This window comes from Escherichia sp. E4930 (genome assembly GCF_005845405.1).
In the GTDB taxonomy this organism is placed as follows: Bacteria; Pseudomonadota; Gammaproteobacteria; order Enterobacterales; family Enterobacteriaceae; genus Escherichia.
Genome location: NZ_VCDZ01000007.1, coordinates 288,358 through 403,700 on the forward strand (window position 1 = coordinate 288,358; position 115,343 = coordinate 403,700).

A 115,343-nucleotide genomic window follows, 5' to 3' on the forward strand; every position below is an offset into this window, starting at 1 on the left:
CAGCACCGACTCACGCACCACTGGTGCAGGCGCGTAGATAGGTTGCACGCCTTGCGGATCGCTTAAGGTTTGCAGCCCCAGCGCCGCGACCGGGCCGTCAGTTCCGTAAGCCATTGCGGCATTAACGCCAGAGGTTTGCTGGGCAGCGGCTTTAATCGTCACCGCCGTGTCGCCACCGGCCAGTGACAGCAACTGATCCTGACCGAGCTGAAAGCCATAGGCTTTTTCAAACGCGGGTAACGCATCGGCGCGTTCGATAAACTCTGCCGAGGCTGCCAGTTTGAAGGTGCCGCCCTCGTTCAGATAACGACTCAGGTCAGCAAGCGAAGTGAGTTTGTTTTTCTCTGCCACATCCTGACGCACGGCGATGGTCCAGGTGTTATTCGCAGGTGCGGGCGTCAGCCAGATTAACTTGTTTTGCTCTGCATCGAGTTTTTTGACTTTCTCGTAACCTTGCTGCGCGTTTTTCCATGCCGCATCGTTTTCATCTTTAAAGAAGAAAGCGCCATTGCCGGTATATTCCGGATAGATATCCAGTTCACCGGAAGTAATCGCCCCGCGCACCACAGGAGTGGTTCCCAACTGGACTTTATTGACCGTCGGTACGCCGTGGCTTTCGAGTACCTGTAAGATGATGTTGCCGAGTAACGCACCCTCGGTATCGATTTTCGAACCAACTTTAACGGGGGAAGCCGCCTGTAACGGCAGGCTCACGACTGCCAACATAACCAGTGAACCTGTCCAGAGCTTTGAGAGTGGCATGATGCTTTCCTCATTCTTTTACTGTTGTTTTCAGCGAATTAAGAGAAAAGCATAGTTGATAATAACAGGGTTAGCCTGAGCGGACGGATTCAGTTGCAGAATCAGATAAATACTTAAAGGGCATATTCGGTCCGGCGTTTCCTGCCGGATGCGGCGCGAGCGCCTTATCCGGCCTACAAAGGGCGAAAATTCAGCAAGTTAAGATGTGAACATCAGGCAAAGGGCGCAAACGTCGCGCCCTTACTAAAGCATTACAGCAACTCAAACTCGCCTTTCTTAACGCGTGCGGAATCGGTGCCGATGAAGACGTTGAATTTGCCAGGCTCGGCATCATACTTCATCTGTTGATTCCAGAACTTCAGAGCCTCGATATCAATCGGGAAGCTGACGGTCTGAGTTTCGCCCGGTTTCAGGGTGATTTTCTCAAATCCTTTCAGCTGTTTCACCGGGCGACTCATGGAAGCCGTTACATCCTGCAAATACATCTGGACTACCGTCGCCCCTTCGCGCTTACCGGTGTTCGTCACCTGCACGCTGGCGGTCACTTTACCGTCACGCTTCATGGTCGGCGCAGAAAGTTTCACATCAGAGACGGTGAAAGTGGTATAGCTCAGACCATAGCCGAACGGATAAAGCGCCCCGTTAGCTTCATCAAAATAACGCGAAGTGTATTTGTTCGGCTTGTCGGCATTATACGGACGACCGGTATTCAGATGGCTGTAGTACACCGGGATCTGCCCGACCGAACGCGGGAAGGACATCGGCAGCTTGCCGGACGGGTTGTAATCACCAAACAACACATCGGCAATCGCATTACCCCCTTCCGTACCCGCAAACCAGGTTTCCAGAATCGCATCAGCCTGCTGATCTTCTTTCACCAGCGCCAGCGGACGACCGTTCATCAGCACCAGCACCAGCGGTTTTCCGGTGGCTTTCAAAGCCGCAATCAAATCTCGCTGGCTTTGCGGAATAGTGATATCGGTACGGCTGGAAGCCTCATGCGCCATCCCCTGGGCTTCACCGACCACAGCCACTACCACATCAGATTGTTTCGCGGTCTGCACCGCTTCATCAATCATCTCTTGCGGCGAGCGCGGATCGACTTTGACTGCTTCTTCATACTGATTCAGGAAATCGATAATGCCTTTGTCACTGGTGACGTTCGCCCCTTTGGCATACAGCACCTTACCGTTTTCACCGACGGCATTTTTAATCCCGGTCAGCACAGTCACGGATTGATCGGCGACACCGGCTGCGGACCAGCTGCCCATCACGTCACGTTTGCTGTCCGCCAGTGGACCAACCACCGCAATGGTTGCCGATTTTTTCAGCGGCAGGGTTTCAAGGCGGTTTTTCAACAACACCAGGCTTTCGCGCGCCACTTCACGTGCTTCTTTGCGGTGCAGGCGGCTTTCAGCATTGGTATCCACCGGGTCAGACTCTTTCGGACCGAGATGGCTGTATGGGTCGTTAAACAGCCCCATATCATATTTAACGTTCAATACGTGGCGGGCGGCGTCGTCCAGCTCTTCCATCGTCACTTTGCCGGATTTGATCAACCCAGGCAGATACTTCGAGTAATACTCGTCGCTCATGCTCATGTTGATCCCGGACTTAAGCGCCACGCGCACCGCATCTTCCGGGTCTGCCGCCGTACCGTGTTTGATCAACTCTTTGATTGCGCCATGATCGGAAACCGTGATGCCTTTAAAACCCCACTGATCGCGCAGGACATCTTTCAGCAGCCAGGAATCAGAGGTGGCAGGCGTGCCGTTGAGTGAGTTCAGCGCCACCATTACCGCGCCGCTGCCTGCGTCCAGCCCCGCTTTGTACGGCGGCATATAGTCATTAAACAGACGCTGCGGGCTCATATCGACGGTGTTGTACTCTTTACCGCCTTCTACCGCGCCGTAAGCAGCAAAGTGTTTGACGCTGGTCATCACCGAGTAGCGATCCGCCGGGCTTTTACCCTGCATCGCTTCAACCATGGTTTTACCCATAATTGAGGTGAGATAGGTATCTTCACCAAAACCTTCGGAAGCGCGACCCCAGCGAGGATCGCGCGAGACATCGACCATCGGCGCCCAGGTCATGTTCAGGCCATCGTCCGCCGCTTCATAAGCTGAAACGCGCCCGACGGTTTTCACTGCGTCGAGGTTAAAAGAGGACGCCAGACCGAGGCTAATCGGGAAGACGGTGCGCTGACCGTGCAGCACGTCGTAGGCAAAGAAGAGAGGAATTTTCAGGCGGCTCAGTTCCATCACCTGATCCTGCATGGCGCGGATATCCTGGCGTGTGACGGTGTTGAAAATCGCCCCCACCTGCCCGTCTTTGATCATCTCGCGGATCGCCTCTTTCGGGTTATCCGGACCAACGCTGATTAAGCGCAGCTGACCAATTTTCTCATCAACCGTCATTTTCTTGAGCAGTTCGGTGACGAACGCATCCCGCGCTTCGGGCGTTAATGGATGGTTGCCGAATAAATCATCCGCCAGTGCTGGCTGTAGGGCCAGACTCACCGCGATACCTACTGAACATAGCCATTTCATATGGATTATTCTTCCTCTGTTGCCCGACGTGGCAGCGAAAATGGTGCAAAAGCGGTAGTTTGCCATAAGCCTGATGGAGAGAGAAAAAGAAAGCTCAGTTTATTGTCTGAATTTTCAAAATATTCACTCGCTGAATTGTCATACAAGGCGCTATTCTAGTTTGTGATGTTTTTTCGCCACCACAAGGAGTGGAAAATGTCTTCCATGACAACAACTGATAATAAAACCTTTTTGAATGAACTAGCCCGTCTGGTTGGTCATTCACACCTGCTCACCGATCCTGCAAAAACGGCCCGCTATCGCAAGGGCTTCCGCTCCGGTCAGGGTGACGCGCTGGCCGTTGTTCTTCCTGGCTCGCTACTGGAATTGTGGCGGGTGCTGAAAGCCTGCGTCACCGCCGACAAAATTATTCTGATGCAGGCCGCCAATACCGGTCTGACCGAAGGCTCCACGCCAAATGGTAACGATTATGATCGCGATATCGTGATCATCAGCACCCAGCGCCTCGACAAGCTGCATGTTCTCGGTAAGGGCGAACAGGTGCTGGCGTATCCTGGCACCACGCTCTATTCGCTGGAGAAAGCTCTCAAACCATTAGGTCGCGAACCGCACTCGGTGATTGGTTCATCGTGTATTGGCGCATCGGTTATCGGCGGCATCTGTAATAACTCTGGTGGCTCGCTGGTGCAGCGTGGCCCGGCGTATACCGAAATGTCGTTATTCGCACGCATAGATGAAAACGGCAAGCTGACGCTGGTTAACCATCTGGGAATTGATCTAGGTGAAACGCCGGAGCAGATCCTTAGCAAGCTGGATGACGATCGCATCAAAGATGACGATGTGCGTCACGATGGTCGTCACGCCCATGATTATGACTATGTCCACCGTGTACGAGATATTGAAGCCGACACGCCCGCACGTTATAACGCTGACCCGGATCGCCTGTTTGAATCCTCCGGTTGCGCTGGCAAACTGGCAGTTTTCGCAGTGCGTCTGGATACCTTTGAAGCGGAAAAAAACCAGCAGGTGTTTTATATCGGCACCAACCAGCCGGACGTGCTGACCGAAATCCGCCGCCATATTCTTGCCAATTTTGAAAATCTGCCGGTTGCCGGGGAATACATGCACCGGGATATCTACGATATCGCGGAAAAATACGGCAAAGATACCTTCCTGATGATCGACAAGCTAGGCACCGACAAGATGCCGTTCTTCTTTAATATCAAGGGACGTACTGATGCGATACTGGAGAAGGTGAAGTTCTTCCGACCACACTTTACCGATCTCGCAATGCAGAAATTCAGTCATTTGTTCCCCAGTCATTTGCCGCCACGCATGAAAAGCTGGCGCGATAAATATGAACATCATCTGCTGTTAAAAATGGCGGGGGATGGCGTGGGCGAAGCAAAATCCTGGCTGGTAGATTTTTTCAAACAGGCCGAAGGCGATTTCTTTGTCTGTACGCCGGAAGAAGGCAGTAAAGCGTTTTTGCACCGTTTCGCGGCGGCAGGCGCAGCGATACGTTATCAGGCCGTGCATTCCGATGAAGTCGAAGACATTCTGGCGCTGGATATTGCTCTGCGGCGTAATGACACCGAGTGGTATGAACATCTACCGCCGGAAATCGACAGCCAGCTGGTGCATAAGCTCTATTACGGGCATTTTATGTGCTACGTCTTCCACCAGGATTACATCGTTAAGAAAGGCGTGGATGTGCATGCGCTGAAGGAACAGATGCTGGAGTTGTTACGCCAGCGCGGCGCGCAATATCCTGCCGAGCATAACGTCGGTCATTTGTATAAAGCACCGGAGACGTTGCAGAAGTTTTATCGTGAAAACGATCCGACCAACAGTATGAATCCGGGGATCGGTAAAACCAGTAAGCGGAAAAACTGGCAAGAAGTGGAGTAAATACGGCTGGATGCCTGATGCGCAAGCATCGCATCAGGCACGGGCATCGAATGCCGGATGCGGCGTGAACGCCTTCTCCGGCCTACGGGCAAGCAAACTTAATCGTTTTGTGCCGTCTGCCCTGCCGCCGCCATCTGGGCGGCCTTTTGTTTTTTATAACTCAACGCCGCTGCCGGAACGGGCATCACTTTGCCGGTTTCAATCCATGTACGCAGGCGGCTAGCATCGGCAAAATGGGTATATTTGCCAAACGCATCCATCACCACCAGCGCCACCGGTTTATTATTGAAAACCGTGCGCATCACCAGGCAATGCCCTGCGGCATTGGTAAAGCCCGTTTTGGTTAGCTGGATATTCCAGTTATCGCGATACACCAGATGGTTAGTATTGCGGAATGGCAGCGTATACGACGGGTTAGAGAAGGTCGCCATATCTTCACGGGTGGTACTTAACTGACCGATCAACGGATATTGTTTGGTGGCAATCAACAATTTGGTCAGATCACGGGCAGTCGAAACGTTATGCACTGATAGTCCGGTCGGTTCAACAAAGCGCGTGTTGTTCATCCCGAGAGCTTTTGCTTTCGCATTCATTGCTTTAATAAATGCGTTATAACCGCCAGGATAATGATGTGCCAGGCTCGCCGCCGCGCGGTTTTCCGAAGACATCAACGCCAGCAGCAACATATCTTTACGGCTGATTTCGCTGTTCAGTCGTACGCGCGAATAGACCCCTTTCATCTCCGGCGTCTGGCTGATGTCTACTTTTAGTTTCTCATCCAGCGGCAGTCGTGCATCCAGCACAACCATCGCAGTCATTAATTTGGTGATTGAGGCAATCGGACGCACCAGATCCGGGTGGTTCGAATAGATCACTTTGTTGGTATTAAGATCAACAATCATCGCACTACCGGAAGCAATTTCCGGCTGCGAAGCGGTGGTAGCGGCTGCCGTTTTCGCAGCGGCCTGCGGTGCAAAAGGCACAGCCAGCATCAGGGCCAGGCTAAATAAAGAAACTCGAAATTTCGGCATGATGAGCATTCAAATAGTGGTTCACGCGCACGGGTTGCGCACCGCCGGAGTAAGGATTTACTGAGGCTAGCGAAGCCATCATAACGAGCAAAAAGTGCGGTCGTCAAAGGAGAATCGTGAGGAAATGCTGCATTGCTGACATTTACGCCAGCAATGCAACGCAAAAGAACTTTCTAGAACAGACGATAACCGTACCCCCAAAGTATGACGGTAAGGGCGAGCAGGACTTCCAGTACCAGCACACCAATCGCCAGTGTCGAACTGGAGAAGCTAAGACCTTCCTCTTTGTTAATATTCAGGAAGCTTGGAATACCGAGATAAAGCAGATACCCCGTGTAAAACAGCGCCACCGTGCCGACCAGAGCACACAGCCAGACCAGCGGGTAAAGCGCTACCAGACCGCTTAGAAACAGCGGCGTCGCGACGTATCCCGCGAAGACCATACAGTGCGCAAGCGACGGGCGCTGTGGGTAATTGCGCGCCATCCACCAGATGACCCGCCCCATCACCGCGATCCCAGCCAGCATCACGCCATAAAACAAGACAGCCAACGCCAGTCCGGTAAACCAGGATAACTTCAGGATAGTGCCATCGCCAAAATTCCAGCCAATTTGCGTGGTGCCAATGAAGGCGCAAATCACCGGAATCGCCGCCATCAGCAAAACGTGGTGGGTGTAGTGATGAGAAATCGTTTCGTTTTCACGATTAATCACCTGCATTTCACGATCGGGATGGGAAAACAGTCCCCAGACATGGCTCATACCGCCCCCTTGTTGTGAGTTCATGAACCTGACAGTTCAAGTATAAGTCAGCTTGTGATTATTTTTTATTCAACCACAAAATTAGTGCACTACCCTGAGGGGCTTTTTCTGCGTGAATAATTTACTGGGTGTATGCTTACAGGTAACCAAAGGGAGACAGACTGGCCTATGGATATTAATACACTTATTTCACAATATGGTTATGCCGCGCTGGTACTTGGCAGTCTGGCTGAAGGTGAAACCGTCACCTTGCTCGGTGGTGTTGCCGCGCATCAGGGGCTGCTGAAATTCCCGCTAGTGGTACTTTCCGTAGCACTTGGCGGCATGATTGGCGACCAGGCGCTTTATCTGTGCGGGCGGCGGTTTGGCGGCAAGCTGTTACGCCGTTTATCAAAACATCAGGATAAAATTGAACGGGCGCAGAAGCTGATCCAACGTCATCCGTATCTGTTTGTTATTGGTACACGTTTTATGTATGGCTTTCGGGTGATTGGTCCGACGCTGATTGGCGCTAGTCAGCTACCGCCGAAAATATTTCTACCGCTGAATATTCTCGGCGCATTTGCCTGGGCGCTGATTTTTACCACCATTGGCTACGCAGGTGGCCAGGTAATTGCGCCGTGGTTGCACGAACTTGACCAACATTTGAAGCACTGGGTTTGGTTGATTCTGGTTGTGGCTCTGGTGGTTGGTGTTCGCTGGTGGCTGAAACGGCGCGGGAAGAAAAAGCCGGATAATCAGGCGTAAAGCAGTTATCTCATGATGCGGCCTGTAGGTCGGATAAGGCGTCCGCGCCGCATCCGACATTCGGTGCACCATGCCTGATGCGACGCTTGCGCGTCTTATCAGGCCTACAAAATATTACCTATTGAAATAGCCACTCACCTCATTGCACTACTCCGGCTTAAACTGCGGATTTGCCAGCATAAAACCGCCATCGACAATCAGCGACTGCCCGGTGGTGTAATTGGCGCCTTCGGAACATAGCCAGGCCACCAGGCTGGCAATCTCTTGCGTTGCGCCGAAACGTCGCAGGGGGATCGAAGGCTCTGCATCAGGCTTCACATCGCCGTCATCCATGCCGTTCATCGGCGTGGCAATCGCGCCAGGCGCGACCGCATTCACCAGAATCTTGTGCCGCACTAACTCCAGCGCCATTGCTTTAGTTAACCCGCCGAGCGCATGTTTAGCGGCTGTGTAGGCGCTGGCATCCGGCAGCGGCGTATGTTCATGTACCGACGTAATGTTGATGATGCGACCGCCCTGCCCTTGTTTCACCATCTGGCGGGCAGCAATTTGAGAGCATAAAAATGCACCATCGACATCAACGGTAAAAATCTTTCGCCACTCATCAAAAGCCATATCAAGAAACGGCGCTTTGGCCATCGTGCCCGCATTATTCACCAGCACATCAATGCGCCCCAGCCGTTGAATAAGTTTCTCCAGCGCCAGTGCTCCTTCTGGCAGTTTACCGAGATCCAGCTGCACGATCTCCGCACGTACACCGTGGCTAACCACCTCACGGGCGGTATCTTTTGCCCCTGCTTCATCAGAGTGCCAGGTAATGCCAATATCAAACCCCTGCTGCGCCAGTAATAACGCGCACTCTTTACCTATCCCTGAATCAGAAGCGGTAATAATCGCGACCTGCGCCATTGAGTTCTCCACCTAACGCTGACTAAACGTTAAGTATAGAAGGCGCATATCCTCAGCGTTTGTAGCCCCCGCCCAGCGCACTGGTGAGTTGAATGGAGGCATCCAGCCATTGCCCTTGCAAAAGCAGGCCGTTGGCTCGTTCGCGAAGCGCCGGAATTCTGGCTTCACTGACGCGGGAACCCGCGATGATGCCCGCGTTAAATCGCGCCTGTGCCAGCCCCACCACACGCATGGCATCGCGCTCAATTTGCGCCTGATGCTGGTTTTTCTCTGCCAGTGTCTGCACCTGACTCGCCGCCCGCGCCACATCATTCACCGCCTCGACCACTGCTTTGTTGTAGTTGGCAATCGACAAGTTGCTTTCGGCTTTCGCAATATCAAGATTGGCATTAAGTCTGCCGCTGTCGAATATCGGCAATGTCAGCCCCGCCGTGACGCCCATCTGTTGGGCGGAGCTACGAAAAAGATCGCTTAAATGCAAAGCATCCTGTTGCAGGAAGGCCATCAGATTGATGTCGGGATAAAATGCCGCTTTTGCTGCGTCGATGGTACTTAACGACGACTCGACATACCAATGCGCCGCCTGCAAATCTACCCGCCGGGCCAGCAAGGAATATCCCAGTTCATCAGGAAGCTGGCTTGCCACTTTCGGCAACGTGACCGGATGCAGCTTCAATGCGCTTTTCTGATGGTTGGTGAGCGCACTTAATCGCGCCTCGATAATTTTCATTTTACCCGCGACATCGTTGAGCTGTTGCTGGGTTTTACTGGCATTAATATCGGTTTCCACACCTTCAACCGAAGAGGTAATTCCACGCTGATAGAGCTGGCGATCGGTCGCAATAATGGTGTTCTGCTCTTTTTCGATTTGCAGCAATACAGTGTTCAAAGCTGCCTGGGTTTGCCACTCCCAGTACAGGCGTGCCACGCTGCCAGCCAGCAATTGTCGGGTCTGCTCACGCTCAGCCGCCCGTGCTTTAACATTCCCCAGGCGAGCAGTAACTTCCGCCCGATTCTTTCCCCAAATATCAAGATGCCAGCCCGCCGTTAAACCAAAAGTACCGTTGGTATACCACGGCCCCGTAGTTCCTGCGGCAGGATCGTTCAGGGCAAACGGCCCCATTAACCCTTCAGCCGACATTTTTTGCCGTTCCATATCCGCAGAAAAATCTACCTGCGGGCCATCCTGGGTCGCTACTGCTTTCGCCTGCGCTTCAGCCAGTTGAATGCGCTGTTCAGCCACCTGCATATCCGGCGCGTTCTGTATTGCATTATTAATTAAGGAAGTGAGTTGATTATCGTGGTATTCCAGCCACCACTGACTGTCTGGCCAACCGTTTTTCAATGCCGCAGGTAACGCCGTGTCCACTTGCGTGGCAGGCGTTTGCAGTTTTAACGCCTGGCGAGTTTCGTGCACAGGCGCACACCCAGCCAACAAAATTAAAAGCGGAAAACAGACGCTTGCTGCATTAAATGAATCACGATTCATGGGGAATAATCAGGTAAGAAACGGTGCGCGGAGATTACCGTGTGTGGCGATATATTTTTTAGTTTCGCGTGGCAATACATCAGCGGAAATAAAACGACATATCCAGAAAAATATACAGTAAGTGAATGATATCCTCTGACTTATCTTAATTGCTTATGAATGACGGCAAAGAGTTTCATTTTTTCCTATACTTATTCAGCATTCACAAATAAAGGAACGCCAATGAAAATTATACTCTGGGCAGTATTGATTATTTTCCTGATTGGGCTACTGGTGGTGACTGGCGTATTTAAGATGATATTTTAAAAATCAGATATGGCATATAAGTTGTCAGGCTAGTAATTAGATGTTTTGTGTACTTGATTTGCAAACAGCTCCGGTGTTGGTGGCGTCAAAATCGCTGAAGCGTTCCCCGAAGGCCGGGGCAGCCCACATGGATGTGGGCTGAGGGCGCGTCTTACAAGGACGTTACCTCGCGCCCGACCCGGTAGCCGAAGGGGATAAGCTGAAGGTACCGCGCAGCGGCGATTTTGTTCGCCAGAGCCCGGGGGTGCAGGGGGAGGAGGCGATTGTCCCCCCCCTGCGCGCTCCTTGCACCAGTAGCAATATGTGGCTTAGCACATGAAAGGAGCGCAACAAGATGATAAAGCTGAATAAGCGATTCATTGTCTCTGATAAGCTGCGATTCCACTATTATCGCAGCTTATCGATATCAATTGCCTGAATAGCCCTTGCAATATCAGGGGAATTATTCAACACCCGCACATGCTGAAATAATTCCGTTGCTTCATCATATTCTTTACGTAAATAACTCAACCACTGCTTAATCCGCGCGACGTGATATAAGCCGGTATCTCCCTGTTTCTCCAGACGGGTATACTTTTGCAGCAATGCAACGACCTCCGGCCACGGCATTCGCGGTTCGTTATATTTCACCACCCGACTCAGGTTGGGAATATTGAGCGCCCCGCGCCCAATCATCACCGCGTCGCAGCCGCTGATAGCCATGCATTGTTGCGCACTCTGCCAGTCCCAGATTTCACCATTGGCAATTACCGGAATATTCAGCCGCTGGCGAATCTCGCCAATCGCCCGCCAGTCGATATGCTCCGCGCGGTACCCCTGCTCTTTTGTCCGCCCATGCACCACCAGCTCCGTAGCGCCAGCCTGTTGAACAGCATCGGCAATTTCAAATTTTTTCTCGCCACTGTCCCAGCCCAAACGCACTTTCACGCTGACGGGCAAATGCGCCGGTACGGCTTCGCGCATCGCTTTCGCTCCCTGGTAGATGAGTTCGGGATCTTTCAGTAACGTTGCCCCACCGCCGCTGCCGTTAACCGTTTTCGACGGGCAGCCGCAGTTAAGATCCACGCCCCAGGAACCTAATTCCACCGCACGGGCGGCGTTCTCTGCCAGCCATTGCGGAAACTGCCCCAGCAACTGTACGCGCACCAGCGTACCTGAAGGAGTACGGCTGGCGTTTTGTAGCTCAGGACAAATGCGATGAAAAACTTTTACCGGCAGCAGTTGATCCACCACGCGAACAAACTCAGTGATGCACAGATCGTAGTCGTTATCTTCGGTCAGCAATTCGCGCACCAGAGAGTCAAGTACCCCCTCCATTGGCGCCAGTAACACACGCATATCATCACCCGCAAAAAAATGAGGCGCTATGTTAGCGCCTCCGGTCAGCGGATTAAAGGTCTGCCGAGTGAGATTGCGGCAAAGCTGCAATCCCTCTCTATGCTTGATCTATGGCAAACACACTTTCTGTTGCGAAAAAGCAGATTTGCCTGAGTTCGCTGCTCACATCGTCATACCCAGGCGCGAAAAATAGCGATGAATTCTTAATGTGATCTGTAGCACATTTTATGAATTAATTGTATGATGAATCCATCTCATCTGGGGTGTTGATTATGAGTAAGACACTGAACATTATCTGGCAATATTTACGCGCTTTCGTCCTGATTTATGCCTGCCTGTATGCAGGCATTTTCATTGCATCCCTGCTACCGGTAACCATTCCGGGCAGCATTATCGGGATGCTGATCCTGTTTGTCCTGCTGGCCTTGCAAATTCTTCCGGCGAAGTGGGTCAATCCGGGGTGTTACGTTTTAATTCGCTATATGGCGCTATTGTTTGTGCCGATTGGCGTAGGCGTAATGCAATATTTTGATTTACTACGCGCGCAGTTTGGCCCGGTAGTGGTTTCCTGTGCAGTCAGTACGCTGGTGGTTTTTCTGGTGGTGAGCTGGAGTTCTCAACTGGTGCACGGTGAACGTAAGGTCGTAGGTCAGAAAGGATCAGAAGAATGATGGCAAATATCTGGTGGTCATTACCGCTGACGTTGATTGTCTTTTTTGCCGCCCGCAAGCTGGCGGCGCGGTATAAGTTTCCCTTGCTTAACCCGTTGCTGGTGGCAATGGTGGTGATCATTCCTTTTTTAATGCTGACCGGCATCTCTTACGACAGCTACTTTAAAGGTAGCGAAGTGCTAAACGATCTGCTGCAACCGGCGGTCGTCGCACTGGCCTATCCTTTATATGAACAGTTGCATCAAATCCGCGCCCGCTGGAAATCAATCATCACCATCTGTTTTATCGGCAGCGTGGTAGCGATGGTGACAGGGACTTGCGTGGCATTGTTGATGGGGGCTTCACCGGAAATTGCTGCGTCGATATTACCGAAATCAGTCACCACGCCAATTGCGATGGCTGTCGGCGGCAGTATTGGCGGTATTCCGGCAATCAGTGCAGTTTGTGTCATTTTCGTCGGGATCCTCGGCGCGGTCTTTGGTCATACGTTACTTAATGCGATGCGTATTCGTACCAAAGCGGCGCGCGGTCTGGCGATGGGGACAGCTTCCCACGCCCTCGGTACGGCGCGCTGTGCTGAGCTGGATTATCAGGAAGGCGCATTTAGTTCGCTGGCGCTGGTGTTATGCGGGATTATAACTTCGCTGATCGCGCCGTTCCTTTTCCCAATTATTCTGGCAGTAATGGGCTAAAATTTGCGATGCGTCGCGCATTTTTGATGTACGTTTCACGCGTTGCATAATTAATGAGATTCAGATCACATATAAAGCCATAGCAGGTTCGTAAACTGTTATCCCATTACATGATTATGAGGCAACGCCATGCATCCACGTTTTCAAACTGCTTTTGCCCAACTTGCGGATAACTTGCAATCTGCGCTGGAACCTATTCTGGCAGACAAGTACTTCCCCGCTTTGTTGACCGGGGAGCAAGTCTCTTCGCTTAAGAGCGCAACCGGGCTGGACGAAGACGCGCTGGCTTTCGCACTGCTACCGCTGGCTGCGGCCTGCGCGCGTACGCCATTGTCGAATTTTAACGTTGGCGCTATTGCACGCGGCGTGAGTGGTACATGGTATTTCGGTGCCAATATGGAATTTATTGGTGCAACAATGCAGCAAACTGTTCATGCTGAACAAAGTGCTATCAGCCACGCCTGGTTAAGCGGTGAGAAAGCTCTCGCGGCCATCACCGTTAACTACACGCCTTGTGGTCACTGCCGTCAGTTTATGAATGAACTGAACAGCGGTCTGGATCTGCGTATTCATCTGCCGGGTCGCGAGGCGCACGCACTGCGTGACTATCTGCCGGATGCCTTTGGACCAAAAGATCTGGAGATAAAAACGCTGCTGATGGACGAGCAGGATCACGGCTTTGCGTTAACTGGTGATGCGCTTTCTCAGGCGGCGATTGCCGCGGCAAACCGTTCGCACATGCCTTACAGTAAGTCACCAAGCGGTGTAGCGCTGGAATGCAAAGACGGTCGTATTTTCAGCGGCAGCTACGCTGAAAACGCCGCATTCAACCCGACTCTGCCGCCATTGCAGGGTGCGTTAATTCTGTTGAATCTCAAGGGTTATGATTACCCGGATATCCAGCGCGCGGTTCTGGCAGAAAAAGCCGATGCGCCGTTGATTCAATGGGATGCAACCTCAGCAACGCTGAAAGCTCTCGGCTGTCACAGTATCGACCGCGTTCTTCTCGCTTAAGCCTGGTGCCGGATGCGGCGGGAACGCCTTGTCCGGCCTACAGTCTGGCACGCTGATAAGCGTTGCATCAGGCTTGCCAGCGCTCTCCTGATGTCGAAAATCCCGGCAAACAGTTTACCGTTTCTTGCGCAAAAGCAGCGGGTAAAGTAGCCTGATAAAAATTTCCCGAGATCGAGTCTTCTGCATGTTAAAGCGTCTGTTCTACAGCCTGTTAGTCATGATCGGCTTGCTGCTGTTGACTGTGCTCGGCCTCGATCGCTGGATGAGTTGGAAAACCGCGCCTTATATCTACGACGAGTTGCAGGATCTCCCCTACCGTCAGGTCGGCGTGGTGCTTGGCACAGCAAAGTATTATCGCACCGGAGTCATTAATCAGTATTACCGCTACCGTATTCAGGGGGCGATTAATGCCTATAACAGCGGTAAAGTGAACTATCTATTACTTAGCGGCGATAACGCGTTGCAAAGTTATAACGAACCGATGACCATGCGCAAAGATTTAATAGCCGCTGGCGTCGACCCCTCTGATATTGTTCTCGATTACGCGGGCTTCCGAACACTGGATTCCATCGTACGTACGCGCAAAGTGTTCGATACTAACGATTTTATTATTATCACCCAGCGTTTTCACTGTGAGCGGGCATTATTTATCGCTTTACATATGGGTATTCAGGCCCAGTGTTATGCCGTACCATCGCCAAAAGATATGTGGTCTGTCCGTATTCGCGAATTTGCCGCCCGTTTCGGCGCGCTGGCTGACCTTTATATTTTTAAACGTGAGCCGCGTTTTTTAGGTCCATTGGTCCCTATTCCGGCAATGCATCAAGTGCCGGAAGATGCGCAGGGCTATCCCGCCGTCACGCCCGAGCAGTTACTTGAATTACAAAAGAAACAAGGAAAGTAGTTATGGATGTACAGCAGTTTTTTGTCGTTGCCGTTTTTTTCCTAATCCCTGTATTTTGTTTTCGCGAAGCGTGGAAAGGCTGGCGTGCTGGCGCGATTGATAAACGGGTTAAAAATTCGCCGGAACCGGTGTATGTCTGGCGCGAAAAAAATCCGGGGCTCTTCTTTGCTTATATGGCGGCGTATTGTGGTTTCGGAATTTTATCTATTGGCATGATTATTTATCTTATTTTCTATCGTTAATATTCCCCTCTCCAGTTAATTATTGAGAATAATTATTACTTCACCTGATAAGCTGCGGATATCACATTCTTAACCGCAGCTATTTGTGAATCCTTTCACAGTTTAAATTTCCCCGCACGCTTAGCCTTAATATCAGTACATTATTATTTACTAAACGCTCGCCTTAATTACCTATAGCATTAAGGAAGATCACATGCCGCAACAAAATTATCTGGATGAACTCACTCCGGCTTTTACGCCTTTACTGGCGATTAAAGAAGCCTCTCGCTGTTTATTATGTCACGACGCGCCCTGTAGTCAGGCTTGCCCGGCGCAAACCGATCCGGGAAAATTTATTCGCTCAATTTATTTTCGTAATTTTAAAGGTGCTGCCGAGACGATTCGCGAAAATAATGCCTTAGGTGCCGTTTGCGCCAGAGTATGCCCGACGGAAAAATTATGCCAGCGAGGTTGTACCCGTGCCGGTGTCGACGACCCGATTGATATTGGCCGCTTACAGCGTTTTGTTACTGATTTCGAACAGCAAACCGGAATGGAGATTTATCAGCCCGGCAGTAAAACGCTCGGCAAAGTGGCGATTATTGGTGCAGGCCCTGCCGGGCTACAAGCGAGTGTGACACTGACCAACCGGGGATACGACGTCACGATTTATGAAAAAGAAGCACAGCCAGGTGGTTGGCTGCGTAATGGCATTCCGCAATTTCGTTTGCCGCATTCAGTGCTGGATGCAGAAATCGCCCGTATCGAAAAAATGGGGGTGACCATAAAGTGTAATTGCGAGATTGGTAAAACACTCACGCTGGAACAATTGAAAGCGGAAAACCGAGCGGTACTGGTCGCCGTGGGGTTATCGAGCGGTTCTGGTCTGCCGCTGTTTGAACATAGCGATGTTGAGATTGCCGTCGACTTCTTGCAACGTGCACGACAGGCGCAGGGCGATATCAGCATCCCACAGAGCGCATTAATTATTGGCGGCGGCGATGTCGCGATGGACGTTGCCAGCACGCTGAAAGTTCTTGGTTGCCAGGCGGTGACCTGCGTTGCGCGTGAAGAGTTAGATGAGTTTCCGGCAAGCAAGAAAGAGTTCACCAGCGCTCAGAAATTGGGGGTATCGATTATCGATGGCTTTACGCCAGTGGCTGTAGACGGCAATAAAGTGACGTTTAAACATGTTCGTTTACCGGGCGAAATGACGATGGCTGCGGACAAAATTATTCTCGCTGTAGGTCAACATGCCGAACTTGCCACGTTTGCGGCGCTGGCTCCGCAGCGCAACACCATCGAAACGCAAAATTACCAGACCCGTGACCCGCAACTGTTTGCCGCTGGCGATATTGTTGAGGGCGACAAAACCGTGGTTTATGCAGTGAAAACCGGGAAAGAAGCCGCCGAGGCGATCCATCACTATTTAGAGGGAGCTTGCTCATGTTAACGAAAGATCTTTCTATTACCTTTTGCGGCGTGAAGTTTCCCAACCCGTTCTGCCTCTCTTCTTCACCGGTTGGCAATTGCTACGAGATGTGCGCCAAAGCCTACGACACCGGCTGGGGTGGCGTGGTGTTCAAAACGATCGGCTTTTTTATCGCTAATGAAGTCTCACCGCGTTTTGATCATCTGGTGAAAGAAGATACCGGTTTTATCGGCTTCAAAAATATGGAGCAGATTGCTGAACATCCGTTGGAAGAGAATCTGGCTGCCCTGCGTCGGCTGAAAGAAGATTACCCGGACAAAGTATTGATCGCTTCGATCATGGGGGAAAATGAGCAGCAATGGGAAGATCTGGCGCGTCTGGTGCAAGAAGCTGGCGCCGATATGATCGAGTGTAACTTCTCCTGTCCGCAAATGACTTCTCATGCGATGGGTAGCGATGTCGGGCAAAGCCCGGAGCTGGTAGAAAAATATTGTCGGGCAGTGAAACGTGGTTCCACGCTGCCAATGCTGGCGAAGATGACGCCGAATATCGGTGATATGTGCGAAGTGGCGCTGGCGGCAAAACGCGGTGGCGCAGATGGTATTGCGGCAATTAACACCGTTAAATCAATCACCAATATCGATCTTAATCAGAAAATCGGTATGCCAATCGTTAACGGCAAATCGAGCATTTCCGGTTGTTCCGGTAAAGCGGTGAAACCGATCGCCCTGCGCTTTATTCAGCAAATGCGCACGCATCCAGAGCTGCGCGATTTCCCGATCAGCGGTATCGGCGGTATTGAAACCTGGGAAGATGCGGCGGAGTTTTTATTGCTCGGCGCGGCAACCTTGCAGGTGACCACCGGCATTATGCAGTACGGGTATCGGATAGTGGAAGATATGGCAAGCGGGTTGTCGCATTATCTTGCCGATCAGGGATTTGATTCGTTGCAGGAGATGGTAGGTCTGGCGAATCATAATATTGTTCCGGCAGAAGATTTAGACCGCAGCTATATCGTCTATCCCCATATCAATCTCGATAAATGTGTTGGCTGTGGGCGCTGTTACATTTCCTGTTACGACGGCGGTCACCAGGCGATGGAATGGAACGAGAAAACGCGCACGCCGCATTGTAATACCGAAAAATGCGTTGGTTGTTTGCTTTGCGGTCATGTTTGCCCGGTGGGTTGTATCGATCTCGGGGAAGTGAAGTTTAAGAAAGGAGAGAAAGAACACCCGGTAACGTTGTAAAACCAGCGTTGCATCCGGCATTTGGCTCCGATTGCCGGATGCGGCGTGAACGCCTTATCCGGCCTACAAAACCATATAGATCAGTATGTTGTGCTCATTGTAGGCCAGATAAAATGCGCCAGCATTTCATCCGGCATTTGGCTCCTGTCGCCGGATGCGGCGTGAACGCCTTATCCGGCCTACAAAACCATATAAATCAGTATATTGTGCTCATTGTAGGCCGGATAAAACGCGCCAGCGTTGCATCCGGCAATACCCACAATCACATCACTTCTTACGTGCGTATTTCAGTGAATCCAGCGCCACGGCGAAGATAATAATCGCCCCTTTGATGATGTACTGCCAGTACGGGTTTACGCCGATGTACGTCAGGCCGTAGTTAATGACCGTAAAGATAATTACCCCGGTCACCACGCCAATCACCGTCCCCACACCGCCGCTGAACGATACGCCGCCCACCACGCACGCCGCGATAGCATCCAGCTCATACATGAAGCCGAGGTTGTTGGTGGCAGAGCCGATACGTCCGGCTTCTAACATCCCGCCGAAGGCATAGAACACGCCAGACAACGCGTAGATCATCAGCAGGTTCAGGCCGACGTTAACACCAGAAACTTTCGCCGCTTCCGGGTTACCGCCAATGGCAAAAATGTTCTTACCAAAACGGGTTTTGTTCCACAGCACCCAGACGAACGCCACGGCAATCAGGGCGTAGAAGGTGATATAAGAGAGACGGAAACTCCCCAGTGCAATAAATCCCTGGGCAAAGGTGGAGAAGCCGCTATCAAAACCAGAAATCGGCGACGCCCCCACAAAGTCGTAATAGAGCGAGTTGATGCCGTAGACGATAATCATCGTGCCGAGAGTGGTAATAAATGGCGTTACGTTGAGATAGGCGATAATCAGCCCGTTGATCAAACCGATAACCGCGCCAATAGCACAGACAATCAGAATAACCAGCGCAATCGGCATCGTCGCCATTTCCGGGAACACTTTGTTGGCGTTTTCCATGGACTGCAATAACGTCGCCGCTACCACTGCCGCCAGCCCCACCTGACGACCAGCGGAAAGGTCAGTCCCCTGGGTGACAATTAACCCTGCCACGCCGAGCGCGATAATAATACGCACCGATGACTGGGTGAGAATATTACTTAAATTCAACAGACTTAAAAATGTTGGGTCCTGGAAAATAATAATCGCCAGCAAAACTAAAAGAACGACGTAAATACCGCCCTCTTTCAGGTAAGTAAGAAAACTTTTCTTATTTAACGCACTCATGGGAAGCCCCTAATCTTAAAGGTGCAAAGACGCAAGACGCAGAATTTCGTTTTGCGTTGTTGTTTTTGTATCGACAATTCCGGAAACGAGGCCATTGCTCATAACCAGAATACGGTCTGTTATCCCTAACAACTCTGGCATTTCAGATGAGATAATAATAATCCCCTTGCCTTTCTTCGCCAGTTCGGCAATTAACTGATAAATTTCAAACTTCGCTCCAACATCAATACCGCGCGTCGGTTCGTCGAGCATTAATATTTCTGGTTGCGTTAACAGCCAGCGACCAATAATCACCTTTTGCTGATTACCACCTGAGAGCGAACCAATTTGCGTACGATGCCCTGGCGTTTTTACCCGCATCGAATCAATCACCCACTGGGTATCGCTTTTCATCCGCGAGTTATCCAACAAGCCCACTTTATTTTTGTAGTTGCGAATATTGGAAATTAATGAGTTAAAGCCAATATCCAGATAGGCATAAATTCCCGTTGAACGGCGTTCTTCAGTTACCAACGCAAATCCGTGGTTAATGGCTTCGTTGGCATTATGGTTATTGATCTTTTTGCCATGCAACGTAATGGTGCCAGCAGATTTCTCGCGAATGCCAAATAACGTCTCAACAATATCGGTACGTTTCGCCCCCACCAGCCCGGCAATACCGAGGATCTCCCCTTTATGCAGGTCAAACGAGACATCGCGAATCGATGGCTGGCGTAGTGACGTCAGGTTACGCACTTCGAGGATCACTTCGCCCGGCTTGTTTTCTTTATCCGGGAAACGCTGGTTAAGAGAACGACCAACCATCATGGCGATGATCTTGTCCATCGTCAGCCCTTCCAACGGTTCGGTAGCGATCCACTGACCGTCGCGCAATACGGTGACTTCATCACATAACTGGAAAATCTCTTCCATTTTATGCGAGATATAGACAATACCGCAGCCGCGTTCTTTTAATTTACGAATAATAGTAAACAGATGATTGACCTCTTTTTCGGTTAACGAAGAAGTCGGTTCATCCATAATCACAATTTTCGCGTTATAGGAAAACGCTTTAGCAATTTCGATCATCTGCATTTGCGAAACAGATAATGTACCGACGCGCGCACGCGGATCGATATCAATATCCAGTTCATCAAAAATCGCTTTAGTTTCGCGGTACATTTTGTCCTGATCAACAAACATGCCTTTGGTGGGATATCGCCCCAGCCACATGTTGTCCATCACCGAACGTTGTAATACCAGGTTTAACTCCTGGTGTACCATCGAAATACCATTTTCCAGTGCTTCTTTGGCAGAATGAAAATCGATCTCTTTACCCTGGAATAAAATGGTGCCGGAATCTTTTTGATAAATACCAAACAGGCATTTTAATAATGTTGATTTTCCCGCACCGTTTTCCCCCATTAACGCATGTATAGAGTGTGGTCGGACTTTTAAATTAACGTTATCAAGTGCCTTAACACCAGGAAAAGACTTGTTGATACCGCTCATTTCCAACAAGTATTCACCTGATGACGGAGTCGTTGAGCTGACCATATAATTTTACCTTGTTGGTCATACAATAAGGGCGCAATAAACTATTGCGCCCGTTCAGTCTTATTTCTTGCTGAATTCAGCCAGGTTATCTTTGTCTACGCCAACATAAGGTACGCGAACCACTTTGTTGTCGATTTTCCAGTTGGTGCCGTCAGCAGCGCCCTTGCCATCGGCCAGGTTTTTCGCCAGATCAAAGGTCGCTTTCGCCTGGTTGTTGGCATCATTCAGTACGGTCCCCGCCAGCGCACCGGATTTCACCAGCGCCAGAGCTTCTGGCAGCGCATCGACGCCAAACACCGGAATGCTGGACTTGTTGTGTGCTTTCAGCGCTTCAACCGCACCCATTGCCATCGCATCGTTGTTAGCAATAACCACTTCGATTTTGTTGGCGTTCGGGCCAGACAGCCAGGCGTCCATCTTATCTTTCGCCTGAGCAGTGTCCCACATAGCGGTATCTAACTGTAACTGTTCAGTTTTGATGCCTTTATCGTTCAGCTCTTTAATCACGTAAGTGGTGCGTGCTTCTGCATCCGGATGGCCCGGCTCGCCTTTCAGCAGTACGAACTGAATCTGACCGTCTTTGTTCAGATCCCAACCCTGATTCGCCGCCCAGTGTTTAGCAATCAGATCGCCCTGGATAATGCCGGACTCTTTGGAGTCAGTACCAACGTAGTAGGCTTTGTCGTAGCTATCCAGTGCCTTACGGGAAGGTTCTTTGTTGAAGAAAACCACCGGCACGTTTTGCCCGCGCGCTTTCTCAATCACCGTACCCGCAGCTGCCGGGTCAACCAGGTTGATTGCCAGCGCCTTCACCCCTTTTGCCAACAGCACGTCAATCTGATCGTTCTGCTTGGACTGGTCATTCTGTGAATCATTCATCAGCAACTGGACGTCTGGTGCTGCTTTCGCATCCTGTTCGATAGCCTTACGCACAACAGACATAAAATTATCGTCATATTTATAAATCGTCACACCAATACGGGTATCAGCAGCGTGTGCAGCGGCGCCGAATAACATGCTGGCCATCACAGCAGACAGGGTTAACACCTTCTTATTCATGGTATCTCCGGTTTTTCTTATGCAGGGTAGTGCTTGAGATAAATGCTCGGCGGGCCAGTATGGTTAATGAAGTGTTACTGAACGCCGAAGCTCATTTTTAAAAATCCGTTCGTCCATGCCCGGTAACGCTCCATAAAACGGCTCTAATTGTTGTTATGACGCCATAACTTCGATAAAAGCGATCACTCACTGTTACATACAAGTTACAACGTTAAAACGGTGCAATCATAGCTACCACATTGTTAACATACTGTGAAATCACTCACAAATTGAAAGCGGTTACATCCTCTGATTTGCTCAGTTAGTGATCGCCGCCGCATTCTGGCGTATTGCGACAGAATGGCGGCGCACTAACGTCGGCATAAAACAGTGGCTGGCACGCGGATCAATGTTGCCTGCTGCCCCCTGCAAGGCCAGTTCAGTGGCTAATTTTGCCATCGAAGCAATGGGATAACGCACGGTCGTTAATTGCGGGTCGGTGTAACGAGCAATGGGGATATCATCGAAACCAATGATTGAGAGATGTAACGGAATCGCAATGCCATTATCTTTTAATGCCGTCAGAGCGCCAGCGGCCATATTGTCGTTATAGGCAAATACAGCGGTAAGTTGTAGATTGCGCCCGAGTAGTTCAACCATCGCCGCCTCGCCGCCTGGCATATCCGGCGTCCCCGTGCCAATCCAGCTTTCCGGCGGAACAATATCCTGCTCTTTCAGCGCGCTTATCCAGCCCGCTTTACGCATTGCGTCATCTTCAATGCTGTGGCTGGAAGAGAGATAGCCGATACGTTGATGACCGTTATTCAGCAACATGCGCGTCGCCATTCTGGCACCGCTGATATTATCCAGACAAACACAGCGATGGGCATAGCCTGGCACAACCCGATTGATGAGCACCATGCCGGGAATGTTGTCCATAAATTGCGCCAGCTCGTCGTCACTTAACGCTTTTGAATGAACGATCAATGCGTTACAACGCTGGCGGATTAGCACTTCGATGGCGTGACGCTCTTTTTCCGCTTCATGATAGCTATTGCCAATCAACACATATTTCTGATGTTGCTGGGCAACGAGATCGACGGCTTTAACCAATGCGCCGAAAAATGCATCTGAAACATCCATGACCACCACACCGATGGTATCGCTCACCTGAGTTGCCAGCGCCTGTGCATTGGCATTTGGCCGATAATCCAACTCACTCACCGCTTTCATAACTGCTTCACGCGTGTCGGCACTGACCAGCGTGCTGTTATTGAGCACCCGGGAAACCGTTGCCACAGAGACGCCAGCCTGACGCGCTACATCACGAATGGTGATCATATTCACTACCTGTTATGAGATTGCAGTAGATTACTGCTTGCTGGCGGCTATTTTGTCAGCACTGAATACAGGACTTCGTGAATCGAGTCACAGCAATGGAAACGGTTACAGCCGTTTTGTTAATGAATGTGATCCAGATCGTTATCTGGATGTTTTAGATAATGCAGGTCCGGCAGCGCGCAAGGTTAACTGACGCCAGAGCCATTCCACCGGCCCCTGACGGAAGTAACGCAGCCAGATAACAGAGAAAAGCAGGTTCGCCAGCCATACCGGAACGACAAACGCCAGCAACTCCAGGCGGTCAAACTGCATAAACAAACCGAGGTGGTAAAACAGCGTGGTACAAATCAGCGTTTGCAGTAGATAATTGGTTAGCGCCATCCGTCCGACGCAGGCGATTGCCAGCACCAGCCTGAAGCGGCTTAATTGCGGCCAAAAGCCATAAAACAGCGACGCATAGCCAATTGCCTGAAACGGCGCGCTAAGTTCACGCGGCATTTGAAGTAAGAAGGCACACCAGCGATACGCCCAGTCCAGCCGCCATTGCAGTGCGATAGCAGGAAGGTTAATCAGCACACCAATTGCCACCAGCACAAAACCGGTACGACGATAGTGACGTAAGCTGAACTGCCCTTTCAGCCAGCCGCTACGCATCAGCGCAGCGCCAATTAACATCATCCCTGCCAGTTGCCAGCCATACTGCGCGCCCAGTGCCAGTAAACTGTTACCGACGCCATCGGCGCGGTTACTGATCGCTTCAACGCCGCCATGAAGTTTCCAGTATTTTTCATACAAAATGGCCGATGCATCTGGCGTCCAGGCGCGGCTGGTCTGGCTGTCAGAAATCAACCCCAGCAACAGCAAAACGCCAATCCCCACCAGATACAGCATCACGCCAGTATTAAATAAACTTTTTACCGATGGCGCATCACGCACCAGTCGCCAACTGATTAAGCCCACCAATCCGTAAGCCAGCAGGATATCGCCGTCCCAGAACAATAAACCGTGAATAAAGCCCAGCAAGACTAGCAGTGTTAACCGCGACTGGATCCAGCGTCTGCCGCGCGGCAGCAACATTTGCAGGCCCGCGCCAAACAGCAGCGCAAAAAGCGTGAGGAATTTTACCTGGCCGATGAGATCCAAAAACGCCCAGGTCCAGGCGTCGGACGGGGTAATAGTGCCATACCAGGCGGGATTGAGATAAGCCGCCTTTGGTAAACCAAAGGCGCTGATGTTTAATAGCAGGATCCCCAGAATGGCGACGCCGCGAACAAAATCGAGCGTGACGTTGCGCTCCATGGTTCCTGCCTTTTAATCAGTTGTGATGACGCACAGCGCGCAGAAACTCGTGCCGCGTATTCTGACTGGATTTGAACAAACCACCGAGGGAGGTCGTTGTCGTGGCGCTGGTTGCATCGCGGATGCCACGCGCTTTCACGCAGTAATGCACCGCGTCGATGGAGACAGCCACGTTATTGGTCCCCAGCAGCGTTTGCAGCGCAATGAGGATTTGCTGAGTCAGACGTTCCTGCACCTGCGGGCGCTGGGCAAAGAACTGCACGATGCGGTTAATTTTCGACAGGCCGATCACCGAATCTTTCGGGATATAGGCTACCGTCGCTTTGCCATCGATAGTGACAAAATGGTGCTCGCAGGTGCTGGTCAGAGTGATATCGCGCACGGTGACCATTTCATCGACCTTCATTTTGTTTTCAATGAGGGTGATTTTCGGGAAATTGGCGTAATCCAGACCGGAGAAAATTTCATCGACATACATTTTAGCGATGCGATGCGGCGTTTCCATCAAACTGTCATCAGCGAGGTCGAGATTCAATAGCTGCATGATTTCAGTCATATGACCGGCGATAAGGCTTTTGCGCGTTTCGTTATCCATTTCATGCACGGGCGGGCGCAGCGGTGTTTCCAGTCCTCGCGCAACTAACGCTTCATGAACCAGGGCCGCTTCTTTACTGAGTGATGGCATTTATGTTTTCTCCTGCAGGTGTGACGCCTCCGCCCTGCGTGGGGGCAAAGTTATTAAGCTGATTAGCAGCCCGATTATTGTGCGTGAGGTGGCGCACATAATCCAGTATTCACAGCGATAATTATTGTAATTGCCGCTGCCTTTCAGCGTTAGATGTTAAAACATCGTTATGCATATGCGGAAGTGAAAGTTACTCACAGCGCATTGAATAAACGGTATGATGACTAAAATGCAAACAACACAACAAGGAGCCACGCATGGAAATGCTCGAAGAGCACCGCTGTTTTGAAGGCTGGCAGCAACGCTGGCGGCACGACTCCAGTACCTTAAATTGCCCGATGACGTTCAGCATCTTTCTCCCACCGCCCCGCGACAACGCCCCTCCGCCTGTGCTGTACTGGCTTTCAGGTTTAACCTGCAATGACGAGAACTTCACCACCAAAGCAGGCGCTCAGCGCGTAGCGGCAGAACTGGGGATTGTGCTGGTAATGCCAGACACCAGCCCGCGCGGCGAACAGATTGCTAACGATGATGGCTACGATTTAGGCCAGGGTGCGGGGTTTTATCTCAACGCCACGCAACCGCAGTGGGCGACGCATTACAGGATGTATGATTATCTGCGCGATGAATTACCGACGCTGATTCAATCGCAATTTAACGTCAGCGATCGCTGTGCTATTAGTGGCCATTCGATGGGGGGTCATGGCGCATTGATTATGGCGCTGAAAAATCCGGGCAAGTACACCAGCGTTTCGGCCTTTGCGCCGATTGTGAATCCGTGCTGCGTCCCGTGGGGAATCAAAGCGTTTAGCCGCTATTTAGGTGAGGACAAAGATGCATGGCTGGAATGGGACAGTTGCGCGCTGATGTATGCCAGTAACGCGCAGGATGCGATCCCGACGCTTATTGATCAGGGTGATAATGATCAGTTTCTTGCTGACCAACTGCAACCTGCAGTACTGGCAGAAGCCGCGCGCCAGAAAGCGTGGCCGATGACGCTACGTATTCAACCTGGTTATGATCACAGTTACTACTTCATTGCTTCTTTTATAGAGGATCATCTGCGCTTCCATGCGCAGTATTTACTGAAGTGAAAGTTCGCCCGGTTCGCCGGGCATCTCCTCATCAGAAGCGATAATCCACAGCCATAAAGTAACGACGTCCGTCTTCGTTATAGCTGTAGTCATCACGACTCAGATCTTTGTCGCCCAGGTTCAGCACGCCTGCGCGCAGTTTGACGTCTTTGGTCACCTGCCAGGCCGCGCCGGTATTCCAGATCACATAGCCACCTGGCGTTTTAGCGGTATCGCTGTCGGCTCGTTTCTGACCAGTGTAGTGACCAGAAACATAAAACGACCAGTCTTCCAGCGCCAGCGGTTTCCAGTCTAGCGTACCGTTAGCGGTATGGAACGGCAGATCGGATAGCGGTTTGTTTTCACCGTTGCTAACATCGCGTCCATCGTTGTAGGTGTAGTTGAGTGACAGCTTCCATTCATCGTTGAACGGAATTTTCAGCTCGGTTTCCACGCCCTGAATACGAGCTTTGTTAACGTTGTAGTAGCTGAACACCGGTATACGTCGACCGTTTGCCCCCGTTTCAAAACCAACAAAGTTTTGGTAACCCGGCGCAGCATTGACGTCAGATGTACGGCTGATGCTAATACGATCTTTCACATCATTGCGGAAGACGGTCACACTGGATTCAACACCTTCCAGCCAGCCCTCTTCACCCATGTAGTAAAGCCCCAGTTCCCAACTTTCGCTGGTTTCTGGTTTCATATCCGGGCTACCCACAATCTTACATGCGCCACGGCAGGAATTGGTCGTCCAGTCGGGGCTAAGTTGTAATAACGAAGGTGCTTTAAATGCCGTCGCCCAGCCCCCTTTCACCGTTACGGTGTCGGTGGCGTTATAAACCAGGTAGGCACGCGGACTCCAGTGTTCGCCGTAGGTTTCGTGATCGTCCATACGCACGCCGGTCGTCAGCGCCAGCGGCTCGAAGATCCGCCATTCATCTTCCACAAACAGCGCGTACTGACTGGCGGACGTTTTAGTGCTGGTGCCACCGGTCAGGTTCACCGCATCGCTAAGTTTGTCGTGGCGCCATTCACCACCCACCGTGACAAACTGATTGATAGCCGTCAGCGGCAGCGTGTATTTACCATCGACCGTGTTACTTTCGGAAGTAATCGGGCTACTGTTGCCTGGGTTTTTGTTCTCGACTTTCTCACCATAATATTTCAGTTCGCTGGTGCCGTAATCCCAGCGCCCATTATGGCTTACGGAGTAGTTCTGGCGTTCGAGGCGGTTTCTGTCCAGCGAGTCAGAATCGCGATCCTGGCGGTCAAAACCGTAACCAGCGGTAAAATCGTGATTTTGATTCGGCGTCCAGGCAAATTCGACATTGCCGTCGCGACTGGAGAATCCTTCAATACGCGGCGTTTCTCCCGTGTCGGTAGTAGAGGAACTCTGCGGGTCATCCTTTTCACGTTTTGCCAGGCTGCCGTAAGCTTTCATTCCCAGCACGCCGTCAATCAGCGGTCCACTAGTGAAGAACTGGCCGTTGTAGGTGTCACCGCGATCGCGATGTTCCTGAATGGTGGTATCTACCGTTACAGTGCCTGACCATTTCTGGCCGATTTTTTTGGTGATGATGTTCACCACGCCGCCGAGCGCATCGGAACCATACAGTGAAGACATCGGGCCACGTACCACTTCGATACGTTCGATGGAATCGACCGGGATCCAGTTCAGGTCAAAGTCATTATGGCGGAAGACGGCATTGCGCGAGTTAACACGTTTACCATCGACAAGAATCAGGGTGTAGCTGCTATCCAGACCACGAATACTGACGCCCTTACGGTTGTCCCCTTCGTTAGTCAGTTGTACGCCCGGCACTTCTTTGAGGACATCCTTCAAATTTTGCACTGGTTTACGTTGCAAATCTTGCTGGGTAATGACACTGATACTGGCGGGCGCATCTTTGAGGTTTTGTTCAACGGAAGATGCCGTGACTACCATCGTTTCGCCATCATCATCAACCGCTAACACAGGCCATGCACATGAAACTGCGGACAAACACAGCCCGACCCGTACGAAAGGGTTCAACCTAAACATTCCATATCTCCATGAGGTAACTACGAAAATAAAATGGGTTATCGCTCACATCTTCTTCATGTCCCCTTGCGTACGGCAGCATCGCGGTAGACTTTTTTGTATGCAGGTGATCATCCCAAAAGCCTGAACAGCCTCTGATTTGTCAGCCTTTTTTGATTTCGGCGTAACGATAATGCAAACGATAACAATTATCAATCCAAATGTTAAATTTTATATCCGTATGAATGCTAAGGAAAAGAAAAAGCCCTCTCGGTTGAGAGGGCTTTATTAAGGAAGGGGTAAAACTTATTTCTTATCGTTCTGCGGGAACTTCATTTCGCTGTAGCGTACGAAGTGGGTTCCTTTAATCAACTTATAGCCAAACCAGATCATAAGGAACAGCGGGATGCCAATATAGGTTGCCGCTACGCCACCCCAGTCGATAGTGTCTTTCAGGAACGCTTCGTAGTTCTGGCCCAGAGTGATAATCAGGCACAGCACAAAAGCGAAGATCGGTCCCAGCGGGAAGAAGCCTGAACGGTACGGCAGATCGTTAATATCATGCCCCTGCAGCACATAACCGCGACGGAAACGATAATGGCTGATCGCAATTCCCAGCCAGGCGATAAAGCCTGTCATACCGGAGGTGTTCAGCAGCCACAGGTATACCGTCTGGTTACCAAACATGGAGGTCAGGAAGCACAGACCCGCAATTACCGTGGTCGCATACAGCGCGTTACGCGGTACGCCGCCACGCGACAATTTAGCGAAAATGCGCGGCGCTTTACCGTCACACGCCAGGGTGTACAGCATACGAGTAGACGCATACATACCGGAGTTACCCGCTGACAGCACCGCCGTCAGAATAACCGCGTTCATCACCGCCGCCGCAGAGAGCAGACCCGCATGCTGGAACACCAGGGTGAACGGGCTGACGCTGATGTCTTTAACATCGTTACGCAGCAGGCTCGGATCGGTGTATGGAATGATCAGGCTGATGATCAGGATTGCGAACACATAGAACAGCAGGATTCGCCAGAACACCTGACGTACCGCGCGTGGAATGTTTTTCGCCGGTTCTTCGGACTCGCCTGCAGCAATACCGATCAGCTCGGTTCCCTGGAAAGAGAAGCCGACAATCATTGCCACACCGATCATCGCCGCAAAACCACCAGCAAATGGTGCTTCGCCAATCGTCCAGTTGCTCCAGCCCGCAGGCTGTGCGCCTTTGAAGATGCCGATAATCATCATCACGCCGACGATGATAAAGACAATGACCGTAGTGACTTTGATCAGTGAGAACCAGTATTCCGCCTCGCCAAAGCCACGAACTGAAATGTAGTTCAGGAGGAAGATAACGCCGAGGAACAGCGCACTCCAGATCCAACCCGGGGTGTCCGGGAACCACCAGCTCATGACCAACTGAGCGGCCACCAGGTCAACGGCGATAGTAACCGCCCAGTTGTACCAGTAGTTCCAGCCCAGCGCGAAGCCAAAGCCTTCTTCAACATAGTTCTGACCGTAAGTGGCAAAGGAACCAGAAACCGGCATATATGCCGCCAGTTCACCAAGACTGGTCATCAGGAAGTAAACCATCAGGCCGATCAGAATATACGAGAGCAGCGCCCCACCTGGACCTGCCTGAGAGATCGTTGCGCCAGAGGCAACAAAAAGACCCGTACCGATGGAACCGCCAATGGCAATCATCGTCAGGTGACGCGCCTTTAATTCACGGCGTAAGCCCGGCGCTTCTGTGGTTTTAGTTTCGGAAACCATACGAAAATGCTATCCATCTTAAAAATGAGGCGCGATTGTAGCAGACGATTTGCAATCCTTCCGGTAGAAATACGCTTTTATAAGACACCTTCATGATCGCCCAGGGATTATAAGTAAAGCAACCAATCTCTTTTCTGGCGAATGTATACCGGTGGTGCTGCGTCACAAAATCGACACAGCCCCCGTAGGTTTCTGTACAACGGATTAACGCGGCAAAGTGGAGGAATCGCAGTACTCCAGAAAGCGCCGTAACGCGTTGGAAAGGTGTTTCTGCCGATGATGTATACGCCACAACGTACGCATCAGGCGCGGCAGAGGGACAGCAACTTCACTTAATGTGCCAGCCTGCAATTGATCTTCAATGACCCTTCGCGACAGGCAACTGATTCCCAACCCATGACGCACCGCATGTTTGATTGCCTCGGAGTTACCTAATTCCATCGCCATCTCAAACTTCGGTAAATGCGACAGTAACAGATAATCGACAATCTCCCGCGTGCCGGAACCGCGTTCACGCAGGATCCACGGAGCAGCGGCCAGCTGTTCTAAAGTGACCGGACCACGGGCCAACGGCGAAGTCGGCGCGGCGAAAACCACCAGCTCGTCTTCCAGCCACGGTTCAGAAATGATTTCAGTGCTGTGGCACGGTCCTTCAATAAAGCCAATATCAACGCGGAAATCCAGCACCGCTTGCATCACGTCCTGGCTGTTCCCAACGCTCAGTTCAATCGGTAACTGCGGATAATCATGGCGATAACGGGCGATGACTGCAGGCAGAATGTAGTTACCGATGGTACTACTGGCATAGACACGAATCGCGCCGTTGTCTTCGCGAAACAGTTGTTCGATTTCAATCGCCTGTTCAAGCAGTGCCAACGCACGCGGATAGAGCAGCCGCCCGTGTTCATTAACAACCAGTCTTTTCCCCACGCGATCAAACAGTTGCACGCCAAGCTGCCCTTCCAGGTCGGTCAAGGCTGCGCTCACTGCTGATTGCGACAACGCCAGCATCACCGACGCCTGGGTGGTTGATCCACTTTTCAATACTTCTGCAAAAACTTCCAACTGCCGGAGGGTGATGTGCATAGTCGCTTACCACTTATAAAGATTAATTATAAATATATAATCAATTTTATTTTTAAACCAGTTAGTCGTAACCTTATGCCCGGTTAAAGGAGAGGGTTATGACGAATATCACCTTACAGAAACAACATCGTACACTGTGGCATTTTATTCCGGGGTTAGCCCTGAGTGCAGTTATCACCGGGGTCGCCCTGTGGGGTGGTTCCATTCCCGCGATTGCGGGTGCCGGGTTTAGTGCCCTCACCCTCGCAATCTTGTTGGGGATGGTTTTAGGCAACACCATCTATCCGCACATCTGGAAAAGCTGTGACGGTGGCGTGCTGTTTGCCAAGCAATATTTATTACGTCTGGGTATCATTCTTTATGGCTTCCGTCTGACGTTCTCGCAAATTGCCGATGTCGGTATCAGTGGGATCATCATTGACGTGCTGACGCTGTCCAGTACCTTCCTGCTGGCTTGCTTCCTGGGGCAGAAAGTGTTTGGTCTGGATAAGCACACCAGCTGGTTGATCGGTGCCGGTAGCAGTATCTGTGGTGCTGCAGCGGTACTGGCGACTGAGCCGGTAGTGAAAGCGGAAGCCAGTAAAGTAACCGTGGCTGTTGCAACCGTTGTTATCTTCGGGACCGTCGCGATTTTCCTCTACCCGGCGATATATCCGCTGATGTCTCAATGGTTTAGCCCGGAAACTTTCGGTATCTACATTGGTTCTACTGTGCACGAAGTGGCGCAGGTGGTGGCGGCAGGTCATGCCATCAGCCCGGATGCAGAAAACGCAGCAGTTATTTCCAAAATGCTGCGCGTGATGATGCTGGCTCCGTTCCTCATCCTGCTGGCGGCGCGTGTTAAACAGCTGTCTGGGGCGAACAGCGGCGAGAAAAGCAAAATCACTATTCCGTGGTTTGCCATCTTGTTCATCGTAGTTGCCATCTTTAACTCGTTCCACCTGTTACCGCAGAGCGTGGTGAACATGCTGGTAACGCTGGATACCTTCCTGCTGGCAATGGCGATGGCGGCGCTGGGTCTGACCACTCACGTCAGCGCGCTGAAAAAAGCCGGGGCGAAACCTCTGCTGATGGCACTGGTACTGTTTGCCTGGCTGATTGTTGGTGGTGGTGCAATTAACTATGTGATTCAAAGCGTCATCGCATAAACCACTACATCTTGCTCCTGTTAACCCGCTATCATTACCGTTTTCCTCCAGCGGGTTTAACAGGAGTCCTCGCATGAAATACATTGGAGCGCACGTTAGTGCTGCTGGCGGTCTGGCAAATGCCGCAATTCGCGCCGCCGAAATCGACGCAACCGCGTTTGCCTTGTTCACCAAAAACCAACGTCAGTGGCGTGCCGCACCGCTCACGACGCAAACCATCGATGAATTCAAAGCCGCCTGTGAAAAATATCACTACACATCGGCGCAAATTCTTCCCCACGACAGTTATCTGATTAACCTCGGACATCCGGTCGCTGAAGCTCTGGAAAAATCGCGCGATGCCTTTATAGATGAAATGCAGCGTTGCGAACAGCTAGGGCTTTCTTTGCTCAACTTCCACCCTGGCAGCCATCTGATGCAGATTTCAGAAGAGGATTGCCTTGCGCGTATTGCCGAATCCATCAACATTGCGCTGGATAAAACTCAAGGTGTGACCGCGGTGATTGAAAACACCGCCGGTCAGGGCAGTAACTTAGGGTTTAAATTCGAACATCTCGCGGCGATTATCGACGGCGTGGAAGATAAATCCCGCGTCGGCGTCTGCATTGATACCTGCCATGCTTTCGCTGCTGGGTATGATTTGCGTACTCCAGCCGAATGCGAGAAAACATTCGCAGATTTTGCCCGTATTGTCGGCTTTAAGTATCTGCGCGGGATGCACCTTAACGATGCGAAAAGCACCTTTGGCAGCCGCGTTGACCGCCATCATAGCCTCGGTGAAGGCAATATCGGTCATGATGCGTTCCGCTGGATCATGCAGGACGACCGTTTCGACGGCATTCCGCTGATCCTTGAAACCATCAACCCGGATATCTGGGCAGAAGAGATCGCCTGGCTGAAAGCGCAACAAACTGAAAAAGCGGTAGCCTGAAGATGAATAACCGGGAGAAGGAGATCCTTGCAATTTTACGGCGTAACCCGCTGATTCAGCAGAACGAAATTGCGGACATGCTGCAAATTAGCCGTTCGCGCGTTGCGGCGCATATTATGGATTTAATGCGCAAAGGGCGGATTAAAGGCAAAGGTTACATTCTCACCGAGCAGGAATATTGCGTGGTGGTGGGAACAATCAATATGGATATTCGCGGGATGGCGGATATTCGTTATCCGCAAGCGGCCTCGAATCCCGGTACGATTCATTGCTCGGCGGGCGGCGTTGGGCGCAACATCGCCCACAATCTGGCGCTGTTAGGCCGCGACGTCCATTTGCTTTCAGTGATTGGCGATGACTTTTATGGCGAAATGCTCCTGGAAGAGACGCACCGCGCCGGCGTGAATGTCTCCGGCTGCGTTCGTTTACACGGTCAAAGCACATCGACGTATCTGGCAATTGCCAATCGAGACGATGAAACCGTGCTGGCGATTAACGATACCCATCTGTTGGAACAGTTGACACCGCAACTACTGAACGGGTCTCGCGATTTACTTCGTCATGCGGGCGTAGTGCTGGCAGATTGTAACCTGACTGCCGAGGCGCTGGAGTGGGTCTTTACCCTCGCTGATGAAATCCCGGTGTTTGTCGATACCGTTTCAGAATTCAAAGCGGGCAAAATCAAACACTGGCTGGCGCATATTCACACCCTGAAACCCACTTTACAGGAACTGGAAATTTTATGGGGACAGGCGATCATCAGCGATGCTGACCGTAATGCCGCAGTGAATGCGTTGCATCAGCAAGGTGTTCAGCAACTGTTTGTTTATTTGCCCGATGAGTCAGTTTATTGCAGCGAAAAGGATGGTGAACAATTTTTGCTGACTGCGCCAGCGCATACGACGGTAGACAGTTTTGGTGCTGACGATGGTTTTATGGCGGGCCTGGTGTATAGCTTTCTGGAAGGATGCAGTTTCCGTGATAGCGCCCGTTTTGCGATGGCCTGCGCGGCAATTTCGCGCGCCAGCGGCAGCTTAAACAACCCTACCCTGTCTGCCGATAATGCGCTTTCATTAGTACCAATGGTGTAACAATGTTGCCGGATGCGACGCTTAACGCGTCTTATCCGGCTCATAAATCGCGCACTACGCTAAACCAATAAAGAACCCGGCAATGGTCGCACTCATCAGGTTAGAAAGTGTCGCCGCCGCCAGCGCCCGTAAACCAAGCTGGGCGATTTCCGGCGCACGGTGTGGCGCAACCGCAGAAAATGCCCCAACCACTACCCCGATAGAACCAAAGTTAGCGAAACCGCACAGCGCAAAAGAAATAATCGCCACGGTTTTAGCATCCAGAGAGCCACCCGTTTGCAGATATGGCGAGAAATTGAGATAAGCGACAAATTCATTGATCGCCAGCTTCTGCCCAATCAAACTCCCGGCAAGATTTGCATCACTCCAGTCAACACCCATCACCCACGCCAGCGGGGCCAGCAGATAACCTAAAATGGACTCCAGCGAGGCTTGCTCAAAACCAAACCAGCCGCCAACGCCGCCGATAATACCGTTAATTAACGCAATGATGGCAACAAATGCCATGACTACTGTCGCCACACCCGCAGCGATTTTCAGCCCGGTCATCGCCCCAGTCGCTGCAGCTTCAATAATGCTTTTTGGCGGTGTTTCGGTGAAAGAGAGGTTATTAAAGGAAACCTGCGAAGATTCCGTAGCCGGGCTTAACAGGCGGGCAAACAAGATCCCGCCAGGGATCGCCATTAACGATGCCGCCAGCAGATATTCCACAGGCACGCCCAGTGCGGCGTAACCAATCATTGTCGAACCAGCAATCGAGGCCATGCCGCTACAAATCGCTGTAAATAATTCATTGCGATTCAGACGATCGATAAAGGGCTTCACAATCGCCGGAATTTCGTTTTGCCCGAGGAAAATGGTAGTGACCGCGACGAATGACTCAATCTTGCTGATATTTAATGCTTTCTGGAATATACCGCCGAGAATGCGAATTAAAATCCCCATCACACCGATGTAGTAGAGAATACTCACCAGTGCAGTAACGAAGATAATTGCCGGTAATACCCTGAAACCAAAGATAAATCCTGCGCCATCAAATAAGGTGTCCATTTTCGGTCCGACCAGAGAACCGAAGATAAATGCGCTACCCGCGTCGCTGTACGCCATCACTTTATGCACGCCAAAAGCGACTTTTTCAGCGACCCAACGCCCTGGCGGTAACCAAAGCATAATGCCGCCAATCACGACCTGTAACACTAACGCCGCGCCAACGGTACGCAGGCTGATTTTCTTCTTGTTTACTGACAGTAAAAACGCAATCGTCAGCAATACCACCATTCCCAGAACACTTCTCATGACATCCATAGTTATTATCTCTTCATGTCATTTTGGGCGACGGCTTTCTGCCCATCAGAAATAGCCGGGCCTGCATTTTGCGATACTGGCCCGGCTTGTTATCAACACTTAATGGGTTTTGATGTAGCCGCGAACGCACTCTTCGACTAATCCCCAGAACCAGTCGGTATCAATAGTGATGCCGACTTTGGTATTGGCGGGCTTGCCAAGAACGCCCAGCTCGTCGCAGACGGTACGCCCATAGCAAGGGCCACTGTTGACGTCCACTTCGACGTACATCTCCTGGGTTTTAATGCCATCAGGGTTAATCAGATAACCGATGCAGGTGGCGTCGTGCACCGGGCCGCCAGCCAGACCGTAGTTTTCGAACTGCGTTTTGAGAGTGAAGTTCATGATGTCGCTGAACAGCTCCCCGGCAGGGCCGCCTGCCCTTTCCATCCGTGCAATCACGTCAGGGGTGCAAACGGTCTGGTTGGTGAGATCGAGGCCCATCATCACCAACGGAACGCCGGAGGTGAACACCACGCGTGCGGCTTCCGGGTCAGCAAAGATGTTGAACTCGGCGGATGGCGTAAAGTTGCCAGTACCATAAGCGCCGCCCATCAGTACAATTTCACGGATTTTGGGCAGGATTGCGGGTTGCATGCGCATTGCCACCGCGATATTTGAAAGCGGACCAACCGGCACTAGAGTGATATCGCCATCGCTTGCCATCAGGGTATCAATGATGTATTTCACCGCATGAGTGCTTTCTGCCTGGCGGGTCAGCGGCTCGAATACCGGGCCATCCAGTCCGGTTTCACCGTGAATATTATCGGCAACAATTTGTTGACGCATAATGGGCTGCGGCATCCCCGCATAAACCGGAACATTAATCTCCAGTTTCTGGCAAACATTCAGGCCATTAATTAATGTTTTATCAAGCGTCTGATTACCCGCCACAATAGTGATACCTAATAAATCAATCGCCGGATGTTTCGCAGCCATCATTATGGCAATAGCATCATCATGACCCGGATCACAATCCAGAATAATTTTTCTCTTTTCCATTGTTTATTTCCTCTGTTTCCAGTTGCGTTATTTTTTCTACAGCAAAGAAAATTCGACCGGGCCGATGATTGAATCTTAACAACAGCGTACGTATGCTAAATATGAGAAATCTCATAGCGGATAAACATCGTGAAAGAAATCCACAATAATGATCTTAAGCAGCAATTGATGAGTGAATCCGCGTTTAAGGATTGCTTTTCAACGGATGTTTCAGCCGATACGCGGCTGTTTCATTTTTTAGCGCGTGACTACATTGTGCAGGAAGGGCAACAGCCATCCTGGCTGTTTTACCTGACGCGAGGCCGTGCCAGACTTTACGCCACGCTAGCTAATGGTCGCGTGTCGCTGATTGATTTCTTTGCCGCACCCTGTTTTATTGGCGAGATTGAGTTAATCGATAAAGATCATGAACCGCGTGCGGTACAGGCTATTGAAGAGTGTTGGTGTATTGCGCTCCCTATGAAACATTACCGTCCGCTGTTATTAAACGACACGCTATTTTTACGAAAACTCTGCGTCACCTTAAGTCATAAAAATTATCGTAATATTGTATCTCTAACGCAGAACCAATCATTTCCGTTAGTGAATCGCCTGGCAGCATTTATATTACTCTCGCAAGAAGGTGATCTTTATCACGAAAAACACACACAAGCGGCAGAGTATTTGGGTGTTTCTTATCGGCACCTGTTATATGTTCTCGCGCAATTCATTCACGACGGTTTATTAATTAAAAGTCAGAAAGGATATTTAATTAAAAACAGAAAGCAGCTGTTAGGGTTGGCGCTGGAAATGGACCCGGAGAATAAATTCTCCGGGATGATGCAGTAAAAATTATTGGCAATAGTGCGATTGCCGGATACGTCTTATCCGGACTATAAATCGAGCATTACGCCAGCCCAAGAAAGAACCCGGCAATAGTCGCACTCATCAGGTTGGAAAGCGTCGCTGCTGCCAGCGCCCGTAAACCAAGCTGGGCGATTTCCGGAGCACGTTTTGGCGAAATAGCCGAAAACGCCCCAACGACAACGCCGATAGAACCAAAGTTAGCAAAACCACAAAGCGCAAAGGAGATAATCGCAATGGTTTTCACTTCCAGCGTGCCGCCCGTTTGCAGGTATGGGGAGAAACTCAGGTAAGCAACAAATTCGTTTATCGCCAGTTTCTGCCCAATCAGGCTACCCGCAAGGTTAGCATCGCTCCAGTCTACCCCCATGATCCACGCCAGTGGCGCCAGCACATAGCCAAAAATACTTTCCAGAGAAGCATTGGCGAAACCAAACCAGCCGCCAATTCCGCCGATAATGCCGTTGATCAGCGCAATAATTGCGACAAACGCCATTACCACCGTCGCCACACCCGCGGCGATTTTCAGCCCGGTCATCGCACCGCTCGCCGCCGCTTCGATAAAGCTTTTTGGCGGCGTTTCGCTGAACGACAGGTTTTCAAATGTCACCTGCGAAGGCTCGGTTGCCGGGCTAAGAATACGCGCAAACAAAATACCGCCGGGGATAGCCATCAGCGATGCCGCTAACAGGTAGTCAATCGGCACGCCCATTCCGGCATAACCAATCATCATCGAACCAGCAATGGACGCCATCCCGCTACAAATTGCGGTAAACAGCTCGTTGCGATTCATACGATCGATAAACGGTTTTACGATCGCCGGGATCTCGTTTTGCCCGAGGAAAATAGTGGTAACTGCAACAAAAGATTCGATTTTGCTGATGTTAAGGGCTTTCTGGAAAATACTGCCAAGAATGCGAATCAGCAGCCCCATCACGCCAATGTAATAAAGCAGGCTAATGAGCGCGGTAACGAAGATAATCGCCGGAAGTACGCGAAAGGCGAAGATAAAGCCCGCGCCATCAAAGAGAACATCCATTTTCGGCCCAACCAGCGAACCAAAAATGAAGGCGCTACCGGCATCACTGTAAGACATCACTTTATGAACGCCTAATGCCGCCTGTTCTACTGCCCATTTTCCCGGCGGAAAATAGAGCATGATGCCACCAATAGCGATTTGCAGCAGCAGCGCGGCCCCAACCGTGCGCAAACTGATACTTTTTTTATTTACCGACAACACAAATGCTATTGCCAGTAACACCACCATCCCCACAACACTTCTCATTATATCCATAATGATTTTCCCTTCATGCCAGTAAACCCGGCGTCAGCGCCAGGTTTCGGTATGTATGATCAGTACGGGCGACGGCTTTCTGCCCGTCAGAAATTAACCCGCGAGACGCTGGTATTCTTTGGCAATTTCACTCGCCAGAATGGCGTTGTTGAACACCAGCTGGATGTTGGATTTCAGGCTGTCACCGCCGGTCAGTTCAGCAACGCGCGCCAGCAAGAACGGCGTACTTTCTTTACCAATAACGCCCTGCGCTTCAGCTTCAGCTACCGCCTGATCGATCGCCGCATTGATAGTGTGTTCCGGCATAGCAAACTGTTCCGGGATCGGGTTCGCTACCACGAGGCCACCGTTCAGCCCGCTTTGCCATTTCACCGCCATCGCACGGGCAATTTCTGTGGCACTGTCGAGACGAATGCTGACGTCAAACGGGCTGGTGCGGCAGAAAAACGCAGGCAGCGCTTTGGTCTGATAGCCAATTAGCGGTACACCGAAAGTTTCTAAATATTCGGTAGTTAAGCCTAAATCGAGAATAGATTTTGCTCCGGCACACACTACGGTGACATTGGTGTGCGCCAGTTCTTGCAAATCGGCAGAAATATCGAAGGTATGTTCCGCCCCGCGATGCACACCGCCAATACCACCGGTGGCAAATACTTTAATTCCGGCAAGCGCCGCAATAATCATCGTTGAAGCAACGGTGGTTGCGCCATTTTTCCCAGCCGCAACAACAAAAGGTAAATCGCGACGGCTAACTTTGGTTACGTTATGTCCTTCACGACCCAGCAATTCAATTTCTTCTTTGCTTAACCCCACTTTCATCACGCCACCAATAATGGCGATAGTGGCAGGTACAGCGCCCTGTTTACGAATAGTTTCTTCTACTTCAATTGCCGTCTGGGCATTTTGTGGAAACGGCATACCGTGAGAGATAATGGTCGATTCCAGCGCAACAACTGGTTTTTTGCTTTTTAAAGCATCCTGAACTTCCGGGGAAATTTGTAATAATTCAGGGGAAATGTTTAATTCAGACATTCTGCGTTCTCCACTAACGATATAACGTTGGCAATCGATAAATTTGGGTTATTGGTGTATTCACAGGAGAGCGCCATTGACGAACATCCCTGTGCAAAACGAACAGATTCGGCAAACGGCATTCCGTCGACCCAACACGATGCAAGACCTGCCATCATGGCATCGCCCGCTCCGGTAACATTAATGACATTGGTTTTAATCGGTGCAGACCAGCCGTTTTCACCGCCGATTTCACTGTAGTAAACGCCGTCTCCGCCCATACTCAGTACCAGGCGGTTAAGGCCATGTTGATGGAACCAGGCGGCAACTTTTGCGACATCTTCACGCCCTGACAGCGCAATCCCGCTCAGGGTTTCCGCTTCAAGGCGGTTTGGCTTCAGGGTATGGATCTGACTTAGCCGATCGCGCACTTTGACACATTTCCAGGCCGAAACCGGATCGACAAATACAGGTACGTCGGCGGCATTATCCAGAATCCAGACCAACGCCTCTTCACTGATATTACAGTCAGCGACAATGACCTTTGCTCCCTGGATAAATTCACGGTGCTGTGCGAGATATTCCGCAGAAATACAGTTACTAATATTCATGTCATTTATAGCAACCAGCATTTCACCGGTATTATCGAGCAATGATAAATAGCTCGAGGTATTTTCCCCTGGCACAATCAGGCATTTCTCGACATAAACACCGGATTGATTGGTTTGCGTCAGGAGCGATTGGCCATAAAAATCACTGCCTACAGCGCTAAGTAGCCAGACTTTGTTCCCCAGCAATGCCAGATTTTGCGCGATATTGCGCCCTACTCCACCAGGAGTAAACTTTATTTTCCCTGGATTTGAATCCGCATAATTTAATGATTCATGTGAATATCCGGCGACATCAATATTCGCCGAACCTATAATTACGACATATTCCTTTTCGCGCATAGCACGTCCCCTGGTAAAAAATTACCAACTCTGTCAATCCACAAGAATATAGGTACTGCAAATAATGTTTAAACATGTGTTCATATTTAAACATGTGCTCATAGTATGCATGTTTTACTTAAAGTAAATTGCCGCCAGATGGGCAAAATGGGCAGATTTGAACAGGCTCACAAAACGCTATTAAATGCATGGATTAAAAAAACGAGGAATTTGTGATGGGATGCACAGAACAGGAACAATAAAAAAGGGCAGAAATTAATCTGCCCTTGAGGAAATAACGTTGATGTTCGATGAAGATTTCAGGTTTTCACTTAAAAATAAACCATATAAATTCATATAGTTACCTTCAAGAACTTGTCAATCACCTTGCGATCATCAAATGATACAGGGCAGGAAATTTCTGCCCTGTTGTTCACGTTTTATTATGCGGCTTTCGCTACCGCGTCCACTTCCGGACGTTTCAGGAAGGCATAAGCCAAACCCGCCACCAGCGTACCGGCAATAATTGCGACCAGGTAACCCAGTACCGGCGTAATAGCGCCCGGGATCAGCAGAACAAACAGACCACCGTGCGGTGCCATCAGTTTCGCACCAATCGCCATAGAGATTGCGCCAGTCAGCGCCCCACCAACGATACAGCACGGCAGCACGCGCATCGGATCACGAGCAGCAAACGGAATTGCACCTTCCGAAATAAAGCACAGTCCCAGTACCATAGCTGCTTTGCCGCCTTCCTGCTGCGCTTTGTCGAATTTGCGACGCGCCACCATCGTTGCCAGCCCCATTGCCAGAGGTGGCACCATACCTGCCGCCATAATCGCTGCCATTGGGCCATAGGTTTGGGTACTCAGCAGACCCACACCGAACGCGTATGCCGCTTTGTTAACCGGACCGCCCATATCAGTACACATCATGCCGCCAAGGATCGCACCCAGCAGAACCGCATTCGCAGTCCCCATCGTTTGCAGCCAGTGAGTCAGAGCTTCGAGGATGCCAGCAACTGGTTTACCGATCAGGTAGATCATCGCCAGACCAACCACCAGACTGGAAATCAGCGGAATGATCAGGATCGGTTTCAGCGCCTCCATACTCTGCGGCAGTTTCAATTGCGTACTGATTAACTTCGCGATGTAACCTGCCAGGAAGCCCGCAATAATACCGCCAATGAAACCAGAACCAGTGCTGACCGCCAGCATACCGCCAATCAGGCCAGGCGTGAGGCCCGGACGGTCGGCAATAGAGAAGGCAATATAACCTGCCAGTACCGGCACCATCAGCGCAAAGGCTGAACCGCCCCCAATCTGCATCAGCGCCGCTGCCAACGTACCCGGCTCTTTAAACGCTTCGATACCAAAAGCAAAAGAAAGCGCGATACACAGACCGCCAGCAACCACCATCGGCAACATGTAGGAAACGCCCGTCAGCAAGTGACGATACGCGCCTGCACTCTCTTTCTTGCCTTCAGTCGCCGCCGTTTGAGCTTTGCCTGCTGGTTCGTAAGGCGTCGCTTCAGCAACGGCTTTATCCAGTTCCTGCGCGGTTTTCTTCAGCGCCAGACCGGTAGAGGTGCGATACATCGGTTTACCAGCAAATTTCGCCAGATCGACTTCAATATCTGCCGCCACAATCACCAGATCCGCCGCAGCCACTTCTTCAGGGGTGATGGCATTACCCGCGCCTACAGAGCCACGAGTTTCAACTTTCACCCACCAGCCACGTTTTTTCGCTTCGGTTTCAATGGCTTCTGCCGCCATAAAAGTGTGCGCCACCCCGGTCGGGCAAGCAGTCACCGCAACTACGCGTTTCGGACCACTCGCAACAACCGGTGCTGTCGTAGCGACCGGCGCAGTGTAAGGTTTCGCATGGCCTTTGGCTTCACTCAGGAACAGCTCAGGGTGCGCAACTGCCCGGGAAATATCGCCCAGCCAGACATTTTTACCGTTCAGCGCGCTGTCGTTCGGGATCGAATCACCGAGAACAATCGCCATTTCAGCGTCGTTCGGATTGTCGATGATTTCCAGTTTTGCTTTTCGCGCCGCCGCGCCCAGCAGGGTCTTCGCCATATAGGCGCGTGCCTGACCGAGATTAGCGTCAATAATCAGCAGCGTTTTCATTATGCCTCTCCTGCTGTTAGTTAAAAGGTTGTAAGTCGACGCGCGCCATCATTGCGGCCAACTGCGGACGATCGGTAATACCCACATTGCTTTGACTTACCGCCAGGGCAGCAACAGCTGTCGCCAGACGCAGAGTGTGTTCACTGGATTCACGCATCAGCAAGCCATAAATCAGACCACCAACCATAGAATCCCCTGCGCCAACGGTGCTTACGACATCGACTGACGGTGGTTTGGCGATCCATTCGCCGGAGGCATTAACCCAAAGCGCGCCTTCGGCACCCAGTGAAATAACGACATGCGCGATACCTTGTTCACGCAGCGCATGCGCAGCTTCAATCACATCTTTCATTTCAGGCAGTTTACGGCCAGCCCAGATTTCCAGCTCGCGGCGGTTAGGTTTCACCAGCCACGGTGCCGCTTTCAAACCTGCCACTAACGCTTCACGACTACTATCAAAGATAATGCAAGGACACTGACTACGCAGGCGAGTCATCCAGTCGGTGAAGGCTTCCGGGCTGACGCCTGATGGTAAACTGCCGCTGACACAGACCATATCGAACTGACCAAGCCAGCTCAGAGAATCCGTCACAAAACGTTCCCAGTCGGCTGGAGTGACTTCAAAACCCGAGAAGTTGAGGTCGGTCACTTCGCCGTCTTTTTCCGTCAACTTGACATTAATACGGGTGCGCCCCTGTACAACCTGGAAACGGTTGGCAATGCCCAGCTCGCTGAACAATTGCTGAAACCCATCCTGGTTATCTTTACCGAGGAAGCCGCCAACAGTGACATCAATCCCCAGATCTTTCAGAACTTTGGCAACGTTGATACCTTTACCTGCCGCATGCAGACCGGTGGTTTTCACCAGGTTCACTTCGCCGCGTTCAATTTCCGGGCAGAAACCAACAAGGTCATAAGCCGGATTAAGGGTGATCGTAGCAACACGTCTGCTCATTACGCGCCCTCCCCAAGACCTGCGGCGATGGCGTCGCCAATGGCGTTCAGCGCCTGTTCAGCATCTGGTCCCTGGGCGGTAAAGCGTAGGCGATGACCTTTCTTAACGCCAAGTGCTACAACTTTCATCAGACTACGTCCGTTTGCCGGTTTGCCGGTGCCATCAAGGTTTGTCACGGTAATATCACTGTTAAATTGTTTAATGGTATTGACCAACATGGTGCCTGGACGGGCATGCAGGCCGTGTTCATTGCGCACCACAAACTCCGCGCTTAACACGTCGTCGGTCGGCGCATCATCGCTGGTCAGCAGTGCCAGCAGCGTTGCCGCATCTGCTTTCAGCAAGCGGTCAGCTTTATTGTCGAGCAGCAAATCGGCGAGACGCTTAAGAACCGCGACGGGCTGATCGTCATTCATCGCCACACTCACCAGCATGGCTGCCGTTTCGCCGTCCACATCAAAAGCACTTGCCGCACGGCTTACCGCAATCGCGCTACGCAGATTACCTTCGGCGCTATCGCTCAGCCAGATGCCTTGCCCGAGATTTAATGGCTGCTCGTTGATGGCTTTGGTGACGAAGGTAGCGTCAACTGCGCCCGCTTCTTTCAGACGAGCGGCGTTTAACGCTTGCAGGGTCAGCAAATCACTGGCAACGATATCCAGCGTCAGCATTTCGTTATCGAGCTTCAGCTGCTCACTCTGCTTTTCGCCCATCAGCAATGCGCGAAGTTCTTCGGCTGTTGTTGCTGACTTCAGTTGTTCAGCAACGGAATCATCGCTCAGTACATGGGTTAGTTGGCGCAGCAAGCCCAGATGTTCATCCGAGCTGGCAGCAATACCGATCGCCACGTACGCTACCTGACCGTCACCCCAGGTAATGCCTTCCGGGAACTGAAATACCTGAACGCCGGTTTTCAGCACCTGATCGCGGGTGTCGGTAGTACCGTGTGGAATAGCAATCCCATTGCCGAGGAAGGTTGAGGTTTGCTGTTCGCGCGCCAGCATGCCATTGACGTAGCCTTCCGCTACATTACCGGCTTGCACCAGCGCCGCGGCGACCTTGCGAATAGCCTCTTCTTTGTCTCCGGCCTTCTCGCCCGGATGGATGTCCTGTACGGATAACTGGAACATAGTTCTCCTCTCTTGCTGAATTGAAACGATTCAGCTTCTATGAGAAAAAAAGCGCCAACCTGGCTTAGGATTAAAGACAAGATCGCGCTGAAACGTTTCAATCAAGAATAATACTTCTTCTTCAGCACGCAAGGGAAGCCGCTAAATTATGTCCAAAAGTTTGATGTGCTGCACATTTTTTTGCCAAAAATCTGAAATGCTGACCGTGAAATTAGCCGTCAGCATTAGCATTTCGACGGCGTCAGCTGAGGATCAGCAAGAGTGAAATGCCATTTTGATTATTCGTAGCGAGTTTGATTTCACTGACTGTTTATTTTCTGACAGGCAGCGTAAACTCCGCGTCTTCATCTTTCACTGATCGACCAGCATGCATAACTCCCCCGCAGTTTCCAGCGCGAAATCGTTTGACCTGACGTCAGCGGCGTTTTTAATTGTTGCCTTTCTCACCGGTATTGCAGGCGCCCTGCAAACCCCGACGCTAAGTATTTTCCTCACTGATGAAGTGCACGCGCGCCCGGCGATGGTGGGATTCTTCTTTACCGGCAGCGCCGTTATCGGAATTCTGGTCAGTCAGTTTCTCGCCGGACGCTCTGATAAACGCGGCGATCGTAAATCGCTGATTGTCTTTTGCTGCCTGTTAGGCATGCTGGCCTGTACCCTTTTTGCCTGGAATCGCAATTACTTTGTTTTGCTATTCGTTGGCGTCTTTCTTAGCAGCTTTGGCTCTACCGCCAACCCGCAAATGTTTGCTCTTGCTCGTGAACATGCCGACAAAACCGGGCGTGAAGCGGTGATGTTCAGCTCTTTTTTACGCGCCCAGGTTTCGTTAGCGTGGGTCATTGGCCCGCCGCTGGCGTATGCCTTAGCGATGGGATTCAGCTTTACGGTAATGTATCTCAGCGCGGCGGTGGCGTTTATTGTCTGCGGCGTGATGGTGTGGTTGTTTTTACCGTCGATGCAAAAAGAGCTTCCGCTGGCGACCGGCACGGTTGAAGCGCCGCGCCGTAACCGTCGCGATACGCTGCTGCTGTTTGTCATTTGTACATTGATGTGGGGCTCGAACAGCCTGTACATCATCAACATGCCGCTATTTATTATCAACGAACTGCATCTTCCCGAGAAACTGGCCGGTGTGATGATGGGGACCGCCGCCGGGCTGGAAATCCCGACAATGTTGATTGCCGGATATTTTGCCAAACGTCTGGGTAAGCGCTTCTTAATGCGCGTTGCCGCCGTGGGTGGCGTCTGTTTTTACGCAGGAATGCTGATGGCGCATTCACCTGTCATTCTGTTGGGCTTGCAGCTGCTAAATGCTATTTTTATTGGCATTCTGGGCGGCATCGGGATGCTCTATTTTCAGGATTTGATGCCCGGTCAGGCAGGTTCAGCCACCACGCTCTATACCAATACGTCGCGCGTAGGCTGGATCATCGCAGGTTCAGTGGCGGGCATCGTCGCCGAGATCTGGAATTATCACGCGGTGTTCTGGTTTGCGATGGTGATGATTATCGCCACCCTGTTTTGCTTGCTACGGATTAAAGATGTTTAAGGCGCGGTCAACATTTCCAGATCGATAAGCCAGGTCATGGCCTGCTGACGCGAGTTACCGCACATTTCAGCACTGGCTTGTAAGCCTGCGCAAACTTTCGGTCGCAGTGGCGAGGTGAAAATTTTACAGCGTTGCTGTTCATCAAGCTGAATGCAGGGCGTATTGGCGGGCTTGCCATCTGGCATACCGGGAATAGGACTGGAGATTGAGGGGGCGGTGCAACACGCCCCGCAACCCGGACGGCATTCCATACGTTGTTCTCTTAAGGTTAACCACCGGATTGAGGAGCGCGCACATTACCACCTTTTTGGCACCAGCAAAAGTGCGAATACCACTTGCCTGAAAGGCCCGTCGCGAGTAGTTTGTCGCGATATTTTTGACATTTTCGACAACAGGAATTTTTCGATGCCAAGAGCGAACGAAATTAAAAAAGGTATGGTACTGAATTACAACGGCAAACTGCTGCTGGTTAAGGACATTGATATTCAGTCGCCTACCGCCCGCGGTGCCGCTACGCTGTACAAAATGCGTTTTTCAGACGTCCGTACCGGGCTGAAAGTGGAAGAACGCTTTAAAGGCGATGATATCGTTGATACCGTGACGCTGACCCGCCGCTACGTTGACTTCTCCTACGTCGATGGCAACGAATATGTCTTTATGGATAAAGAAGACTATACCCCGTATACCTTCACCAAAGATCAGATTGAAGAAGAACTGCTGTTTATGCCGGAAGGCGGCATGCCAGACATGCAGGTTCTGACCTGGGACGGTCAACTGCTGGCGCTTGAACTGCCGCAGACCGTTGATCTGGAAATCGTTGAAACCACTCCTGGCATCAAAGGCGCTTCTGCCAGTGCCCGTAACAAACCGGCGACCTTGAGCACCGGCCTGGTGATTCAGGTACCAGAATACTTAAGCCCGGGCGAAAAAATTCGTATCCATATCGAAGAACGCCGTTATATGGGGCGTGCTGACTAACTTCAGCCACATTCAGAAAAGGGACAGCTCAGGCTGTCCCTTTTTTAATTTATTATACCAATCCTTCATTTTGCGCTTCCTGAACACCTTTCGCCTGCAATATTCACTTGTAAATTGATCGTCCTCACACTTCATCGCATTAACAATCCAGACCAATTTCAATTGCTGTCATATAACTTTACACTATCATTGTTAATCAATCGTTACTAAGACGTGACTTCTATGAACACAATTGCCTCCACTACGTTCCCGCCTCACATTCACACTCCACGCTACGATCGCCAGCAATTGAAATCCCGTATCGTTCATTTTGGCTTTGGAGCCTTTCACCGCGCACATCAGGCGTTACTGACCGACCGTGTGCTGAATGCCCAGTGCAGCGATTGGGGGATCTGTGAAATCAGTTTGTTCAGCGGCGATCGGCTAATGAGCCAACTTCGCGAACAGGATCATTTATATACCGTGTTGGAGAAAGGCGCAGACGGCAATCAGGCGATTATTGTCGGGGCCGTTCATGAATGCCTGAATGCAAAACTGGATTCCTTAGCGGCGATTATTGAGAAGTTTTGCGAACCGCAGGTGGCAATTGTGTCCCTGACCATTACCGAAAAAGGTTATTGTATCGACCCGGCCACCGGTGCGCTTGATACCAATAATTCGCGGATTATTCATGACTTACAAAGCCCGGAAGAACCTCACTCCGCGCCAGGCATTCTTGTCGAAGCGCTGAAACGCCGTCGTGAACGTGGCCTTGCGCCGTTTACCGTACTTTCCTGCGATAATATTCCCGACAATGGTCATGTGGTGAAAAATGCGATGCTGGGGATGGCTGAAAAACGCTCTCCAGAACTTGCCGAGTGGATAAAAGAACACGTCAGCTTTCCGGGAACCATGGTCGACCGCATTGTCCCGGCAGCAACGGAAGAATCACTGGCAGAAATTAGCCAATATCTGGGCGTGAATGATCCCTGTGCAATTAGCTGCGAGCCGTTTATCCAGTGGGTGGTGGAAGATAACTTCGTCGCAGGGCGCCCAGCCTGGGAAATCGCAGGTGTACAAATGGTGGATGATGTCCTGCCGTGGGAAGAGATGAAACTGCGCATGCTTAATGGCAGCCACTCTTTTCTCGCTTATCTGGGCTACCTGGCTGGATTCGCCCATATTAGTGATTGCATGCAGGACCGCGCATTTCGCCATGCCGCCAGAACATTAATGCTGGATGAGCAAGCGCCAACGCTACGGATTAAAGATGTCGATTTAACATACTATGCGGATACGTTAATTGAACGTTTTGCCAATCCGGCGCTGAAACATAAGACCTGGCAAATCGCGATGGATGGCAGTCAAAAATTACCGCAACGCATGTTGGCAGGGATTCGCATTCATCTGGCTCGCGAGACAAACTGGCCGTTACTGGCATTAGGCGTCGCAGGTTGGATGCGCTATGTGAGCGGCGTAGATGATGCCGGAAAAGCTATCGATGTCCGCGATCCGCTTTACGATAAAATTCACAACCTCGTTGCGGGCAGTAGCAGTGAACAACGCGTCACCACCCTGCTTTCTTTGCGTGAAGTATTCGGTGATGACCTACCAGATAACCCGCATTTTGTGCAGGCCATCGAACAAGCCTGGCAACAAATCGCGCAGTTCGGCGCGCATCAGGCGCTATTAAACACCCTCAAAATTTAACGATTTCTGCGGTTAAAGCGGATGGAGCATCGCTTCGTCCGCCCTCTCTCTTCTCTTTTCCGCCTTTTTTAGCCAGGATTAACGCACAGTTAACTCATCTGATTATTGCGGAGCCGTTGTGACCAGGACCAACCTCATCACCGGTTTTCTCGGCAGCGGGAAAACAACCTCTATTCTTCATCTGCTAGCCCACAAAGATCCCAACGAAAAATGGGCGGTTCTGGTTAATGAATTTGGGGAAGTCGGAATTGATGGTGCTTTGCTCGCCGATAGCGGCGCATTGCTGAAAGAGATCCCCGGCGGCTGCATGTGCTGCGTTAATGGTTTACCCATGCAGGTAGGGTTGAATACCTTACTGCGCCAGGGAAAACCAGACCGCTTGCTGATAGAGCCGACCGGACTGGGTCATCCGAAACAGATCCTCGATCTGTTAACCGCGCCGGTCTATGAACCGTGGATCGATCTGCGCGCCACGTTGTGCATTCTCGATCCGCGCCTGCTGCTGGACGAAAAAAGCGTCGGTAATGAAAACTTCCGTGATCAACTGGCTGCCGCAGACATCATTGTCGCCAATAAATCCGACCGTGCTACGCCAGAAAGCGAGCAAGCGTTACAACGCTGGTGGCAACAAAACGGTGGCGAACGGCAATTAATTCACAGCGATCATGGGCAAATTGAAGGTCATCTTCTGGATTTACCTCGTCGAAATTTAACTGAGTTGCCCGCCAGCGCAGCCCATTCGCATCAACATAACGAGAAAAAAGGATTAGCGGCATTAAGCCTGCCAGAGCATCAACGCTGGCGTCGCAGTCTGAATAGCGGACAAGGACACCAGGCCTGCGGTTGGATATTCGACGCTGATACCGTGTTCGACACCATTGGCATTCTGGAATGGGCGCGACTTGCGCCGGTCGGACGCGTAAAGGGCGTGATGCGGATACCAGAAGGTCTTGTGCGCATCAACCGTCAGGGCGATGACCTGCACATTGAAACGCAAAACGTTGCACCACCAGATAGCCGCATTGAGCTGATTTCCAGCAACGAAACTGACTGGAATGCCTTACAGAGCGCGCTGTTGAAGCTTCGTTTAGCGACCAACGCGTAAGGTTGCCTGCGTTTTTCAGTAAGATAATTAGAGAAAATATGATCAAAAATTTGCCGCAAATAGTGCTATTAAATATTGTCGGCCTCGCGCTGTTTCTTTCCTGGTACATTCCCGTCAATCATGGATTCTGGTTGCCGATTGACGCGGATATTTTTTATTTTTTTAATCAGAAACTGGTCGAAAGCAAGACTTTTTTATGGCTGGTTGCGTTGACTAATAATCGCGCCTTCGACGGTTGTTCACTGCTGGCGATGGGAATACTGATGCTGAGTTTCTGGCTGAAAGAAAACGCACCCGGCAGACGGCGTATTGTGATTATTGGTCTGGTCATGCTGTTAACCGCAGTGGTATTAAACCAGTTGGGCCAGGCATTTATTCCGGTAAAACGGGCCAGTCCGACATTGACCTTTACAGATATTAACCGCGTCAGCGAACTGCTATCTGTTCCAACGAAAGATGCCTCACGAGATAGTTTTCCCGGCGATCATGGCATGATGCTGCTTATTTTTTCCACTTTTATGTGGCGATATTTCGGAAAAGTCGCAGGAGTAATCGCCCTTATTATATTTGTGGTTTTTGCATTTCCCAGAGTGATGATTGGCGCACATTGGTTTACCGATATCATTGTCGGTTCCATGACGGTGATATTGATTGGGTTGCCCTGGTGGCTAATGACACCTTTAAGTGATCAATTAATCGCCTTTTTTGACAAATCACTGCCTGGAAAAAATAAACATTCATAAAACAAATAACTCACAGTAATTAACATCATCAGGTTTATTTTCATAGTCGGGATAATCCTGATGATGTGCGACTTTGCTCTCGTTCATTAAGTGAAATGATCATTCTCTAAGCAAATGAATGGATTGCGCATCTTTTAGACAATAGTGTTTTAATTGACCAATCCCGTTTATTAACTTTCTGTATCACTTTTTCTTATAAAAAATCATGTAAAACCGCTCGCCAAGACCGCGTCAATCGGGTAATCTCGAACACGTTTTGCCTCGGCGGTAGATTATCCTCACAGCATATAATTTTGTGCGTTAGTCCACAGATTTGGCCTTAAGGAATTGTTTCAACGTGCCCAGGTAATTAGTCTCGTGTCGCTTGGCATTTTTTTATAACGATATTTGTCGTTAAGGACTTCAAGGGAAAACAAACAACATGGTCAAATCTCAACCGATTTTGAGATATATCTTGCGCGGGATTCCCGCGATTGCAGTAGCGGTTCTGCTTTCTGCATGTAGTGCAAATAACACCGCAAAGAATATGCATCCTGAGACACGTGCAGTGGGTAGTGAAACATCATCACTGCAAGCTTCTCAGGATGAATTTGAAAATCTGGTTCGTAATGTCGACGTAAAATCGCGAATTATGGATCAGTATGCTGACTGGAAAGGCGTACGTTATCGTCTGGGTGGCAGCACTAAAAAAGGTATCGATTGTTCTGGTTTCGTACAGCGTACATTCCGCGAACAATTTGGCTTAGAACTTCCTCGTTCAACTTATGAACAGCAGGAAATGGGCAAGTCAGTTTCCCGCAGTAATTTGCGTACAGGTGACTTAGTTCTGTTCCGTGCTGGTTCAACTGGACGCCATGTCGGTATTTATATCGGCAACAATCAGTTCGTTCATGCTTCCACCAGCAGTGGTGTTATTATTTCCAGCATGAATGAACCGTACTGGAAAAAGCGTTACAACGAAGCACGTCGGGTTCTTAGCCGCAGCTAATAAACCGTTTGGATGCAATCCCTTGGCTATCCTGACGAGTTAACTGAAGGCACTGCTTAAGCAGTGCTTTTTTGTTTTCATTCATCATAGAAAATGATGTTTCCGTGCCTTGAACCAGGCTATAGTCCCGTCATTCTCTTCCACTTCAGCGTTGTCGTAATCTCGGGAATATTAACGGAACCATGTTCATACGCGCTCCCTCTTCCGGACGTAAGATCCTGCTTACCTGCATTATTGCGGGCGTGATGATCGCAATACTGGTCAGCTGTCTTCAGTTTTTGGTTGCCTGGCATAAACACGAAGTCAAATACGACACACTGATTACCGACGTACAAAAGTATCTCGATACCTACTTCGCCGACCTGAAATTAACCACTGACCGCCTACAGCCGCTCACCTTAGATACCTGTCAGCAGGCTAACCCTGAACTGACTGCCCGCGCGGCGTTTAGCATGAATGTTCGCACATTTGTGCTGGTGAAGGATAAAAAGAGCTTTTGTTCATCAGCAACGGGGGAGATGGATATACCGCTCAATGAGTTGATCCCGGCGCTCGATATTAACAAAGACGTCGATATGGCGATGTTGCCTGGTACGCCAATGGTGCCCAACAAACCCGCTATCGTCATCTGGTATCGCAACCCTTTATTGAAAAATAGCGGCGTTTTTGCAGCATTAAACCTGCACCTGACGCCATATCTTCTCTATAGCTCTCGTCAGCAAGATTTCGACGGGATCGCACTCATTATTGGCGATACCGTGCTTTCGACATTTTCGTCGCATTTGATGAACGTCCGTGAGTTATCCGGCAAACCAGTACGCGAAACCAAAATAACAGGCATTCCGCTGACTGTGCGTCTTTATGCTGATGACTGGACATGGAACGATGTGTGGTATGCGTTTTTACTGGGCGGTATGAGTGGAACTGTCGTTGGCCTGCTCTGCTATTACCTGATGAGTGTGCGTATGCGCCCTGGCAGAGAAATTATGGCTGCCATCAAACGTGAGCAATTTTACCTGGTGTATCAGCCGGTGGTTGATACACCAACGCTGCGGGTCACGGGCCTGGAAGTGCTGCTACGCTGGCGTCACCCTGTTGCAGGTGAAATCCCGCCGGATGCCTTCATTCAATATGCCGAATCGCAAAAGATGATCGTGCCGCTGACCCAGCATCTGTTTGAGCTTATAGCCCGTGATGCGGCTGAATTACAAAACGTACTGCCGGTGGGCATAAAGTTTGGCATTAATATCGCACCGGAACATCTGCACAGCGAGAGCTTTAAAGCGGATATACATCGGCTGCTCGCCTCCCTACCCGCGCACCATTTCCAGATTGTACTGGAGATAACCGAGCGCGATATGCTGAAAGAGCATGAGGCCACAAAACTGTTCGCCTGGCTGCACTCTGTCGGCGTGGAAATTGCTATTGATGACTTCGGCACCGGACACAGCGCGCTTATCTATCTGGAACGCTTCACGCTCGAGTATCTGAAAATTGACCGTGGATTTATCAATGCTATAGGTACGGAAACGGTCACATCTCCGGTGCTTGACGCGGTGCTCACGCTGGCGAAACGTCTCAATATGCTGACGGTTGCTGAAGGTGTCGAAACACCGGAACAGGCGCGCTGGCTACGTGAGCGCGGTGTTAATTTCCTGCAAGGCTATTGGATTAGCCGCCCCTTACCGATAGATGATTTTGTCCGCTGGCTGGAGAAACCGCATACGCCGCAGTGGTAAGGTGTGCTTGTGTCCCTTATTATTCATAGTTGAAGCATGCCGGATTGCGGCTAATGATGAGTAAAAGGAAATCCGTTGCAGATGATTGTGCGCATACTGCTGCTGTTTATCACCCTGTTCACCTTCGGTGCGCAGGCGCAAGCTATCAAGGAAAGCTATGCCTTTGCGGTGCTGGGAGAACCCCGGTATGCTTTTAATTTCAACCATTTTGATTATGTGAATCCCGCTGCGCCGAAGGGCGGGCAAATAACGTTATCCTCCATTGGTACCTTCGATAATTTTAACCGCTATGCACTACGCGGAAACCCCGGCGCACGCACCGAGCAACTGTACGACACGCTATTTACCACTTCCGATGACGAACCCGGCAGTTATTACCCGCTGATTGCCGAAAGCGCACGCTATGCTGACGATTATTCTTGGGTAGAAGTCGCTATCAATCCGCGCGCCCGTTTTCATGATGGTTCGCCGATTACCGCGCGCGACGTTGAGTTTACTTTTCAAAAATTTATGACCGAGGGCGTGCCGCAGTTTCGCCTGGTATACAAAGGCACAACGGTCAAAGCCATAGCGCCATTAACCGTGCGTATTGAATTAGCCAAACCAGGCAAAGAAGATATGCTGAGTCTGTTTTCGCTGCCGGTATTTCCAGAAAAGTACTGGAAGGATCATAAACTTAGCGACCCGCTCTCTACGCCTCCGCTTGCCAGTGGTCCGTACCGCATTACATCCTGGAAAATGGGGCAAAATATTGTCTATTCCCGCGTGAAAGATTACTGGGCGGCCGATTTACCGGTAAATCGTGGTCGCTGGAATTTCGATACCATTCGCTACGATTATTATCTCGACGATAATGTTGCCTTCGAAGCGTTTAAAGCTGGCGCCTTTGATTTACGCATGGAAAACGACGCCAAAAACTGGGCCACGCGCTATACCGGTAAGAATTTCGATAAAAAATACATTATCAAAGATGAGCAAAAGAACGAATCAGCCCAGGATACGCGCTGGCTGGCGTTTAATATTCAACGACCGGTATTCAGCGATCGCCGGGTCCGGGAAGCCATCACCCTCGCCTTTGACTTTGAATGGATGAATAAGGCGTTGTTTTACAATGCCTGGAGTCGCACGAACAGTTATTTTCAGAATACCGAATACGCGGCCAGAAATTACCCCGACGCCGCTGAGCTGGTGCTTCTGGCGCCAATGAAAAAAGATCTACCGCCAGAAGTGTTCACGCAAATCTACCAGCCACCAGTGTCCAAAGGCGATGGCTACGACCGTGACAACCTGTTAAAAGCCGACAAACTTCTCAACGATGCCGGCTGGGTGCTGAAAGGTCAGCAACGCGTTAATGCCACCACAGGCCAGCCACTCAGCTTTGAATTATTGCTTCCTGCAAGCAGCAATAGTCAGTGGGTATTGCCGTTCCAGCACAGCCTGCAACGGCTGGGTATCAACATGGACATTCGCAAGGTGGATAACTCGCAAATCACCAACCGAATGCGCAGCCGCGACTATGACATGATGCCGCGCGTGTGGCGGGCGATGCCGTGGCCCAGTTCCGATTTACAGATTTCCTGGTCATCGGAATATATCAACTCCACTTATAATGCTCCCGGCGTGCAAAGCCCGGTTATCGACTCGCTGATCAACCAAATTATTGCCGCGCAGGGAAATAAAGAAAAATTACTGCCGTTGGGGCGGGCACTGGATCGCGTATTAACGTGGAATTATTACATGCTGCCAATGTGGTACATGGCGGAAGACCGTCTCGCCTGGTGGGATAAATTCTCCCAACCCGCTGTACGCCCTGTTTACAGCCTGGGTATCGATACCTGGTGGTATGACGTTAATAAAGCGGCCAAACTGCCGTCCGCGAGCAAACAGGGAGAGTAGATGGGCGCTTACCTGATTCGCCGTCTGTTGCTGGTGATCCCAACATTATGGGCGATTATCACCATCAACTTTTTCATCGTGCAAATTGCGCCTGGCGGTCCCGTCGACCAGGCCATCGCCGCCATTGAGTTTGGTAATGCCGGAGTATTACCCGGCACAGGCGGCGAAGGCGTTCGTGCCAGCCATGCGCAAACGGGCGTCGGCAATATCAGCGACAGTAATTACCGTGGCGGACGCGGATTAGATCCAGAAGTGATCGCTGAGATCACCCATCGCTACGGTTTCGATAAGCCGATCCACGAACGTTACTTCAAAATGCTTTGGGACTACATTCGCTTTGATTTTGGCGACAGCCTGTTTCGCAGCGCTTCGGTGCTGACGCTGATTAAAGACAGTCTGCCTGTTTCCATCACCCTAGGATTGTGGAGCACGCTGATTATCTATCTGGTGTCGATTCCGCTGGGTATTCGCAAAGCCGTTTATAACGGCAGCCGCTTTGACGTCTGGAGTAGCGCATTTATCATCATCGGCTACGCCATTCCAGCCTTTTTGTTCGCCATCCTGCTGATTGTCTTCTTCGCGGGCGGCAGCTATTTCGACCTGTTCCCTCTACGCGGCCTGGTTTCCGCTAACTTTGATTCGCTGCCGTGGTATCAGAAAATCACCGATTATCTGTGGCATATCACGCTCCCGGTGCTGGCGACAGTGATTGGTGGCTTTGCGGCGCTGACCATGCTGACAAAAAACTCATTCCTTGATGAAGTGCGTAAGCAATACGTGGTGACCGCGCGTGCGAAAGGGGTAAGTGAGAAAAATATTCTCTGGAAACATGTGTTCCGCAACGCCATGCTGCTGGTGATTGCCGGTTTTCCGGCGACTTTTATCAGCATGTTTTTCACCGGCTCACTGCTGATTGAGGTGATGTTTTCGCTCAATGGCCTCGGTTTACTGGGCTACGAAGCGACCGTCTCGCGCGATTATCCAGTGATGTTTGGCACCCTGTACATTTTCACCCTGATTGGCCTGCTGCTGAATATTGTCAGCGACATCAGCTATACGCTGGTCGATCCTCGTATTGATTTTGAGGGACGCTAATGTCGCGACTCAGCCCCGTCAATCAGGCCCGTTGGGCGCGTTTTCGTCATAATCGTCGCGGCTACTGGTCGTTATGGATTTTCCTCATCTTGTTTGGTTTGAGTTTGTGTTCTGAACTGATCGCCAACGATAAGCCATTGCTGGTACGTTATGACGGCAGCTGGTATTTCCCGTTGCTGAAAAACTACAGTGAGAGTGATTTTGGCGGCCCGCTGGCAAGTCAGGCTGATTATCAGGACCCGTGGCTGAAACAACGGCTGGAAGATAAAGGCTGGGTACTGTGGGCGCCGATTCGCTTTGGCGCTACCAGTATCAACTTTTCCACCGACAAGCCCTTCCCCTCCCCACCTTCCCGGCAAAACTGGCTGGGAACGGATGCCAACGGTGGCGATGTGCTGGCACGCATTCTGTATGGCACGCGGATCTCGGTTCTGTTTGGCCTGATGCTGACTCTCTGTTCCAGCGTGATGGGCGTGCTGGCGGGGGCGCTACAAGGCTATTACGGCGGTAAAGTCGATCTCTGGGGGCAACGCTTTATTGAAGTATGGTCGGGGATGCCAACGCTGTTTTTGATTATTCTGCTTTCCAGCGTCGTACAGCCTAACTTCTGGTGGCTGCTGGCAATTACTGTCTTGTTTGGCTGGATGAGTCTGGTCGGCGTGGTGCGGGCGGAGTTTTTACGTACCCGTAATTTCGACTACATCCGCGCGGCGCAGGCGCTTGGCGTCAGCGATCGCAGTATTATCCTGCGTCATATGTTGCCTAATGCCATGGTCGCGACCCTCACCTTTTTACCGTTTATTTTATGTAGTTCGATAACCACCCTGACCTCGCTCGATTTCCTCGGCTTCGGTCTGCCGCTCGGTTCACCATCACTCGGCGAACTGCTGCTACAAGGGAAAAATAACCTTCAGGCTCCGTGGCTTGGGATCACTGCCTTCTTGTCGGTGGCGATATTGTTGTCTTTGCTGATCTTTATTGGTGAAGCCGTCCGCGACGCATTTGATCCTAATAAGGCGGTGTAGCATGACGCAAACTCTGTTAGCGATTGAAAATTTGTCGGTGGGTTTTCGCCATCAGCAAACTGTTCGTACCGTAGTGAATGATGTTTCACTACACATTGAGGCTGGCGAAACGCTGGCGCTGGTGGGTGAGTCAGGTTCTGGCAAAAGCGTTACCGCGCTGTCAATTTTACGTCTGCTCCCTTCCCCGCCGGTTGAATATCTCTCTGGCGATATCCGTTTTCATGGAGAATCGCTGCTTCATGCCAACGAGCAAACATTGCGTGGCGTGCGGGGAAATAAGATTGCCATGATTTTCCAGGAGCCGATGGTGTCATTAAACCCATTGCATACCCTGGAAAAACAGCTTTATGAAGTGCTTTCACTCCACCGCGGAATGCGTCGGGAGGCGGCGCGTGGCGAAATTCTTAACTGCCTTGATCGCGTCGGTATCCGTCAGGCGGCAAAACGGCTGACAGATTATCCGCATCAGCTCTCCGGCGGCGAACGCCAGCGGGTGATGATTGCGATGGCGCTGTTAACGCGACCGGAATTATTAATTGCCGATGAACCGACCACCGCACTGGACGTCTCTGTCCAGGCGCAGATTTTACAGCTGTTGCGCGAACTGCAAGGCGAGCTGAATATGGGTATGCTGTTTATTACTCATAACCTCAGCATTGTCAGAAAACTGGCCCACCGCGTGGCGGTAATGCAAAACGGCCGCTGTGTGGAGCAAAATAACGCCGTTACGCTCTTTACCTCCCCTGAACATCCTTATACGCAAAAGCTACTCAACAGCGAACCGTCAGGCGACCCGGTGCCGTTGCCAGAACCGGCCTCAACGTTGCTTGATGTTGAACAGCTTCAGGTCGCCTTCCCCATTCGCAAAGGGCTCCTGAAGCGCGTCGTCGATCATAATGTGGTGGTGAAAAGCGTCAGTTTTACGCTACGGGCGGGTGAAACGCTGGGTTTAGTGGGCGAGTCCGGTTCCGGCAAAAGCACAACGGGGCTGGCGCTACTGCGGTTGATTAACTCTCAGGGCAGTATCGTCTTTGACGGTCAGCCATTGCAAAATTTAAATCGCCGCCAGCTGTTACCTATTCGCCATCGCATTCAGGTGGTATTTCAGGATCCAAACTCCTCGCTCAACCCACGACTCAACGTGTTGCAGATTATTGAGGAAGGCTTACGGGTTCACCAGCCGACGCTTTCTGCCGCACAACGCGAACAACAAGTGATAGCCGTGATGCATGAAGTGGGATTAGATCCTGAAACGCGCCACCGTTATCCGGCGGAGTTCTCGGGTGGTCAGCGGCAACGTATTGCGATTGCCAGAGCATTGATTCTTAAGCCTTCGCTGATCATTCTTGATGAACCAACATCATCGCTCGACAAAACGGTACAGGCGCAAATATTGACGCTATTGAAATCATTGCAACAAAAGCATCAACTGGCTTATTTGTTTATCAGCCATGATTTGCACGTTGTCCGCGCGTTATGTCATCAGGTTATCGTGCTGCGACAGGGAGAAGTGGTGGAACAAGGACCGTGCGCGCGCGTGTTTGCCGCACCGCAGCAGGAGTATACGCGTCAGCTATTGGCGTTGAGCTGACGCTTAAAATGGATTGTAGTTTGAGAAGGGTTCGGCAATGGCCACACCAAAATTTTTCAATCGGCATGTTGCAGCAAACTCGTCCTGGCGATTTACAAACAGGCACGGCTCACCTTCACACTCCAGCACCGAACATGGAACTTCGATGTCGCTTAACGCCTGGCTTAGTTTGTACATCACCGACCATGCATTATCACCATCCGGGCTAAGCAATTTAAGCGCCACCAGGCTGTTATCACCGCACGGTCCATTTTGCGGAATCGGTTCAACTTTCGAACCTGCGAAACCAGCAGACCAGCGAAAGTTCTGCGGCAGACGATGGACGATTGAGAGTTGTAATGAAGTCACTTATTTTCCCCGGAAGCACATTTACTTCACAATTTATTTACATTAATTTTAACACATCATCAACAATCTGTCCTTCAACAGATCGTAAAGATTGATGCCTCGCCTGCGTGGCCGCTATTATTCTGATTTAAATGATATCTGCGGGCGTGGTCACGTTTGCGGGGCTATATGTACCCGTTTCTGCGATCTAACTCAACCTTTTTAACTACAATGATGTGACTTTTTACATAAATTGAGTTTACATAAAATAAACATATATCGGGGGAATGATAGATTTGCGGTTGACATGCATCAACAAAGGAAGCCTTTTAGCTTCCCCGTTGTGCAATAGATCACCGTTTTTTCGGTCGACTGGCGTAAAGACAGAAGAGAATGGAACTGGTCGCACAGAAAGCAATGGACCAAATCATTGGTCATGCAGAGTTAAACGTCGCCAGCGAAAGCAGTGCGCCAACAATGGCGCCAATACCAAAACGGAAGGTTCCTGCCAGCGACGACGCAGTTCCCGCCATATGGGGGAACTCATCCAGAATGACCGCCATCGCGTTAGAAGACACCATCGATACGCAGCCCACAAACGCCGCAACGCCAACCACCAGCGACCAGAATCCCAGCCCCAGTAGCGCGCTGATAACCATCCACGCCGCCATAATAAATTGTATCCACAACCCAGAGCGGAACATATTTAACGCGCCAATACGGCGAACGAAGCGGCTGTTAAAGATGGTCATCACGAACAGGAAAACAATGTTTAGCGCAAAGTAATAACCAAAGTTTTCCGGCGCAACGTGGTTAATTTCAATGTAGACAAACGGTCCGGCGCTTAAGAACGAGAACATCCCGGCAAAGCTGAAACCACTGGCCAGCATATAACTCAGGACACGCTTATGGCGGAACAGCGCAGCAAAGTTACCGATAGTGGTACGAATGTGGAACGGTTGGCGACGCTCCGGCGGTAACGTTTCTTTGATCAGGAAGAAGATCATTGCCGAAGCCAGAATTGCCGCCACAGCGAGGATCCAGAAGATGTAATGCCAGCTCAACCACACCAGCACCCAACCGCCAACAATCGGTGCCATCAACGGTGCAATGGTGGTCACCAGCATGACAAACGACATCATCCGCGAGAACTCTTCTTTCGGGTAGATATCGCGCATCAAAGCGTTGATAACCACGCTGGCCGCAGCCGCAGCCAGACCGTGGAAGAAACGCATCACAATCAACTGATCGATGGTTTGCGCCAGCGCGCACGCCACCGCCGCCGCGGCAAACACCAGCGTACCACCGAGGACAACCGGCTTGCGCCCGAAGCTATCCGCCATCGGCCCGTAGATTAACTGCCCCAACGCAAAACCCAGAATATAAGTACTCAGGGTCATCTGCGTGCTGCCCGCTGGCACACCAAACTGCGCTGAAATCACTGGCAGCGCGGGCAGATACATATCAATCGACAGCGGCATTAACATGGCCAAAAGGCCAAGGATAAAGACAATAGCAAACGACGAATGCTGTCGAGTGGTCACAACGGGCTCCTGAATAAAATGAAAGTGTTAACCGACGCTGGCAATTTCTTCTGCAGTTAATGGACGATATTCACCTGGGGCTAAATCTTCATCCAGAGTAATACCGCCAATGCGTTCACGATGCAGCTCAACCACGTGGTTACCCACGGCGGCGAACATGCGTTTCACCTGATGATAACGCCCTTCACTGATGGTCAGACGGACCTGCGTAGGGGTAATCACTTCCAGCACCGCTGGCTTAGTGAGATCTTTTTCGTTATGCAGCTGTACGCCTTTGGCAAATTGCTCTGCCGTATCGTCAGCTACGGGTGATTCCAGCGTCACCAGATAGGTCTTCTCGCAATGATGACGCGGAGAAGTAATGCGATGCGACCACTGACCGTCGTCAGTCATCAGCACCAGACCGGTGGTATCAATATCCAACCGCCCCGCCGCGTGCAGTTTCCACGCCACAGGTTCATCCAGAAAATAGAGCACCGTTGGGTGATCCGGGTCATCAGTTGAGCAAACATAGCCCTGGGGCTTGTAGAGCATGAAATAACGCGGGCCGTGTTGCTGCGCCAGCGGATTGCCATCATAAGCAACATCGTGTTCAGGGAGCAGTTTGAACGCTGCATTGCGGACGATTTCGCCATCGACGGTGACACGATTGCCGCGGATTTCACGCCCGGCAATAGCACGGCTAACACCGAGTTGCTGTGCGATAAATTTATCAAGTCGCATGTGTGTGATTTTGCCTGTAAAAAACGGAGGTCGGGCATAGACCCGAAAATCAGAACTGTTGTCTGCCCAGTATAGCGGTCTAATAACTTCCCTCAAGGGAAAAAGATCCGTGGCATACTATTAGCAGATTAATCTACCTACGCTAAACCATGATTTTTACACTTCGTCCATACCAGCAAGAAGCCGTGGATGCCACGCTCAACCATTTTCGTCGTCATAAAACCCCTGCCGTTATCGTGCTGCCTACCGGAGCAGGTAAAAGCCTGGTGATTGCCGAACTGGCACGGCTGGCGCGTGGTCGTGTTCTGGTGCTGGCACACGTCAAAGAACTGGTGGCGCAGAACCATGCTAAATACCAGGCGTTGGGGCTGGAAGCCGATATTTTTGCCGCCGGGCTAAAACGCAAGGAGAGCCACGGTAAAGTGGTATTTGGCAGCGTGCAATCGGTCGCCCGTAATCTTGATGCCTTTCAGGGTGAATTTTCGCTGTTGATTGTCGATGAATGCCACCGTATTGGTGACGACGAAGAGAGCCAGTATCAGCAAATCCTCACTCACCTGACAAAAGTGAATCCCCACTTACGCCTGCTGGGGCTGACTGCCACGCCTTTTCGACTGGGCAAAGGCTGGATTTATCAGTTCCATTATCACGGCATGGTACGCGGCGATGAGAAAGCCCTTTTCCGTGACTGCATTTATGAGCTGCCGCTGCGTTATATGATTAAACACGGCTATCTGACGCCACCAGAACGGCTGGATATGCCGGTAGTGCAATACGATTTCAGCCGCTTGCAGGCACAGAGTAACGGGCTGTTCAGCGAAGCTGATCTCAACCGCGAGCTGAAAAAACAGCAACGCATTACTCCACACATCATCAGCCAGATTATGGAGTTCGCCGAAAAGCGTAAAGGGGTGATGATTTTCGCCGCGACGGTTGAACACGCAAAAGAGATTGTCGGTTTGCTACCCGCAGAAGATGCTGCACTGATTACTGGCGACACGCCCGGCGCTGAGCGCGATGTGTTAATTGAAGATTTTAAAGCCCAGCGTTTTCGCTATCTGGTCAACGTTGCGGTGCTGACCACCGGATTTGACGCCCCGCACGTCGATCTTATCGCCATTCTGCGCCCTACCGAATCAGTGAGCCTTTACCAACAAATTGTCGGGCGCGGTCTGCGTCTGGCGCCGGGTAAAACAGATTGCTTAATTCTCGATTATGCGGGCAATCCTCATGACCTCTACGCACCGGAAGTTGGTACACCGAAAGGCAAAAGTGACAACGTCCCGGTGCAGGTTTTCTGCCCTGCCTGCGGCTTTGCTAACACCTTCTGGGGGAAAACGACCGCCGACGGGACATTGATTGAACACTTTGGTCGCCGCTGTCAGGGATGGTTTGAAGATGACGACGGTCATCGCGAACAGTGTGACTTCCGTTTCCGTTTTAAAAATTGTCCGCAATGTAACGCAGAAAATGATATTGCCGCCCGCCGTTGCCGCGAATGTGACACCATTCTGGTTGACCCGGATGATATGTTAAAAGCGGCGCTACGACTGAAAGACGCCCTGGTATTACGCTGTAGCGGCATGTCTTTGCAGCATGGGCACGACGAGAAAGGCGAATGGTTGAAAATCACCTATTACGATGAAGACGGCGCTGATGTGAGTGAGCGTTTCCGTCTGCAAACGCCCGCCCAGCGTACTGCCTTCGAACAACTTTTTATCCGCCCGCATACGCGTACACCGGGCATCCCTTTGCGTTGGATCACCGCTGCCGATATCCTCGCCCAACAAGCGTTGCTGCGCCATCCGGATTTCGTCGTCGCACGAATGAAAGGCCAGTACTGGCAGGTGCGTGAAAAAATATTCGATTACGAAGGTCGTTTTCGGCGGGCGCACGAATTACGCGGTTAATGGTAGTTTTGATTGATGTATAAGGCGATTGAGTATAGAATCTCGCCCGCTTTTGCATACGCAAAGCAGATCACTTACCTGTTGCTGGGTCGCCTGTAGCAGGAATCATTTAAGAGAGAAAGAAATGTTTACTATCAACGCAGAAGTACGTAAAGAGCAGGGTAAGGGTGCGAGCCGCCGCCTGCGTGCCGCTAACAAGTTCCCGGCAATCATCTACGGTGGCAAAGAAGCGCCGCTGGCTATCGAGCTGGATCACGACAAAGTCATGAACATGCAAGCTAAAGCTGAATTCTACAGCGAAGTTCTGACCATCGTTGTTGACGGTAAAGAAATCAAAGTTAAAGCTCAGGACGTACAGCGTCATCCGTACAAACCGAAGCTGCAGCACATCGACTTCGTTCGCGCTTAATCGCAGAATAAGTTGAACAAAAGAAAACGGCCTTTACGGGCCGTTTTCTTTTTTAGCGACTGACAAATACCTGCACTACTTAATCTTCACATCAAACTGATGGCAGTTGTTGCAATAGAGTGGCTGTGGTTCCTTCTCATGTGACGTATGGCATACCGTACAGCGAATTTCTCCGCCATGAGAGTCATGGAAAGAAGCAACTCGTGTTTTACCCGACTCCGGATACTCTTTTAACACTGAGTTACCTTCTGAATCCTTCTTACCATGATAATAACGCTCACCAGGCGCATGGCAGCTAACGCACGTTGGCGTCATATTCTTGTTGGTTTTAACATCATCAACATGGCAGTTATTACATTCCAGACCAATGGTCTTGTGCATTTTCATGCCGACAATCTCTTGTGCACTGGCAGAAACCATACCGATAACGGTGCACATTACGCCAGCAAGAATGATTGTGACAATGTTCTTCAATAGCTTGTTCATTTGCCACCTCCCTGTGCCTGCATTCTGGTGCTTATAATATGTTTCGCTGCCATACGTCCCGACGTCAACGCAAAGCCAGAAGCCGATCCTTCAAGTACCAAATCATAGGAGCTGTCATACAGACCGCCCATATCCTGCCCGACAACATACAGACCCGGGATAATCTTCTCATTGGTATCGTAGACCTGCAGATCGCTGTTCATTTTCAAACCACCCAGCGTCAGGAAATAAGCCCGAATACCTTTCACGGCGTAATACGGTCCTTTATCCTGAAATTTAAACAGATGCTCTTTCTTGCGCCCCCAGTCAGGATCGAAACCTTCATCCGTATACTTGTTAACTTTCGCAATCGTCGCTTTCAGATTGTCTGCAGGAACATTGATCTGTTTTGCCAGATCGTCCAACGTTTCACCTTTAAACAACCACCCTTCTTTCATGCCGATCTCGATCGCCTGATCCAGCGCCTTCATCGGTTGCCCTGGCAACACAATGGCGTTAAACGGCGTGACCGGCCCTTCGTTAACCATCTTCTGACGCATTGCGTCATCCCAGACGGAATACATGACTCCGCCATTCATGGTGATAGCGTTATAAACGAGGGTAAAACTGGAACCGAGTGACTCATCAAAGAAACGCTCGCCTTGTCGGTTAATCCACAGGAATGGCTGACTTAATGATGTTCTGGCCTGTTTTTGGTAATCCGCGCCATTAAACTGACGGATAGGAGGGTCTTGATCGACATATGGGCTATTGCCAGCAATGGTTTGCATCCCGGCAGTATCAGCGCCAATGTCTTGCCCCATTTTGATACCATCGCCTTCGCGTCCATCAATCAGGGGGCCACGTAGTTTGACCGGCACCATGTTTTTCTGATTCACATCGGTGATGTATTTTTCAATCATGTCACGGTTGTTGGCAAAACCACCGGTCGCCACAATCACACCTTTACCATAGGCAATGATTTTTTCCCCTGTTACGCTATTAACCGCTTCGACGCCAACGACATCACCGCTTTGTTTATCGCGAATAATCTTCTTAACAGGAGTTTCGGTGTAGATTTGACCACCGCCATCAAGGATCTTCTTGTAAAAGCTTTTAGTAACAGATGCACCGTTATGCTTATACATATGCCAGGTCCATAATGAATCTGACTGAGGATAAATGGTGGTTTTTAAGGTCGTAAACTCAACGCCATTACTGGCAACCCAATCAATGGTTTCGCCTGAGTTTTTCATTAATGCGTGCAATGCACTGGCATTGGCTCGCCAGTGATGGAAATCGATCGCCTTACCAAAGGCTTGATTCAGCGTGGCACCTTTCCCCTCTTTTTTCTGCATAAGGGTGCCAATGCCTAAACTGCCTTCAGGATAAACGCCTGCCCCTCCAAGGCTTGGTAGTTTTTCAAAAATAACAACCTTGGCTCCGCCCTGTACTGCAGTCAACCCTGCGGACATGCCAGAAAGCCCACCGCCAATAACAACAACATCTGTTTGGATTATTCTCTCACTAACTGGTTCGACGGATGGATTCGACAGATTGATATGCGGGATCTTATTCATATTTCTGTCAGCATAGGCGCTTAGGGAAAGCGCCGTTAATACCCCAGCTAATAAGAATCCCCTTTTTAGTTTCCTCATAACATGGTCCTTTTACATAAAAATTTAAATCAACATGAAACCCTTCTTGTTTTTATTTGAAACCAAACAGACATGACATTCATGTATTAATGACTAATGAACTACTGTTGCAACTGCTGGTAATTTATGTGCAATGCCGGCATGACAATCAATGCATGTTTTCCCTTCTTTAAGAGAAGCCTCATGGAACGGCGCCATAAATTTTTTCTGTAATTTAGAAATATCGTGGCAGTTTCTGCATTCCTGCGAATTGTTTGCTTTCATTCTTGCCCATTCCGCTTTTGCCATTTCGCCACGATGTGCATCGAATTTTTCAGCCGTATCAATTACGCCTGTCATATGACCCCAAACCTCTTTAACGGCGTGGGCTTTTCTGATCATCTTAGGGACAAATTCATCAGGAATATGGCAATCAGCACAAGCGACCTTCACGCCAGTACGATTACTGCCATGAATGGATTTTTTGAAGCTCTCGGTGAGGATGTTGTCTTTCATTTCATGACAACCCAGGCAAAAGCTGTCAGTGCTGGTGTTGTGAATGACCGTGTTCATGACGACAAATAAACAGCCACTGAATACAATGAGGGTAAAGATAAAACATACCAGTAACTTTCTGGTTAAAGAGAACGTTTTTTTCGGTCGACAACACTTTTTATCTTCAGGATTTTCTTGCTCCATGCGGTGAATCCTTAAAATCATTCATACGATTAATATAATGAGTCAAACACAACGGCAATAATATTGACATTAAAAATATATTTGCATTTTATATAGGCAAAGCAAATAACAAAATATAACGCCAGGAAAACTCAATATAATTAAACAGAATGTTTTTTCCAGTGTTACAGCTCACAAAAAACGGCGGAAATAGTTACCAGACCGATTTATTATCGAATAAAGTGGAAGAGAAAAATATTTACTGCAACACTTAATATGATAACAGAGAAAATATTTTCGAATGAAAGGTCAATCAGCAAGTTATCTTACTCACTGATTGACAAGAATTGTGATTACCCCGCAACTGTTTCTCCGAAAAGAAACATTCGCGTTGGAGATTTAGTTCCCGCCAGACGTCCGACGCTGCAATTGATCGCGCAGATTCGGCGGCGTACCTTTAATGGTCAGCGTATCGGTCGCCGGGTCCCAGAAAATCCGTTCGCCTAACAGCATCGCATCAAAGTTAATGGTCAAACCACCGCCGCTACCGGCAAACTTCGTCAACTGACGCAGCGTGCTGCGGTCTGCCGGGAAGCTCTCTTCCAGTTCGTACCCTTTTTCAGCAGCAAACTCCGTGAAGCTCACTTCGCTGACGCCCGCCAACTCTTTTGACAGCGACTCCAGTTCAATCTCCTCACCCGCCTGCAATTGCTCATTACAATAGCTATAAACTTGCTGGCGAACGTTCTGCCGTTCTGCTTTATCCAGTTGCGCTTCTGCGGTGAAGTCGTCGACTGCTTGCAACAGACCGCGGTTTTGCGCTTTCGCGTTCAACCCTTCGCTGGCACCGAGGAAATCCATAAAGAAATCCGCCACTTTGCGTCCTACTCGCCCTTTCAGGAAAGTCAGGTAGCGTGTCGATTCCAGATTGGTTTCCCACTCAGTTAAATCAATACGCGCCACAATATCCGCATGATTGATATCAAGATAATGGGTCGGGTTGATGTCGAGATTTTCGTTGACGCGCATACTGCTTAGATTGCTCAGCACGCAAATCAGCAAATACTCAACTGCCAGATAACGATAGTGGCAAAACAGGACGAAACCGCCATCAGCAAAAGGATATTTCGCCAGTTCGTCACGCAGGCGACCGGTTGCCGCACGGCTAAATGCCAGAAAGTCCTCTTCGCCCTGACGCTGTAGGCGCAGCGTCTGCGCCAGTTCACTCTCTTCGCTGAACAATCCGTAGGCTTTGTTCTTGGCGCTATAGACCCGATGCAGCTCTGCCACCATCTCAACGACGGTTTCCGTCGGTTCCAGCAATGAATCGCGCAACACCAGCTCAAGGTTCTGCTCATCACGCTTGATAAGCTGGTGCAGAGCAATCTGGTTGATATCCAGACTCATGATAAACTCTCCTTTAAGACCGGGCGGTATTCAACCACCACCGGTAAAGCGACGCAATAAAAGTTGGCGGCCATTTTACAGAAGGCTGCGTAAGGAGAATGATTGAAAGCATAAAAAAGCAGAAAAAAAACCGTTGCTACGGTAATATGTTGCCCTTTCATCAACTAACTGATTTCGATTTATGCCACAAATTTCCCGCTACAGTGATGAACAGGTTGAACAATTGCTCGCAGAGCTGCTCAACGTACTGGAAAAACATAAGGCTCCGACCGACCTTTCCCTGATGGTGTTAGGCAACATGGTCACTAACCTTATCAATACCAGCATTGCCCCGGCTCAACGCCAGGCAATTGCCAACTCTTTTGCCCGCGCTTTGCAGTCCTCGATCAACGAAGACAAAGCGCACTAAGGGAAACAGATAACAGGTTATGGTAACTCATCGTCAGCGCTACCGTGAAAAAGTCTCCCAGATGGTCAGCTGGGGGCACTGGTTTGCACTGTTCAACATTCTGCTCTCACTTGTCATTGGCAGTCGTTACCTGTTTATCGCCGACTGGCCGACAACGCTTGCGGGTCGTATTTATTCCTATGTAAGCATTATCGGCCACTTCAGCTTTCTGGTGTTCGCCACCTATTTGCTGATCCTCTTCCCGCTGACCTTTATCGTCGGCTCACAGAGGCTAATGAGGTTTTTGTCCGTCATTCTGGCCACTGTGGGAATGACGCTGTTACTGATCGACAGCGAGGTCTTTACCCGTTTCCATCTCCATCTTAATCCCATCGTCTGGCAGTTGGTTATCAATCCGGACGAGAATGAGATGCGCGCGACTGGCAGCTAATGTTTATCAGCGTGCCAGTTATTTTATTGATTGAACTGGTGTTTGCGACGTGGAGCTGGCAAAAGCTGCGCAGTCTGACGCGTCGTCGGCGCTTCGCCCGTCCGCTGGCCGCATTCTTATTTATCGCCTTTATCGCCTCACACATGGTGTATATCTGGGCCGATGCTAACTTCTATCGCCCTATCACCATGCAGCGCGCTAACCTGCCGCTTTCGTACCCGATGACGGCGCGACGTTTTCTTGAGAAGCATGGTTTGCTTGATGCGCAGGAGTATCAACGCCGTCTGATCGAGCAAGGCAATCCAGACGCTGTTTCCGTACAGTATCCGTTAAGCGAATTGCGCTACCGCGATATGGGCACCGGGCAAAATGTGTTGTTGATTACTGTCGATGGCCTGAACTACTCACGCTTTGAGAAGCAAATGCCTGCACTGGCGGGTTTTGCCGAGCAAAATATTTCGTTCACGCGCCATATGAGTTCCGGCAACACCACCGACAACGGTATCTTTGGCTTGTTCTATGGCATCTCGCCAAGCTATATGGACGGTATTCTGTCGACCCGTACGCCTGCGGCGTTAATTACCGCGCTCAACCAGCAAGGCTATCAGTTGGGCTTATTCTCGTCAGATGGCTTTACCAGTCCGCTGTATCGCCAGGCATTGTTGTCAGACTTCTCGATGCCGAGCGTACATACACAATCCGATGAGCAGACCGCCACGCAGTGGATCAACTGGCTTGGCCGCTACGCGCAAGAAGATAACCGCTGGTTCTCGTGGGTATCTTTCAATGGCACCAATATTGATGACAGCAATCAGCAGGCATTTGCCCGGAAATATAGCCGTGCGGCTGGTAATGTCGATGACCAGATCAATCGCGTCCTGAATGCGTTACGTGAATCCGGGAAACTGGACAACACGGTGGTGATTATCACTGCTGGTCGCGGCATTCCGCTGAGCGAAGATGAAGAAACCTTTGACTGGTCACGTGGCCATCTTCAGGTGCCATTAGTCATTCACTGGCCAGGCACACCGGCACAGCGTATTAATGCCTTGACCGATCATACTGATCTTATGACCACGCTGATGCAACGCCTGCTACACGTCAGTACGCCTGCCAGCGAATACTCACAAGGTCAGGACTTGTTCAACCCTGAGCGCCGTCATTACTGGGTAACAGCCGCGGATAACGATACGCTGGCAATTACCACACCGAAAATGACGCTAGTACTGAACAATAACGGTAAATACCGCACTTACAACTTACGTGGTGAAAGAGTGAGAGACGAAAAACCACAGTTGAGTTTGTTATTGCAGGTGCTGACAGACGAGAAGCGTTTTATCGCTAACTGATTAATTATAAATCAGTTAGCAAAATATCTTACTTGCAATCGGTGTGGAAAACGGTAGTATAAGCAGCCACGAGTCGGCACGTAGCGCAGCCTGGTAGCGCACCGTCATGGGGTGTCGGGGGTCGGAGGTTCAAATCCTCTCGTGCCGACCAAAAATCCCAAGAAAACCAACCGCAAAGGTTGGTTTTTTTATATCTACGTCATTCCCCTTCTACCCACACTTACAGTTTTCACTACATGCCCATACATAAAATGGGGTAACATTCACGCGCCTGGTAGCGTAACCAACGCTACGCTCAAACATAATGATTCTAATAAAACCTCAGGAGACTACTATGCCTGAAGCAACGCCTTTTCAGGTGCTGATTGTGGATGATCATCCACTTATGCGACGCGGTGTTCGTCAGTTACTGGAGCTTGACCCTGGCTTTGAAGTGGTCGCCGAAGCAGGCGACGGCGCTAGTGCTATCGATCTGGCGAATAGACTGGATATCGACGTGATCTTGCTGGATCTCAATATGAAAGGTATGAGTGGCCTGGATACCCTCAATGCCTTGCGCAGGGATGGCGTTACCGCGCAAATTATAATCCTGACCGTTTCAGATGCCTCCAGCGATATCTTTGCATTGATAGACGCAGGCGCTGACGGTTATCTGTTGAAAGATAGCGATCCGGAAGTGTTGCTGGAAGCGATTCGCGCCGGAGCAAAAGGTAGCAAAGTCTTTAGTGAACGCGTCAGTCAGTACTTACGCGAGCGTGAAATGTTTGGCGCTGAAGAAGACCCCTTCAGCGTGCTAACGGAGCGTGAATTAGATGTTCTGCACGAACTGGCACAAGGACTGTCCAATAAGCAGATCGCTTCGGTACTGAATATTTCTGAGCAGACGGTAAAAGTCCATATCCGCAATCTGCTGCGTAAACTCAACGTCCGCTCACGCGTGGCGGCCACCATTCTGTTCCTGCAACAACGCGGGGCGCAATAAAAAAATAGCCCGATGGATTTACCATCGGGCTGATATTGATGACAAACGCAACACTGCCTGATGCGCTACGCTTATCAGGCCTACACGGATCGAGCAATGTATTGAATTCGCACGATTTTGTAGGTCGGATAAGGCGTTTACGCCGCATCCGGCATAAACAAAGCGCACTTTGTTATCAATCTGGCCCCGATGGCATCACCATCGGGCTTCTTCTTATTTACTTTCGTGTGGTGATAAATGCTGCATCGCCTGCGCGATACTGCGTTCAATCACCGCACGGCGAGTATCGTTGGCAGGTAAGAGTTTCAACATCATCTCCCACGCAGCAACGGCTTCGCCAAATCGCTGCTGCTCAAAGGCATTAAACGCATACATACTTAACACACGAATATTGCTGTGGTCCGTTCTTACCAACTGGCGTAGCAGTTCGCCGCCGAGGCGGTTGTCGCTGGGATCAGATGAACGTGTCAACGCTTCCGCGTAACCCAGTGCGGCATCACTGTTCTTCGGATCGAGGCGATACGCAGTGGCGTATGCATCGGTCGCGATACTGGCGTTACCCAGCGCCATCCCAACACGGCCCAACATAATCCAGCCTTCTATATCTCCCGGATTTTTTTGCAGTTGAGTACGCATTCCAAGTGCAAGGCGCGACATCTCTTCTTCGTTGAGCGGATCGGCTTTCGGATCCAGCGCCCTGTCCAGCAATGCCGGAGCCTGCGCCGTGGCCTGCTGCCAGATTTTTACCTGCTGATAATTGCCAGTCTGGTAGTAGCCGACGCCTGCCACAATCAATGCCACAACAATACCCGGCAGGTAAACAGCAAATCCGGCACGCTTACCTTCCGGCACGCTTTGTTCAGGAAACTCCTCCACTGCCAGCCGTACACGCCGCCGCGAGCGGGCATAAATAACCCAACCGCCGATACCAATAGCCACCACTGGCAGCACCCACAGCAGCACGGTCAGCGGCGTTAACGGCGGATCGTAAGTGACGAAGTTGCCGTAACGCGCCACCATATAATCGACAATCTCCTGCTTGCTTTTACCTTCCTGCATCAGTTCGTACACTTTCTGGCGCAGGTCGGTCGCAATCATCGAGTTAGAATCAGCAATGCTGTTGTTCTGGCATTTCGGGCAGCGTAGTTCTTCAGTGAGTTGGCGAAACTGCTGTTCCTGTGCTTCATCCTTAAACTGCAACACGTCAATGGTTGCCAGCGCAGAGCCGGAGATCATCAGCATCAGCACGCCCAATAAAAACCTCATTGTGCGGCCTCCTTACTGTATTTCTCCCACAGCGGCTTGATCTCTTCTTCCCAGACGCGAGGATTGAGATCGCCCGCATGGCGATAGCGAATGATGCCGTTGCCGTCAATAAGGAACGTTTCCGGCGCGCCATAGACACCGAGATCCAGCCCTAACATGCCGTCGCCATCAAACAGGCTTAGCGCGTAAGGATTGCCCAGCTCTTTCAGCCAGCTAATTGCCTTCTGGCGATCGTCTTTATAGTTCATGCCGACCACGCGAATGCCCTGCGCAGAAAGCTGATTCAGATATTGATGTTCCGCACGACAGGTCGGACACCAGGTCGCCCAGACGTTAAGCAGCACCGGTTTGCCCTGAGTCAGCACATCCGCCTGATAAAACTGCCCCGGATTGTCCAGTGATTCGAGGCGAAATTTCGGCACAGGCTTGCCAATGAGCGCCGATTCCAGATTGGTCGGATCATCCCCTTCGGCATTACGCGCCAGCTGCCACAGCAGCGCCGCGGCAATCGCCAGGAAGATAATCAACGGAATTAACAATACTTTGCGCTTCATACAGCCTCCGGCGCAGTTTTTTGCGGACTCACGCGCTTACGATAGCGAGGATCAAACAGACACAGCAGTCCGCCCAACGCCATCATCAGCCCGCCCGCCCAAATCCAGCGAACAAACGGTTTGTAGTAAAGACGCACAGCCCACGCGCCGTTTTCCAGCTCTTCACCGAGCGCGGCGTACAGGTCACGCGTGATGCCACCGTCAATCGCCGCTTCGGTCATCATCGACCCGGCAGTGTTGTAATAACGTTTTTCCGCATACAGCACCGTTTCCGGTTTACCCTCTCGCGTTACGCCGATAGTCGCCACACCGCCACGCCAGTTCGGGCCAGTCACCTCTTTGACATCACGGAAGGTGAAGCGATATTCATGAATATCGACGCTATCGCCGGACTTCATGCGCACATCACGCTCAACGCTATAGTTCTGGCTAAAGGCAATGCCAACAATTGTCACTGCCAGCCCCAGGTGAGCCGCCACCATCCCCCAATAACTGAAGGTGGTTTTCGTGCCGCGTGAAATACGCAGCGCAGCTTCTGCAATTGCCAGCACTGCAATCCAGCAGGCCATTGCCAGGCCGAGCACCGTCATCGCCACAACTTTGCTTTCAAACAGCCACGGCAACAGCAGTGATAACACCAGTGTGCTGATGAAGGCGATAATCAACAAATTGCGGATTTTACGCGGTCGGTCGCGCCCCCAGCGCACCAGCGGGCCAATGCCCAGCACCAGTGCAAATGGCACCATCAGCCAGGTAAACATGCTGTTGAAGAACGGTTCGCCAATCGAAATACTGCCGAGTCCCAGTTGCTTGTGCACCAGCGGCAGCAGCGTCCCCAGCAATACCACCAGCATCGCGGCGACCAGCAAAACGTTGTTCGCTAACAGCAAAGATTCCCGCGACCACAGCGCATTGTTTACGCGTGAGCGAACTTTGTGTCCACGCGCAGCAAACAGCAGCAGCGAACCACCAATCACCAGTACCATAAAGGCGAGAATAAACATGCCGCGCGCCGGATCCGAGGCAAAGGCGTGTACCGATACCAGCACGCCGGAACGCACCAGGAAAGTCCCCAGCAGACACAACGAGAAGGCACTGATTGCCAGCAGTAATGTCCACGCTTTGAAGCTGGCGCGTTGTTCAGTGACCGCCAGTGAGTGCATCAGCGCAGTACCCACCAGCCATGGCATAAACGAGGCGTTTTCTACCGGATCCCAGAACCACCAGCCGCCCCAGCCGAGTTCGTAATAGGCCCACGCGGAACCGAGCACAATGCCGAGCGTCAGGAAGATCCACGCTGCCAGCGTCCACGGACGAGTAAAACGCGCATAAATGCTGTCCAGGCGCCCACTCAACAAAGAAGCAATGGCAAAAGCAAACGCCACCGAGAAACCCACGTACCCCATATAGAGCAGAGGCGGATGGAAGATCAACCCCGGATCCTGCAACAGCGGGTTAAGGTCGCGCCCTTCAATCGGGAAGTTCGGCAATGTGCGTGAGAACGGGTTAGAGGTAAAGAGAATGAACAGCAAAAAGCCGACGCTGACCATGCCCATTACCGCCAGTACGCGCGCCACAATATCCAGCGGAATACGCTGGCTAAAAATCGCCACCGCAAACGTCCAGCCGCTCATTAGCAGCACCCACAGCAGTAGCGAACCTTCATGCGCCCCCCACGTGGCCGCAACGCGATACCACACCGGAAGCTGGGTATTGGAGTTACTGGCGACATAGGTGACGGTAAAGTCGTTGACCACGAAAGCATTGACCAGCACCAGAAATGCGCCAGCCACAGACATAAACAGCAGCCAGGCAAACAAGCGGGAAGAAGCCATCATGCGCGCATCTCCGCGCGCCACGCCCCATAGCGGATAAACAGACAGCAAAAGTGCAATCCCTAACGCCAGGCACAGCAGTCCGTTACCAATTTCTGGCATCATGATGCGGGATCCTTATAAGCACTTGCCGGGCGACGATGGTTAGCATCCATCGCCTTTTCAACTTCTGGCGGCGTGTAGTTTTCGTCGTGTTTCGCCAGTACTTCTTTAGCGTGGATATGATTGCCTTTTTCCAGCTCGCCCTGAACCACAACGCCCTGCCCTTCACGGAACAGGTCCGGCAAAATGCCTTCGTAAGAGACATCAACTGAACCTTCAGCATCATAAATGGTAAACGTCACTTTCAGTGAGTCAGGATCGCGCTGCACGCTACCCGGCATCACCATCCCGCCCACGCGCAGACGCTGACCAACTTCCGGCATCTGCTGCGTTTCACGCTTACCGTAGAGAATTTCTCCCGGTGTATAGAAAAGATCGATATTAGAGCGCAGCGCATACAGCACCAGACCGATGGTCAGCGCCAAACCTGCCAACACGGCGCAGGCAATCCACAAGCGATTTTTACGGCGAATATTCATGCAGCCTCCTGCTGTTGCGCAGCACGTAAACGCGCCTCACGCGCCCGCTGCTGCGCCACGCCACGCAGAATTGCGCGATGCTGCATCACCGAGTGCACGACCAAAGCCACCAGCGGAATAACGGTCATCACCACCGCCAGCCAGACAAAAAAGGCGTAACCGCCCATTGCGAAAAATTCATTCCAGGAAGCAAATGCAGGGGTCATTTACGGCCTCTTTTCAGTATCAGTTCACTCACCCACGGACGGCGTTTTTCCATCAGCAAAATCAAATTGCGCATCCGCATTAGCGTCAGCGTGGCAGAAAGCAGCAGGAAGCCAAAAATCGACCAGCGCAGCGGCGAACGCATTGCCGGATCGATACTTTGCTGCATCCGCGTTGATCCCTGATGTAGGGTGTTCCACCACTCCACGGAATAATGAATTATCGGCAGGTTCACCACGCCAATTAGCACCAGAATACCTGCCGCACGGCCCGCCAGACGGCGGTCGTCGAAGGCGTGCCACAGGGCAATCACACCAACATACAAAAACAGCAGCACCAGTTCAGAAGTCAGACGCGCGTCCCACACCCACCAGGTGCCCCACATCGGTTTTCCCCATGCAGAGCCGGTAACCAGGGCAATAAAAGTAAATACCGCGCCAATAGGCGCCATCGCCGCGACCGCCAGGTTAGCCATTTTCATCTGCCAGACAAGACCGATGAACGCCGCTACCGCCATCGAGGCATAAATACCCATCGACCAGATTGCCGCTGGCACATGTAGATAAATAATGCGATAGCTATTTCCTTGCTGATAATCAGCCGGAGCAAAGCCGAATCCCCAGATCCAGCCGACGGTGAGCACGACCACACTGGCGATTGCCAGCCACGGTATAAACCAGCCACAGATTTGATATAACCGTGGAGGGATCGCCAGTTGATGTAGTGTTTTCCACATAGTTTCGATACCAGACTCGAACAAAAATCAGTAATCCAGCGTTATTGAATGCTGATTCGTAACGCTGCCGCCGTCGCAAAAGGACTTAATGTCGCGGTGCCAGCCAGCAACGCGCCTAAAATTGCCAGATACCCGTCCACGGGCAAATGCATCGAAGCCGCGTCCATCGCAGCGGTGGCAAAGATGAGTAAGGGGATGGTGAGTGGTAACACGAGAATGCTGAGTAGCACTCCACCGCGCTTAAGTCCGACCGTCAGCGCCACGCCTGGCGCACCAAGAAAGCCAAGCGTGGGGGTTCCCAACAACAGCGTAAGCGCCATCACTTGCCAACCGTACACGTCCATTCCCAGTAGCAATGCCACCAGTGGTGAGAGAATGAGCAGAGGCAAACCTGTCACCATCCAGTGCGCCATCACCTTCGCCAGCACAACGGCGGGCAAGGGTAATGGCAACAACATCAGTTGTTCAAGACTGCCGTCCTGCAAATCGTCACGAAACAGTCGCTCCAGCGCCAGCAAAGAGGAAAGCAGCGCCGCCACCCAGATAATGCCCGGTGCAATCCTCGCCAGCAATTGCGGCTCCGGACCGATACTAAGTGGAAAAAGGGTAATAACAATCAGGAAGAACCACAGCGGGTTAGCGATTTCGGCGCTATGGCGAAACGCCACGCGCAGCTCAAGACGGAAAATGCGCCAGAACATCATGCGCCCCTTGTATGCGTCAGAGAAATGCGGCGGATTTTACTTTCAGCAACGTTGAGCGGCTGGTGGGTGGTCAGAATCACAATTCCCCCCTGCTCCGTATGCTGCGCCATGCGCTGGGTCAGACGATCGACGCCGTTGACGTCAATCGCGGTAAAAGGTTCGTCGAGGATCCACAACGTAGCGTGGGTCAGCCATAATCGCGCCAGCGCGACGCGGCGTTGTTGCCCGGCAGAGAGCTGATTTACAGGAATATCTTCGAATCCGGCAAGCCCGGCCTGCGCCAGAGCGTCCAGACATTGTGCGGTATCACCGTCACGGTGATAGAAATGCAGATTTTCTAACGCCGTCAGCCGGGTTTTAATCCCCGGCTGATGGCCTATCCATAACAGGTTTTGATGGTAGCTGTCGCGTACCTGATGCAAGGGCTGCCCTTGCCAGAGAACCTCGCCGGCGTCAGGGCGAGACAACCCAGTCAGCAGACGAAGAAGCGTTGTCTTCCCCGCACCGTTGCTGCCGGTGATTTGTACCCACTCTCCTGCGTTCAGCGTAAATGACAAACCACTAAACAAGGTTCGTTCATCCCGCTCGCAGAGCAATTCTCTGGCTTCAAGCATCCCCACGCAATGACATCCTGTTAAAAACCTGGTTCAACTTCGCGCATATCGGGTAGCTTGTGCGCGATCCCTTTATGGCAGTCAATACAGGTTTGCCCATCTTTCACCGCTTGATCGTGCATCTTCGCGGCAACACCTTTCTGGGCGGTTAAATCCATAAACTCGAAGTTGTGACAGTTACGGCACTCCTGCGAATTGTTGTCCTTCATTCGCCGCCACTCATTCTGTGCCATAGTCAGGCGATGAGCTTCGAATTTCTGCGGCGTGTCAATAACGCCCAGAATTTTACCATACAGCTCTTTACTTGCTTTGAGCTTGCGTATCATTTTCGGCACAAACTCGTGCGGAACGTGACAATCCGGACAAGTCGCACGAACGCCGCTACGGTTGTTGTAATGCACGGAATCCATGTATTCCTGATACACCGTGTTGCGCATTTCGTGGCAACTAATGCAAAACTCTTCAGTGTTAGCTTTTTCCATCCCGGTGTTAAAGCCGCCCCAGAAGACGATGCCGCCAACAAAGCCGATCAACAGCAGCGTCCCCAGCGCCAGACGGCTGGGGGTACGCCACCATTTCCACAGGCGCTTAATCAGACCAGGCTTACGGTCAGAATTTCCCATAATAACCTCTTATTTCCCGTAACCTTTTGATGGGGTAAAGGTATTCCCCACGATTGGCGCGGTATCGGCCTGCGGTACGTGACATTGCAGACAGAAATAACGACGCGGAGCCACTTCTGCGCCCACTTTGCCGTCGCTGTCCATAAAGTGAGTAGGACTGATGCGCGGTGCGCCAGTGGTGCGATAGCTTTCAACACCGTGGCACTGTAAGCAGCGGTTGGTATTGGTCGTTACCTGATAACCTTCAACGCTATGCGGGATCATTGGCGGCTGATTCACATAGTTCAGCGGCATCCGATCCTGCTCTTTTGGCATCCGAATGGCCCCTTCCTGCGTCCCGGATACTTCCGGCGACTGGCTAAAATCGACGCCATTTGCCGCCCAAACCGCGCCGCTCATCACCAGGGCCAGCATCGCCGTCCATTGACACAGCGCTTTCTTCAGGTCATGGCTTTTCATGATTTCGCTCCCGAACTCCATCGTGTAGTTATTGTAAATACATCCTCAGAACAGACATCCACGCAGCGACCGCACGTCATGCAATCGCGGCTGGTGACCTGCACCGGGCTTTGTTCATCCAGCACCGGGGCACGTAGCACATGCGGTTCCGGGCAAACATGAAAACAATCCATACAGCGGTTACATTTCTGCCGATCGGTGGCCGCAACGGTAATCACACCTTTGCTACCCAACACGCCATACAGCGCGCCGACCGGACAAATATGGCCGCACCAGCCGTGTTCAACGACCAGTAGATCAAATAAAAACAGCGCGAGAATAAGCAGCGCGCCGCTGCCGAATCCCATTACCAGGCTACGCCCCATCAGAGATACGGGGTTGATCCATTCCCAGATGAGCGAGCCAGTTAAGGCGGATCCCACCAGAATGACCACCAACAGCACGTAGCGAATGTGGCGAGGGATCGTCGCAGACTGATTGAGATCAAATCGTCTGCGTAACCAGTTTGCTAAATCGGTAATCGGGTTCAGCGGGCAGACCCAGCTGCAAAATAATCGCTTTCCTGCCAGGGCGTAGAGTACGGTGATAATCACCGCACCGATCAGCGCCACCGTGGCAGGCAGATGACCGCTGGCAAGGCTTTGCAGCGTCATCAGCGGATCGGTCAGCGGAACGGTGTCGAATAACAGGCTACTGCTGTAGTTGCCATGTAAGATCCACACACCAAACCACGGGCCGCTCAAAAACATCCCCAGCACGAAGAACTGACAAAGGCGACGTAACACCAGCCAACGGTGACTGCGCCACCAGCCTTTTTTCTCCAGCGCCTCGCGCCCGGCGTCACGTTTACGATTTGCCATTGTTCCCCTCCAGCCAGCCGAAGCGGTAATGGTGACCTAACTCCCCTTTCGCCAGTGACAGCGGTAACACCTTGATTGCCGGTTGTTCCAGCACGCATACTTTTTCGCACTTACCGCAACCGGTACAGGCGTCGCTGTGAACCGTCGGCAGAAAACGGGCGTGCTTACCGGTACGCGTGTTGCGCTCCAGCTCCAGGGTGATTGCCTCATCAATTTTCGGGCATTCGCGATAACAAACATCACAGCGCAGCCCCTGAAAGTTGAGACAGTTTTCCTGGTCCACCAACACCGCCAGCCCCATCCGCGCGTCGTCGATCGATTCGATCTCACGATCCAGCGCGCCGCTGGGGCATACTTTGGCGCACGGGACGTCCTCACACATTTCGCAAGGAATATCCCGTGCGACAAAATATGGCGTACCCGCCGACAGGCCAGAGGCCAGCGTCGCCAGTTTTAAGGTGTCGTAAGGGCAAGCCTGAACACACTGACCGCAACGCACACAGGCACTGGCAAAGGCGTTCTCATTTATGGCTCCGGGCGGGCGCAACCGCACGCCAGATGCGCGTGCGGTTTGCTGTTGTAACCCCAGCGCCACACCCACGGCAGCCAGACCGCCTGCTGTGCGAACAACATCGCGCAGAAAGCGGCGGCGACCATTTTGAGGTTTCGCTGACCGGGACATAATGGCTTACACCTTCTCCAGTTTGACCGCGCACTTCTTGAAGTCCGTCTCTTTCGAGAGCGGATCGGTCGCGTCCAGCGTCAGTTTGTTAACCAGCTGTGCGGCGTCGAAGAACGGCATGTACACCAGGCCCTGCGGCGGACGGTTACGACCGCGCGTTTCGACAATCGAGATCACTTCGCCACGGCGAGAAACCACTTTCACTTTGTCGCCACGACGCAGATCGCGCGCTTTCGCATCCAGCGGGTGAATAAACAGGACCGCTTCCGGGAAGGCGCGGTGCAGTTCCGGTACACGGCGAGTCATACTGCCGGTGTGCCAGTGCTCCAGAACGCGTCCGGTAGAGAGCCACAGGTCGTACTCTTCATCCGGTGCTTCCGCCGCCGGTTCGAACGGCAGCGCGAAGATCACCGCTTTGCCATCCGGTTTACCGTAGAACTTATAGCCTTCGCCCGCTTTCACATACGGGTCGTTACCTTCGCTGTAACGCCACTGCGTTTCTTTACCGTTCACCACCGGCCAGCGCAGACCGCGCGCTTTGTGGTAGTCATCGAACGGCGCGAGATCGTGACCGTGACCGCGACCAAACCATGCGTACTCTTCGAACAGCCCTTTTTGCAGATAGAAGCCCAGCTCGCGGGATTCATCGTTCAGCTGATCTTCCGCCAGTTCGGATACCGGGAATTTGCTCACTTCGGGGGTGGCATACAGAACTTCGTACAGCGTTTTGCCACGCAGTTCCGGTTTCTTCGCCAGCAGCTCTTCCGGCCATACTTCTTCAGTTTTGAAGCGGCGGGAGAACTGGACTAACTGCCAGAGATCCGATTTCGCTTCGCCTGGTGCCTGCACCTGCTGACGCCAGAACTGAGTACGGCGTTCGGCGTTACCGTAAGCACCCTCTTTCTCTACCCACATTGCGGTCGGCAGGATCAAGTCGGCGGCCAGCGCACTGACCGTCGGATACGGATCGGAGACGATGATAAAGTTGCGCGGATCGCGCCAGCCCGGCATACGCTCTTCATTAATGTTCGGTCCGGCCTGCATGTTATTGGTACACATGGTCCAGTAAACATTCAGTTTGCCGTCTTTCAGCGCACGGTCTTGTGCCACCGCGTGCAGACCGATTTTCGCCGGAATGGTGCCGCTCGGGATATTCCACTTCTTCTCGCAAATATCACGATGTTTCTCGTTAGTCACCACCATGTCCGCAGGCAGACGGTGAGCAAAGGTGCCCACTTCACGCGCAGTACCACACGCGGAAGGCTGCCCGGTCAGGGAGAACGGACCGCAACCCGGCTGGGAAATTTTGCCGGTCAGCAGGTGCAGGTTGTAGACCAGGTTGTTGGCCCACACGCCGCGGGTATGCTGGTTGAAGCCCATCGTCCAGTAGGAGATGACTTTCTTGTTCGGATCGGCATACAGCTGCGCCAGTTGTTCTAACTGGTCTTTCGGCACGCCGGTCATTTCGGCGGTTTTTTCCAGCGTATATTCGGCAACGAAGGCTTTGTAATCTTCGAAGCTCATCGGTTCGGAGGCGTCAGAACCCGGATTCTTCGCTGCTTTTTCCAGCGGATGGGTCGGACGTAAACCGTAGCCGATGTCCGTCGCCCCTTTGCGCAGGTTAACGTGCTTGCTGAAGAAGTCCTGATTTATCGCATTGTTTTGAATGATATAGTTGGCGATGTAGTTCAGGATCACCAGGTCAGATTGCGGCGTAAAGATGATGCCGTTATCCGCCAGCTCGAAACTACGATGCTGGTAGGTAGAAAGCACCGCCACGGTGACGTTCTGGTTAGAGAGACGACGGTTAGTGATGCGCGACCAGAGGATCGGGTGCATCTCCGCCATGTTTGCGCCCCACAGCACAAACGCGTCAGCCTGCTCGATGTCGTCATAGCAGCCCATCGGCTCATCCATACCAAAGGTACGCATAAAGCCAACCACCGCCGACGCCATACAGTGACGCGCGTTCGGGTCGATGTTGTTCGAGCGGAAGCCCGCTTTAAACAGCTTGGACGCAGCATAACCTTCCCAGATAGTCCACTGACCAGAACCGAACATACCGATCGATTCCGGCCCTTTTTCTTTCAGGGCGGTTTTGAATTTCTCTTCCATCACATCGAAGGCTTGATCCCAGGTGATTGGGGTAAATTCGCCTTCTTTGTCATATTTACCGTTTTTCATACGCAGCAGCGGCTGCGTCAAACGGTCTTTACCGTACATGATTTTGGGCAGGAAATAGCCCTTAATGCAGTTCAGGCCACGGTTAACCGGTGCGTCCGGGTCGCCCTGACAGGCCACCACACGCCCCTGCTGCGTTCCGACCAGAACGCCGCAACCGGTACCGCAGAAACGGCACGGCGCTTTATCCCATTTAATGGCTTCCTGCTGACCAACAACGGCGCGGGCAACGCCCGGCACGCTGAGACCGGCAGCCGCCGCAGCGGCCGCAACGGCGTTAGCTTTCATAAAGCTACGACGACTGAGTTTCATGGTGTTTCCTCACCTTGCTCTTCCTGCTGGTGATAAACCAGCGACACCGCCAGCACGCCCTCTACGTTGCGTACTGACTCAATGGTTTGGATCAGCGTTTCGCTGTCTTCTGCTTCCACCACCACAATCAACTGACCGCTCGGCGCGTCGCTGACAGCAACTTCACAGCCGGGAAAGGCGTTCAGTTGGGTGCTGATGTCTGAAATTCGTTCGCTTTTGGCCTGCACGACCAGGCTGCAAACTTGCCAGTTAGTGTGCATGGAGATACTCCGCAGTTATGGCTGATACCGGACAGCTGGCTGCACATGCTCCACATCCGTTGCAAAGTTGGCTATTAAGTTGCGGCTGGTAGATCCCGGAGAGCGTCGGGCGAAAGATAATTGCCATTGGCTCACAGCTATCCTGACAGCGGCGGCATTCAACTGACTGATACGCCAGGCACGCGTCCCCAATGGTGAACTGCAAATCCCAGGCCCTGGTGTGGCGCGGAGAAAATAGCGATTCGGGGCAAGCCTGCGCGCAGGCGTAACAGAAGCTGCACTCGTTATTTTTGAAATTAACGCTCGGATAGCCACCCGCGCCGCGTTGCAGAATGTTGTTTTCACAAGCATTAATACAGGCGTCGCAGCGGGTGCAATGGGTCAGAAAATGAGATTCATCACCGGACCAGGGCGGACGGATACCGTTACTGGCTTTGCGCCAGCGACCAGTGAGTATGCCCCGACGGGATGCATCAATCTTCACATTGACCTTCCATCATTAACGCGCTCTGAAAATTGAGAGCGACCAAAGAAACCGCGTAATTAATAAGCCATTTTTATAGGCGCTAAGATATTAAAGGATGTGTCAAAGATGCATACCCCGATCGGGGTAAAACCTGTAGCAGGATCAAAAGAGTGGTGGGAAGGCTGGCAAAAATGGGCTTTTATTCACATTTCAAACGGTTATAAACAATTTTACATAGCGATAAATTCACCAAAGATATTTATCCAGGCTTCGCCATCCATCAGCATATAACTCCAAAAGAGAAGGTAAAGTTGTCTGAATATTCTATGCATTATTCATAAAGCAAATTAATAAATCTGATGAATATGTTAACCTTCAGCGACATCATCGGTGAAAACCTATAAATGAAGAAGGAAAGCAAAAATGAAGACTATTCTACCTGCAGTATTGTTTGCCGCTTTCGCCACAACTTCAGCCTGGGCGGCAGAAAGCGTCCAGCCACTGGAAAAAATCGCCCCTTATCCGCAAGCTGAAAAAGGGATGAAGCGTCAGGTGATTCAGTTAACCCCGCAAGAAGATGAATCTACCCTGAAAGTAGAACTGTTAATCGGTCAGACGCTGGAAGTTGACTGCAATCTGCATCGTCTCGGCGGGAAACTGGAAAGCAAAACGCTGGAAGGCTGGGGCTATGATTATTATGTCTTTGATAAAGTTAGCTCCCCGGTTTCCACGATGATGGCCTGCCCGGATGGCAAAAAAGAGAAGAAATTTGTCACCGCGTATCTGGGCGATGCCGGAATGCTGCGTTACAACAGCAAGCTGCCGATCGTGGTGTATACGCCAGACAATGTAGATGTGAAGTACCGTATCTGGAAGGCGGAAGAGAAGATTGACAACGCGGTAGTTCGCTAAACACAGCGTAACGCCCGTCGGTCGGATAAGGCGGTTACACCGCATCCGGCATCTAACGCCCGAGCCGGTGCCTGATGCGACGCTGGCGCGTCTTATCAGGCCTACGCCGCGGTTAAGTGCTGCAACCGCCAGGTCGGATAAGGCGGTTACACCGCATCCGACATCCAACGCCCGAGCCGGTTGCCTGATGCGACGCTGGCGCGTCTTATCAGGCCTACACCGCATCCGGCATACCATGCCGGATGCGGCACATCATTACAATGCAATATCCGCCACTTCTTTTTGAACGGGTTGCGGTTTCAACTGCGGTTTCGGCGTACTGTCTGCCGCCTGCGGCTTGTCGTATTTCAGCCCCAGCACTTCGCTGGTGTACTGCAACTCACGTTCCGTTGCTGCCACATCACCATTCAGCTTACGTCCATAGGACGGAACGATCGCTTTCAACGTAGCCTGCCATTGCGGGCTGGAAACGCGATCGCCAAATACTTTTTCCAGCAGATTCAACATAATCGGCGCAGCGGTTGACGCCCCTGGCGATGCCCCCAGCAGCGCGGCAATGGTCCCTTGCTGATCACTGACCACTTCTGTTCCCAGACGCAGTACGCCACCTTTCTCGGCATCACGCTTGATAATCTGTACGCGCTGCCCCGCTTGCCACAAACGCCAGTCCTCTTTTTTCGCCTGTGGATAGTATTCTTTCAACGCTGCAAAACGATCCTCTTCACTCAACATCACCTGACTCACCAGATATTTCACCAGATCGAAATTATCCAGCCCGACGTGCATCATCGGCATCACGTTTGACGTTGTGGTGGAACTCATCAGATCCCACAGCGAACCGTTTTTGAGGAATTTGGTTGAGAAAGTAGCAAATGGCCCGAAAAGCACCACGCGTTTACCATCCAGAACTCGGGTGTCAATATGCGGAACCGACATCGGCGGCGCACCGACAGATGCTTTACCGTAGACCTTCGCCAGATGATGGTTAACCACGTCAGGGTTTTCCGAGACAAGGAACTGTCCGCCCACCGGGAAACCAGCGTACTCTTTCGCTTCCGGGATACCGGATTCTTGCAAAAGCTTCAGCGCCGCACCGCCCGCGCCGATAAAAACAAATTTCGCGCGGATGTTCTGTACAGTGCCATTTTTCAGATCGGCAATGGTGACGGTCCAGGTGTTGTCGTCATTACGTTTGAGGCCGCGGACTTCGCTACTGAGTTGCAGCGAAAAGTTAGATTTCTTCTGCAAGGAAGCAATTAACTGGCGAGTGATTTCACCATAGTTTACATCGGTGCCGATTTCTGTACGTGTCGCTGCCACTTTCTGCTGCGGATCGCGTCCTTCCATCACGAGTGGCGCCCACTCTTTGATTTGCGCGTGATCTTCGGAGTAACGCATACCGCGGAACAACGAACTTTGTTGCAAGGCCGCGTAACGGGCGCGCAGGAAATTGACGTTATCTTCGCCCCAGACAAAGCTCATGTGCGGAACGGTATTGATAAATGAACGCGGGGTACGCAGCACGCCGCGCTCGACCTGGTGCGCCCAGAACTGGCGGGAAATCTGGAATGCTTCGTTAATGGCGACTGCTTTTTCGATACTGATGCTACCATCGGCGTTTTGCGGGGTGTAGTTCAGTTCCATCAACGCAGAATGCCCGGTTCCGGCGTTGTTCCAGCCGTTCGAACTCTCCTGCGCAACACCGTCCAGGCGCTCCACCATGGTCATCGACCATTCCGGTTCCAGCTCCCGTAAATAGGTCCCCAACGTGGCGCTCATAATGCCGCCGCCAATCAACAGTACATCAGTTTCCTGCTCCTCGGACGCTTTCGCTTTTGCCGCCATCGAAACGGCATTAAGCCCCACGGCCATCGAGAAGAGCATGGCAGTCACTTTTTTCATCTTGTTAATGCCTTACTTTTAGTCGCTTTATTGCAGGTGAGATTTGCGCGGCATCAACGGTAACACTTAAGTAACAACATTTAAATAATGTTTATAAATTATCTTCTAATTTTATAAACATTATAATTTCGTTGATTAATTATAGGGTTATTAGAAACGAAGGGATTTTTTACCTGACGGCAGCAGTCCGCCAGGTAAGAGTCAAAACATTATGCCGTCCGGGCAACGGCATCACGAGAAGCAGCGTCACGCTCTGCGCCCGTCAGCTCGCTAAGTTGCCCGTTGCGCATTTCCAGCAGGCGGTCGGCGTGGATAAAGTAATGGTCATCATGACTGATGGCGAAAATAGTTTTCCCCATCTCCTGCATCAGCGGCAGCAGCACCTGATAAAACTCACGGCGGAAATGTGGATCCTGATCCGCCGCCCATTCATCCAGCAGAATAATATCGCGTTCTTCTGCCAGAGCCAGCAACAGCGCCACGCGCTTTTTCTGCCCTTTCGATAACTTCAGGTTAACAATACGCCCGTTACTTAACTCAAGCTTATGACCCATTTTCAGCTGCGCCAGCCACTTCTCAACCAGTTGCGGATTAGCAGGTTTACCTTCCGGCCCCAGCAGTTGATCAAACAGCCAGACATCGGTAAACACCGCCGAAAACAGTTTGCGATAATCTTCCGGTTTTTCACCGCTGACAGGTTTGCCATCCAGCAAGATTTCGCCATTTTGCGGCTGATACAACCCCGTCAGCAACATCGCCAGCGTCGATTTGCCGCTACCATTACCACCAATCAGAAACAGCAGTTCGCCACGTTTAATGGTGAGGTTAATCGGCCCAACGGAAAACGCGTTATCCTGATAACTAAACGTAACATTACGCAGCTCAAGCGTTTGCCAGTTGGGAAACGCCTGCGGACGCGGAAACTCAGCTTTGAAAGGTGCGAGCGCGAATTTGTTCAGCTTGTTAAACGCCACCTGCGCCGTCAGCAGCGTCGGCAATGCGCCAACCGCCGAAAGCAGTGGCGTACGCAGGAATAACAGCGTCAACGAATAGGTCGCGGCAACGTTGGTATCAGCCCAACCGAGGCTGTTTGCCATCCAGAACACCAGGCCGATTGCGCCCAGCATCATGATGTTTGACCAGTTCACGGCACTAAGATGGAAGGTGTCTGCGCGGATAATATGATGACGATACTCTTGCGCATCAGGGATGTAGAGGTTGTTAAACACATACTCGGCGCGCTCGCGATTCAGCGTCAGCTCTTTGCGCCCTTCCAGCACGGTTTGAAAATCCGTGTACAGCTTGTCTTCGGTTTCACGCAGGGTCGCCATATGTTTGTACACCCGCGCCACCAGTACAAAACCGCCCCAGATGGTGACTGCCATCCAGATAGCCGTTACCAGCAACATTTTGCCCGACAGCATCCAGAGATACGCCGCTGAACCGATAGTGAGAATGATCCCCTGCACCAGTTCCGGCAGACGCACAAACGCAATGGTGATATTGCGCACATCGCTGGTTAACCCCGCCAGCAACGAGGCGCTACCAAGTTGTTCAATGCGCTCGACGTGGGTATCCAGTATCCGCTTGATAAATTCGCTACGCAGTCGGTAAACGAAGTGATGGCCCAGCGTAGTAAGTGCCAGTTGCGATCCCAGTGTTACCGCCATTAACAGCAGCAATAAACCCAGAAACTCCGGCAACACCAGCAGACTGGTATCCGCCGTTTCGATAAGGCGCTGATTGATAAAAGCAATTAAGCCAATGCCTAATGCCGCACTGGCGAGGCTTAGCGCCATCACACTGATAAATGGCCAGCGATACTGCCGCCAGACAAGTACAAGAAGTTCCATGCAGAAAACCCGGACAATGAATTACAGCCCGCAGTTTAAACATCTCCGCGCGCACAGCAATAATAATTCTTATTTTTATTCTTTTTTACCTGCCTGACGGAAGGTCAGGTTGTAGCGGCAGTCGGCGGTGAGTGGATGAAACCCAGCTTTTAGTGGTTGAATACCGTGATAAAACAGCCGTGATTCACCGCCCCACACCACCACATCGCCATGTTCCAGCAACAAACGTTTGAGCGGATCATTTCGTTTCAGGCCGCCAAATTGAAAAATCGCGGGTAAGCCCAGAGAAACAGAAACAATCGGTGCGCGCAGATCCGGTTCGTCTTTATCCTGATGCAGCGACAGTTTCGCGCCCGGGGCGTAGCGGTTAATAAGGCAAGCGTCAGGCTGGAAATCTGGATAGCCCGCTGCCGTGGCCGCGCGGCGACATAAATCATAAAAACTTTGCGGCATGGCAGGCCACGGTTGATTTGTTTGCGGATCAATGGGCGAATAGAGATAACCTTGCCGATTGGTCGTCCAGCCCAGATGCCCGCAGTTGGTCATCGCCACCGACATGGTATATCCGCCAGGAGTGACCATCTGGCGAAACGGCGACTGGCTGGCAATGCCACTGATATCGTGCATCAGTTGTTCCGCTACGTTAAAAGCAAAACGGCGCAAAATCACCGCGCCGGAAGCCAGCGATTCGTGCCACGGTTCAGCATCGGCAAACAGATCCAACATTACCTCTCCTCATGTTCAGCTTCGCGGCGCAGCAGTTGCGCTTTACGCGACACGCCCCAGCGGTAACCGGAAAGTGTGCCATCACCACGTACTACCCGATGACAAGGGATAATAATAGCTAATCTATTGGCGGCGCAGGCGCTGGCTACGGCGCGAACGGCTTTTGGTTTGCCAATTGCGTTCGCCAGTTGCTGGTAACTCACCGTTTCACCACAAGGTATAGTGCGTAGCGCCTGCCAGACTTGTTGCTGAAAAGCGGTGCCGCGAATATCCAGCGGTAACGTCAGCGGCGTATCGCGGTTATTGAGGCTGGCAATAACCTCACGTATATGTTGCTGAAATATCGGATCCGCCGGCGCGTTGTCAGCGGCAGGAAACATCTGACGGAGTTCGCTAATCAACGTCCCGTCATCGTCGCCCAGCAGGATCGCGCAAATCCCCCGCTCGCTTTCCGCCACCAGGCAACGCCCCAGTTCACAATCAGCTAGCGCATAACGCACTGCCAGTTTTTCGCCACCGTGACGAAACTGTTTAGCCGTCATACCCAACGTTTCGTCAGCTTTGCGGTAGTAACTGCTGCCGTCGGGGAATCCAGCGTTCAGAATCGCCTGGGTGACGCTCTCCCCTTTCGCCAGCGATTCGCGCAAGCGACGAGCGCGCCAGGCCTGTTGCCAGGCTTTTGGCGTCATTCCGGTGGTGGCTTTAAATAAACGATGCAGATGGAATGGACTCATCGCCACCTGGTCGGCCAAGGCTTCCAGCGTTACAGGCGTTTCCTGTTCCAGTAGTCGACACGCGTGGGTGATTTTATCCAACCGATGCTGCTGGGCGTTGGCTTTATCAGGTTGGCAGCGTTTGCAGGGGCGAAATCCGGCGGCAAGTGCCTCACTGGCATTTGCGTAGAAGGAGACGTTTTCCCGCAAGGCATGTCTGGCTCGGCAAGACGGGCGGCAAAAGATCCCCGTGGTACGCACGGCGAAAACAAATTCGCCGTCGGCGTGTTGGTCGCGGGCTAAGACGGATTGCCAGCGTTGATCGTCAGTTAAGCGTGTGGCGTTTTTCATAATCAGCTCCCTGGTTAAGGATAGCCTTTAGTCTGCCCGGTCACCATCACGCAAAAACCAACAATCTTGCGCTTTAATTTTTTTCGCTCACCAGGAAGCTTTTAAACTGCGGCGACATCCAGGTTTTAAAACTATCACCTTCTTTGGTGATCATATAAACCGCCAGCCCTTCCCGGCGAACGACTTCTTTGGCTTTCTCTGGCCCGAGCACCATCAGACCTGTATCCCAGGCGTCGGCTTCCAGCGCCGTCGGAGCAATCACCGTCACGGACACCAGATTATGTTCAATGGGACGCCCGGTTTGTGGATCGATAACATGGGAAAGGCGTTTGCCGTCCAGTTCGTAATAGTTGCGGTAGCTGCCTGAGGTGCTGATACCGTGGCCGTTGATATCCACCACCGCCTGAACCGCGTTTTCTTTATCGGTTGGTTTTTGAATCGCCACTCGCCACGGTTGGCCTTCGCCATTCATACCGCGGCTGTTCAGCGCCCCCCCCACCGACACCAGATAGCGGGAAATACCTTCCTGCTCCATCAAGCGTGCCAGATGATCGGCGGCATAGCCTTCGCCGACGGTGGAGAGATCGACATATAAATCCGGAAGATCTTTTTGCAGGTACTGCTGATGATACTGATTGATGACCGTCAGGTGCTGTAAGCCGGTTTTGGCTTTCATTGCATCAATTTGTTCCTGGCTCGGAATTTGTACCGGCTGTTGTTCCGGGCCAAAGCCCCACAGATTCACCAGTGGCCCGACAGTAATATCCATCGCGCCATCGGTCTTTGCGCCAATACGCAGCGAAGTAGTGACGATATCCGCCATCGCTTCATTTACCGGCCACGGTGTCAGGCTTTGCGAGTCGTTAAAGCGCATCAGCGCGGAGTCTTTTTTATAGGTCGAAAGCAGCTGATCGTCAGCGTCCAGCTGGGTCTGAATCTTCTCTTTGAGCTCGGCGCTACGTTTGGCATCAATGCCCGGGATGCTGGCACGCCAGAAGGTTCCCATGGTTTTGCCTTCAAGAACAGTCATTTCAGTAGCGTGGGAGTTGGCGGGTTGTGGTTTTTGATCGCAACCGACAAAGAAGAGCGTGGCAGCCAGCAATGCCACGCGGGTAAAGTTTATTTCCATATGTGATTATCCTCATGCGAACGGTCGCAAGAGTACACCAAAAAAACGCGTTTGTACGCTGAAAACAATGAAAAAAGGGCCCGAAGGCCCTTTGTCGATAAAAATCGAAATTAGAACTGGTAAACCAGACCCAGAGCTACGATGTCATCAGTGTTGATGCCAGCAGCGCGGGTGAACTGGTTGTCGTCCAGCAGGTTGATTTTGTAGTCAACGTAGGTGGACATGTTTTTGTTGAAGTAGTAGGTAGCACCAACATCAACGTATTTCAGGATATCTTCGTCGTCGAAGCCACGACCCAAGTTTTTACCTTTAGACTGCAGGTACGCTACAGACGGACGCAGGCCGAAGTCGAACTGATACTGAGCAACAGCTTCGAAGTTCTGCGCTTTGTTCGCCCAGCCGATGTTACCTACGCGAGTTGCGTTGTAAGTCTGGGTGTACTGAGCAGCCAGGTAGATGTTGTTAGCGTCGTATTTCAGACCACCAGTGTAGGTTTCAGCACGGTCGCCGTTACCCAGCCAACCAGTGTTCTGATCATCAGTACGTTTGGAGCTGGAAACTGCAGCACCGATACCGAAGCCTTCGTAATCATAAGTGATAGAACCGCCGACACCGTCGCCGTTCTGACGCAGAGCGCCACGACCGTTGTTGGTCATGCCTTCGCCGCTTACGCTACCGTTTTTGCCCTGGTACTGAACAGCAAAGTTCAGACCGTCAACCAGACCGAAGAAGTCGGTGTTACGGTAGGTCGCGAAGCCGTTACCACGCTGCTGCATGAAGTTGTCAGAACCGTAGGTGTCGCCACCGAATTCTGGCAGTACGTCGGTCCAGGAAGTTACGTCGTAAACAACGCCGTAGTTACGACCGTAGTCGAAAGAACCGATGTCCTGGAATTTCAGACCAGCAAATGCCACACGGGTCCAGGAGTTGTTTTCGCTTTCCGGAGCGTTGCCCTGGATCTGATATTCCCACTGGCCGTAACCGGTCAGCTGGTCAGTAACCTGAGTTTCACCTTTGAAGCCAAGACGCATGTAGGTCTGGTCGCCATCTACAGACTTGTCGTCAGAGAAATAGTGCAGGCCGTCTACTTTACCGTACAGATCTAATTTGTTGCCGTCTTTGTTGTAAACTTCAGCAGCATTTGCTGCGCCTGCTACCAGCAGAGCTGGGACCAGGAGGGACAGTACTTTAACTTTCATGTTATTAACCCTCTGTTATATGCCTTTATTTGCTTTTTTATGCCACTGCATACTGATTAACCCTCATTAATCAGTCGGCAGGTCCATTCTCCCCAAAAATGCAGAATAATCCAACACGAATATGATACTAAAACTTTTAAGATGTTTCAAATATCCACATAGGTATTTCAAAATGTAAATATGATGGAACTTTTTCAAATTCTAATGGTTGAGCAAATAACGCACTAAACATCAAGTAAGATTATTTCGACCTTTAAAACAATAACTTAATCTTAAGTCTTTGACCGCACTGAATGTTAAAACAAATTCTTCACTCGCAACTAAAATATGTCTCGCTATCATCATTAACTTTATTTATTACCGTCATTCATTTCTGAATGTCTGTTTACCCCTATTTCGACCGGATGCATCGCATCCGGTTTTTTTTACCCTTCTTTACACATCTTTTATTTTCCTGTGCTACCGTAGCAAAATTATAACAATCGTTAACTATTTCGTAAAAAACGACAACAATTACCGACAAAATCTATCTGCGCTATTTTCCTGATAATTTTCTTCACGCCTGTGGGTTATTTGTACATTAACAACGCATTTGTACATTTATTTACCGCAGCGCAAAATGTGAAATATCGTCGGCTAATGCCTTAACATCAATCAGGTAAGAGTCTGGAATTTCACACTGTACCCTTTATACTGCCCTATCACTTTGCGAAGTTTTAACAGGTCATAAACACGAATGCGTCAGAAAGAGACAACGGCCACGACCCGCTTTTCACTCCTACCGGGGAGCATTACCCGCTTCTTTTTACTGCTGATCATCGTGTTACTGGTGACGATGGGTGTAATGGTACAAAGCGCCGTTAACGCCTGGCTGAAAGATAAAAGCTACCAGATCGTTGATATTACCCATGCCATACAAAAGCGTGTCGATACATGGCGTTATGTGACCTGGCAAATCTACGACAACATTGCCGCGACGGCCTCTACCACCTCCAGCGAAGGGTTGCAGGAGACGCGCCTGAAACAGGATGTCTATTATCTGGAAAAACCGCGCCGCAAAACGGAAGCCCTGATCTTTGGTTCCCACGACAACTCAACGCTTGAAATGACCCAAAGAATGTCCACTTATCTGGACACATTATGGGGCGCAGAGAATGTTCCCTGGTCGATGTACTATCTGAACGGTCAGGATAACAGCCTGGTTTTGATCTCCACCCTACCGCTCAAAGATCTCACCTCGGGATTTAAAGAGTCGACCGTCAGTGACATTGTTGATTCTCGTCGCGCAGAGATGTTGCAACAGGCCAACGCCCTGGATGAACGCGAAAGTTTTTCTAACCTGCGCCGCCTGGCCTGGCAGAACGGCCATTATTTTACCCTGCGCACCACCTTTAACCAGCCGGGGCATCTGGCGACGGTAGTCGCTTTTGATCTGCCTATTAATGATTTGATCCCGCCGGGGATGCCGCTGGATAGTTTCCGTCTGGAGCCAGACGCGACAGCTGCGGGAACCAATAATAATGAGAAAGAAGCCACGGATAGCGTCAGTATCCACTTTAATAGTTCGAAGATTGAAATCTCTTCGGCGCTAAACTCCACGGATATGCGTCTGGTCTGGCAGGTTCCTTATGGCACATTGCTGCTGGATACGTTGCAAAACATTCTCCTGCCGCTGCTGCTGAACATCGGTTTGCTGGCGCTGGCGCTGTTTGGCTATACCACCTTCCGCCATTTCTCTGGCCGCACCACCGAAAGCGTACCCAGCACGGCAGTGAACAATGAACTGCGCGTTTTGCGGGCCATCAATGAAGAGATAGTCTCACTGCTGCCGCTCGGCCTGCTGGTTCACGATCAGGAATCGAATCGCACAGTAATAAGCAACAAAATTGCCGACCACCTGCTGCCGCATTTGAATCTGCAAAACATCACCACTATGGCAGAGCAGCATCAGGGCATCATTCAGGCGACGATCAATAACGAACTGTATGAGATCCGTATGTTCCGCAGCCAGGTCGCGCCGCGTACACAAATCTTCATTATTCGCGATCAAGATCGCGAAGTACTGGTGAACAAGAAACTCAAGCAGGCGCAGCGTCTGTACGAGAAAAATCAGCAAGGCCGGATGGCCTTTATGAAAAATATTGGCGATGCACTAAAAGAACCTGCACGCTCCCTGGCGGCAAGCGCAGCCAAACTCAACACACCGGAAAGCAAACAACTGGCGAATCAGGCTGATGTGCTGGTGCGCCTGGTCGATGAAATCCAGTTAGCAAATATGCTTGCCGACGATAGCTGGAAAAGCGAGAGCGAGCTTTTCTCCGTGCAGGATTTAATTGATGAAGTCGTGCCTTCCGTGTTGCCAGCCATCAAGCGTAAAGGTTTGCAGCTATTGATTAACAATCATCTAAAAGCACACGATATGCGCTGCGGCGATCGCGATGCCCTACGCCGTATTTTGCTGTTACTGATGCAATATGCTGTCACCTCAACGCAAATGGGGAAAATTACCCTTGAGGTTGACCAGGACGAATCTTCCGAAGAACGTCTGACTTTCCGCATTCTGGACACCGGAGATGGCATAAGCATTCATGAAATGGATAATTTGCACTTCCCGTTCATCAACCAGACCCAAAGCGATCGCTACGGTAAGGCGGATCCGTTAGCATTCTGGTTGAGCGATCAACTAGCGCGTAAGCTAGGCGGTCATTTAAACATCAAAACGCGCGACGAGCTTGGTACACGTTATTCCGTGCATATCAAAATGCCCACTGCGGAACCGGAAGTAGAAGAGGAAGAAGAGCGTTTACTGGATGATGTTAGCGTGATGATGGACATAACTTCCGCAGAAATTCGGAATATTGTCACTCGCCAGTTAGAAAATTGGGGGGCAACCTGCATCACACCGGATGAAAGATTAATTAGTCAAGATTATGATATCTTTTTAACGGATAATCCGTCTAATCTTACTGCCTCTGGCTTGCTTTTAAGCGATGATGAGTCTGGCGTACGGGAAATTGGACCTGGTCAATTGTGCGTCAACTTCAATATGAGCAACGCTATGCAGGAAGCGGTCTTACAATTGATCGAAGTGCAACTAGCGCAGGAAGAGGTGACAGAATCGCCTCTGGGCGGAGATGAAAATGCACAACTCCATGCCAGCGGCTATTATGCGCTCTTTGTAGACACAGTACCGGATGATGTTAAGAGGCTATATACTGAGGCAGCAACCAGTGACTTTGCTGCGTTAGCCCAAACGGCTCATCGTCTGAAAGGCGTGTTTGCCATGCTTAATCTGGTACCCGGCAAGCAGTTATGTGAAACGCTGGAACATCTTATTCGCGAGAAGGATGTCCCAGGAATAGAAAAATACATCAGCGACATTGACAGCTATGTCAAGAGCTTGCTGTAGCAAGGTAGCCTATTACATGAACAATATGAACGTAATTATTGCTGATGACCATCCGATAGTCTTGTTCGGTATTCGCAAATCACTTGAGCAAATCGAGTGGGTGAATGTTGTCGGCGAATTTGAGGACTCTACAGCACTGATCAATAACCTGCCGAAGCTGGATGCGCATGTTTTGATTACCGATCTCTCCATGCCAGGCGATAAATACGGCGATGGCATAACCTTAATCAAGTACATCAAGCGCCACTTCCCAAGTTTGTCGATTATTGTTCTGACCATGAACAACAACCCGGCTATTCTTAGCGCGGTACTGGACCTGGATATCGAAGGGATCGTTCTGAAACAAGGTGCGCCGACCGACCTGCCGAAAGCCCTCGCCGCGCTACAAAAAGGTAAGAAATTTACTCCGGAAAGCGTTTCTCGGCTGTTAGAGAAAATCAGTGCTGGCGGTTACGGTGACAAGCGCCTCTCACCAAAAGAGAGTGAAGTTCTGCGCCTGTTTGCCGAAGGCTTCCTGGTTACCGAGATTGCTAAAAAGCTGAACCGGAGTATTAAAACCATCAGTAGCCAGAAAAAATCCGCAATGATGAAGCTGGGTGTCGAGAACGATATCGCTCTGTTGAATTATCTCTCTTCTGTGACGTTAAGTCCGGCGGATAAAGAGTAATCACCTGTAGGCCAGATAAGACGCGCCAGCGTCGCATCTGGCATTTGCACTGATTACCGGATGCAGCGTAAACGCCTTATCCGGCCTACGATTCCCATTATTTCAATGGATTACAATAAGGTAGGCCAGATAAGACGCATCAGCGTCGCATCTGGCATTTGCACCGATTGCCGGATGCGGCGTAAACGCCTTATCCGGTCTACGATTCCCGCGCTTTCCTGACCCTCTCGGCATACATAGTCAGCGTCTGTTTGATGACATCCAACGTCACTGGCTTAGACAGACAGCTATCCATACCGGACTCCAGACACCGCTGTTTCTCTTCAGCCAACGCATTGGCCGTTACCCCTATTACCGGCAACGTGAGTCCCAACTGACGGATACGTTGCGTTAACCGGTAACCATCCATATTCGGCATGTTGACATCACTTAGCACTATATCAATGTGATTCTTACTAAGGACATTAAGTGCATCAACACCATCATTCGCCGTCTTACACTGATAGCCCAACGATCCAAGCTGATCGGCCAACAGACGACGGTTAATTGGATGATCGTCTACGACCAGAATCATCATATCGTCGTTATTGCTGACCACTTTGTCGGTCGACGGCAGAGAGTTAGCAGGATCGTCGCTCTCCATTTCTATCAGATAGATGCGCGCCAGCAATGTCGGTAGCTCGTGCGGAGCTGCCACACTGTGTACCCATTCACCAGGCGCTTTCTCCAGAGGGATACCGATATGGCGACGACAGAAAGTCACAACCGCCCTGCCCTGCCATTTTTTACTCATCACATCATCGGTGATCAACACATCTTCGGGAGTCGGTTCCTGCCCTTCGTATGTAGCAACGACTATGCCGCTACGCTGCAAACTGGTTTCAAGGAACTGACAGAGCGACGCATTGCGTACCGCCAGCCAGCAACGTTTACCCGTTAATCCTTCGACACCTTTTTTCTGCGGGTACTGAGCGCCATACAACGGAATACGCACGGTAAACTGGCTGCCCATTCCCGGTTCAGAATCCACCGAGATGTCACCGTCCATCATGCTGATCAGTTTTTCACAAATCGCCAGCCCCAGACCAGTACCCTGGAAGTTACGCTGTACGCCCGTCCCTACCTGGAAGAATGGATCAAATAACCGCACCACTTCTTTAGCTGGAATGCCCACCCCGGTATCGCGTACGCGAATAGAAAGATAATCACCATCAACGCGAACATGCAGAACAATGCAGCCGGTATCGGTAAATTTAATAGCATTACTCAACAGGTTGGAGATCACCTGCTGTAAGCGCATTGGGTCGCCATTGAGCGCCATCGGTACATCTGGCTCAATAAAACAGTACAAACCAAGTTGCTTGCGTACCACCAGCGGCAAATAGTTGGCGGTGATGTGGTTCATGACTTCGCGCGGTGAAAACTCGCGTGGTTCGATTTTCAACTGTTCCGATTCAATCTTCGAGAAATCGAGAATGTCGCTAATAATTTTCAATAACAGGCTGGAAGAGTTATTCATTGCCGTCACCAGACGGTCAACACCTTTTGGTAACTCTTTGGTTTGTAATAGATCCAGGTTGCCGATAATGCCATACAGCGGCGTTCGCAGTTCGTGGCTGACGGTAGCAAGGAACATCGATTTTGACTGGCTCGCCTGTTCTGCTGCCTGCGCCATTTCTTGCAGCGACTCTTCCATCTTCACACGTGAAGACACATCGACCAGTACGCAAATTGCCACGTTTTCATTACGATAGCGCGAATGAACAAAGCTGATTTGCAGGTTGGTATTGTTACTGGTAAGGACATCGACAAAATTGACCTGCTGGCCACAAATAATTTGCGTCAGCCGTTGGCGATCCTCATGCGTAAGCATGTTGAGATAGGTATGCGCCAGTTCGTTACTCAAAATATTAACGCCATCGACAGTTCGCAAAATGCAGATCCCCACAGGCGCAGAGGCGACTATCTTGCGGTTAAACTGCTCATGCTCTTCCAGTCGCTGGGCGTCACTTTCCGCCGGAATAAAAATACGTCGCTCATACATCCGTGCGAGGGTAAACAATGCAGCACCCGCAATCACGTTCAGCAAAATCGCGTTAAGTATCAACATGCGAATACGTTCCAGCACCTGATCAACAGGCACGGAATAGACAATACTTAACGAAGACGGCGGTAGATTTTTCTTCAGCACCAGCTCACGGAAACCTGGCGTATAGCCAAACCAGGATCGCTCCTGCATCCAACGCGGTTCGGCTTTAATCTTACTTTCCGGTCCGGTCAGCGAAATCAGGGTATGGCCATTTTCATCAAGAATGGTGACGCCCATTGGCAACGTCCCCGGCAGGAAGAAGTTCTCCATCCGAATTGTCTGTTCTACGCCTAAAAGCGCTTGCAAACGGTTTGCCAGATAAACCGGCGTCAGCGCGTAGAAATATCCCACCCCAGGACGCGGCCCTTCACTGATCCAGAAAAGGTTACTGCCACTGTCATCCTGTGGCGCGTTACGATACTTGTTAATGCGTTCATGCAGGGCTTTCAGAGCGGTGTCACGTTCGACGGGCATATCACGCAGGCCAAAGTTAGCCATACAGAGGTTATCGCTGCCGATTAAAAACACACGGTTGAGATCGTAAGCCGCAGAGAAGTTATCGCGCCAGTAGCGCATAAACCACGCCAGTGACTCCAGGGAGCCTCGCCAGGTGTTGCTCATTGCGGAACAATCGGAATCAGCAAACAGCGGTTCGAAAACCGGCACATCCGCTTGCGTTTCACGCCCACGCGGAGAAAGCACGCCGTTTTCCACGGATAAGCGATTTTCAGCAATGTACTTCAGCTCTTTCATGACATCAGAGGTGCGCTGAATAAACCGCTGAGCCTGATCGGAGCTCAGATTAAATTCCTGACGAATCTCAGATTCTCGTTGATGTAAAGCGTTGACGATGTAAAACACTGATGAAAAAGCAATCAACAGCCAGATCAATAACGCCAGCGCTCTGAACATGTAGCGCGAGACTTTCAGGGTTGTGCGAAAAGAAGCAAGGTATTTCAAAGGGGCGAAGCTCCGCCTCAGGTGACCGATGGAGTGTGGTTAAGGTAGCGGTAAAAGCGTGTCGCCGCAATGTTCTCTCTTCTCTGGAATATGATACACCGCCGAGAAATCATTACCTTAACCCCTGATAATCGTCGTTTGCCTGAAAAACAACCCGGATACCCAGCATGCACTCTCTGAAGTGGTTGTACCCACGTCGTCTGCGCAACCAGCTCATTATGATGGCAATCCTGATGGTCATCATTCCGACGCTATCTATTGGTTATATCGTAGAAACTGAGGGTCGGTCAGCGGTCTTATCTGAAAAAGAGAAAAAATTAGCGGCGGTTGTGCAGTTGCTGAACGCCGCACTGGAAGAACGCTTTGCGCTTTACCAACATCTGCCTCGTGAGGCACGCATCCGGGCGCTGAATCATGAGTTGGCTCCTATTACCGAACGTATTACCCAAGCTTTTCCCGGTGTCGGGGCTGGCTATTACCACAAAGAACTGGACGCAATTATCACTTATGCCCCATCGGCACTCTATCAAAGCAATGTAGGTATTAGTATCACCTCGGATCATCCCGGCAATATCGTCATGCAAACCAACACGCCACAACTCTTTTCTGGCAGGCAAGTCCGCGGCGATATTATGAATTCCATGATACCAATAGAACGCCAGGGCATCGTGCTTGGTTATATCTGGGCGAATGAATTAACGGAGGATATTCGTCGTCAGGCATGGAAAATGGACGTGCGTATAATCATTGTCCTTTCTGCCGGTCTGCTAATTAGCCTGCTGTTGATCGTGCTTTTTTCTCGCCGTTTAAGCGCCAACATCGATATCATCACTGCGGGTCTGTCGACGCTGGCGCAGAATAATCCGACGCAATTGCCACCGCTACCTGGCGAACTAGGGCAAATCAGCCGTTGTGTGAATAACCTTGCCGACGCGCTTCGTGAATCGAAAACACTCAATGACCTGATTATTGAAAATGCCGCCGATGCAGTGATTGCCATTGACCGACAAGGCGATGTGATCACCATGAATCCTGCAGCGGAAGCCATCACCGGATACAAACGTCAGGAACTGGTAGGCCAGCCTTACGCCACCCTCTTTGCCAACACCCATTTTTATAGTCCGGTTCTTGATACGCTGGCGCATGGTATCGAACATATGGCGCTGGAAATCAGCTATCCCGGACGCGACCGAACCATTGAAATCAGCGCCACCACCAGCCGAATCCATGACGGACATGGAGACATGATTGGCGCTTTAGTGATTTTCTCCGATCTGACGGCACGTAAAGAAAGCCAACGGCGACTGGCGCAGACAGAAAGACTCGCCACCCTTGGGGAACTGATGGCAGGCGTAGCGCATGAAGTACGCAATCCTCTCACCGCCATCAGGGGTTACGTGCAAATCATTCGCCAGCAGACACCTCAGCCAGAACATCAGGAATATCTGTCAATTGTACTGAATGAGATTGATTCGATTAACAAAGTTATTCAGCAGCTTTTGGATTTTTCCCGCCCACGTAAAAGCCAGTGGCAACAAGTGTATCTCAATGCCTTGATCGAAGAGACACTGATTCTTGCCCAAACCTCCGGCGTACAGGCACGGATCGACTTTATTACAGAGCTTGATCCTTCACTCACTGCGATCGTGGCAGATCGAGAACTACTCAAGCAGGTAATCCTGAATATGTTGATCAATGCCGTGCAAGCTATCACCGCGCGCGGGGAAATCCGCATTCGCACATGGATGTATACGGCTAACCAGCAGGCGATCACGATTGAAGACAACGGCTGCGGCATCGATCTGTCTCTACAGAGAAAAATCTTTGATCCCTTCTTTACCACCAAAGCGTCCGGTACGGGACTTGGCCTCGCCCTAAGCCAACGAATTATTAATGCGCATCAGGGCGATATACGCGTCGCCAGCCTGCCCGGCTGCGGTGCCACATTCACCCTTATCTTACCGATTGACCCGCAGGAAAATTTGCCCTTATGAATGCTGTTTACCGAATCCTGATTGTTGACGACGAAGAGAATGTGCGTCGCATGCTATCCACCGCTTTTTCTTTGCAGGGGTATGACACTCATTGCGCCTGTAACGGCAATGAAGCATTGCCACTGTTCACCCGTGTGCAACCGGACGTGGTGCTGATGGATATCCGTATGCCGGAAATGGATGGTATCAGTGCGTTAAAAGCGATGCGTGGTCATAATCCACGCACGCCCATTGTCCTGATGACCGCATATGCCGAAGTCGAAACAGCAGTAGAAGCCTTACGCAGTGGTGCGTTTGATTACGTCATCAAACCGTTTGATCTTGATGAACTTAACCTGGTCGTGCAGCGCGCATTGCAGTTGCAGTCAATGAAAAAAGAGATTCGCCAGTTACATCAAGCGCTAAGTGCCAGTTGGCAGTGGGGCCATATATTAACCAGTAGCCCGGTGATGAAGGCGATCTGCAAAGACACGGCAAAAATTGCCCTCTCGCAGGCCAGCGTGTTAGTCAGTGGCGAAAGCGGTACTGGTAAGGAGCTTATTGCCCGGGCGATCCATTACAACTCCCGCCGCGCCAATGGGCCATTTATTAAAATTAACTGTGCCGCGCTACCAGAATCCCTGCTGGAAAGCGAACTTTTTGGTCATGAAAAAGGCGCATTTACCGGTGCGCAGACCCTGCGCCAGGGACTGTTTGAGCGTGCCGACAGCGGCACATTATTCCTTGATGAAATTGGTGAAATGCCGTTGGTATTGCAGGCTAAATTGTTGCGTATTTTGCAGGAGAGGGAATTTGAACGCATCGGCGGCCATCAAACCATCAAAGTCGATATTCGCATCATTGCCGCTACCAATCGCAACCTGGACGCGATGGTAAAAGAAGGAACTTTCCGTGAAGATCTCTTTTATCGACTCAACGTGATTCATTTAATGTTGCCGCCACTTCGCGAGAGACGAGAAGACATTTCCCTCTTAGCCAATCATTTTTTGCAAAAATTCAGTAGCGAAAACCAACGCGATATTATCGAAATCGACCCCAGCGCAATGTCATTGCTTACCGCCTGGTCGTGGCCTGGCAATATCCGTGAGCTTTCTAACGTCATTGAGCGCGCGGTGGTAATGAACTCGGGACCGGTAATTTTTGCAGAAGATCTACCACCACAATTTCGCCAGCCTGTCTGTATGAATCACGATGTGAAAAGCTCGCCACCGGGCGAGCGCAATCTCAAAGAAGAAATTAAGCGCGAAGAGAAACGGATCATTATTGAAGTGCTGGAGCAACAGGAAGGAAACCGTACTCGCACCGCGCTGATGCTCGGTATCAGTCGCCGTGCGTTAATGTACAAACTGCAAGAATACGGCATTGATCCAGCCGGTGCGTAAGACAAAAACTGCTATGCAGAAATTTGCACAGTGCGCAAAATCCTGCATAGCAGTGCAATATCCCCTCACCACCACCCTCCTTTTTATTTCAATATTTTCAATCTATTAGAAATTATTTCGCATAATTTCATTCTGGCACTCCCCTTGCTATGCCTTCTGTGTACCCACAACGGTGTATTCAAGAGGGATAAAAAATGAAAACAAAATTGATGAGCATAGAGGACGCCGCCAGCTTCTTTCGTGATGGCATGACCATTATGGTTGGCGGTTTTATGGGAATTGGCACGCCTCCCCGCCTCGTTGAGGCATTACTGGAATCCGGTGTCAGGGATCTGACCTTAATCGCCAATGACACGGCATTTATTGATACTGGTACTGGCCCGCTGATTGTCAACGGTCGGGTCAGCAAAGTCATCGCTTCACATATTGGCACTAACCCGGAAACCGGACGGCGCATGATTTCTGGCGAAATGGAGGTCGTTCTCGTACCGCAAGGTACATTGATTGAGCAAATTCGCTGCGGCGGTGCCGGACTTGGTGGTTTTCTCACCCCAACCGGTGTCGGCACCGTCGTCGAAGAAGGCAAACAAACGCTCACCCTCGATGGCAAAACCTGGTTGCTTGAACGTCCATTGCGGGCAGACCTGGCGTTGATCCGCGCCCACCGTTGCGACGCACTCGGAAACCTCACCTACCAACTCAGCGCCCGCAACTTTAACCCCCTGATTGCTCTCGCAGCAGACATCACGCTGGTGGAACCCGACGAACTGGTCGACACCGGCGAATTGCAACCTGACCACATTATCACCCCCGGCGCTGTTATCGACCACATCATCATTCCACAGGAGAGCAAATAATGGACGCGAAACAACGTATTGCGCGCCGCGTGGCGCAGGAACTTTGTGATGGTGACATCGTTAACTTAGGGATCGGTTTACCCACAATGGTCGCCAATTATTTACCGGAGGGTATTCATATCACTCTGCAATCGGAAAACGGCTTCCTCGGTTTAGGCCCGGTCACGACAGCGCATCCCGATCTGGTAAACGCTGGCGGGCAACCGTGCGGTGTTTTACCCGGTGCAGCCATGTTTGATAGCGCCATGTCATTTGCGCTAATCCGTGGTGGTCATATTGATGCCTGTGTACTCGGTGGCTTACAGGTCGATGAACAAGGCAATCTCGCCAACTGGGTCGTGCCAGGAAAAATGGTGCCTGGTATGGGTGGTGCGATGGATCTGGTGACCGGGTCGCGCAAAGTGATCATTGCCATGGAACATTGCGCCAAAGATGGTTCAGCAAAAATATTACGTCAATGCACCATGCCGCTAACCGCGCTTCACGCAGTTCATATGCTGGTGACAGAACTGGCGGTGTTCCGCTTTATCGATGGCAAGATGTGGCTCACTGAAATTGCCGAAGGTTGTGATTTAGAAACTGTGCGTGCCAAAACTGAAGCGCAGTTCACCGTCGCTGATGATCTTTTGCTCCCACAGGGGGCGCTATGATCGGTCGCATCTCGCGTTTTATGACGCGCTTTGTCAGTCGCTGGCTTCCCGATCCCCTGATCTTCGCCATGCTACTAACATTAATCACCTTTGCCGTAGCTCTATGGTTAACACCACAAACCCCTCTCAGCATGGTGAAACTATGGGGTGACGGCTTCTGGAATCTGCTGGCATTCGGGATGCAGATGGCGCTCATCATCGTGACCGGACATGCACTCGCCAGTTCTGGTCCGGTGAAAAGTTTGTTACGTACTGCGGCGTCAGCAGCCAAAACGCCTACCCAAGGGGTCATGCTGGTCACCTTTTTTGGTTCCGTCGCCTGCGTAATCAACTGGGGATTCGGTCTGGTGGTTGGCGCAATGTTTGCTCGCGAAGTTGCACGTCGGGTACCAGGCTCCGACTATCCGTTGTTGATCGCTTGCGCCTATATCGGCTTTCTCACCTGGGGCGGTGGTTTTTCCGGCTCAATGCCGCTACTGGCAGCAACACCGGGGAATCCCGTTGAGCACGTCGCAGGGTTAATTCCGGTCAGCGATACCCTGTTTACTGGCTACAACATCTTTATCACCCTGGCCCTGATTGTGGTGATGCCGTTTATCACCCGCATGATGACGCCTAAGCCTTCCGACGTGGTGAGTATCGATCCGAAGCTGTTGTTGGAAGAAGCGGATTTCCAGAAGAAGCTCCCTGCAGACGCCCCACCTTCAGAGAAACTGGAAGAAAGTCGCATCCTGGCGTTGATTATTGGTGCTCTGGGCATTGCTTATCTGGTGCTGTACTTCTCCGAGAAGGGATTCAACATCACCATCAACACCGTCAACCTGATGTTTATGATTGCCGGTCTGTTGTTGCATAAAACGCCGATGGCCTATATGCGGGCGGTAAGTGCGGCTGCGCGCAGTACCGCCGGGATTCTGGTGCAATTCCCCTTCTATGCCGGGATCCAGTTAATGATGGAACACTCCGGCCTCGGTGGCCTGATCACCGAATTTTTCATCAATGTCGCCAACAAAGATACCTTCCCACTGATGACCTTTTTTAGCTCTGCGCTAATTAACTTCGCCGTGCCTTCTGGCGGTGGACACTGGGTTATTCAGGGGCCATTCGTCCTTCCTGCCGCGCAGGCGCTAGGGGCCGATCTGGGTAAATCAGTAATGGCGATAGCTTACGGTGAACAGTGGATGAACATGGCACAACCGTTCTGGGCGCTACCTGCACTGGCAATAGCCGGACTCGGTGTCCGCGACATCATGGGCTATTGCATCACTGCCCTGCTCTTCTCCGGCGTCATTTTCGTTATTGGTTTAACGCTGTTCTGACGGCAACTTTATAAAAGGAAGAAAAATGAAAAATTGTGTCATCGTCAGTGCGGTACGTACTGCCATCGGTAGCTTTAACGGTTCACTCGCCTCCACCAGCGCCATCGACCTGGGGGCAACGGTGATCCAGGCCGCTATAGAACGCGCAAAAATCGATTCACAACACGTTGATGAAGTGATTATGGGTAACGTGTTGCAAGCCGGGCTGGGGCAAAATCCGGCACGTCAGGCGCTGCTAAAAAGCGGACTAGCTGAAACGGTGTGCGGATTCACGGTCAACAAAGTGTGCGGTTCAGGTCTGAAAAGCGTGGCGCTTGCTGCACAGGCGATTCAGGCAGGTCAGGCACAGAGCATTGTGGCGGGGGGGATGGAAAATATGAGTTTAGCGCCCTACTTACTCGATGCAAAAGCACGCTCTGGTTATCGTCTGGGAAACGGGCAGGTTTATGACGTAATCCTGCGCGATGGCCTGATGTGCGCCACCCATGGTTATCATATGGGAATTACCGCTGAAAACGTGGCTAAAGAGTACGGAATTACCCGTGAAATGCAGGATGAACTGGCGCTACATTCACAGCGTAAAGCTGCAGCCGCAATTGAGTCCGGTGCTTTTACAGCCGAAATCGTCCCGGTTAATGTTGTCACCCGGAAGAAAACCCTCGTCTTCAGTCAAGACGAATTCCCGAAAGTGGATTCTACGGCTGAAGCGTTAGGCGCATTGCGCCCGGCCTTCGATAAAGCAGGAACAGTCACCGCCGGGAACGCGTCTGGTATTAACGACGGTGCTGCCGCTCTGGTGATTATGGAAGAATCTGCAGCGCTGGCAGCAGGCCTTACCCCCCTGGCTCGCATTAAAAGTTATGCCAGCGGTGGCGTGCCCCCCGCATTGATGGGTATGGGGCCAGTACCTGCCACGCAAAAAGCGTTACAACTGGCGGGGCTGCAACTAGCAGACATTGATCTCATCGAAGCTAATGAAGCATTTGCCGCGCAGTTCCTTGCCGTTGGGAAAAACCTGGGCTTTGATCCTGAGAAAGTGAATGTCAACGGCGGGGCCATCGCGCTGGGGCATCCTATCGGTGCCAGTGGTGCTCGTATTCTGGTCACACTATTACATGCAATGCAGGTACGCGATAAAACGCTGGGGCTGGCAACACTGTGCATTGGTGGCGGCCAGGGAATTGCCATGGTGATTGAACGGTTGAATTAACGAACAAAAACGCCCGATAGCGAAAGTTATCGGGCGTTTTCTTGAACATCGACAGCGAAGGTAACCCCATTACTCACCAGTCAAAACTTTTCACCAGCGTCAACTCGCCAGCATTACGCATCGGTACAATAAAAGTTTCCTGTTTCTCATTGACCGACCCTTCATCGGTGATCAGCGTCAGTTGGGCGGTCGTCAATTCCGTTTCGCTGCGTCCGCCAAAGTAGTTGATATACACCTGATAGCGCCCGTGAACTGGCGCTGGCATGGCGAAAATCTCGGGTCCGTATCCCGTCGTGACATCCATATCCAGTGCGCCACTGTTTTTCAGCACGGTGTTACCGTACCAGGCGTGTTCGCCATCGGGTGTAACAACGTGAAGATCGAGGTCAGTATTGTCCGTATCCCACGAGAGAACCAGCCGTAAACGCGCGCGAATTGCTCCAGCGCCCGGCGTTGAGTAAAACTGCATTTTTTGTCGGCTTTGCCCATCTGGGCTGATGACCTGCACGCTGTTGCTGCCCTCCGTGAAAATATAAGGGCGTGCAAATGAACCATCGGATTCAATTCTCTGCGGCATACTGGCACCGTTGACCACCAGTCGCCCCTGCTGGACTTTACCCGCCGCAGCATAATTTTTTATTTTGCCGCGGATTTGCGCAGAGATATTTTGATCATCGGCAATATTGACGGACGACGCGGGGTAATTGATCGATTGTGAAAAACTGGCATCTTCGCCCTCTGCCGGATGCCAGCCAGAGAGCGGTGCATCAATCTCGACTTCCTGCACACCTTCACTGTGAGCGACAGGCGAAAGCGCCACCAGTAACAACGGAAGAAAAATCTTTCGCATAGCATTAGTCCATTAATAATTGTCGGGTCAGCGTTTCGATATAGTTCTCATCAAGCCCGGTGGGATAACCATCAAAGGCCAGGTGAAGATACTCATGGGTTAAATCAAGACGATCCTGAAGCGTAAAGAAGTTACGAATAAACAGCCGTTTCTGCTGCCGATCGGTAAAGGGGAATCCCGAGGCTAAACGGCAAACCGCAAATACATCTGGTTCGTTGTAACCCGTCTCGCCTTGTAACACGCGTCGCCACTGGGGCATTTTTTTCGCCAGCCAGGCTTTCGCTTTTGGCAAAATCTGGCAAGTGGAGCGTGGAGCTCCCCAGCGACTAAGGCTGTTATCGGGATAAGCAAAGGCGAGTATCTGATCGTAACGTTCACCTTGCACCGCCTGGACCGTGGCTTTACGCCAGGATAACGTGCCTTCGGCAGCACGGCTGCCGTGATAATGAACCGGATCGCCCGCATAGATGAGATCCTGCGTCCAGGCGGTCATCGTTCGCGCCCCCGTGGTAGCTGGCGAAGCAGAAACACGCTGCGTGGCGCTGCTGTCCGGGATGGTCAGGCAATCGCCTTCCCGATCGGCGTTTTGCTGTAAAAACGTGCGAATCGCCACGGTCATGGCTTTCGCTGCTTCAGGAGGCGTGCTTTTCGCTTCGCGATCCAGAACTCTGGCAACATACTCTTCACGATCGAGATGCGACTGTAATTTCAGTTTGCCCTTCTCCGTAAGTAACGTCGTCTCACCACGGCTAACAAACGTAATGTGGTTACCATTGGCGAACGTCACACGATAACGCCCATTGAGCACACCAGGTTTTACTGCCGTCGAGCTCTTTTCCTCAGTGACTTTTTTCAACGGATAGCGAGCAAACAGATCCACCAGTACACATTGCCCGCTGGCAACTTGCGTCGGCACAGGCAAAACCTGATTAAGTACCGTCGCATAACGGGTCAGTACCGTTTTGCTGGTGCCGCCACCTGCAACCCACAGCGGCGTGCCATCAGTTAACCATCCGGCAAAACCACCCTGCCGGATTTCCTGTTTATCATCGGCAAACCAGCTCCAGGTTTTCACCCGCACACGACTACCGAGCATAGACGCAACACCGATTTTCGCCTCGTCCAACACCACATCCAGTAAGACTTCCTGAGCTTTGTTTTGCGCGGGTAACGTCGCTAATGAATCAAGCAGCGATTTAACCGTTACCGAGGTTTCTGGTTTCAGCGTAGCAAGAGATGCTAACCACGCTGGAGCCTGACGCTGTTGCCAGTATTGCCCCCATACATCCGCGCTAATGTGCAACCGCTGCGGCGCAAAATAGAGTCCACAGGAGCGTACCAGCGCGGTATCGCGCGTTATGCTCTCCCCCGCCTGGCAACAATAAACCTCTTCCGGGGAGTTTCCGCGACACTGGTAGGGCTGCTCCGGTTGATGGGTATCCTCCAGCCAGGCGTAAACATACAGTTTCCACAAACTCCCTAACGGCGTGGTGAGCGTGTCAGGTAACGTCGAGACATTTGTCACGCCTGACGACGATAACTGATACAGTTGGTCATGCTGCGCGCCCCGCAGCGCCAGTTGTAACGGCGTCTCCTGTGCAAACGTCGGCAGGGTAACCAGCGTTAATAGCCAAACGACTCTGCGCCAGTTCACTTATTTCACCTGCATCCCGGTCCATTCGCTACCTGCCACAACACTTTGCTGCGCAGGTGCATAGGAACGCACATAGCGAGCAGGCGGCAGAACGAATTGCCCTTTTTGCGAGAAGCGCAGCAGATGGCGGAAAGTGACCGTTCCCGTCAGTTCTTTCACCGGCACCATATAGGCCAGTTCGCCCATTTCATTACGCGCTTTTTCCAGCAATTGCCCCTGCTGTTTCGCGGCGTTGGGTTTATTGACCGATATTCCCCACGTTGTCCGTTCAACATCGGCTCCCGGCGGCAGTGGGACTTCCACCTGACCGTAGCGCAGAACTGCATCCTGCTCGCTGGTAAGCGTGATTTCATCGAGATACAGCGCATCGCTGTTAATCTCATTGCTGGTCACCGGCTGCAACGTAAAACTCATTTCTTCATCACCGGGGATAAGCAGATACAACTGGCGTTCAACGGTCACCGGAATATTACTTTGTTGAGCCGTTTTTATCGGTTCACGCCAGCGGACCTGCACGTTTTGCGGCGGTAATTCGTCACCCAAAGAGAGAATTTCCGGCACGCCCTGACCCACCCAACGCCAGTATTCGCCCCCTCCGGTTAACTTATGTTTGGCCCATGCGCCCGCAGGCGCAGGCAACACAACTGGAGGCATCGTCGCCATATATTTCGCCAGCCAGTTCATGGCCAGCGCGCGCTCAATAGTGGATTGCTCAGCGGTCAAACCACTTAAAATAGCGGCCGCCTGGGTGGTGTCGCCACCGCTATTGAGCAGCACAACCGTGTGCGCCAGCGGCTGATTGCTGCTTGCCGCTTTATCCCACGCATATTGCTGAACCTGGGGCATCACAGTGGACTTCAACTGCGCTTTTTTCAGCAACGTCATGGTTAAGACGTTTGCCACCGCATCTGCCAGCGGAGATTCCGGTGTATCGAGGATCAAACTGTCATTGATATCGCTGGTGTCTTCCTCAGAGAAATCTTCTGTTTTAGTTCCGCGCCGGGCGATAACTTCATCCAACCCTTTCAACAACGTTTTGCACGGCAGATTCATCTCCTGCGCCCACGCCAGCACCAGCGCCCGATGCAATAACGGCATGTTATCCGCCTGCTCCGCGTAGCTGTCGAGCATATGTTGCCAGTATTCCGGTTGTTGCGTTACGCCAAGGGCCTGGCTCGCTTGCCAGTCGGCGTACCATGCCCATGCCGTGAGGAATGCATCGCCATTGCCATCTTCACCCCACCAGGTAAAGCGCGCTCCTGGCCCCGCCAGTTGCATCAGCCGCAGACGGTTATCCTGAATCATCTGACGAATGTCGTTAGCGGCGGCACTTTGATGATCGGCAAGCGAACGCCAGGCAAGACTGAGCGGGATCAGACGGCTACCGGTGTTGATCACGCCCCCCCAGGGTTCCTCTATTAACGCATCAAGATTGTTACGGAAAATCTCCTGCGGCGTTTCGCTACTTTGTAGCCGGATATTGCTCGCCTGCTCGGGCAACATCAGCGCGTTATCGCCACCGCCGAGCATGACGTTTTTCTGCTGTTCAACGGGCCAGCTGTTATCAACAAAAGACAGTTTTGTGCTAATGCTGTCCTGCACTTGCCCATTTTGTTGCAGTTCTGCGCTTAACAAGCCAGATTGCTGAATGTTCTGCGTCAGCGAAATATAATTCGCCCCTTTGTGCAGCGTCAGCGTCTGGCGCATCTCAGCGCCCGCAAATTTAGTCACCAGCGCCACCGGTTCGTTATCCTGCTGACTGAAGATAAACAGTCCTGCCGCCGGTTTGTCGCCCATGCGATACACCGTTGGCATACTCGACTTCATGTAGAGATTTTTTTCCGAGCGCAAATACGCACGCCCCTGCCCGACCAGCCCGTCGCCGTTCATCCCACGCGCGGTGATACGCCAGCGGGTTAACGAATCCGGCATCAGGAATGTAAAGTACGCTTTGCCTTGTTTATCCGTGGTTAGCGACGGTATCCATGCCGCGGTATCCACCTCTTCACGCCGTGGACGTTCAAGCATTTTTACTCGCCGCTCGCTGCGGTTAGTCGCGCCAGGCGCAACCGGCTCGCTGGAGAGCGCCTGATCGTAGCTGATAAATGACAGGCTGGAACTGGTGCGTACATTGTTACGCCCCAGCGGATAGAAAAATTTGCCGATATTCGGCGCGATTTCCGGTTGCAGCGCGTAGATCATTTCATCGACCACGCCAACCGTTAGCTGCGCAGAAACAGGTTTACCTTTCAGCGACGAGGTTAATTCGACATTGACCAGTTCACCTGGCTGGTAATGGGTTTTGTCCGTTTTCACCCGGATATCCAGCTGGGGAACAGCGACTTTGATCCCAGCGTTCTGGAAACTGTACTGACCGTTACGGGTATACAGCACCGAAAAAGTGATGTTAGGCGCAAAGGCATTGCTCACCGGAACGCGGGCTTCATACTGGGTATCGTTTAAGCGTTGTAACTTCAGCCAGTTTGCCGGATGCGATAGCAGCGACTGCTGTTCCACGCGATCGCGTTCCAGCGTCAATAACGCTTCATCAATTGGCTCCGGGAAGGTAATCAGCATCTTCGCGGTTTCGCCTGGCTGATACAGCGTTTTATCCGCAACGATATCTACCGTACCAGTATGCGCCGTGCTGCCCTTTCCGCTGACTGCATGGCTTAACCCGGCGAGAATTAAGCCGTCTTTATCGCGTAACGTCAGGTTGTAGTTGCCGGGTTTATCGAAATTGACGGTGAAGGATTTACCGCCTGACGGTAGCTCTCCGCTATGGCTCGTGCGGTCTTCGAGACGCAACCATTCATACGTAACAGGAACCTGTTTTGAAGATTCCAGCGCGGTATAACGGAACACAACCGACTCGCCGCTATTACTGTATTGTGCGGCGGTACTTAATGAGTAATGCGCCAGGCCGCGTTCAATGAGGATCTCTTTGGTTGTGGTAACACGATATGCCGCACCGTCGCTGGCAGAGACGGTCAGTAAATAGCGGCTCGGTTTATCGGCGGCGGGAAGGTTTAACGCCACATTGCCTTTATCGTCCGAAACAGCATCGCTACCTTCCAGCGATACCGGGAAACGTCCGGCATAACGCAAATCGTTACCAACCATTGAAAGTTGCTGAGCGCGCAAACTTAACTGCACGCGGGCATCTTTTACCGGTTCGCCATCCGGATAGAGCAGTTGCAATTTGCCGCTGACCGCTTCGCCAGTTTTGAAATCTTTTTTGTCGAGGGCTAAGCCAATCTCAAAATGTGGTTTGATGTAGTTGGCTACGCGAAAACTACTGCTGTAGACCTGATTGCGGTAAGCCAGGCGTAACTCATAACCTCCGGCAACGGCATTTTCTGGAAGGCGGAAACTACCCTGCCCGCCATTGCGCGCATCAAGCGTGACATCGACGGTTTGCAACAGGCTACCGTTGGCGTCCAGCACTGAAAGCTTCGCCGGTGCGCTGACGATAGGGGATGAATGCAACGGATCGTGGAACTCGCGGCCCATCACTTTAACATCGACATGATCGCCTGCGCGATACAGCGGGCGATCGGTAAAGATATACAAGCGGGTGTTGTAGATTTCGCTTTCGTAGAAGAAGTTCTCGGAGACAAAAACACCGCCTTCAGCATCCTTACCCAGAATGTATGAACGTTCAGGCGATATATGTTGTAACTGCAAGGTGCCGCTGTCATTGGTGACGCCTCGGGTCATCACGCCAAGACCGTCAGTCCACAGGATTTCTGATCCAGGCTTCGCTTCCCCCTGCTTTTTGCCAGCGGTCCACACCAGAAGCTCGTTACCCGACACTTTACTCAACGCCACGGTATTGGAGACAAACACCACCGTTGTTGCCCGATAACCACCCACCATCGCTTCGACGAGATACAGCCCCGGCTCTTGTTTGCCGAGAGGAATATAGATGTTGCCCAGCTGCGGCGAGATGAAGTTACTGGATGCGCCTTCCAGTTTTACCCCTTGCTGCGGCTCAACCGGTTTTGCCTGCCATAGTGGATAACGGAACTGTTCCACCAGTGGATATTTCTTCAGCGGTGAAAACTGGCTGTTTTGTACATAACGGGAAGGTTTGATGATGGCATTGCCGAGCTGCAATTCCGGTAATGCCTGGGTCACATTCTGCCGTGACTGATAAGAGAAAGAACGCTGCATGACACGGCGAGATTTGCCGTACCAGTTATCCCACAGCCAGGTTAGCGTATTGTTCAGACCGTCACCCAGATACTGCGGTTGTACCACAATGCGGTGCAGGTTTTTCTGCTGACGCAGAAATGCCATCGGATCAGGAATACGATACAGGCGAACATCCACGCCGCCGTACTCTTCCATCTGATAACGTTGATAATCGCGCCCCGGCGCTTCCAGTCGCACTTTCGCCTCTTCGCTGCTGCTAAAACTGCTATCAGCGAGCAAAAAGAACGTTCCCCCGGCCGGCGGCGCATAGTTGCTGGAAGGAAGCGAATCGTCAGCATTAACAAGCCCTGTTCCCACAAGAGACAGGCACAGGCAGGCCGCTATTGCGCCAGAAAATTTAAACGATAAATGCCAATGAAATTGGGATTGGAATCGTTGGGTATCCATCGGGTGTCCTTCCATGTCATAAGTTGTTGCAGACTGACTGCGCGCATTCCGTTGTCAGTTTTCGTGGCGCTTCCGGTGTGGTAGATGACGTAACGCCCCATCCAGACCATTAAGTGCTGGGCATCGCCCTGATCGAAAAAAATCATATCGCCAGGCAGTGCCTGGTTTATGTCCTGGCCAATAAACTGGCTGTTGTACTGAATCAAATTAATCGCGGTCACATAGGGTCCGGTTTTCCCGTTCCCCTGGTTCCAGTTTTGTGCCAGTTGCCGCTGTTCAGGCGTTAGCATCATCTCTGGCGGCAAATACTGGTTAGATAAACCGTTACTTTTTAGCCATTTGCTATCGTGAACTTTCAGCGACTCGTTCGCTGCAAAGCGCACCAGGCCTGCGCAATCCTGCTGATACCAACGTGGACTTGGCCCCTGGCGTAGCTGTTCCTGCGCAATACGCACAAACCAGGCACGAAATAGTCCCGATTGTTCGACATTCAGCATTTCGCTATGAGCAACAAAACAACACAGCCAGCAAATCAGTGCCAGCAGTCCACGCCTCATAATGGCTGCCAGTTGATTGGCAACCATTGCCAGGCGGCGCCCGGTTTCATCTGGTCCAGCTTCATGACATAACGAGGCTGTTGCGATAAAGCGTCCAGTTTCGGCATTAATAAAGTTTGTGCGGCGTTATAAAAAACCGGTTCGAGATTCTTCGGCAGACTAGTCAGCGTTTCGTTACGCAGCAGTTTCGCCATTCCTTGTGGATTGATATAGACCGGAACGACGCCATCGGTGGGTATCACATCCACCATTGCCGGGCGGGTTTTATTCAGTGTTTGCAGCGCGTTATTAACCAGCGTGTCATCGAGGGAGAAAAGCAGCGTTTTGTTTTGCATCGCCAGCGACACGCGGAAAAAATAATCCGACATTAATTGATCGGGTTGCGCTGACTGTGCTTTCGGATACTGGCCGTATC

The 115,343-nt window shown here is 51.3% G+C and carries 98 protein-coding genes, 1 tRNA gene and 2 pseudogenes (2 of these 101 only partly in view); 42 read left to right on the forward strand and 59 right to left on the reverse strand.

Features of this window, described 5'->3' with window-relative positions:
• Window positions 1–762, reverse strand: partial view of a glycine betaine ABC transporter substrate-binding protein OsmF gene (osmF, locus tag FFT88_RS11650; RefSeq protein WP_135404882.1) — the 5' portion only. Its footprint begins 156 nt before the window's first position; 762 of the gene's 918 nt are visible here — the first part of the coding sequence; the start codon lies at window positions 760–762; its stop codon lies beyond the left edge, outside the window.
• A gap of 251 nt (window positions 763–1,013) precedes the next feature.
• Window positions 1,014–3,311 (reverse strand): beta-glucosidase BglX, encoded by a 2,298-nt coding sequence (gene bglX / locus FFT88_RS11655; protein ID WP_000871488.1) that lies wholly within the window; start codon window positions 3,309–3,311, stop codon window positions 1,014–1,016.
• 195 nt (window positions 3,312–3,506) lie between these two features.
• On the opposite strand from bglX, the gene dld reads away from it, so the two are divergent.
• The gene (dld, locus tag FFT88_RS11660) at window positions 3,507–5,222 is read left to right on the forward strand and encodes a D-lactate dehydrogenase (RefSeq protein WP_135404880.1); all 1,716 of its coding nucleotides are present in this window, start codon (window positions 3,507–3,509) and stop codon (window positions 5,220–5,222) included.
• A gap of 98 nt (window positions 5,223–5,320) precedes the next feature.
• Here the strand turns inward: dld and pbpG are convergent, their stop codons facing one another.
• Together pbpG and FFT88_RS11670 are read right to left on the reverse strand one after the other, a co-directional pair.
• Window positions 5,321–6,253 carry a D-alanyl-D-alanine endopeptidase gene (pbpG, locus tag FFT88_RS11665; RefSeq protein WP_130207042.1) on the reverse strand — a complete coding sequence of 311 codons (933 nt, stop codon included), beginning with the start codon at window positions 6,251–6,253 and terminating at the stop codon, window positions 5,321–5,323.
• A 173-nt stretch (window positions 6,254–6,426) separates the two neighbouring features.
• Window positions 6,427–7,014 carry a Yip1 family protein gene (locus FFT88_RS11670; protein ID WP_135404877.1) on the reverse strand — a complete coding sequence of 196 codons (588 nt, stop codon included), beginning with the start codon at window positions 7,012–7,014 and terminating at the stop codon, window positions 6,427–6,429.
• Between the two features lie 168 nt (window positions 7,015–7,182).
• Between FFT88_RS11670 and FFT88_RS11675 the strand changes: the two genes are divergently transcribed.
• On the forward strand, window positions 7,183–7,761 hold the full coding sequence (locus tag FFT88_RS11675) for a DedA family protein (RefSeq protein WP_130217150.1): 579 nt from the start codon (window positions 7,183–7,185) through the stop codon (window positions 7,759–7,761).
• 147 nt (window positions 7,762–7,908) lie between these two features.
• Here FFT88_RS11675 and FFT88_RS11680 read toward each other — a convergent pair whose 3' ends face one another.
• Complete coding sequence (locus tag FFT88_RS11680; protein ID WP_135404874.1) at window positions 7,909–8,670, reverse strand: SDR family oxidoreductase; 762 nt, start codon at window positions 8,668–8,670, stop codon at window positions 7,909–7,911.
• Between the two features lie 52 nt (window positions 8,671–8,722).
• Complete coding sequence (gene mdtQ / locus FFT88_RS11685; RefSeq protein ID WP_135404872.1) at window positions 8,723–10,159, reverse strand: multidrug resistance outer membrane protein MdtQ; 1,437 nt, start codon at window positions 10,157–10,159, stop codon at window positions 8,723–8,725.
• Between the two features lie 222 nt (window positions 10,160–10,381).
• Here mdtQ and yohP point away from each other — a divergent pair, with 222 nt between their 5' ends.
• The gene (yohP, locus tag FFT88_RS25605; RefSeq protein WP_000691708.1) at window positions 10,382–10,465 is read left to right on the forward strand and encodes a small membrane protein YohP; all 84 of its coding nucleotides are present in this window, start codon (window positions 10,382–10,384) and stop codon (window positions 10,463–10,465) included.
• 387 nt (window positions 10,466–10,852) lie between these two features.
• Here yohP and dusC read toward each other — a convergent pair whose 3' ends face one another.
• A complete protein-coding gene (gene dusC, locus FFT88_RS11695; RefSeq protein WP_135404869.1) occupies window positions 10,853–11,803 on the reverse strand; it encodes a tRNA dihydrouridine(16) synthase DusC in 951 nt (316 codons plus the stop codon).
• 272 nt (window positions 11,804–12,075) lie between these two features.
• Here dusC and FFT88_RS11700 point away from each other — a divergent pair, with 272 nt between their 5' ends.
• The 7 genes from FFT88_RS11700 (at window position 12,076) to preA (ending at window position 17,987) form a co-directional block, all read left to right on the forward strand.
• A complete protein-coding gene (locus FFT88_RS11700; protein WP_001295452.1) occupies window positions 12,076–12,474 on the forward strand; it encodes a CidA/LrgA family protein in 399 nt (132 codons plus the stop codon).
• Window positions 12,471–13,166 carry a CidB/LrgB family autolysis modulator gene (locus FFT88_RS11705; RefSeq protein WP_130207051.1) on the forward strand — a complete coding sequence of 232 codons (696 nt, stop codon included), beginning with the start codon at window positions 12,471–12,473 and terminating at the stop codon, window positions 13,164–13,166. Before FFT88_RS11700 ends, FFT88_RS11705 begins: the two co-directional genes overlap by 4 nt.
• A gap of 129 nt (window positions 13,167–13,295) precedes the next feature.
• Window positions 13,296–14,180 (forward strand): cytidine deaminase, encoded by an 885-nt coding sequence (gene cdd, locus FFT88_RS11710; RefSeq protein ID WP_130221870.1) that lies wholly within the window; start codon window positions 13,296–13,298, stop codon window positions 14,178–14,180.
• Window positions 14,181–14,364: 184 nt separating this feature from the next.
• Entirely contained in the window at window positions 14,365–15,084 is a 720-nt protein-coding gene (sanA, locus tag FFT88_RS11715; RefSeq protein WP_130207054.1) for an outer membrane permeability protein SanA, read from the forward strand.
• Window positions 15,085–15,086: 2 nt separating this feature from the next.
• Window positions 15,087–15,326, forward strand: a complete 240-nt coding sequence (locus FFT88_RS11720; protein WP_135404867.1) for a DUF2542 family protein — start codon at window positions 15,087–15,089, stop codon at window positions 15,324–15,326.
• A gap of 193 nt (window positions 15,327–15,519) precedes the next feature.
• Window positions 15,520–16,758 (forward strand): NAD-dependent dihydropyrimidine dehydrogenase subunit PreT, encoded by a 1,239-nt coding sequence (gene preT / locus FFT88_RS11725; protein WP_135404865.1) that lies wholly within the window; start codon window positions 15,520–15,522, stop codon window positions 16,756–16,758.
• Window positions 16,752–17,987, forward strand: coding sequence for an NAD-dependent dihydropyrimidine dehydrogenase subunit PreA (gene preA / locus FFT88_RS11730; RefSeq protein WP_135404863.1), 1,236 nt, complete (start codon window positions 16,752–16,754; stop codon window positions 17,985–17,987). Before preT ends, preA begins: the two co-directional genes overlap by 7 nt.
• A gap of 267 nt (window positions 17,988–18,254) precedes the next feature.
• Here preA and mglC read toward each other — a convergent pair whose 3' ends face one another.
• The 6 genes from mglC to folE all read right to left on the reverse strand — a co-directional run bounded on the left by mglC (window position 18,255) and on the right by folE (window position 25,164).
• Complete coding sequence (mglC, locus tag FFT88_RS11735; protein WP_001275121.1) at window positions 18,255–19,265, reverse strand: galactose/methyl galactoside ABC transporter permease MglC; 1,011 nt, start codon at window positions 19,263–19,265, stop codon at window positions 18,255–18,257.
• A 15-nt stretch (window positions 19,266–19,280) separates the two neighbouring features.
• The gene (gene mglA / locus FFT88_RS11740) at window positions 19,281–20,801 is read right to left on the reverse strand and encodes a galactose/methyl galactoside ABC transporter ATP-binding protein MglA (protein WP_130221873.1); all 1,521 of its coding nucleotides are present in this window, start codon (window positions 20,799–20,801) and stop codon (window positions 19,281–19,283) included.
• Window positions 20,802–20,861: 60 nt separating this feature from the next.
• Window positions 20,862–21,860: a galactose/glucose ABC transporter substrate-binding protein MglB gene (gene mglB, locus FFT88_RS11745; RefSeq protein WP_001036964.1), complete on the reverse strand. Its 999-nt coding sequence runs from the start codon at window positions 21,858–21,860 to the stop codon at window positions 20,862–20,864.
• 297 nt (window positions 21,861–22,157) lie between these two features.
• Window positions 22,158–23,180, reverse strand: coding sequence for an HTH-type transcriptional regulator GalS (gene galS, locus FFT88_RS11750; protein ID WP_130207064.1), 1,023 nt, complete (start codon window positions 23,178–23,180; stop codon window positions 22,158–22,160).
• 141 nt (window positions 23,181–23,321) lie between these two features.
• On the reverse strand, window positions 23,322–24,479 hold the full coding sequence (yeiB, locus tag FFT88_RS11755; protein WP_130207066.1) for a DUF418 domain-containing protein YeiB: 1,158 nt from the start codon (window positions 24,477–24,479) through the stop codon (window positions 23,322–23,324).
• Between the two features lie 16 nt (window positions 24,480–24,495).
• Entirely contained in the window at window positions 24,496–25,164 is a 669-nt protein-coding gene (gene folE / locus FFT88_RS11760) for a GTP cyclohydrolase I FolE (protein ID WP_001139613.1), read from the reverse strand.
• A gap of 257 nt (window positions 25,165–25,421) precedes the next feature.
• On the opposite strand from folE, the gene yeiG reads away from it, so the two are divergent.
• Window positions 25,422–26,258 carry an S-formylglutathione hydrolase gene (gene yeiG / locus FFT88_RS11765; RefSeq protein WP_135404860.1) on the forward strand — a complete coding sequence of 279 codons (837 nt, stop codon included), beginning with the start codon at window positions 25,422–25,424 and terminating at the stop codon, window positions 26,256–26,258.
• A gap of 31 nt (window positions 26,259–26,289) precedes the next feature.
• Here the strand turns inward: yeiG and cirA are convergent, their stop codons facing one another.
• The 3 genes from cirA to yieE form a co-directional block, all read right to left on the reverse strand.
• Window positions 26,290–28,281, reverse strand: coding sequence for a catecholate siderophore receptor CirA (gene cirA, locus FFT88_RS11770; protein ID WP_135404857.1), 1,992 nt, complete (start codon window positions 28,279–28,281; stop codon window positions 26,290–26,292).
• A gap of 285 nt (window positions 28,282–28,566) precedes the next feature.
• Window positions 28,567–30,036, reverse strand: coding sequence for a lysine-specific permease (gene lysP / locus FFT88_RS11775; RefSeq protein WP_130207072.1), 1,470 nt, complete (start codon window positions 30,034–30,036; stop codon window positions 28,567–28,569).
• A gap of 204 nt (window positions 30,037–30,240) precedes the next feature.
• Window positions 30,241–31,122, reverse strand: a complete 882-nt coding sequence (gene yieE, locus FFT88_RS11785) for a DNA-binding transcriptional regulator YeiE (RefSeq protein WP_130207074.1) — start codon at window positions 31,120–31,122, stop codon at window positions 30,241–30,243.
• Window positions 31,123–31,220: 98 nt separating this feature from the next.
• Between yieE and FFT88_RS11790 the strand changes: the two genes are divergently transcribed.
• The 3 genes from FFT88_RS11790 (at window position 31,221) to FFT88_RS11800 (ending at window position 34,292) form a co-directional block, all read left to right on the forward strand.
• Window positions 31,221–32,270, forward strand: coding sequence for a YeiH family protein (locus FFT88_RS11790; RefSeq protein ID WP_000182044.1), 1,050 nt, complete (start codon window positions 31,221–31,223; stop codon window positions 32,268–32,270).
• A 73-nt stretch (window positions 32,271–32,343) separates the two neighbouring features.
• Window positions 32,344–33,201: a deoxyribonuclease IV gene (nfo, locus tag FFT88_RS11795; protein WP_000873880.1), complete on the forward strand. Its 858-nt coding sequence runs from the start codon at window positions 32,344–32,346 to the stop codon at window positions 33,199–33,201.
• A 2-nt stretch (window positions 33,202–33,203) separates the two neighbouring features.
• The gene (locus tag FFT88_RS11800) at window positions 33,204–34,292 is read left to right on the forward strand and encodes a sugar kinase (protein ID WP_135404855.1); all 1,089 of its coding nucleotides are present in this window, start codon (window positions 33,204–33,206) and stop codon (window positions 34,290–34,292) included.
• Between the two features lie 54 nt (window positions 34,293–34,346).
• Here the strand turns inward: FFT88_RS11800 and FFT88_RS11805 are convergent, their stop codons facing one another.
• Window positions 34,347–35,597, reverse strand: coding sequence for a NupC/NupG family nucleoside CNT transporter (locus FFT88_RS11805; RefSeq protein WP_135404852.1), 1,251 nt, complete (start codon window positions 35,595–35,597; stop codon window positions 34,347–34,349).
• A gap of 99 nt (window positions 35,598–35,696) precedes the next feature.
• A complete protein-coding gene (rihB, locus tag FFT88_RS11810; protein ID WP_000415429.1) occupies window positions 35,697–36,638 on the reverse strand; it encodes a ribosylpyrimidine nucleosidase in 942 nt (313 codons plus the stop codon).
• A gap of 129 nt (window positions 36,639–36,767) precedes the next feature.
• Here rihB and FFT88_RS11815 point away from each other — a divergent pair, with 129 nt between their 5' ends.
• On the forward strand, window positions 36,768–37,466 hold the full coding sequence (locus FFT88_RS11815) for a transcriptional regulator YeiL (RefSeq protein WP_130217122.1): 699 nt from the start codon (window positions 36,768–36,770) through the stop codon (window positions 37,464–37,466).
• A gap of 58 nt (window positions 37,467–37,524) precedes the next feature.
• Here the strand turns inward: FFT88_RS11815 and FFT88_RS11820 are convergent, their stop codons facing one another.
• From FFT88_RS11820 to fruB, 6 genes are all read right to left on the reverse strand, one after another.
• On the reverse strand, window positions 37,525–38,775 hold the full coding sequence (locus FFT88_RS11820; RefSeq protein ID WP_130221879.1) for a NupC/NupG family nucleoside CNT transporter: 1,251 nt from the start codon (window positions 38,773–38,775) through the stop codon (window positions 37,525–37,527).
• A gap of 93 nt (window positions 38,776–38,868) precedes the next feature.
• Window positions 38,869–39,807: a pseudouridine-5'-phosphate glycosidase gene (gene psuG, locus FFT88_RS11825; protein ID WP_130217118.1), complete on the reverse strand. Its 939-nt coding sequence runs from the start codon at window positions 39,805–39,807 to the stop codon at window positions 38,869–38,871.
• Window positions 39,795–40,736 (reverse strand): pseudouridine kinase, encoded by a 942-nt coding sequence (locus FFT88_RS11830; protein ID WP_130217116.1) that lies wholly within the window; start codon window positions 40,734–40,736, stop codon window positions 39,795–39,797. Before FFT88_RS11830 ends, psuG begins: the two co-directional genes overlap by 13 nt.
• Before the next feature lie 422 nt (window positions 40,737–41,158).
• The gene (gene fruA / locus FFT88_RS11835; RefSeq protein WP_135404851.1) at window positions 41,159–42,850 is read right to left on the reverse strand and encodes a PTS fructose transporter subunit IIBC; all 1,692 of its coding nucleotides are present in this window, start codon (window positions 42,848–42,850) and stop codon (window positions 41,159–41,161) included.
• A gap of 16 nt (window positions 42,851–42,866) precedes the next feature.
• Window positions 42,867–43,805: a 1-phosphofructokinase gene (fruK, locus tag FFT88_RS11840; protein WP_000091270.1), complete on the reverse strand. Its 939-nt coding sequence runs from the start codon at window positions 43,803–43,805 to the stop codon at window positions 42,867–42,869.
• Window positions 43,805–44,935, reverse strand: coding sequence for a fused PTS fructose transporter subunit IIA/HPr protein (gene fruB / locus FFT88_RS11845; RefSeq protein ID WP_135404848.1), 1,131 nt, complete (start codon window positions 44,933–44,935; stop codon window positions 43,805–43,807). The genes fruK and fruB overlap by 1 nt, the downstream gene beginning before the upstream one ends.
• A gap of 367 nt (window positions 44,936–45,302) precedes the next feature.
• Between fruB and setB the strand changes: the two genes are divergently transcribed.
• Window positions 45,303–46,484, forward strand: a complete 1,182-nt coding sequence (setB, locus tag FFT88_RS11850) for a sugar efflux transporter SetB (protein WP_130221884.1) — start codon at window positions 45,303–45,305, stop codon at window positions 46,482–46,484.
• Here setB and FFT88_RS11855 read toward each other — a convergent pair.
• On the reverse strand, window positions 46,481–46,735 hold the full coding sequence (locus FFT88_RS11855) for a YkgJ family cysteine cluster protein (protein ID WP_000389030.1): 255 nt from the start codon (window positions 46,733–46,735) through the stop codon (window positions 46,481–46,483). The genes setB and FFT88_RS11855 overlap by 4 nt on opposite strands.
• A 154-nt stretch (window positions 46,736–46,889) precedes the next feature.
• On the opposite strand from FFT88_RS11855, the gene yeiP reads away from it, so the two are divergent.
• The 10 genes from yeiP to yejF all read left to right on the forward strand — a co-directional run bounded on the left by yeiP (window position 46,890) and on the right by yejF (window position 59,333).
• Window positions 46,890–47,462 carry an elongation factor P-like protein YeiP gene (gene yeiP / locus FFT88_RS11860; protein ID WP_135404845.1) on the forward strand — a complete coding sequence of 191 codons (573 nt, stop codon included), beginning with the start codon at window positions 46,890–46,892 and terminating at the stop codon, window positions 47,460–47,462.
• 222 nt (window positions 47,463–47,684) lie between these two features.
• On the forward strand, window positions 47,685–49,151 hold the full coding sequence (locus FFT88_RS11865; protein WP_135404843.1) for a mannitol dehydrogenase family protein: 1,467 nt from the start codon (window positions 47,685–47,687) through the stop codon (window positions 49,149–49,151).
• 118 nt (window positions 49,152–49,269) lie between these two features.
• The gene (yeiR, locus tag FFT88_RS11870) at window positions 49,270–50,256 is read left to right on the forward strand and encodes a zinc-binding GTPase YeiR (protein ID WP_130257510.1); all 987 of its coding nucleotides are present in this window, start codon (window positions 49,270–49,272) and stop codon (window positions 50,254–50,256) included.
• 38 nt (window positions 50,257–50,294) lie between these two features.
• Complete coding sequence (gene lpxT, locus FFT88_RS11875; protein WP_135404841.1) at window positions 50,295–50,999, forward strand: Kdo(2)-lipid A phosphotransferase; 705 nt, start codon at window positions 50,295–50,297, stop codon at window positions 50,997–50,999.
• Between the two features lie 421 nt (window positions 51,000–51,420).
• Window positions 51,421–51,987 carry a bifunctional murein DD-endopeptidase/murein LD-carboxypeptidase gene (gene mepS, locus FFT88_RS11880; RefSeq protein WP_000241011.1) on the forward strand — a complete coding sequence of 189 codons (567 nt, stop codon included), beginning with the start codon at window positions 51,421–51,423 and terminating at the stop codon, window positions 51,985–51,987.
• 182 nt (window positions 51,988–52,169) lie between these two features.
• Entirely contained in the window at window positions 52,170–53,726 is a 1,557-nt protein-coding gene (locus tag FFT88_RS11885) for a cyclic di-GMP phosphodiesterase (RefSeq protein WP_130207104.1), read from the forward strand.
• An 81-nt stretch (window positions 53,727–53,807) separates the two neighbouring features.
• On the forward strand, window positions 53,808–55,622 hold the full coding sequence (locus FFT88_RS11890) for an extracellular solute-binding protein (protein ID WP_135404839.1): 1,815 nt from the start codon (window positions 53,808–53,810) through the stop codon (window positions 55,620–55,622).
• Window positions 55,623–56,717: a microcin C ABC transporter permease YejB gene (locus FFT88_RS11895; RefSeq protein WP_000501616.1), complete on the forward strand. Its 1,095-nt coding sequence runs from the start codon at window positions 55,623–55,625 to the stop codon at window positions 56,715–56,717.
• Entirely contained in the window at window positions 56,717–57,742 is a 1,026-nt protein-coding gene (locus FFT88_RS11900) for an ABC transporter permease (RefSeq protein WP_130217098.1), read from the forward strand. Before FFT88_RS11895 ends, FFT88_RS11900 begins: the two co-directional genes overlap by 1 nt.
• Before the next feature lies 1 nt (window position 57,743).
• Complete coding sequence (gene yejF, locus FFT88_RS11905) at window positions 57,744–59,333, forward strand: microcin C ABC transporter ATP-binding protein YejF (RefSeq protein ID WP_135404836.1); 1,590 nt, start codon at window positions 57,744–57,746, stop codon at window positions 59,331–59,333.
• A 3-nt stretch (window positions 59,334–59,336) separates the two neighbouring features.
• On the opposite strand, the gene FFT88_RS11910 is transcribed toward yejF, so the two are convergent.
• The 3 genes and pseudogenes from FFT88_RS11910 to rsuA form a co-directional block, all read right to left on the reverse strand.
• Window positions 59,337–59,681, reverse strand: coding sequence for a YejG family protein (locus FFT88_RS11910; protein WP_000202791.1), 345 nt, complete (start codon window positions 59,679–59,681; stop codon window positions 59,337–59,339).
• A gap of 332 nt (window positions 59,682–60,013) precedes the next feature.
• Window positions 60,014–61,204 (reverse strand): annotated as a pseudogene (bcr, locus tag FFT88_RS11920) (multidrug efflux MFS transporter Bcr).
• Between the two features lie 27 nt (window positions 61,205–61,231).
• Window positions 61,232–61,927, reverse strand: coding sequence for a 16S rRNA pseudouridine(516) synthase RsuA (rsuA, locus tag FFT88_RS11925; protein ID WP_135404834.1), 696 nt, complete (start codon window positions 61,925–61,927; stop codon window positions 61,232–61,234).
• A 149-nt stretch (window positions 61,928–62,076) separates the two neighbouring features.
• Here rsuA and FFT88_RS11930 point away from each other — a divergent pair, with 149 nt between their 5' ends.
• Together FFT88_RS11930 and rplY are read left to right on the forward strand one after the other, a co-directional pair.
• A complete protein-coding gene (locus FFT88_RS11930) occupies window positions 62,077–63,837 on the forward strand; it encodes a DEAD/DEAH box helicase (protein ID WP_130207116.1) in 1,761 nt (586 codons plus the stop codon).
• A gap of 124 nt (window positions 63,838–63,961) precedes the next feature.
• Window positions 63,962–64,246 carry a 50S ribosomal protein L25 gene (gene rplY / locus FFT88_RS11935; protein ID WP_000494183.1) on the forward strand — a complete coding sequence of 95 codons (285 nt, stop codon included), beginning with the start codon at window positions 63,962–63,964 and terminating at the stop codon, window positions 64,244–64,246.
• A gap of 75 nt (window positions 64,247–64,321) precedes the next feature.
• On the opposite strand, the gene FFT88_RS11940 is transcribed toward rplY, so the two are convergent.
• The 4 genes from FFT88_RS11940 to yejK all read right to left on the reverse strand — a co-directional run bounded on the left by FFT88_RS11940 (window position 64,322) and on the right by yejK (window position 68,433).
• Window positions 64,322–64,732 carry a cytochrome c3 family protein gene (locus FFT88_RS11940; protein ID WP_135404832.1) on the reverse strand — a complete coding sequence of 137 codons (411 nt, stop codon included), beginning with the start codon at window positions 64,730–64,732 and terminating at the stop codon, window positions 64,322–64,324.
• Entirely contained in the window at window positions 64,729–66,369 is a 1,641-nt protein-coding gene (locus FFT88_RS11945; RefSeq protein ID WP_240725519.1) for an FAD-dependent oxidoreductase, read from the reverse strand. Before FFT88_RS11945 ends, FFT88_RS11940 begins: the two co-directional genes overlap by 4 nt.
• A gap of 93 nt (window positions 66,370–66,462) precedes the next feature.
• Window positions 66,463–67,047 (reverse strand): NapC/NirT family cytochrome c, encoded by a 585-nt coding sequence (locus FFT88_RS11950; protein WP_135404829.1) that lies wholly within the window; start codon window positions 67,045–67,047, stop codon window positions 66,463–66,465.
• 378 nt (window positions 67,048–67,425) lie between these two features.
• Entirely contained in the window at window positions 67,426–68,433 is a 1,008-nt protein-coding gene (gene yejK / locus FFT88_RS11955) for a nucleoid-associated protein YejK (protein ID WP_135404828.1), read from the reverse strand.
• A 181-nt stretch (window positions 68,434–68,614) separates the two neighbouring features.
• Between yejK and FFT88_RS11960 the strand changes: the two genes are divergently transcribed.
• From FFT88_RS11960 to narP, 4 genes and pseudogenes are all read left to right on the forward strand, one after another.
• Window positions 68,615–68,842 (forward strand): YejL family protein, encoded by a 228-nt coding sequence (locus FFT88_RS11960; protein ID WP_001135667.1) that lies wholly within the window; start codon window positions 68,615–68,617, stop codon window positions 68,840–68,842.
• A gap of 19 nt (window positions 68,843–68,861) precedes the next feature.
• Window positions 68,862–70,621 (forward strand): annotated as a pseudogene (yejM, locus tag FFT88_RS11965) (LPS biosynthesis-modulating metalloenzyme YejM).
• Window positions 70,622–70,695: 74 nt separating this feature from the next.
• Window positions 70,696–70,772 (forward strand) — tRNA-Pro (locus FFT88_RS11970).
• A 183-nt stretch (window positions 70,773–70,955) separates the two neighbouring features.
• Window positions 70,956–71,603, forward strand: coding sequence for a nitrate/nitrite response regulator protein NarP (narP, locus tag FFT88_RS11975; protein WP_064526779.1), 648 nt, complete (start codon window positions 70,956–70,958; stop codon window positions 71,601–71,603).
• A gap of 213 nt (window positions 71,604–71,816) precedes the next feature.
• Here narP and ccmH read toward each other — a convergent pair whose 3' ends face one another.
• The 15 genes from ccmH to napF are packed head-to-tail and all read right to left on the reverse strand — an operon-like array spanning window position 71,817 to window position 83,958.
• Entirely contained in the window at window positions 71,817–72,869 is a 1,053-nt protein-coding gene (ccmH, locus tag FFT88_RS11980) for a cytochrome c-type biogenesis thiol:disulfide oxidoreductase CcmH (protein ID WP_130217086.1), read from the reverse strand.
• A complete protein-coding gene (gene dsbE / locus FFT88_RS11985) occupies window positions 72,866–73,423 on the reverse strand; it encodes a thiol:disulfide interchange protein DsbE (RefSeq protein WP_000824439.1) in 558 nt (185 codons plus the stop codon). Before dsbE ends, ccmH begins: the two co-directional genes overlap by 4 nt.
• Window positions 73,420–75,363: a cytochrome c-type biogenesis heme lyase CcmF gene (gene ccmF, locus FFT88_RS11990; RefSeq protein ID WP_135404825.1), complete on the reverse strand. Its 1,944-nt coding sequence runs from the start codon at window positions 75,361–75,363 to the stop codon at window positions 73,420–73,422. The genes dsbE and ccmF overlap by 4 nt, the downstream gene beginning before the upstream one ends.
• Complete coding sequence (gene ccmE, locus FFT88_RS11995; protein ID WP_130217082.1) at window positions 75,360–75,839, reverse strand: cytochrome c maturation protein CcmE; 480 nt, start codon at window positions 75,837–75,839, stop codon at window positions 75,360–75,362. The genes ccmF and ccmE overlap by 4 nt, the downstream gene beginning before the upstream one ends.
• Window positions 75,836–76,045, reverse strand: a complete 210-nt coding sequence (gene ccmD / locus FFT88_RS12000) for a heme exporter protein CcmD (RefSeq protein ID WP_032184639.1) — start codon at window positions 76,043–76,045, stop codon at window positions 75,836–75,838. The genes ccmE and ccmD overlap by 4 nt, the downstream gene beginning before the upstream one ends.
• Window positions 76,042–76,779 (reverse strand): heme exporter protein CcmC, encoded by a 738-nt coding sequence (gene ccmC, locus FFT88_RS12005; RefSeq protein WP_001295447.1) that lies wholly within the window; start codon window positions 76,777–76,779, stop codon window positions 76,042–76,044. Before ccmC ends, ccmD begins: the two co-directional genes overlap by 4 nt.
• Before the next feature lie 41 nt (window positions 76,780–76,820).
• The gene (gene ccmB / locus FFT88_RS12010) at window positions 76,821–77,483 is read right to left on the reverse strand and encodes a heme exporter protein CcmB (RefSeq protein ID WP_000971724.1); all 663 of its coding nucleotides are present in this window, start codon (window positions 77,481–77,483) and stop codon (window positions 76,821–76,823) included.
• Window positions 77,480–78,103 carry a cytochrome c biogenesis heme-transporting ATPase CcmA gene (ccmA, locus tag FFT88_RS12015; RefSeq protein WP_217355973.1) on the reverse strand — a complete coding sequence of 208 codons (624 nt, stop codon included), beginning with the start codon at window positions 78,101–78,103 and terminating at the stop codon, window positions 77,480–77,482. Before ccmA ends, ccmB begins: the two co-directional genes overlap by 4 nt.
• Window positions 78,104–78,117: 14 nt before the next feature.
• Window positions 78,118–78,720 carry a cytochrome c-type protein NapC gene (gene napC / locus FFT88_RS12020; protein ID WP_130207128.1) on the reverse strand — a complete coding sequence of 201 codons (603 nt, stop codon included), beginning with the start codon at window positions 78,718–78,720 and terminating at the stop codon, window positions 78,118–78,120.
• A 9-nt stretch (window positions 78,721–78,729) separates the two neighbouring features.
• Window positions 78,730–79,179: a nitrate reductase cytochrome c-type subunit gene (gene napB / locus FFT88_RS12025; protein WP_135404823.1), complete on the reverse strand. Its 450-nt coding sequence runs from the start codon at window positions 79,177–79,179 to the stop codon at window positions 78,730–78,732.
• Complete coding sequence (gene napH, locus FFT88_RS12030; RefSeq protein ID WP_135404821.1) at window positions 79,176–80,039, reverse strand: quinol dehydrogenase ferredoxin subunit NapH; 864 nt, start codon at window positions 80,037–80,039, stop codon at window positions 79,176–79,178. Before napH ends, napB begins: the two co-directional genes overlap by 4 nt.
• Entirely contained in the window at window positions 80,026–80,721 is a 696-nt protein-coding gene (napG, locus tag FFT88_RS12035) for a ferredoxin-type protein NapG (protein ID WP_000091300.1), read from the reverse strand. The genes napH and napG overlap by 14 nt, the downstream gene beginning before the upstream one ends.
• A 6-nt stretch (window positions 80,722–80,727) precedes the next feature.
• Entirely contained in the window at window positions 80,728–83,214 is a 2,487-nt protein-coding gene (napA, locus tag FFT88_RS12040; protein ID WP_000778067.1) for a periplasmic nitrate reductase subunit alpha, read from the reverse strand.
• A complete protein-coding gene (gene napD, locus FFT88_RS12045) occupies window positions 83,211–83,474 on the reverse strand; it encodes a chaperone NapD (RefSeq protein ID WP_000557378.1) in 264 nt (87 codons plus the stop codon). The genes napA and napD overlap by 4 nt, the downstream gene beginning before the upstream one ends.
• The gene (napF, locus tag FFT88_RS12050) at window positions 83,464–83,958 is read right to left on the reverse strand and encodes a ferredoxin-type protein NapF (protein ID WP_000686723.1); all 495 of its coding nucleotides are present in this window, start codon (window positions 83,956–83,958) and stop codon (window positions 83,464–83,466) included. The genes napD and napF overlap by 11 nt, the downstream gene beginning before the upstream one ends.
• A 108-nt stretch (window positions 83,959–84,066) precedes the next feature.
• Between napF and FFT88_RS25840 the strand changes: the two genes are divergently transcribed.
• Together FFT88_RS25840 and eco are read left to right on the forward strand one after the other, a co-directional pair.
• Window positions 84,067–84,231 (forward strand): hypothetical protein, encoded by a 165-nt coding sequence (locus FFT88_RS25840; RefSeq protein ID WP_276606031.1) that lies wholly within the window; start codon window positions 84,067–84,069, stop codon window positions 84,229–84,231.
• 132 nt (window positions 84,232–84,363) lie between these two features.
• On the forward strand, window positions 84,364–84,852 hold the full coding sequence (gene eco, locus FFT88_RS12055) for a serine protease inhibitor ecotin (RefSeq protein WP_000849212.1): 489 nt from the start codon (window positions 84,364–84,366) through the stop codon (window positions 84,850–84,852).
• Between the two features lie 255 nt (window positions 84,853–85,107).
• On the opposite strand, the gene mqo is transcribed toward eco, so the two are convergent.
• From mqo to ompC, 6 genes are all read right to left on the reverse strand, one after another.
• Complete coding sequence (gene mqo / locus FFT88_RS12060) at window positions 85,108–86,754, reverse strand: malate dehydrogenase (quinone) (protein WP_135404818.1); 1,647 nt, start codon at window positions 86,752–86,754, stop codon at window positions 85,108–85,110.
• Between the two features lie 209 nt (window positions 86,755–86,963).
• Window positions 86,964–88,607 carry a microcin J25 efflux ABC transporter YojI gene (gene yojI / locus FFT88_RS12065; RefSeq protein ID WP_135404816.1) on the reverse strand — a complete coding sequence of 548 codons (1,644 nt, stop codon included), beginning with the start codon at window positions 88,605–88,607 and terminating at the stop codon, window positions 86,964–86,966.
• 75 nt (window positions 88,608–88,682) lie between these two features.
• Complete coding sequence (alkB, locus tag FFT88_RS12070; RefSeq protein WP_130207140.1) at window positions 88,683–89,333, reverse strand: DNA oxidative demethylase AlkB; 651 nt, start codon at window positions 89,331–89,333, stop codon at window positions 88,683–88,685.
• The gene (gene ada, locus FFT88_RS12075) at window positions 89,333–90,397 is read right to left on the reverse strand and encodes a bifunctional DNA-binding transcriptional regulator/O6-methylguanine-DNA methyltransferase Ada (RefSeq protein ID WP_135404813.1); all 1,065 of its coding nucleotides are present in this window, start codon (window positions 90,395–90,397) and stop codon (window positions 89,333–89,335) included. The genes alkB and ada overlap by 1 nt, the downstream gene beginning before the upstream one ends.
• 73 nt (window positions 90,398–90,470) lie before the next feature.
• On the reverse strand, window positions 90,471–91,526 hold the full coding sequence (gene apbE / locus FFT88_RS12080) for an FAD:protein FMN transferase ApbE (protein WP_135404812.1): 1,056 nt from the start codon (window positions 91,524–91,526) through the stop codon (window positions 90,471–90,473).
• Window positions 91,527–91,636: 110 nt separating this feature from the next.
• Window positions 91,637–92,725: a porin OmpC gene (ompC, locus tag FFT88_RS12085; RefSeq protein WP_135404808.1), complete on the reverse strand. Its 1,089-nt coding sequence runs from the start codon at window positions 92,723–92,725 to the stop codon at window positions 91,637–91,639.
• 736 nt (window positions 92,726–93,461) lie between these two features.
• On the opposite strand from ompC, the gene rcsD reads away from it, so the two are divergent.
• Complete coding sequence (rcsD, locus tag FFT88_RS12090; protein WP_130217062.1) at window positions 93,462–96,134, forward strand: phosphotransferase RcsD; 2,673 nt, start codon at window positions 93,462–93,464, stop codon at window positions 96,132–96,134.
• Between the two features lie 16 nt (window positions 96,135–96,150).
• Window positions 96,151–96,801 (forward strand): response regulator transcription factor RcsB, encoded by a 651-nt coding sequence (gene rcsB, locus FFT88_RS12095; RefSeq protein ID WP_042290573.1) that lies wholly within the window; start codon window positions 96,151–96,153, stop codon window positions 96,799–96,801.
• Between the two features lie 199 nt (window positions 96,802–97,000).
• Here rcsB and rcsC read toward each other — a convergent pair whose 3' ends face one another.
• A complete protein-coding gene (rcsC, locus tag FFT88_RS12100; protein ID WP_135404807.1) occupies window positions 97,001–99,850 on the reverse strand; it encodes a two-component system sensor histidine kinase RcsC in 2,850 nt (949 codons plus the stop codon).
• A 167-nt stretch (window positions 99,851–100,017) separates the two neighbouring features.
• On the opposite strand from rcsC, the gene atoS reads away from it, so the two are divergent.
• From atoS to atoB, 6 genes are all read left to right on the forward strand, one after another.
• Window positions 100,018–101,844 carry a two-component system sensor histidine kinase AtoS gene (atoS, locus tag FFT88_RS12105; RefSeq protein ID WP_135404804.1) on the forward strand — a complete coding sequence of 609 codons (1,827 nt, stop codon included), beginning with the start codon at window positions 100,018–100,020 and terminating at the stop codon, window positions 101,842–101,844.
• The gene (atoC, locus tag FFT88_RS12110; RefSeq protein WP_135404801.1) at window positions 101,841–103,226 is read left to right on the forward strand and encodes an acetoacetate metabolism transcriptional regulator AtoC; all 1,386 of its coding nucleotides are present in this window, start codon (window positions 101,841–101,843) and stop codon (window positions 103,224–103,226) included. The genes atoS and atoC overlap by 4 nt, the downstream gene beginning before the upstream one ends.
• A 194-nt stretch (window positions 103,227–103,420) precedes the next feature.
• Window positions 103,421–104,083, forward strand: coding sequence for an acetate CoA-transferase subunit alpha (gene atoD, locus FFT88_RS12115; protein ID WP_130257496.1), 663 nt, complete (start codon window positions 103,421–103,423; stop codon window positions 104,081–104,083).
• Complete coding sequence (locus tag FFT88_RS12120; RefSeq protein WP_135404799.1) at window positions 104,083–104,733, forward strand: 3-oxoacid CoA-transferase subunit B; 651 nt, start codon at window positions 104,083–104,085, stop codon at window positions 104,731–104,733. The genes atoD and FFT88_RS12120 overlap by 1 nt, the downstream gene beginning before the upstream one ends.
• The gene (locus FFT88_RS12125) at window positions 104,730–106,052 is read left to right on the forward strand and encodes a TIGR00366 family protein (RefSeq protein WP_130217052.1); all 1,323 of its coding nucleotides are present in this window, start codon (window positions 104,730–104,732) and stop codon (window positions 106,050–106,052) included. Before FFT88_RS12120 ends, FFT88_RS12125 begins: the two co-directional genes overlap by 4 nt.
• Before the next feature lie 25 nt (window positions 106,053–106,077).
• On the forward strand, window positions 106,078–107,262 hold the full coding sequence (gene atoB, locus FFT88_RS12130) for an acetyl-CoA acetyltransferase (RefSeq protein ID WP_135404796.1): 1,185 nt from the start codon (window positions 106,078–106,080) through the stop codon (window positions 107,260–107,262).
• Window positions 107,263–107,335: 73 nt separating this feature from the next.
• Here atoB and FFT88_RS12135 read toward each other — a convergent pair whose 3' ends face one another.
• The 5 genes in view from FFT88_RS12135 to FFT88_RS12155 are tightly spaced (at most 23 nt apart) and all read right to left on the reverse strand, a layout consistent with a single transcriptional unit that may run on beyond the window.
• Window positions 107,336–108,112, reverse strand: a complete 777-nt coding sequence (locus FFT88_RS12135; RefSeq protein ID WP_135404793.1) for a YfaP family protein — start codon at window positions 108,110–108,112, stop codon at window positions 107,336–107,338.
• 4 nt (window positions 108,113–108,116) lie between these two features.
• On the reverse strand, window positions 108,117–109,766 hold the full coding sequence (locus FFT88_RS12140; protein ID WP_135404791.1) for a YfaQ family protein: 1,650 nt from the start codon (window positions 109,764–109,766) through the stop codon (window positions 108,117–108,119).
• Complete coding sequence (locus FFT88_RS12145) at window positions 109,767–114,281, reverse strand: alpha-2-macroglobulin (protein ID WP_205714158.1); 4,515 nt, start codon at window positions 114,279–114,281, stop codon at window positions 109,767–109,769.
• A gap of 23 nt (window positions 114,282–114,304) precedes the next feature.
• Window positions 114,305–114,928 (reverse strand): DUF1175 domain-containing protein, encoded by a 624-nt coding sequence (locus FFT88_RS12150; protein WP_130217044.1) that lies wholly within the window; start codon window positions 114,926–114,928, stop codon window positions 114,305–114,307.
• Window positions 114,925–115,343, reverse strand: partial view of a DUF2138 domain-containing protein gene (locus tag FFT88_RS12155; RefSeq protein ID WP_135404788.1) — the end only. It continues 1,270 nt past the right edge of the window; the window shows 419 of its 1,689 coding nt (coding positions 1,271–1,689); its start codon lies beyond the right edge, outside the window; the stop codon is at window positions 114,925–114,927. The genes FFT88_RS12150 and FFT88_RS12155 overlap by 4 nt, the downstream gene beginning before the upstream one ends.

Excerpts from the sequence above, each read along its gene's own strand:
- bglX (WP_000871488.1), bottom strand. The coding sequence starts at position 3,311 with ATGAAATGGCTATGTTCAGTAGGTATCGCGGTGAGTCTGGCCCTACAG.
- dld (WP_135404880.1), top strand. The coding sequence starts at position 3,507 with ATGTCTTCCATGACAACAACTGATAATAAAACCTTTTTGAATGAACTA.
- pbpG (WP_130207042.1), bottom strand. The coding sequence starts at position 6,253 with ATGCCGAAATTTCGAGTTTCTTTATTTAGCCTGGCCCTGATGCTGGCT.
- FFT88_RS11670 (WP_135404877.1), bottom strand. The coding sequence starts at position 7,014 with ATGAGCCATGTCTGGGGACTGTTTTCCCATCCCGATCGTGAAATGCAG.
- FFT88_RS11675 (WP_130217150.1), top strand. The coding sequence starts at position 7,183 with ATGGATATTAATACACTTATTTCACAATATGGTTATGCCGCGCTGGTA.
- FFT88_RS11680 (WP_135404874.1), bottom strand. The coding sequence starts at position 8,670 with ATGGCGCAGGTCGCGATTATTACCGCTTCTGATTCAGGGATAGGTAAA.
- mdtQ (WP_135404872.1), bottom strand. The coding sequence starts at position 10,159 with ATGAATCGTGATTCATTTAATGCAGCAAGCGTCTGTTTTCCGCTTTTA.
- yohP (WP_000691708.1), top strand. The coding sequence starts at position 10,382 with ATGAAAATTATACTCTGGGCAGTATTGATTATTTTCCTGATTGGGCTA.
- dusC (WP_135404869.1), bottom strand. The coding sequence starts at position 11,803 with ATGCGTGTGTTACTGGCGCCAATGGAGGGGGTACTTGACTCTCTGGTG.
- FFT88_RS11700 (WP_001295452.1), top strand. The coding sequence starts at position 12,076 with ATGAGTAAGACACTGAACATTATCTGGCAATATTTACGCGCTTTCGTC.
- FFT88_RS11705 (WP_130207051.1), top strand. The coding sequence starts at position 12,471 with ATGATGGCAAATATCTGGTGGTCATTACCGCTGACGTTGATTGTCTTT.
- cdd (WP_130221870.1), top strand. The coding sequence starts at position 13,296 with ATGCATCCACGTTTTCAAACTGCTTTTGCCCAACTTGCGGATAACTTG.
- sanA (WP_130207054.1), top strand. The coding sequence starts at position 14,365 with ATGTTAAAGCGTCTGTTCTACAGCCTGTTAGTCATGATCGGCTTGCTG.
- FFT88_RS11720 (WP_135404867.1), top strand. The coding sequence starts at position 15,087 with ATGGATGTACAGCAGTTTTTTGTCGTTGCCGTTTTTTTCCTAATCCCT.
- preT (WP_135404865.1), top strand. The coding sequence starts at position 15,520 with ATGCCGCAACAAAATTATCTGGATGAACTCACTCCGGCTTTTACGCCT.
- preA (WP_135404863.1), top strand. The coding sequence starts at position 16,752 with ATGTTAACGAAAGATCTTTCTATTACCTTTTGCGGCGTGAAGTTTCCC.
- mglC (WP_001275121.1), bottom strand. The coding sequence starts at position 19,265 with ATGAGTGCGTTAAATAAGAAAAGTTTTCTTACTTACCTGAAAGAGGGC.
- mglA (WP_130221873.1), bottom strand. The coding sequence starts at position 20,801 with ATGGTCAGCTCAACGACTCCGTCATCAGGTGAATACTTGTTGGAAATG.
- mglB (WP_001036964.1), bottom strand. The coding sequence starts at position 21,860 with ATGAATAAGAAGGTGTTAACCCTGTCTGCTGTGATGGCCAGCATGTTA.
- galS (WP_130207064.1), bottom strand. The coding sequence starts at position 23,180 with ATGATCACCATTCGTGATGTAGCGCGTCAGGCTGGCGTCTCTGTGGCA.
- yeiB (WP_130207066.1), bottom strand. The coding sequence starts at position 24,479 with ATGGAGCGCAACGTCACGCTCGATTTTGTTCGCGGCGTCGCCATTCTG.
- folE (WP_001139613.1), bottom strand. The coding sequence starts at position 25,164 with ATGCCATCACTCAGTAAAGAAGCGGCCCTGGTTCATGAAGCGTTAGTT.
- yeiG (WP_135404860.1), top strand. The coding sequence starts at position 25,422 with ATGGAAATGCTCGAAGAGCACCGCTGTTTTGAAGGCTGGCAGCAACGC.
- cirA (WP_135404857.1), bottom strand. The coding sequence starts at position 28,281 with ATGTTTAGGTTGAACCCTTTCGTACGGGTCGGGCTGTGTTTGTCCGCA.
- lysP (WP_130207072.1), bottom strand. The coding sequence starts at position 30,036 with ATGGTTTCCGAAACTAAAACCACAGAAGCGCCGGGCTTACGCCGTGAA.
- yieE (WP_130207074.1), bottom strand. The coding sequence starts at position 31,122 with ATGCACATCACCCTCCGGCAGTTGGAAGTTTTTGCAGAAGTATTGAAA.
- FFT88_RS11790 (WP_000182044.1), top strand. The coding sequence starts at position 31,221 with ATGACGAATATCACCTTACAGAAACAACATCGTACACTGTGGCATTTT.
- nfo (WP_000873880.1), top strand. The coding sequence starts at position 32,344 with ATGAAATACATTGGAGCGCACGTTAGTGCTGCTGGCGGTCTGGCAAAT.
- FFT88_RS11800 (WP_135404855.1), top strand. The coding sequence starts at position 33,204 with ATGAATAACCGGGAGAAGGAGATCCTTGCAATTTTACGGCGTAACCCG.
- FFT88_RS11805 (WP_135404852.1), bottom strand. The coding sequence starts at position 35,597 with ATGGATGTCATGAGAAGTGTTCTGGGAATGGTGGTATTGCTGACGATT.
- rihB (WP_000415429.1), bottom strand. The coding sequence starts at position 36,638 with ATGGAAAAGAGAAAAATTATTCTGGATTGTGATCCGGGTCATGATGAT.
- FFT88_RS11820 (WP_130221879.1), bottom strand. The coding sequence starts at position 38,775 with ATGGATATAATGAGAAGTGTTGTGGGGATGGTGGTGTTACTGGCAATA.
- psuG (WP_130217118.1), bottom strand. The coding sequence starts at position 39,807 with ATGTCTGAATTAAACATTTCCCCTGAATTATTACAAATTTCCCCGGAA.
- FFT88_RS11830 (WP_130217116.1), bottom strand. The coding sequence starts at position 40,736 with ATGCGCGAAAAGGAATATGTCGTAATTATAGGTTCGGCGAATATTGAT.
- fruA (WP_135404851.1), bottom strand. The coding sequence starts at position 42,850 with ATGAAAACGCTGCTGATTATTGACGCTAATCTCGGTCAGGCACGCGCC.
- fruK (WP_000091270.1), bottom strand. The coding sequence starts at position 43,805 with ATGAGCAGACGTGTTGCTACGATCACCCTTAATCCGGCTTATGACCTT.
- fruB (WP_135404848.1), bottom strand. The coding sequence starts at position 44,935 with ATGTTCCAGTTATCCGTACAGGACATCCATCCGGGCGAGAAGGCCGGA.
- setB (WP_130221884.1), top strand. The coding sequence starts at position 45,303 with ATGCATAACTCCCCCGCAGTTTCCAGCGCGAAATCGTTTGACCTGACG.
- FFT88_RS11855 (WP_000389030.1), bottom strand. The coding sequence starts at position 46,735 with ATGGAATGCCGTCCGGGTTGCGGGGCGTGTTGCACCGCCCCCTCAATC.
- yeiP (WP_135404845.1), top strand. The coding sequence starts at position 46,890 with ATGCCAAGAGCGAACGAAATTAAAAAAGGTATGGTACTGAATTACAAC.
- FFT88_RS11865 (WP_135404843.1), top strand. The coding sequence starts at position 47,685 with ATGAACACAATTGCCTCCACTACGTTCCCGCCTCACATTCACACTCCA.
- lpxT (WP_135404841.1), top strand. The coding sequence starts at position 50,295 with ATGATCAAAAATTTGCCGCAAATAGTGCTATTAAATATTGTCGGCCTC.
- mepS (WP_000241011.1), top strand. The coding sequence starts at position 51,421 with ATGGTCAAATCTCAACCGATTTTGAGATATATCTTGCGCGGGATTCCC.
- FFT88_RS11885 (WP_130207104.1), top strand. The coding sequence starts at position 52,170 with ATGTTCATACGCGCTCCCTCTTCCGGACGTAAGATCCTGCTTACCTGC.
- FFT88_RS11890 (WP_135404839.1), top strand. The coding sequence starts at position 53,808 with ATGATTGTGCGCATACTGCTGCTGTTTATCACCCTGTTCACCTTCGGT.
- FFT88_RS11895 (WP_000501616.1), top strand. The coding sequence starts at position 55,623 with ATGGGCGCTTACCTGATTCGCCGTCTGTTGCTGGTGATCCCAACATTA.
- FFT88_RS11900 (WP_130217098.1), top strand. The coding sequence starts at position 56,717 with ATGTCGCGACTCAGCCCCGTCAATCAGGCCCGTTGGGCGCGTTTTCGT.
- yejF (WP_135404836.1), top strand. The coding sequence starts at position 57,744 with ATGACGCAAACTCTGTTAGCGATTGAAAATTTGTCGGTGGGTTTTCGC.
- rsuA (WP_135404834.1), bottom strand. The coding sequence starts at position 61,927 with ATGCGACTTGATAAATTTATCGCACAGCAACTCGGTGTTAGCCGTGCT.
- FFT88_RS11930 (WP_130207116.1), top strand. The coding sequence starts at position 62,077 with ATGATTTTTACACTTCGTCCATACCAGCAAGAAGCCGTGGATGCCACG.
- rplY (WP_000494183.1), top strand. The coding sequence starts at position 63,962 with ATGTTTACTATCAACGCAGAAGTACGTAAAGAGCAGGGTAAGGGTGCG.
- FFT88_RS11940 (WP_135404832.1), bottom strand. The coding sequence starts at position 64,732 with ATGAACAAGCTATTGAAGAACATTGTCACAATCATTCTTGCTGGCGTA.
- FFT88_RS11945 (WP_240725519.1), bottom strand. The coding sequence starts at position 66,369 with ATGAGGAAACTAAAAAGGGGATTCTTATTAGCTGGGGTATTAACGGCG.
- FFT88_RS11950 (WP_135404829.1), bottom strand. The coding sequence starts at position 67,047 with ATGGAGCAAGAAAATCCTGAAGATAAAAAGTGTTGTCGACCGAAAAAA.
- yejK (WP_135404828.1), bottom strand. The coding sequence starts at position 68,433 with ATGAGTCTGGATATCAACCAGATTGCTCTGCACCAGCTTATCAAGCGT.
- FFT88_RS11960 (WP_001135667.1), top strand. The coding sequence starts at position 68,615 with ATGCCACAAATTTCCCGCTACAGTGATGAACAGGTTGAACAATTGCTC.
- narP (WP_064526779.1), top strand. The coding sequence starts at position 70,956 with ATGCCTGAAGCAACGCCTTTTCAGGTGCTGATTGTGGATGATCATCCA.
- ccmH (WP_130217086.1), bottom strand. The coding sequence starts at position 72,869 with ATGAGGTTTTTATTGGGCGTGCTGATGCTGATGATCTCCGGCTCTGCG.
- dsbE (WP_000824439.1), bottom strand. The coding sequence starts at position 73,423 with ATGAAGCGCAAAGTATTGTTAATTCCGTTGATTATCTTCCTGGCGATT.
- ccmF (WP_135404825.1), bottom strand. The coding sequence starts at position 75,363 with ATGATGCCAGAAATTGGTAACGGACTGCTGTGCCTGGCGTTAGGGATT.
- ccmE (WP_130217082.1), bottom strand. The coding sequence starts at position 75,839 with ATGAATATTCGCCGTAAAAATCGCTTGTGGATTGCCTGCGCCGTGTTG.
- ccmD (WP_032184639.1), bottom strand. The coding sequence starts at position 76,045 with ATGACCCCTGCATTTGCTTCCTGGAATGAATTTTTCGCAATGGGCGGT.
- ccmC (WP_001295447.1), bottom strand. The coding sequence starts at position 76,779 with ATGTGGAAAACACTACATCAACTGGCGATCCCTCCACGGTTATATCAA.
- ccmB (WP_000971724.1), bottom strand. The coding sequence starts at position 77,483 with ATGATGTTCTGGCGCATTTTCCGTCTTGAGCTGCGCGTGGCGTTTCGC.
- napC (WP_130207128.1), bottom strand. The coding sequence starts at position 78,720 with ATGGGAAATTCTGACCGTAAGCCTGGTCTGATTAAGCGCCTGTGGAAA.
- napB (WP_135404823.1), bottom strand. The coding sequence starts at position 79,179 with ATGAAAAGCCATGACCTGAAGAAAGCGCTGTGTCAATGGACGGCGATG.
- napH (WP_135404821.1), bottom strand. The coding sequence starts at position 80,039 with ATGGCAAATCGTAAACGTGACGCCGGGCGCGAGGCGCTGGAGAAAAAA.
- napG (WP_000091300.1), bottom strand. The coding sequence starts at position 80,721 with ATGTCCCGGTCAGCGAAACCTCAAAATGGTCGCCGCCGCTTTCTGCGC.
- napA (WP_000778067.1), bottom strand. The coding sequence starts at position 83,214 with ATGAAACTCAGTCGTCGTAGCTTTATGAAAGCTAACGCCGTTGCGGCC.
- napD (WP_000557378.1), bottom strand. The coding sequence starts at position 83,474 with ATGCACACTAACTGGCAAGTTTGCAGCCTGGTCGTGCAGGCCAAAAGC.
- FFT88_RS25840 (WP_276606031.1), top strand. The coding sequence starts at position 84,067 with ATGCATACCCCGATCGGGGTAAAACCTGTAGCAGGATCAAAAGAGTGG.
- eco (WP_000849212.1), top strand. The coding sequence starts at position 84,364 with ATGAAGACTATTCTACCTGCAGTATTGTTTGCCGCTTTCGCCACAACT.
- mqo (WP_135404818.1), bottom strand. The coding sequence starts at position 86,754 with ATGAAAAAAGTGACTGCCATGCTCTTCTCGATGGCCGTGGGGCTTAAT.
- yojI (WP_135404816.1), bottom strand. The coding sequence starts at position 88,607 with ATGGAACTTCTTGTACTTGTCTGGCGGCAGTATCGCTGGCCATTTATC.
- alkB (WP_130207140.1), bottom strand. The coding sequence starts at position 89,333 with ATGTTGGATCTGTTTGCCGATGCTGAACCGTGGCACGAATCGCTGGCT.
- ada (WP_135404813.1), bottom strand. The coding sequence starts at position 90,397 with ATGAAAAACGCCACACGCTTAACTGACGATCAACGCTGGCAATCCGTC.
- apbE (WP_135404812.1), bottom strand. The coding sequence starts at position 91,526 with ATGGAAATAAACTTTACCCGCGTGGCATTGCTGGCTGCCACGCTCTTC.
- ompC (WP_135404808.1), bottom strand. The coding sequence starts at position 92,725 with ATGAAAGTTAAAGTACTGTCCCTCCTGGTCCCAGCTCTGCTGGTAGCA.
- rcsD (WP_130217062.1), top strand. The coding sequence starts at position 93,462 with ATGCGTCAGAAAGAGACAACGGCCACGACCCGCTTTTCACTCCTACCG.
- rcsB (WP_042290573.1), top strand. The coding sequence starts at position 96,151 with ATGAACAATATGAACGTAATTATTGCTGATGACCATCCGATAGTCTTG.
- atoS (WP_135404804.1), top strand. The coding sequence starts at position 100,018 with ATGCACTCTCTGAAGTGGTTGTACCCACGTCGTCTGCGCAACCAGCTC.
- atoC (WP_135404801.1), top strand. The coding sequence starts at position 101,841 with ATGAATGCTGTTTACCGAATCCTGATTGTTGACGACGAAGAGAATGTG.
- atoD (WP_130257496.1), top strand. The coding sequence starts at position 103,421 with ATGAAAACAAAATTGATGAGCATAGAGGACGCCGCCAGCTTCTTTCGT.
- FFT88_RS12120 (WP_135404799.1), top strand. The coding sequence starts at position 104,083 with ATGGACGCGAAACAACGTATTGCGCGCCGCGTGGCGCAGGAACTTTGT.
- FFT88_RS12125 (WP_130217052.1), top strand. The coding sequence starts at position 104,730 with ATGATCGGTCGCATCTCGCGTTTTATGACGCGCTTTGTCAGTCGCTGG.
- atoB (WP_135404796.1), top strand. The coding sequence starts at position 106,078 with ATGAAAAATTGTGTCATCGTCAGTGCGGTACGTACTGCCATCGGTAGC.
- FFT88_RS12135 (WP_135404793.1), bottom strand. The coding sequence starts at position 108,112 with ATGCGAAAGATTTTTCTTCCGTTGTTACTGGTGGCGCTTTCGCCTGTC.
- FFT88_RS12150 (WP_130217044.1), bottom strand. The coding sequence starts at position 114,928 with ATGAGGCGTGGACTGCTGGCACTGATTTGCTGGCTGTGTTGTTTTGTT.